Annotated in this window: 99 protein-coding genes and 2 tRNA genes (2 of these 101 only partly in view); 46 read left to right on the forward strand and 55 right to left on the reverse strand. The window is 69.2% G+C overall.

What is annotated here, in order from left to right; translation table 11 throughout:
* From ACWGKS_RS11155 to ACWGKS_RS11180, 6 genes are all read left to right on the forward strand, one after another.
* Positions 1-2,356: the 3' portion of an aerobic carbon-monoxide dehydrogenase large subunit gene (locus tag ACWGKS_RS11155; protein ID WP_358513493.1), read on the forward strand. Its footprint begins 23 nt before the window's first position; the window shows 2,356 of its 2,379 coding nt (coding positions 24-2,379); its start codon lies off the left edge, out of view; its stop codon occupies positions 2,354-2,356.
* Between the two features lie 34 nt (positions 2,357-2,390).
* Positions 2,391-3,293, forward strand: a complete 903-nt coding sequence (locus ACWGKS_RS11160; protein WP_358513509.1) for an XdhC family protein — start codon at positions 2,391-2,393, stop codon at positions 3,291-3,293.
* The gene (locus ACWGKS_RS11165; protein ID WP_358513495.1) at positions 3,294-4,172 is read left to right on the forward strand and encodes an AAA family ATPase; all 879 of its coding nucleotides are present in this window, start codon (positions 3,294-3,296) and stop codon (positions 4,170-4,172) included.
* Entirely contained in the window at positions 4,169-4,984 is an 816-nt protein-coding gene (locus ACWGKS_RS11170; protein WP_358513497.1) for an SRPBCC family protein, read from the forward strand. Before ACWGKS_RS11165 ends, ACWGKS_RS11170 begins: the two co-directional genes overlap by 4 nt.
* Positions 4,968-6,197, forward strand: coding sequence for a vWA domain-containing protein (locus ACWGKS_RS11175; RefSeq protein WP_452522494.1), 1,230 nt, complete (start codon positions 4,968-4,970; stop codon positions 6,195-6,197). Before ACWGKS_RS11170 ends, ACWGKS_RS11175 begins: the two co-directional genes overlap by 17 nt.
* Positions 6,198-6,319: 122 nt before the next feature.
* Positions 6,320-6,652, forward strand: coding sequence for a hypothetical protein (locus ACWGKS_RS11180; RefSeq protein WP_452455540.1), 333 nt, complete (start codon positions 6,320-6,322; stop codon positions 6,650-6,652).
* Positions 6,653-6,685: 33 nt separating this feature from the next.
* Here the strand turns inward: ACWGKS_RS11180 and ACWGKS_RS11185 are convergent, their stop codons facing one another.
* Entirely contained in the window at positions 6,686-8,149 is a 1,464-nt protein-coding gene (locus ACWGKS_RS11185) for a SulP family inorganic anion transporter (RefSeq protein WP_358513503.1), read from the reverse strand.
* 127 nt (positions 8,150-8,276) lie between these two features.
* A complete protein-coding gene (locus ACWGKS_RS11190; RefSeq protein ID WP_358513505.1) occupies positions 8,277-8,846 on the reverse strand; it encodes a TetR/AcrR family transcriptional regulator in 570 nt (189 codons plus the stop codon).
* Positions 8,847-8,943: 97 nt separating this feature from the next.
* Here ACWGKS_RS11190 and ACWGKS_RS11195 point away from each other — a divergent pair, with 97 nt between their 5' ends.
* The gene (locus ACWGKS_RS11195; protein ID WP_358513507.1) at positions 8,944-9,858 is read left to right on the forward strand and encodes an alpha/beta hydrolase family protein; all 915 of its coding nucleotides are present in this window, start codon (positions 8,944-8,946) and stop codon (positions 9,856-9,858) included.
* Positions 9,859-10,739: 881 nt separating this feature from the next.
* Here the strand turns inward: ACWGKS_RS11195 and ACWGKS_RS11200 are convergent.
* The 6 genes from ACWGKS_RS11200 to ACWGKS_RS11225 form a co-directional block, all read right to left on the reverse strand.
* Positions 10,740-12,104, reverse strand: coding sequence for a DUF222 domain-containing protein (locus ACWGKS_RS11200; protein ID WP_452522497.1), 1,365 nt, complete (start codon positions 12,102-12,104; stop codon positions 10,740-10,742).
* Positions 12,105-13,100: 996 nt separating this feature from the next.
* Positions 13,101-14,099, reverse strand: coding sequence for a LysR family transcriptional regulator (locus tag ACWGKS_RS11205; protein ID WP_358514302.1), 999 nt, complete (start codon positions 14,097-14,099; stop codon positions 13,101-13,103).
* A 222-nt stretch (positions 14,100-14,321) separates the two neighbouring features.
* On the reverse strand, positions 14,322-15,371 hold the full coding sequence (locus ACWGKS_RS11210) for an aldo/keto reductase (protein WP_358514300.1): 1,050 nt from the start codon (positions 15,369-15,371) through the stop codon (positions 14,322-14,324).
* Between the two features lie 39 nt (positions 15,372-15,410).
* Complete coding sequence (locus tag ACWGKS_RS11215; protein ID WP_067603340.1) at positions 15,411-15,734, reverse strand: putative quinol monooxygenase; 324 nt, start codon at positions 15,732-15,734, stop codon at positions 15,411-15,413.
* Positions 15,735-15,825: 91 nt separating this feature from the next.
* Entirely contained in the window at positions 15,826-16,305 is a 480-nt protein-coding gene (locus ACWGKS_RS11220; protein WP_358514298.1) for a lumazine-binding domain protein, read from the reverse strand.
* A gap of 224 nt (positions 16,306-16,529) precedes the next feature.
* Positions 16,530-17,495 (reverse strand): LLM class F420-dependent oxidoreductase, encoded by a 966-nt coding sequence (locus tag ACWGKS_RS11225; protein ID WP_358514296.1) that lies wholly within the window; start codon positions 17,493-17,495, stop codon positions 16,530-16,532.
* A gap of 176 nt (positions 17,496-17,671) precedes the next feature.
* Here ACWGKS_RS11225 and ACWGKS_RS11230 point away from each other — a divergent pair, with 176 nt between their 5' ends.
* The 4 genes from ACWGKS_RS11230 to ACWGKS_RS11245 all read left to right on the forward strand — a co-directional run bounded on the left by ACWGKS_RS11230 (position 17,672) and on the right by ACWGKS_RS11245 (position 20,916).
* Complete coding sequence (locus ACWGKS_RS11230) at positions 17,672-18,202, forward strand: YbhB/YbcL family Raf kinase inhibitor-like protein (protein ID WP_358514294.1); 531 nt, start codon at positions 17,672-17,674, stop codon at positions 18,200-18,202.
* A 270-nt stretch (positions 18,203-18,472) separates the two neighbouring features.
* Entirely contained in the window at positions 18,473-19,534 is a 1,062-nt protein-coding gene (locus ACWGKS_RS11235; protein WP_358514292.1) for an ATP-grasp domain-containing protein, read from the forward strand.
* Positions 19,531-20,319, forward strand: coding sequence for a 3'(2'),5'-bisphosphate nucleotidase CysQ family protein (locus ACWGKS_RS11240; RefSeq protein ID WP_358514290.1), 789 nt, complete (start codon positions 19,531-19,533; stop codon positions 20,317-20,319). Before ACWGKS_RS11235 ends, ACWGKS_RS11240 begins: the two co-directional genes overlap by 4 nt.
* Positions 20,320-20,445: 126 nt before the next feature.
* Positions 20,446-20,916: a DUF1707 SHOCT-like domain-containing protein gene (locus ACWGKS_RS11245; RefSeq protein WP_358514288.1), complete on the forward strand. Its 471-nt coding sequence runs from the start codon at positions 20,446-20,448 to the stop codon at positions 20,914-20,916.
* A 15-nt stretch (positions 20,917-20,931) separates the two neighbouring features.
* Here the strand turns inward: ACWGKS_RS11245 and ACWGKS_RS11250 are convergent, their stop codons facing one another.
* Entirely contained in the window at positions 20,932-21,426 is a 495-nt protein-coding gene (locus ACWGKS_RS11250; RefSeq protein ID WP_304078734.1) for a DUF3145 domain-containing protein, read from the reverse strand.
* Between the two features lie 364 nt (positions 21,427-21,790).
* On the opposite strand from ACWGKS_RS11250, the gene ACWGKS_RS11255 reads away from it, so the two are divergent.
* The 3 genes from ACWGKS_RS11255 to ACWGKS_RS11265 all read left to right on the forward strand — a co-directional run bounded on the left by ACWGKS_RS11255 (position 21,791) and on the right by ACWGKS_RS11265 (position 24,821).
* Positions 21,791-22,321 (forward strand): RNA polymerase sigma factor, encoded by a 531-nt coding sequence (locus tag ACWGKS_RS11255; RefSeq protein WP_358514285.1) that lies wholly within the window; start codon positions 21,791-21,793, stop codon positions 22,319-22,321.
* Positions 22,318-22,710, forward strand: coding sequence for a carboxypeptidase regulatory-like domain-containing protein (locus ACWGKS_RS11260; RefSeq protein ID WP_358514283.1), 393 nt, complete (start codon positions 22,318-22,320; stop codon positions 22,708-22,710). The genes ACWGKS_RS11255 and ACWGKS_RS11260 overlap by 4 nt, the downstream gene beginning before the upstream one ends.
* A 185-nt stretch (positions 22,711-22,895) precedes the next feature.
* Positions 22,896-24,821, forward strand: coding sequence for a CHAT domain-containing protein (locus ACWGKS_RS11265; RefSeq protein ID WP_452522502.1), 1,926 nt, complete (start codon positions 22,896-22,898; stop codon positions 24,819-24,821).
* A 1-nt stretch (position 24,822) separates the two neighbouring features.
* Here ACWGKS_RS11265 and ACWGKS_RS11270 read toward each other — a convergent pair whose 3' ends face one another.
* The 4 genes from ACWGKS_RS11270 to ACWGKS_RS11285 all read right to left on the reverse strand — a co-directional run bounded on the left by ACWGKS_RS11270 (position 24,823) and on the right by ACWGKS_RS11285 (position 29,852).
* Positions 24,823-25,476 carry an MBL fold metallo-hydrolase gene (locus ACWGKS_RS11270; protein ID WP_358514277.1) on the reverse strand — a complete coding sequence of 218 codons (654 nt, stop codon included), beginning with the start codon at positions 25,474-25,476 and terminating at the stop codon, positions 24,823-24,825.
* Between the two features lie 41 nt (positions 25,477-25,517).
* On the reverse strand, positions 25,518-26,336 hold the full coding sequence (locus ACWGKS_RS11275) for an enoyl-CoA hydratase-related protein (protein WP_358514275.1): 819 nt from the start codon (positions 26,334-26,336) through the stop codon (positions 25,518-25,520).
* Between the two features lie 130 nt (positions 26,337-26,466).
* The gene (locus ACWGKS_RS11280; protein WP_358514308.1) at positions 26,467-27,045 is read right to left on the reverse strand and encodes a DUF5998 family protein; all 579 of its coding nucleotides are present in this window, start codon (positions 27,043-27,045) and stop codon (positions 26,467-26,469) included.
* An 86-nt stretch (positions 27,046-27,131) separates the two neighbouring features.
* Entirely contained in the window at positions 27,132-29,852 is a 2,721-nt protein-coding gene (locus tag ACWGKS_RS11285) for a bifunctional acetate--CoA ligase family protein/GNAT family N-acetyltransferase (protein WP_358514273.1), read from the reverse strand.
* A 276-nt stretch (positions 29,853-30,128) separates the two neighbouring features.
* On the opposite strand from ACWGKS_RS11285, the gene ACWGKS_RS11290 reads away from it, so the two are divergent.
* Positions 30,129-31,064, forward strand: a complete 936-nt coding sequence (locus ACWGKS_RS11290) for a carbohydrate kinase family protein (protein ID WP_358514306.1) — start codon at positions 30,129-30,131, stop codon at positions 31,062-31,064.
* A gap of 219 nt (positions 31,065-31,283) precedes the next feature.
* Here the strand turns inward: ACWGKS_RS11290 and ACWGKS_RS11295 are convergent, their stop codons facing one another.
* A complete protein-coding gene (locus ACWGKS_RS11295; RefSeq protein WP_358514271.1) occupies positions 31,284-33,437 on the reverse strand; it encodes a RecQ family ATP-dependent DNA helicase in 2,154 nt (717 codons plus the stop codon).
* Positions 33,438-33,665: 228 nt separating this feature from the next.
* On the opposite strand from ACWGKS_RS11295, the gene ACWGKS_RS11300 reads away from it, so the two are divergent.
* The 5 genes from ACWGKS_RS11300 to ACWGKS_RS11320 all read left to right on the forward strand — a co-directional run bounded on the left by ACWGKS_RS11300 (position 33,666) and on the right by ACWGKS_RS11320 (position 40,964).
* Positions 33,666-35,984, forward strand: a complete 2,319-nt coding sequence (locus ACWGKS_RS11300) for a glycosyl hydrolase (protein WP_452522505.1) — start codon at positions 33,666-33,668, stop codon at positions 35,982-35,984.
* Between the two features lie 161 nt (positions 35,985-36,145).
* Positions 36,146-38,635 (forward strand): DNA gyrase/topoisomerase IV subunit A, encoded by a 2,490-nt coding sequence (locus ACWGKS_RS11305; protein ID WP_358514267.1) that lies wholly within the window; start codon positions 36,146-36,148, stop codon positions 38,633-38,635.
* A gap of 94 nt (positions 38,636-38,729) precedes the next feature.
* A complete protein-coding gene (locus ACWGKS_RS11310; RefSeq protein ID WP_452522507.1) occupies positions 38,730-39,257 on the forward strand; it encodes a beta-class carbonic anhydrase in 528 nt (175 codons plus the stop codon).
* A 158-nt stretch (positions 39,258-39,415) separates the two neighbouring features.
* Positions 39,416-39,742, forward strand: coding sequence for a tetratricopeptide repeat protein (locus tag ACWGKS_RS11315; RefSeq protein ID WP_067603374.1), 327 nt, complete (start codon positions 39,416-39,418; stop codon positions 39,740-39,742).
* Positions 39,743-39,821: 79 nt separating this feature from the next.
* Entirely contained in the window at positions 39,822-40,964 is a 1,143-nt protein-coding gene (locus ACWGKS_RS11320) for an L-cysteine desulfhydrase Cds1 (RefSeq protein WP_358514010.1), read from the forward strand.
* Between the two features lie 78 nt (positions 40,965-41,042).
* Here ACWGKS_RS11320 and ACWGKS_RS11325 read toward each other — a convergent pair whose 3' ends face one another.
* On the reverse strand, positions 41,043-43,148 hold the full coding sequence (locus ACWGKS_RS11325; protein WP_358514012.1) for a DNA gyrase/topoisomerase IV subunit B: 2,106 nt from the start codon (positions 43,146-43,148) through the stop codon (positions 41,043-41,045).
* Between the two features lie 498 nt (positions 43,149-43,646).
* Here ACWGKS_RS11325 and ACWGKS_RS11330 point away from each other — a divergent pair, with 498 nt between their 5' ends.
* The gene (locus ACWGKS_RS11330; protein ID WP_067603379.1) at positions 43,647-43,874 is read left to right on the forward strand and encodes a DUF7455 domain-containing protein; all 228 of its coding nucleotides are present in this window, start codon (positions 43,647-43,649) and stop codon (positions 43,872-43,874) included.
* 90 nt (positions 43,875-43,964) lie between these two features.
* Here ACWGKS_RS11330 and ACWGKS_RS11335 read toward each other — a convergent pair whose 3' ends face one another.
* Complete coding sequence (locus ACWGKS_RS11335) at positions 43,965-44,651, reverse strand: GNAT family N-acetyltransferase (RefSeq protein ID WP_358514014.1); 687 nt, start codon at positions 44,649-44,651, stop codon at positions 43,965-43,967.
* A 123-nt stretch (positions 44,652-44,774) separates the two neighbouring features.
* Between ACWGKS_RS11335 and yaaA the strand changes: the two genes are divergently transcribed.
* Entirely contained in the window at positions 44,775-45,569 is a 795-nt protein-coding gene (gene yaaA, locus ACWGKS_RS11340; RefSeq protein ID WP_358514016.1) for a peroxide stress protein YaaA, read from the forward strand.
* Between the two features lie 275 nt (positions 45,570-45,844).
* On the opposite strand, the gene ACWGKS_RS11345 is transcribed toward yaaA, so the two are convergent.
* Both ACWGKS_RS11345 and ACWGKS_RS11350 read right to left on the reverse strand, forming a co-directional pair.
* On the reverse strand, positions 45,845-47,485 hold the full coding sequence (locus tag ACWGKS_RS11345) for an RNA polymerase sigma factor (RefSeq protein ID WP_358514018.1): 1,641 nt from the start codon (positions 47,483-47,485) through the stop codon (positions 45,845-45,847).
* 193 nt (positions 47,486-47,678) lie between these two features.
* On the reverse strand, positions 47,679-49,733 hold the full coding sequence (locus ACWGKS_RS11350; protein ID WP_358514020.1) for a SpoIIE family protein phosphatase: 2,055 nt from the start codon (positions 49,731-49,733) through the stop codon (positions 47,679-47,681).
* Positions 49,734-50,291: 558 nt separating this feature from the next.
* Here ACWGKS_RS11350 and ACWGKS_RS11355 point away from each other — a divergent pair.
* Positions 50,292-50,570 (forward strand): hypothetical protein, encoded by a 279-nt coding sequence (locus ACWGKS_RS11355; protein ID WP_358514022.1) that lies wholly within the window; start codon positions 50,292-50,294, stop codon positions 50,568-50,570.
* A 105-nt stretch (positions 50,571-50,675) separates the two neighbouring features.
* Positions 50,676-52,229, forward strand: coding sequence for a hypothetical protein (locus ACWGKS_RS11360; protein ID WP_358514053.1), 1,554 nt, complete (start codon positions 50,676-50,678; stop codon positions 52,227-52,229).
* Positions 52,230-52,250: 21 nt separating this feature from the next.
* Here the strand turns inward: ACWGKS_RS11360 and ACWGKS_RS11365 are convergent, their stop codons facing one another.
* Positions 52,251-53,048: a tyrosine-protein phosphatase gene (locus ACWGKS_RS11365; protein ID WP_358514024.1), complete on the reverse strand. Its 798-nt coding sequence runs from the start codon at positions 53,046-53,048 to the stop codon at positions 52,251-52,253.
* A 64-nt stretch (positions 53,049-53,112) separates the two neighbouring features.
* Positions 53,113-53,838: a nucleotidyltransferase family protein gene (locus tag ACWGKS_RS11370; RefSeq protein ID WP_358514055.1), complete on the reverse strand. Its 726-nt coding sequence runs from the start codon at positions 53,836-53,838 to the stop codon at positions 53,113-53,115.
* Positions 53,839-53,944: 106 nt separating this feature from the next.
* Between ACWGKS_RS11370 and ACWGKS_RS11375 the strand changes: the two genes are divergently transcribed.
* Complete coding sequence (locus ACWGKS_RS11375) at positions 53,945-55,177, forward strand: RNA-guided endonuclease InsQ/TnpB family protein (protein ID WP_358514026.1); 1,233 nt, start codon at positions 53,945-53,947, stop codon at positions 55,175-55,177.
* Between the two features lie 79 nt (positions 55,178-55,256).
* Here ACWGKS_RS11375 and ACWGKS_RS11380 read toward each other — a convergent pair whose 3' ends face one another.
* Both ACWGKS_RS11380 and ACWGKS_RS11385 read right to left on the reverse strand, forming a co-directional pair.
* A complete protein-coding gene (locus tag ACWGKS_RS11380; protein WP_358514028.1) occupies positions 55,257-57,713 on the reverse strand; it encodes an AAA family ATPase in 2,457 nt (818 codons plus the stop codon).
* Between the two features lie 136 nt (positions 57,714-57,849).
* On the reverse strand, positions 57,850-58,548 hold the full coding sequence (locus ACWGKS_RS11385) for a ribonuclease HII (protein WP_358514030.1): 699 nt from the start codon (positions 58,546-58,548) through the stop codon (positions 57,850-57,852).
* A gap of 195 nt (positions 58,549-58,743) precedes the next feature.
* On the opposite strand from ACWGKS_RS11385, the gene ACWGKS_RS11390 reads away from it, so the two are divergent.
* From ACWGKS_RS11390 to ACWGKS_RS11400, 3 genes are all read left to right on the forward strand, one after another.
* Positions 58,744-59,319 carry a DoxX family protein gene (locus ACWGKS_RS11390; RefSeq protein ID WP_358514032.1) on the forward strand — a complete coding sequence of 192 codons (576 nt, stop codon included), beginning with the start codon at positions 58,744-58,746 and terminating at the stop codon, positions 59,317-59,319.
* Between the two features lie 73 nt (positions 59,320-59,392).
* On the forward strand, positions 59,393-60,049 hold the full coding sequence (locus ACWGKS_RS11395; RefSeq protein WP_358514034.1) for a hypothetical protein: 657 nt from the start codon (positions 59,393-59,395) through the stop codon (positions 60,047-60,049).
* Between the two features lie 177 nt (positions 60,050-60,226).
* Entirely contained in the window at positions 60,227-60,415 is a 189-nt protein-coding gene (locus tag ACWGKS_RS11400) for a hypothetical protein (RefSeq protein WP_067603490.1), read from the forward strand.
* Between the two features lie 98 nt (positions 60,416-60,513).
* Here the strand turns inward: ACWGKS_RS11400 and ACWGKS_RS11405 are convergent, their stop codons facing one another.
* Both ACWGKS_RS11405 and ACWGKS_RS11410 read right to left on the reverse strand, forming a co-directional pair.
* Complete coding sequence (locus tag ACWGKS_RS11405) at positions 60,514-61,968, reverse strand: SPFH domain-containing protein (RefSeq protein ID WP_358514036.1); 1,455 nt, start codon at positions 61,966-61,968, stop codon at positions 60,514-60,516.
* Positions 61,969-63,798 carry an SPFH domain-containing protein gene (locus tag ACWGKS_RS11410; protein ID WP_358514057.1) on the reverse strand — a complete coding sequence of 610 codons (1,830 nt, stop codon included), beginning with the start codon at positions 63,796-63,798 and terminating at the stop codon, positions 61,969-61,971.
* 270 nt (positions 63,799-64,068) lie between these two features.
* Here ACWGKS_RS11410 and ACWGKS_RS11415 point away from each other — a divergent pair, with 270 nt between their 5' ends.
* Positions 64,069-64,374 carry a hypothetical protein gene (locus ACWGKS_RS11415; protein ID WP_358514040.1) on the forward strand — a complete coding sequence of 102 codons (306 nt, stop codon included), beginning with the start codon at positions 64,069-64,071 and terminating at the stop codon, positions 64,372-64,374.
* A 109-nt stretch (positions 64,375-64,483) separates the two neighbouring features.
* Here ACWGKS_RS11415 and ACWGKS_RS11420 read toward each other — a convergent pair whose 3' ends face one another.
* The 7 genes from ACWGKS_RS11420 to nrdR form a co-directional block, all read right to left on the reverse strand.
* On the reverse strand, positions 64,484-65,650 hold the full coding sequence (locus ACWGKS_RS11420) for an RNA-guided endonuclease InsQ/TnpB family protein (RefSeq protein WP_358514042.1): 1,167 nt from the start codon (positions 65,648-65,650) through the stop codon (positions 64,484-64,486).
* 361 nt (positions 65,651-66,011) lie between these two features.
* Complete coding sequence (locus ACWGKS_RS11425) at positions 66,012-66,185, reverse strand: helix-turn-helix domain-containing protein (RefSeq protein WP_358514044.1); 174 nt, start codon at positions 66,183-66,185, stop codon at positions 66,012-66,014.
* Between the two features lie 21 nt (positions 66,186-66,206).
* Positions 66,207-66,329, reverse strand: a complete 123-nt coding sequence (locus ACWGKS_RS11430) for a hypothetical protein (RefSeq protein ID WP_358514046.1) — start codon at positions 66,327-66,329, stop codon at positions 66,207-66,209.
* A 199-nt stretch (positions 66,330-66,528) separates the two neighbouring features.
* Positions 66,529-66,747 (reverse strand): hypothetical protein, encoded by a 219-nt coding sequence (locus ACWGKS_RS11435; RefSeq protein WP_358514048.1) that lies wholly within the window; start codon positions 66,745-66,747, stop codon positions 66,529-66,531.
* A gap of 197 nt (positions 66,748-66,944) precedes the next feature.
* Positions 66,945-67,271: a hypothetical protein gene (locus tag ACWGKS_RS11440; protein ID WP_358514050.1), complete on the reverse strand. Its 327-nt coding sequence runs from the start codon at positions 67,269-67,271 to the stop codon at positions 66,945-66,947.
* Positions 67,272-67,489: 218 nt separating this feature from the next.
* The gene (locus ACWGKS_RS11445) at positions 67,490-71,485 is read right to left on the reverse strand and encodes a vitamin B12-dependent ribonucleotide reductase (RefSeq protein ID WP_452522516.1); all 3,996 of its coding nucleotides are present in this window, start codon (positions 71,483-71,485) and stop codon (positions 67,490-67,492) included.
* A 100-nt stretch (positions 71,486-71,585) separates the two neighbouring features.
* Complete coding sequence (gene nrdR / locus ACWGKS_RS11450) at positions 71,586-72,095, reverse strand: transcriptional regulator NrdR (RefSeq protein WP_358515295.1); 510 nt, start codon at positions 72,093-72,095, stop codon at positions 71,586-71,588.
* 676 nt (positions 72,096-72,771) lie between these two features.
* On the opposite strand from nrdR, the gene lexA reads away from it, so the two are divergent.
* Together lexA and ACWGKS_RS11460 are read left to right on the forward strand one after the other, a co-directional pair.
* Positions 72,772-73,446: a transcriptional repressor LexA gene (lexA, locus tag ACWGKS_RS11455; RefSeq protein ID WP_358515307.1), complete on the forward strand. Its 675-nt coding sequence runs from the start codon at positions 72,772-72,774 to the stop codon at positions 73,444-73,446.
* 93 nt (positions 73,447-73,539) lie between these two features.
* Positions 73,540-74,637, forward strand: a complete 1,098-nt coding sequence (locus ACWGKS_RS11460; RefSeq protein WP_452456591.1) for an alpha/beta hydrolase family protein — start codon at positions 73,540-73,542, stop codon at positions 74,635-74,637.
* 6 nt (positions 74,638-74,643) lie between these two features.
* On the opposite strand, the gene ACWGKS_RS11465 is transcribed toward ACWGKS_RS11460, so the two are convergent.
* The 3 genes from ACWGKS_RS11465 to leuS form a co-directional block, all read right to left on the reverse strand.
* A complete protein-coding gene (locus tag ACWGKS_RS11465; RefSeq protein WP_358515292.1) occupies positions 74,644-75,300 on the reverse strand; it encodes a hypothetical protein in 657 nt (218 codons plus the stop codon).
* On the reverse strand, positions 75,297-75,920 hold the full coding sequence (locus tag ACWGKS_RS11470) for a hypothetical protein (protein ID WP_452456590.1): 624 nt from the start codon (positions 75,918-75,920) through the stop codon (positions 75,297-75,299). Before ACWGKS_RS11470 ends, ACWGKS_RS11465 begins: the two co-directional genes overlap by 4 nt.
* 83 nt (positions 75,921-76,003) lie before the next feature.
* On the reverse strand, positions 76,004-78,499 hold the full coding sequence (gene leuS / locus ACWGKS_RS11475) for a leucine--tRNA ligase (protein WP_358515289.1): 2,496 nt from the start codon (positions 78,497-78,499) through the stop codon (positions 76,004-76,006).
* A 266-nt stretch (positions 78,500-78,765) separates the two neighbouring features.
* Between leuS and ACWGKS_RS11480 the strand changes: the two genes are divergently transcribed.
* Positions 78,766-80,346, forward strand: a complete 1,581-nt coding sequence (locus ACWGKS_RS11480) for a long-chain-fatty-acid--CoA ligase (RefSeq protein ID WP_358515298.1) — start codon at positions 78,766-78,768, stop codon at positions 80,344-80,346.
* A 72-nt stretch (positions 80,347-80,418) separates the two neighbouring features.
* Here ACWGKS_RS11480 and ACWGKS_RS11485 read toward each other — a convergent pair whose 3' ends face one another.
* Positions 80,419-81,159: a carbohydrate ABC transporter permease gene (locus ACWGKS_RS11485; RefSeq protein ID WP_371850610.1), complete on the reverse strand. Its 741-nt coding sequence runs from the start codon at positions 81,157-81,159 to the stop codon at positions 80,419-80,421.
* Positions 81,160-81,661: 502 nt separating this feature from the next.
* Here ACWGKS_RS11485 and ACWGKS_RS11490 point away from each other — a divergent pair.
* Complete coding sequence (locus ACWGKS_RS11490) at positions 81,662-81,949, forward strand: hypothetical protein (protein ID WP_358515286.1); 288 nt, start codon at positions 81,662-81,664, stop codon at positions 81,947-81,949.
* Positions 81,950-81,990: 41 nt separating this feature from the next.
* Here the strand turns inward: ACWGKS_RS11490 and ACWGKS_RS11495 are convergent, their stop codons facing one another.
* The 5 genes from ACWGKS_RS11495 to ACWGKS_RS11515 all read right to left on the reverse strand — a co-directional run bounded on the left by ACWGKS_RS11495 (position 81,991) and on the right by ACWGKS_RS11515 (position 87,798).
* Positions 81,991-82,890 (reverse strand): carbohydrate ABC transporter permease, encoded by a 900-nt coding sequence (locus ACWGKS_RS11495; protein WP_358515284.1) that lies wholly within the window; start codon positions 82,888-82,890, stop codon positions 81,991-81,993.
* Positions 82,891-82,937: 47 nt separating this feature from the next.
* Positions 82,938-84,221 carry a sugar ABC transporter substrate-binding protein gene (locus tag ACWGKS_RS11500; RefSeq protein WP_358515281.1) on the reverse strand — a complete coding sequence of 428 codons (1,284 nt, stop codon included), beginning with the start codon at positions 84,219-84,221 and terminating at the stop codon, positions 82,938-82,940.
* Between the two features lie 132 nt (positions 84,222-84,353).
* Complete coding sequence (locus ACWGKS_RS11505) at positions 84,354-84,845, reverse strand: hypothetical protein (RefSeq protein ID WP_358515278.1); 492 nt, start codon at positions 84,843-84,845, stop codon at positions 84,354-84,356.
* 133 nt (positions 84,846-84,978) lie between these two features.
* Positions 84,979-86,265 (reverse strand): cyclopropane-fatty-acyl-phospholipid synthase family protein, encoded by a 1,287-nt coding sequence (locus ACWGKS_RS11510; RefSeq protein ID WP_358515276.1) that lies wholly within the window; start codon positions 86,263-86,265, stop codon positions 84,979-84,981.
* 69 nt (positions 86,266-86,334) lie between these two features.
* Positions 86,335-87,798, reverse strand: coding sequence for an FAD-binding oxidoreductase (locus ACWGKS_RS11515; RefSeq protein ID WP_358515273.1), 1,464 nt, complete (start codon positions 87,796-87,798; stop codon positions 86,335-86,337).
* A gap of 246 nt (positions 87,799-88,044) precedes the next feature.
* Between ACWGKS_RS11515 and ACWGKS_RS11520 the strand changes: the two genes are divergently transcribed.
* Positions 88,045-88,836: a glutamate racemase gene (locus tag ACWGKS_RS11520; RefSeq protein ID WP_358515270.1), complete on the forward strand. Its 792-nt coding sequence runs from the start codon at positions 88,045-88,047 to the stop codon at positions 88,834-88,836.
* 52 nt (positions 88,837-88,888) lie between these two features.
* Here the strand turns inward: ACWGKS_RS11520 and ACWGKS_RS11525 are convergent, their stop codons facing one another.
* Positions 88,889-90,643: a hypothetical protein gene (locus ACWGKS_RS11525; RefSeq protein ID WP_452456585.1), complete on the reverse strand. Its 1,755-nt coding sequence runs from the start codon at positions 90,641-90,643 to the stop codon at positions 88,889-88,891.
* Positions 90,644-90,839: 196 nt separating this feature from the next.
* On the opposite strand from ACWGKS_RS11525, the gene ACWGKS_RS11530 reads away from it, so the two are divergent.
* Together ACWGKS_RS11530 and ACWGKS_RS11535 are read left to right on the forward strand one after the other, a co-directional pair.
* Positions 90,840-91,187: a hypothetical protein gene (locus ACWGKS_RS11530; RefSeq protein WP_067603499.1), complete on the forward strand. Its 348-nt coding sequence runs from the start codon at positions 90,840-90,842 to the stop codon at positions 91,185-91,187.
* A 182-nt stretch (positions 91,188-91,369) separates the two neighbouring features.
* Entirely contained in the window at positions 91,370-91,894 is a 525-nt protein-coding gene (locus ACWGKS_RS11535; RefSeq protein WP_358512926.1) for a DUF6315 family protein, read from the forward strand.
* A gap of 72 nt (positions 91,895-91,966) precedes the next feature.
* Here the strand turns inward: ACWGKS_RS11535 and ACWGKS_RS11540 are convergent, their stop codons facing one another.
* The 4 genes from ACWGKS_RS11540 to glsA all read right to left on the reverse strand — a co-directional run bounded on the left by ACWGKS_RS11540 (position 91,967) and on the right by glsA (position 96,426).
* Entirely contained in the window at positions 91,967-94,156 is a 2,190-nt protein-coding gene (locus ACWGKS_RS11540) for an ATP-dependent DNA helicase (protein ID WP_358512924.1), read from the reverse strand.
* Between the two features lie 111 nt (positions 94,157-94,267).
* Complete coding sequence (locus ACWGKS_RS11545) at positions 94,268-94,744, reverse strand: SRPBCC family protein (RefSeq protein ID WP_452522523.1); 477 nt, start codon at positions 94,742-94,744, stop codon at positions 94,268-94,270.
* Complete coding sequence (locus ACWGKS_RS11550; protein ID WP_067603438.1) at positions 94,737-95,075, reverse strand: ArsR/SmtB family transcription factor; 339 nt, start codon at positions 95,073-95,075, stop codon at positions 94,737-94,739. The genes ACWGKS_RS11545 and ACWGKS_RS11550 overlap by 8 nt, the downstream gene beginning before the upstream one ends.
* A 94-nt stretch (positions 95,076-95,169) precedes the next feature.
* Positions 95,170-96,426, reverse strand: a complete 1,257-nt coding sequence (gene glsA / locus ACWGKS_RS11555) for a glutaminase A (protein ID WP_358512919.1) — start codon at positions 96,424-96,426, stop codon at positions 95,170-95,172.
* A 171-nt stretch (positions 96,427-96,597) separates the two neighbouring features.
* Between glsA and ACWGKS_RS11560 the strand changes: the two genes are divergently transcribed.
* Positions 96,598-97,047, forward strand: a complete 450-nt coding sequence (locus ACWGKS_RS11560; protein ID WP_452522526.1) for an SRPBCC domain-containing protein — start codon at positions 96,598-96,600, stop codon at positions 97,045-97,047.
* 167 nt (positions 97,048-97,214) lie between these two features.
* Here the strand turns inward: ACWGKS_RS11560 and ACWGKS_RS11565 are convergent, their stop codons facing one another.
* Positions 97,215-97,832, reverse strand: a complete 618-nt coding sequence (locus ACWGKS_RS11565; RefSeq protein ID WP_452522528.1) for a stage II sporulation protein M — start codon at positions 97,830-97,832, stop codon at positions 97,215-97,217.
* A 97-nt stretch (positions 97,833-97,929) separates the two neighbouring features.
* Positions 97,930-98,568: a hypothetical protein gene (locus tag ACWGKS_RS11570; RefSeq protein ID WP_452522530.1), complete on the reverse strand. Its 639-nt coding sequence runs from the start codon at positions 98,566-98,568 to the stop codon at positions 97,930-97,932.
* Positions 98,569-98,725: 157 nt separating this feature from the next.
* Here ACWGKS_RS11570 and ACWGKS_RS11575 point away from each other — a divergent pair, with 157 nt between their 5' ends.
* Complete coding sequence (locus ACWGKS_RS11575; protein WP_452522532.1) at positions 98,726-99,457, forward strand: MerR family transcriptional regulator; 732 nt, start codon at positions 98,726-98,728, stop codon at positions 99,455-99,457.
* Positions 99,458-99,740: 283 nt separating this feature from the next.
* Here ACWGKS_RS11575 and ACWGKS_RS11580 read toward each other — a convergent pair.
* Positions 99,741-99,813, reverse strand: a tRNA-Ala gene (locus ACWGKS_RS11580).
* A 165-nt stretch (positions 99,814-99,978) separates the two neighbouring features.
* On the opposite strand from ACWGKS_RS11580, the gene ACWGKS_RS11585 reads away from it, so the two are divergent.
* Positions 99,979-100,188 carry a hypothetical protein gene (locus ACWGKS_RS11585; RefSeq protein WP_358512909.1) on the forward strand — a complete coding sequence of 70 codons (210 nt, stop codon included), beginning with the start codon at positions 99,979-99,981 and terminating at the stop codon, positions 100,186-100,188.
* A 247-nt stretch (positions 100,189-100,435) separates the two neighbouring features.
* On the opposite strand, the gene ACWGKS_RS11590 is transcribed toward ACWGKS_RS11585, so the two are convergent.
* Positions 100,436-100,508: transfer RNA gene (locus tag ACWGKS_RS11590), tRNA-Ala, on the reverse strand.
* A gap of 171 nt (positions 100,509-100,679) precedes the next feature.
* On the opposite strand from ACWGKS_RS11590, the gene ACWGKS_RS11595 reads away from it, so the two are divergent.
* A complete protein-coding gene (locus ACWGKS_RS11595) occupies positions 100,680-100,973 on the forward strand; it encodes a GroES family chaperonin (protein ID WP_304074500.1) in 294 nt (97 codons plus the stop codon).
* A gap of 47 nt (positions 100,974-101,020) precedes the next feature.
* Here ACWGKS_RS11595 and ACWGKS_RS11600 read toward each other — a convergent pair whose 3' ends face one another.
* Positions 101,021-101,608 (reverse strand): TetR/AcrR family transcriptional regulator, encoded by a 588-nt coding sequence (locus ACWGKS_RS11600; RefSeq protein WP_358512907.1) that lies wholly within the window; start codon positions 101,606-101,608, stop codon positions 101,021-101,023.
* Positions 101,609-101,746: 138 nt separating this feature from the next.
* Here ACWGKS_RS11600 and ACWGKS_RS11605 point away from each other — a divergent pair, with 138 nt between their 5' ends.
* The gene (locus ACWGKS_RS11605; RefSeq protein ID WP_452522593.1) at positions 101,747-103,540 is read left to right on the forward strand and encodes an ABC transporter ATP-binding protein; all 1,794 of its coding nucleotides are present in this window, start codon (positions 101,747-101,749) and stop codon (positions 103,538-103,540) included.
* A 1-nt stretch (position 103,541) separates the two neighbouring features.
* Here ACWGKS_RS11605 and ACWGKS_RS11610 read toward each other — a convergent pair whose 3' ends face one another.
* Entirely contained in the window at positions 103,542-104,573 is a 1,032-nt protein-coding gene (locus tag ACWGKS_RS11610; RefSeq protein WP_358512905.1) for an FAD-dependent monooxygenase, read from the reverse strand.
* A gap of 77 nt (positions 104,574-104,650) precedes the next feature.
* Between ACWGKS_RS11610 and ACWGKS_RS11615 the strand changes: the two genes are divergently transcribed.
* Positions 104,651-105,202 (forward strand): TetR/AcrR family transcriptional regulator, encoded by a 552-nt coding sequence (locus ACWGKS_RS11615; RefSeq protein WP_452522535.1) that lies wholly within the window; start codon positions 104,651-104,653, stop codon positions 105,200-105,202.
* A gap of 74 nt (positions 105,203-105,276) precedes the next feature.
* Here the strand turns inward: ACWGKS_RS11615 and ACWGKS_RS11620 are convergent, their stop codons facing one another.
* From ACWGKS_RS11620 to ACWGKS_RS11630, 3 genes are all read right to left on the reverse strand, one after another.
* Positions 105,277-106,179 carry a carbohydrate ABC transporter permease gene (locus ACWGKS_RS11620; protein WP_358512901.1) on the reverse strand — a complete coding sequence of 301 codons (903 nt, stop codon included), beginning with the start codon at positions 106,177-106,179 and terminating at the stop codon, positions 105,277-105,279.
* Positions 106,176-107,024, reverse strand: a complete 849-nt coding sequence (locus ACWGKS_RS11625) for a carbohydrate ABC transporter permease (RefSeq protein WP_358512936.1) — start codon at positions 107,022-107,024, stop codon at positions 106,176-106,178. The genes ACWGKS_RS11620 and ACWGKS_RS11625 overlap by 4 nt, the downstream gene beginning before the upstream one ends.
* Before the next feature lie 85 nt (positions 107,025-107,109).
* Positions 107,110-108,417 (reverse strand): ABC transporter substrate-binding protein, encoded by a 1,308-nt coding sequence (locus ACWGKS_RS11630; protein WP_452522537.1) that lies wholly within the window; start codon positions 108,415-108,417, stop codon positions 107,110-107,112.
* A 221-nt stretch (positions 108,418-108,638) separates the two neighbouring features.
* Between ACWGKS_RS11630 and ACWGKS_RS11635 the strand changes: the two genes are divergently transcribed.
* On the forward strand, positions 108,639-109,649 hold the full coding sequence (locus tag ACWGKS_RS11635; protein WP_358512897.1) for a LacI family DNA-binding transcriptional regulator: 1,011 nt from the start codon (positions 108,639-108,641) through the stop codon (positions 109,647-109,649).
* A 41-nt stretch (positions 109,650-109,690) separates the two neighbouring features.
* Positions 109,691-111,304, forward strand: coding sequence for a glycoside hydrolase family 13 protein (locus tag ACWGKS_RS11640; RefSeq protein ID WP_358512895.1), 1,614 nt, complete (start codon positions 109,691-109,693; stop codon positions 111,302-111,304).
* Here the strand turns inward: ACWGKS_RS11640 and ACWGKS_RS11645 are convergent.
* Positions 111,301-112,257: a helix-turn-helix transcriptional regulator gene (locus ACWGKS_RS11645; protein WP_452456580.1), complete on the reverse strand. Its 957-nt coding sequence runs from the start codon at positions 112,255-112,257 to the stop codon at positions 111,301-111,303. The genes ACWGKS_RS11640 and ACWGKS_RS11645 overlap by 4 nt on opposite strands.
* A 62-nt stretch (positions 112,258-112,319) precedes the next feature.
* Between ACWGKS_RS11645 and ACWGKS_RS11650 the strand changes: the two genes are divergently transcribed.
* Together ACWGKS_RS11650 and ACWGKS_RS11655 are read left to right on the forward strand one after the other, a co-directional pair.
* On the forward strand, positions 112,320-113,513 hold the full coding sequence (locus tag ACWGKS_RS11650) for an epoxide hydrolase family protein (protein WP_452522540.1): 1,194 nt from the start codon (positions 112,320-112,322) through the stop codon (positions 113,511-113,513).
* 174 nt (positions 113,514-113,687) lie between these two features.
* On the forward strand, positions 113,688-114,418 hold the 5' portion of the coding sequence (locus tag ACWGKS_RS11655; RefSeq protein ID WP_452522542.1) for a serine hydrolase domain-containing protein. It continues 358 nt past the right edge of the window; only the first 731 of its 1,089 coding nucleotides appear in the window; it begins with the start codon at positions 113,688-113,690; its stop codon lies off the right edge, out of view.

Raw genomic sequence — 114,418 nt, forward strand, 5'->3', positions numbered from 1 at the left:
GACCGTCGACGACAAGCCCCTCGGCCACGGCCGGATGCTCCGCAAGGAGGACCCCCGGTTCGTGCGCGGGCGCGGACGCTACGTCGACGACGTCCAGCTGACCGGCATGCTGCACCTGGCGATCCTGCGCTCCCCCGTGGCGCACGCCCGGATCGTGTCGGTGGACACCAGCGCCGCCGAGGCACACCCCAAGGTCAAGGCCGTGGTGACCGGCGAGGCGTTGGCGGAGAAGGGCCTGGCGTGGATGCCGACCCTGTCCAACGACGTGCAGGCGGTCCTGGCCACCGACAAGGTGCGCTTCCAGGGCCAGGAGGTCGCGTTCGTGGTGGCCGAGGACCACTACTCCGCGCGTGACGCCCTGGAACTCATCGACGTCGAGTACGACCTGCTCGACCCGGTCGTGAACGCGCGCAACGCCCTGGCCGAGGGTTCCCCGGTCATCCGCGACGACCTGGAGGGCAAGGCCGACAACCACGTCTTCGACTGGGAGACCGGTGACGAGGCCGCCACGGAGGCGGTGTTCGCCAAGGCCGACGTGGTGGTCACCGAGGACATCGTGTACCCGCGCGTGCACCCCTCCCCCATGGAGACCTGCGGCGCCGTCGCCGACTACGACTCGGTGGAGGGCCGGCTGACGCTGTGGTCCACCACCCAGGCGCCGCACGCCCACCGCACCCTGTACGCGATGGTGGCGGGGCTGCCCGAGCACAAGATCCGGGTGATCTCCCCCGACATCGGCGGCGGGTTCGGCAACAAGGTGCCGATCTACCCGGGGTACGTGTGCGCGATCGTGGCGTCGTTGGTGGTCGGCAAGCCGGTCAAGTGGATGGAGGACCGGTCCGAGAACCTCATCAGCACCGGTTTCGCCCGCGACTACATCATGCGAGGGGAGATCGCCGCCACCCATGACGGCCGCATCCTGGGAATCCGCACGAACGTGCTCGCCGACCACGGCGCGTTCAACGCCCAGGCCGCGCCGACCAAGTACCCGGCGGGCTTCTTCGGGGTGTTCACCGGCAGCTACGACATCGAGGCCGCGCACGCCAAGATGACGGCGGTGTACACGAACAAGGCGCCGGGTGGCGTCGCCTACGCGTGTTCCTTCCGGATCACCGAGGCCGTGTACCTGGTCGAACGCCTGGTGGACTGCCTGGCCTACGAGCTGGAGGCCGACCCGGCGGAGCTGCGGTCCCAGAACCTGATCCGGCCGGACCAGTTCCCGTACACCACCAAGACCGGCTGGGTGTACGACTCCGGCGACTACGAGCCCACCCTGCGCGAGGCGATGCGTATCGCCGGCTATGACGAGTTGCGCGCGGAACAGGCCGAGAAGCGCGCCCGGGGCGAGCTGATGGGCATCGGGCTGTCCTTCTTCACCGAGGCCGTCGGCGCCGGTCCGCGCAAGAACATGGACATTCTCGGCCTGGGCATGGCCGATGGCTGTGAACTGCGCGTCCACCCCACCGGCAAGGCCGTGGTGCGGCTGTCGGTGCAGTCCCAGGGCCAGGGCCACGAGACGACGTTCGCGCAGATCGTCGCCGAGGAGATCGGCATCGCGCCCGACGACATCGACGTCGTGCACGGCGACACCGACAACACCCCGTTCGGGCTCGGCACCTACGGCAGTCGGTCCACCCCGGTGTCGGGCGCGGCCGCCGCCATGGTCGCGCGCAAGGTGCGCGACAAGGCGCGGATCATCGCCTCGGGCATGTTGGAGGCCTCGGTCGCCGACCTGGAGTGGACCAAGGGCGCGTTCTCCGTCAAGGGCGACCCGGAGCGTTCGGTCACCATCCAGGAGATCGCGCTGCGCGCCCACGGCGCCGGTGACCTGCCCGACGGGATCGAGGGCGGCCTGGAGGCACAGGTCTGCTACAACCCCGAGAACCTCACCTATCCGCACGGCGCCTACATCTGCGTCGTGGACATCGACCCGGGCACCGCGCAGGTCAAGGTGCGCCGGTTCATCGCGGTCGACGACTGCGGCACCCGCATCAACCCGATGATCATCGAGGGCCAGGTGCACGGTGGTCTGACCGACGGGGTCGGGATGGCGTTGATGGAGATGATCTCCTTCGACGAGGACGGCAACTGCCTGGGCGGCTCCTTCATGGACTACCTGCTGCCCACCGCGATGGAGGTCCCCGATTGGGAGACCGGGTACACGGTGACGCCGTCGCCGCACCACCCGATCGGCGCCAAGGGTGTGGGCGAGTCCGCCACGGTCGGTTCCCCGCCCGCGGTGGTCAACGCGGTGGTGGACGCCCTGAAGCCGTTCGGGGTGCGCCACGCCGACATGCCGCTCACCCCCTCCCGGGTGTGGGACGCCATGAACGGTCGGGCCGAGCCCTCGTTCTGAGGCGTGGGAAGAAGACAGGAAAGGGGGCCACGTGATGGTCGCCGTTGACGTGTCCGGGCGCGGCCGTGAGCTGCTCGCCGGCAGGGTGCCGTTCGTCGAGGCGACCGTGGTGCGGGCGCAGGTGCCCGCCTCGGTTCGACCGGGGGACGGTGCGATCGTCCTCCAGGACGGTTCCATCGAGGGGTTCGTGGGTGGACAGTGCGCCCAGGGTTCGGTGCGCGAGGCCGCCTTGGGCGCGATCCGCGACCGACGCAGTGTGCTGCTGCGGGTGTTGCCGGGTGAGGGTGAGCCCTTCCCGGAGACCCCCGGCGCGCACGTGGTGGTGAACCCGTGCCTGTCCGGGGGCGCGTTGGAGATCTTCCTCCAGCCGCGGCTGCCGGATCCGGTGGTGGGGGTCGTGGGCGACTCCCCCATCGTGTCGGCGCTGCGCGAGATGGCCCCGCCCCTGGGGTTCGTCGTGGAGTCGGGGACCGGTACCGAGGTGGTGGCGGGGGCCACGGCCGTGGTGGTGGCCAGTCACGGCGGTGACGAGGCCGCGGTGATCCGCGCCGCCCTGGACGCCGGGGTGGGCTTCGTGGGGCTGGTGGCCTCACGCAAGCGCGGCGCCGCGGTGCTGGACTCCCTGGAGCCGAGCCACTGCCAACGCGGTCGGGTGCACGCGCCGGTCGGGTTGGACATCGGGGCGAGCACCCCGTCGGAGATCGCGCTGTCGATCCTGGCCCAGCTCGTGCGGGAGGTCCGGGTGAACGGGCTGACCGCCCCGCGGGCTCCGGCCTCCGAGGAGACGACGCGGACCTCGGCCCTGGTCACGGCGGTGGACCCGGTGTGCGGGATGACCGTCACCGTGGGACCCACCACCCCCCACCTGGAGGTCGACGGCCAGGACGTGTGGTTCTGCTGCCCGGGCTGCCGGGACCGCAAAGCGGCGGAGGGCTAGATGCTCGACGCCGAGGATGTCCGGTGGCGGCTGGACTCCCAGGACCATCTGGTGGACGAGGGCACCGCCACCGCCCTGTGGCTGGCGATGACCCTGGGCCGCCCCCTGCTGTTGGAGGGGGAGCCCGGAGTCGGCAAGACCGCCGTGGCCAAGGCCCTCGCCCGAGTCCTGGACACCCCGTTGATCCGATTGCAGTGCTATGAGGGGCTGACCGCCGGTGAGGCCCTCTACGAGTGGAACCACCAGCGGCAACTGCTCGCGGTCCGGCTCGCCGAGTCGCGCGGGGAGCGGTTGGCCGACGACGACCTGTTCACCGAACGGTTCCTATTGGACCGGCCGATCCTGCGGGCGGTCCGCCACCGGGGGTCGGTGCCGCCGGTACTGCTGATCGACGAGGTGGACCGCGCCGACGACGAGTTCGAGGCGCTGCTGTTGGAGTTCCTGGGTGAAGCGTCGGTGACCGTGCCCGAGCTCGGCACCTTCACCGCCGAGCGGGCACCCCTGGTGGTGCTCACCTCCAACCGCAGCCGCGACCTGCACGACGCGTTGCGGCGGCGCTGCCTCTACCACTGGATCACCTACCCCGAGCCCGAGAGGGCCGCGGCCATCCTGCGCCGACGGGTCCCCGGGGCGAACGCCGCCCTGGTGGCGTCCGCGACCGAGTTCGTGGGCCGGGTCCGCGAACTCGAACTGGACAAGGCGCCCGGAATGGCCGAGACCATCGACTGGGTCTCGGCCCTGGGCGCCCTGGGAGTGACCGATCTGGTCTCGGGCGACGTCGTTCGCACCCTGTCCGCACTCGTCAAGACCCCCGACGACCACGAAACCGTGGTCGCGGCACTACCCCCGACCAGGCCCCGAGCGGAGACGACCACATGAGGATCGACAACGAGTTCACCGTCGACGCACCCATCGAACGGGTGTGGCAGCTGTTCACCGACGTGGAGGAGCTCGCTCCGTGCATGCCGGGCGCGCAGCTGACCGGCGTGGAGGACGAGGTCTACTCCGGGAAGGTGAAGGTGAGGGTCGGGCCGGTGGTGGCCGCTTACAAGGGCACGGCCCGGTTCGTGGAACGCGACGACGAGGCGCACCGCGCGGTCGTGGAGGCCTCCGGGCGGGCCGACCGGGGCGCGGGCAACGCCGCGGCGACGGTCACGGTCCGTCTGGCGGAGGCCGACGGGCGCACCGACGTGACCGTCGAGACCGACCTGAAGATCACCGGAAAGCTCGCCCAGTTGGGCGGCGGAATGATCAAGGACGTTTCGGAGCGCCTGTTGGGGCAGTTCGTGGAGAGGGCGGAGGAAAGGCTCGCCGCCCCCGACACCACGGAGGCTGAAGACATGACGGAAGACAAGGACCAGGCCGGCGAGGGAACGGGATCGACCTCGCACATGTCCGGCGGTGCCCACATGTCGGGTGGCGGCCACATGAGCGGGGGCGCGCACATGTCCGGCGGTGACCAGATGGCCGGCAGCGGACCCCTGTCCGACGAGAGGAACGAGAGCGACGGCGGCGCCGAGCCCGCTTCGACCGTTCCGACCGCGCCGACCAAGCGGACCATCGACGGGCCCGAGGCCGAACCGGTGGACCTGATGGCGGTCTCCGGTGGCGGCAGGCTGCTGTGGCCGGCGATCGCCGTGGTGGTGGCGCTTGCGGCGGGATTCCTCATCGGCTATGCCGTCTTCGGCTGAGTCCGCCGCCTCCCCACTGCCGGGGGTGGACCGGGCGGCGTTCGCGATCGCCTTCACCGAGCGTCTGCGCACCCGCGGGGCCCGGGTGGACCTGGACGCCGCGGGCACCTTGGCGCGTGCGCTGGCCGTGCGGCTTCCCGACGACACAGGGGAGCTGTACTGGACGGCCCGGGTGTGCCTGGTGCGGCGGCCGGAGGACCTGGCGCGCTTCGACGCCGTGTTCGCCGAATCCTTCGAGGGAGGGATGTCGGGCACGGAGACCATCCCGGCCCCGTCCTCCCCACGGGTGCGCGACGACTCCCCCGCCACCTCCGACAGCGGCGACGAACCCGAGGGGGAGGCTTCGGGTGGGCTGCCCTGGGCGACCCTGTCGCCCTCGGGGGAATCCGAGGACGAGGAGACCCACGAGCTGCCCGAACTCTCGCCCAGCGACCTGGAGGCCCGGGCCGAGGAACCCTTCGAGCGGCTCTCCGACGCGGAGATCACGCTGTTGGGCGAGTGGCTGGCGACACTGCGACCCGACCCTCCCCGTCGACGCACCCGCAGGCGGGCCCGAGGACGCACCGGGGGGAAGATGTCGCTGCGGGCCACCCTGACGCGGGCCCGGCGCACCGGCTGGGAACCCCTCACCCTGGTGCGCGAACGTCCCGAGAAACGGCCGCGCCGCGTAGTGGTGCTGTGCGACGTCAGCGGGTCCATGCGCGCCCAGGCCGCCGCGCACCTGCATCTGGCGCGCGCCCTCACCTCACTGTTGGAGACCGAGACCTTCGCCTTCGGAACCCGGACCACCCGCCTGACGCCGCTGCTGCGCCGAGGCACCGTGGACGAGGCGGTGGCCAAGGTGACCGAAGCGGTGACGGACCGGTTCGGCGGCACCCGGATCGCCGCGAGCCTGCGGGAACTGCTCGCCTCCCGCCACGGCGCCCTGCTGCGCGGCGCGGTCGTGGTGGTGCTCTCCGACGGATGGGACAGCGATTCACCCGAGGCGATGACGGCGGCCATGACACGACTGCGTCGCCGCGCCCACCGGATCGTGTGGGCCAACCCCAGGGCCGCGGCTCACGGGTTCACCCCGTCCACGGGCGGCATGTCCGCGGCCCTGCCCCACTGCGACGCGCTACTGCCCGCGCACGGCTTCACGGCCCTGCGCGACGTCATCGAAGCGGTGGCCGCCGAAACCGCCACGAGGAGGACAACAGCGAAGGCCGCGTGATCCATGTTCCGGCAGGTACCGCCACTGTAGAGCGAGTTTTTCGGTATGACGAAGAAGGGTACGATCCGTCTCCCTATACGGAGCCGCACCCCATATACGCTCGGCGATCCTGGGACATGCCGATGAGCTACGACGAAGCGTTCATCGCCGCCGACCCGGAAATGAGTCGGCTGTACAGAGAACACGATCTGGATTATTACCAGCAGGGTCATGAGATGTGGAGATACGACCTCACCCTGGGTGGACACGCCTTTTCTCCCCAGGACCCACCCCACCCCAACACTCCACCGGACGAGAAGGGCGGAGAGTGGCTCCTCTTGGCCCAGGCCCAGCACCATTTGGGTTACTTTCCTGAATTCACCATGATCCACTTCTGGTTCATTCAAAAATCCGACCTGAAAGAGGGTGATTTCACAAACGTGAAGGTAGAAACCTTTTCCTCTCCCCCACCCTGACGAGCACGCCTGACCGGAAGGTGCCGGCTCGGCTCAGCCGAGTGTTCCGGTGAGGCGGCTGTGGAAGTGGGTCGAGTTCTCGTCCAGTCCGGTGAAGTGCACGTCGATGCCGTGATCGGCGTACTTGGCCTGCACCGAATCAAGGGCGGCGACCGTCGAGGCGTCCCAGATCTGTGCCGCCGAGAAGTCGACGGTGACCGACTCCGGATCCTCCGCGTAGGAGAACTGTTCGACCAGGTCATTGCTGCTGCCGAAGAACAGGGGACCGTGCACGGTGTAGACGACCGACTCCGCCTCCACGACGCGCTCGACGGTGACCACGTGCGCGACCCGGCGCGCGAACAGCACCATCGCGAGCAGCACGCCCACGCCGACACCGATGGCGAGGTTGTCCGTCGCCACCACGACCGCGACGGTGACGAGCATGACGCTCGTCTCCGAGCGTGGCATCCGCTTGAGTGTCGAGGGCCGCACGCTGTGGAAGTCGATGGTGGAAATGGCCACGACCATCATCACGGCGGCCAGGGCCACCATGGGGATCTGCTCCATGACGTCCGAAAGCACGGTGACCAGGGCCAAGAGCATGACCCCGGCGATGAACGTGGAGATGCGGGTACGGGCGCGGCCGAGCTTCACGTTCACTACGGTCTGGCCGATCATGGCGCAACCGGCGATGCCACCCCAGAAGCCGGCGAGGATGTTCGCGACACCGAGCGCCCACGACTCACGGCCCTTGTCGGACTTGGTGTCGGTGATGTCATCCACGAGTTTGGCCGTGAGCAGGGTCTCCATGAGACCGACGAAGGCGACGCTGAGCACCGTCGGCCCGATGATGCGCAGCGTTTCGAGGTTGAGCGGCACCAGCAGCGGGGTCATTCCGGGCAGCCCACCGCCGACGGCCCCCTGGTCTCCCACGGTCGGAATGGTCATGTGGGCGACCATCGCGATCGAGGTGACGACGATGATCGCCACGAGTGGTGCGGGCACCGCCTTCGTGAGTCGCGGCAGGCCGATCACGATGAGGAGCGTGAGCGCGAACATCGGGTAGACGAGCCACGGAACGCCGATCACGTGCGGCAGCTGGGCGGCGAAGATGAGGATGCCCAAGGCGTTGACGAAGCCGATCATGACCGACCTCGGGATGAAGCGCATGAGCCGGGCCAGGCCGGTGACGCCGAACAGGATCTGCACGAGGCCGGCGAGGATCACTGTCGGCAGCAGGTACTCGGCACCGTGCTCGTGTACGAGCGGCGCGACCACCAGGGCGACGGCGCCGGCGGCCGCCGTGATCATGGCGGGCCGTCCGCCCAGGATCGACATCGACACGGCCAGCACGACGGAGGCCATGAGGCTGACCTTCGGGTCGACGCCCGCGATCACCGAGAACGCGATCACCTCGGGGATGAGCGCGAGGGTCGTCACGATGCCGGCGAGTACTTCGGTGGTGAGAAGGCGCGGTCGACGAAGGACCTGGAAAGCCGTGGGAGATTCGGTCACCGCACAACCCTATGCCAGGACCATGGGCCCTTTTATGTGAGAAGTATCGCCACCGGCGCCATCATCGAGAAATAGGCACGCGATTCAGGAAAATGCCATTTACGCGCACGAGGAAATATCGCCTGTTTCAGTCGGCGCTGCGGCATCCGACGAGTAGGCGGGCCACCATGGTTCGGGCGTCCTCCCCTCCATAACCGGGGCCGAGGACGCACAGGTTCCCGATCGCGCGCATGAGCGTGTACGGGGCGACGTCCGGATCGATCTCGCCCGCCGCGACTCCCGCGTCGATCAGTGATCCGCAGGCCGGGACGAGCTCATCGAGCATGAGGGCATGTAGGCCTTGGAGGCCGGCGTCATCGGACTGTAGCGCCGCGCCCAGCCCGTGCTTGGTCACGAGGAACTCCACGAACGCGTCGACCCAACGCGAGAGCGCCTCGTTCGGGGCGATCGACTCTCCCAGGAGTCGTGGGGCCAGCGCGGCACATTCTTCGATCTGGTGCCGGTACACGGCGATGACCAGTTCCGCCCGGTTCGGAAAGTGACGGTAGACGGTGCCCACTCCGACCCCGGCACGGCCGGCGATGTCACGGATGGGCGCGTTCACCCCTTGCTCCACGAATACGGCCGCCGCGGCCGCCAAGAGGGTCTTGCGGGTGCGTTGCGCTCCCGCCGCTCGCACGCCGATCGGCTCGGTCACTTCTCTCCCCTTGCTCGCGGAACCATGTTCCGCTAAATTGACGGAACAATGTTCCGCCAAGTCTGGCAGGACCGCACCCTCGAAAGAGAGCACTCCTATGCCTATCAACCCGTCCGAACAGCAGCTCATCACGGTCAGGCCCATCATCGTCCCCGCGCCCGACCGAGACATCGAGCTGCGGGTGAAGGTCACCGCACCCGCGACCGGTGAGGACCTTCCCATCATCGTGTTCTCGCACGGCAACGCCTGGTCGATGGATGGCTACGCGCCACTCGTCGACCGCTGGGCGGCGGCGGGTTTCGTCGTCGTGCAGCCGACCCACCTCGATTCCCGTCGACACGGCATCGGGTTCGACGACCCCAGGTTCGGCACCATCTGGCGGACCCGGATCACCGACCTGCACGCCATCATCGATGACCTCGGCGGTGTCCTGGCCCGCGCCGGGGAACTGAACACCCGGGCTCGCCTCGACCGTGTGACCGTCGTCGGGCACTCCTGGGGCGCCCAGACGGTCGGCACCCTGCTCGGTGCCCGCGTGTTCGACTCCGACGGTAACCCCGGAGAGGGCTTCACCCACCCGGGGGTCAAGGCCGGCGTGCTCATCACGGCGACCGGCACCGGAGACACCCTCACCCCGTTCGCCGCCGAGCACCTGCCGTTCATGCGGCCGGACTACTCCACCATGACCGCGCCGGCGCTCGTCATCGCCGGGGACAAGGACCAGTCGGCGATGTCCACCCGGGGGCCGGACTGGTTCACCGACGCTTACAGCCTCTCCCCCGCCCCCAAGAGATTGCTCACCATCACCGACGGCGAGCACACCCTCGGCGGCATCGCCGGAGAGGCGGTCGCCGAGACCACCGACGAGGACCCGGCCCGCGTCGCACTGGTAGCGGACGCCGCCGCCGGCTACCTCCTCGACGCATTGGGCCTCGACCCCGCACCTTGGAAGAAACTCATCGATGACGCTGCCACAGGACACGACGCCTACCAGGTCGAGAGCAAGGAATAGGAAGGAACGGGACGGGAGGGGAAGGAACGGGAGGAGCAGAAGGGAGCACAGAGAGTCTGCCGGTTGACGAACCTCGGCCAGGTGAACGGTCCTGCATCTGAGGTGGGTGAGCCTCGGATTGAGAGTCTTGGGGTTGTTGGGCGTTGTGTGGGTGGTTGGTGGGGCGCCTCGGGTTTCTGGCTCTTGGGGTGGTTGGGCGGGGTGGGGGTGGGTTCTCCCTCCTTCCCCGCCGCGTGATTGTTGCCGCCCGCACCGCACGCGTCAAGGCGATGTCGGGTTCTGTGGCGCTGTGGTGGGTGGCCTTGACCCGTACGGCACGGGCGGCGGTTTGGCGGCTATCGGGGAAGGGGGGAGAGTGGTTGGGGTCCCCAACGGCCCCGGGCTTCGCCCGGTCCGGCCGCAGGCGGCCGGATCCCTTCCCTTCCGCCTGGTGTCCTCGTTGAGCGCGTCGCCACTACGTGACGGGTCCGGTCACGAAGGACCCGCTACAGGCCAGGCACGGGGCCGGGCGCGTCCTCGCGGTGGCCGGCCCTGGTCTTCACAGCGATGATCTTGCTCCTAGCGCCCATTTGGGCGCCCAACATGGCGCTACGAGCAAGATCATCATGGTGGAGAGACAGCACGGGGTTGATGGTGCCGGTGGGCCGGTACCCGGGGCGGGAGCCGGTACCGGGGGTGGAAGTGGTGCCGACACCCCCGATGGGAGCCACTCCGGCCCCGGAATGTGGCTCTGGGCGGGGGTTCGCGGTGTTTCTGCCCCTGGGCATGCCGATATCCCCACAGGGCATGGGGCCCTTGGGGTCTGACACCCAACCGGGGGTGGTCTCGTCGGGGTGGTGTTCCACCTGGCGGAAACGGGTGGTGGAAACGGGGGTTGGTGGTTAGAGGGCGGTGGCTGGGGCTGGCTCGCCTTCCCCATCCCCGGACCCGCTGGTCTCGGTGTCCTGGCGGTTCTGGGCGTGGTGGTGTTCCCAGATCTGCCGGTTCACCTTGGCCTGCAACCGGTGCTTGAGCCTGTTGTGGGTCGAGCACAACACCTGCATGTTGTCGGCGCTGGTGGCCCCGCCGTGGGAGAAGGGGACGATGTGGTCGTACTGCGACCAACTACGCGGCACATCACAACCCTCGTGCCACTCGCAGTAGGGCTTCTTGAACCCCGCCGCCTGGCGCACCGGATCCGGAGCGCACCGCTGCTTGCGCCCCACATCCAACAAGGTGCGGCCCTGTTCGTCGGTCACGAACCGGCGCAACCAGCTGTGGGGGGTCAGGCGGGCCACCATCTGATCAGGGAGGACCACACCATCCTCGGTGGTGGCGGGTTCAGCCGTCCCGTCTCCGAGGAAGCGTGTGAGGGGGACGGTGATGTTCAACGTGGCCAACGGTTGGCGGCTCAGGCTGGAGCAACCCCGGTGGGTCAGGGCGGTCTCGAAGATGCGCATCATCGCGTCATAGGTGCGCTGATGCTTCGCCACGGCGGCGTTATCGGGCCCGTACGGTTCGGTGTAAGCCTGCAGGGCGGCCTGGATCAGCTCGTTGTCGGCCCCCGGCCCCCACATCCGCAACAAAAACCCGGACTCGAACGTGGGCGAGAACTGCGCACCCCGGTTCTCGAACGTTTCATCGTAGTCCCGGTCGGCCTTATCGGGGTCCAGGCGGGCCACGAACCATTTCGCCGCGTCCCGCAGCTGGCGCACCGAAGCCTGCGGGCACTCGGCCTTGAAACCGATCAACCCGAATTCCAACCGGGCCCGAAACCCCTCCGCAGAAGGACGCTGGGCACGGAATTCCTCATCCGCCGTTTCCAGGACCTTCGCCCACTCGGTGGTGGCCTTTTCGGTGGAGGTCGCGATCGCGCACGCTTCACCTAAGGACAGGGCGCTGGTTTGGAAGGCTTCTTCCACCAGGGGCAGCTGTTGCTTGTACAACGCCCGGGCGAGGGTGGCAAGGCTCTTGGCCTCGGCCGGAGAGGTGCCCCACTGGTGGGTGATCCACGCTTGGATGCTGCGCTGGCCGCCCTCTTCCAGCAGGGCGCCGGTGGTCTCCATGCGGGCTAGGGCGGGCAGCATCCCGTAGCGGATGCGGTCTGTTTCCTGGTTGAGCCGGCCGAACTGTGCGAGCACATCGCCCTCGCACCCGAACGGGATATCCCGGCCGGAGAATTCCACCGCCATCTCCCGCGCACCCGCCATCGCTTTATCGACCGGGGTGTTCCCGGTCGGGCGTGGTGCGTGGGGAGGAAAGCTCATACTCTGATTATAAGCGAACACTCCCAAGAATGGCAGGCTTACCGGCGGGTATATTCAACCTATTTTCAGGCCTGTGAATGTGCCTACCATAGATGGGGTGGCCATTCTGGGTTATCCACAACCTCTTCCCCTATGACCGGATCCACCTATCACGGAGATGCTCCTAGCGACTTCGTTGGAGGGGCTCTGAATGGAAACGATCTTGCTCGTAGCGCCATGTTGGGCGCCCAAATGGGCGCTAGGAGCAAGATCATCGCTGTGAAGACCAGGGCCGGCCACCGCGAGGACGCGCCCGGCCCCGTGCCTGGCCTGTAGCGGGTCCTTCGTGACCGGACCCGTCACGTAGTGGCGACGCGCTCAACGAGGACACCAGGCGGAAGGGAAGGGATCCGGCCGCCTGCGGCCGGACCGGGCGAAGCCCGGGGCCGTTGGGGACCCCAACCACTCTCCCCCCCTTCCCCGATAGCCGCCAAACCGCCGCCCGTGCCGTACGGGTCAAGGCCACCAGCCACATCGCTACAGGACTCAACATTGCCTTGACGCGTGCGGTGCGGGCGGCAACAATCACGCGGCGGGGAAGGAGGGAGAACCCACCCCCACCCCGCCCAACAACCCCAAGAACCAGAAACCCGAGGCGCCCCACCCACACACCCGGGCAACGCCCAACAACCCCAAGAACCAGAAACCTGAGGCATCCCACGCCCCACCCCACCCCCACCACACCCACCCACCCCCGGGCAGCACGAAACCGGCGGAACCAGCGGCTCCCCCAAGATCAATGGGATCACGCCCACGCGCTCCACCACCACCCCGAACTCCCCGCCTGTGGATAACCCATCACCGGCAGTAGCCCCTTGCCCGCCCCCGCCCCGCCCTCCTCCCCCTCCTGACCGAGGCCCCGACGGGTTCCTCCTTGCAATGACCACTCCCCTTCAGGGCACGAAGACCGGCGCTGCGGGCAAGAGGCATCCTCATTGGAGGGGCCCGGGACCGGCGTCAGCGCGGGAGAGGGACCCCGGCGGTGAACTCTCCGTGGCTCCACAGGGTCACGTGGGTGGTGGGGCGGAAGCGGCCTCGGTGAACGCCCGAGCCCCGGAGCATGGCCTGGGTGGCGCGGGGGGTGGTGGCGAAGCGGACGAACTCCCCCGCGACTCCTTCGTCCTGGTCGGGCAGGCTGGTGGCGCCCCACACCCCTGAGGTCCGTACCGGTGGGCCACACGGGGTCACCAGTCTTCGGTCCGCCAGGTCGTGGCCGATGGTGAAGCCCAGCGCCAAGCCGATCCCCGAGCCTCGTTTGACCTGTTCCAGGGCGGCGGAGTGGCTGGGGAACACCCGCTGTCGCGATTCCGGGACGCCCATGCGACGGAGCGCGGACGGGACCAGGCCGGTGCGGTCGAGGGCGGAGGGGCCGAGCATCCAGGGGTGTTCGCGCAGGCGCTCGGGGTCGATCCGGCCCTGGGACAGGGGATGGTCGGGGGCCACCACGGTGAGCAGTTGGTACTTGAGCACGCGGCGGGAGATCACGCCACCGGCGGGGAGGCCGGTTTCCGGGGGGATCGGACCGAGTGCGACATCGACGGCGCGCTCTCGCAGTAACTCGACGAACCGGTCCGGGGAGTGCGCGCTCAGTTCGACGTCGAGGTCGTCGGCGCGGCCCACGAACAGCTCGATGAGACCCGGGGCGGCGTGTTCGGCGAACAGGGTGGTGACGGCGATCCGCAACAGGCGGGTGCCGTCGCGAGCGCGGCCGACCTCGCGCAGGATGCGGTCCTGAAGCCCGATGAGTTCGACGGCGCGGCTCGCCAGGCGCAGTCCACCGGGGGTGAGGGTCAGCCCGGAGGAAGTACGGGAGAACAGGCGGTCGTCGAAGAGTTTGCGGAGCTTGCCGATGTGCAGGGACACGGCGGACTCGGAGACGCACAGCTCCTGGGCGGCGCTCTTGACCGAACCGAGGCGGACCACGGTGGAGAACGCTCTGAGCTGGGTCGGGGTCATGGTGAACTCCCGTCGAGGGGGAGTTCTGGGTCGGAACACGCCCAGGGAACGGGGCAGGGCGTCCGGTGCCTGGGGGATGGCATGGCGGCCTTTCGGGCGGAGTTGAGGTCAAGCTAGGTGACACCGGGTTCCCGAACAAGGGACTTACGCCCCGAAAGGGGCGCTCAGTACCAAGAAACCCCGCACCGGAGACAGCCGACCCTCAACTCCGCCCGAGGGGCTTTACTCCTTGGACGCCGTGGCGCCCCACCAGATGTTGATGTCGGAGTCGACCGCCCACCGGTCGATGGCGCGTAGTTCCTCCTCGGTGAACTCGGTGGAGTCCACCGCCTTGAGGTTCTGCTCCAGCTGCTCGACGCTGGACGCGCCGACGAGCGCGGTGGTCACGGTGCGCGGACCCCGGTCGCGCAGCACCCAGGAGATCGCCATCTGCGCCAGGGTCTGCCCCCGTTCGAGGGCGATCGCGTTCAGTCCCCGCACCCGTTCCAGGACCTCGTCGGTGAGCATGTTGTCCCGCCAACTGGGCCGCCCCACCCCGGCTCGGGAGTCCGAGGGCACCGATCCGTCCAGGTACCGGTCGGTCAACAACCCCTGGGCCAGCGGGGAGAACGCCACCACGCCCATCTTCTCGTCCGCGGTGGCCTCCAACAGGCCGTCCTCCACCCAGCGGTTGAGCATGGAGTAGGAGGGCTGGTGCACGACCAACGGCGTGCCGAGGTCGCGCATGATCGCCGCCGCCCTGCGGGTCAGCGAAGGCCCGTAGGAGGAGATCCCCGCGTACATGGCCCGCCCGGACACCACCGCGTGGTGGAGGGCCAGCATGGTCTCCTCCAGCGGGGTGTCCGGGTCGGGTCGGTGGCTGTAGAAGACGTCGACGTAGTCGAGGCCCATCCGCTCAAGGGAGCGGTCCAGCGAGGACAGCAGGTACTTGCGGGAACCGCCCTGCTGGTGCGGTCCGGGACCCATGGTCCAACCGGCCTTGGTGGTGATCACCAACTCTTCCCGGTACGGGCCCAGGTCCCTGGCCAGGATCCGTCCGAGGTTCTCCTCCGCGGAGCCCGGCGGCGGACCGTAGTTGTTGGCCAGGTCCAGGTGGAAGACGCCCAGGTCGAAGGCGCGGCGCAGGATGCGGCGCTGGTTCTCGAAACTCCGGTCGTTGCCGAAGTTCTGCCATAGTCCCAGCGACAGCCGGGGCAGTCGCAGCCCGCTGTCACCGCAGGATCGGTACTCCAGTCTCTCGTACCGGTCCGTGTCCGCCACGTAGGTGTCCAACTCGCGTTCCCCCTCAGCCGTCTCTTCTCAGCGCCGCCGTCACTCGTCGATGGTGAGTTCGCCCATCCGGTCCCAGCCCTCGCCCTCCACGACGCGGCTGACGATCTGCGGGGTCTCTGCCAGCAGCGGCTTCATCGCGGCCAGACCCGAGGCGAAGTGGTCGCTCTTGACGTGGGCCTCGCCCGCGTCGTCCTTGAACGCCTCGACGAGCACGAACTCGTCGTCGCGCTCGACGCTGCGGGACCACTCGAACCACAGGTTGCCGGGCTCGGCGCGGGTGGCCGCGGTGAAGTCGGCGACCGCGTCGAGGAACGTGTCCTTGGCCTCGGGCTTGACCCGGTACTTGACGACGATGAGGATCATCGCGCAACTCCTTACTCTGTGTGCCACGGGGCACGCGGTGATGCCGTGCCCCGTGGAGCCATCCTTTCAGAAGTCACGCGGACGAGGATCTTCAGGCACCGCCGAGGGTGGTGCCCGGGATGCGGGTGGCGCGCCACTCGCCGTCGTCGGACTCGCGCACCTCCAGGGCGCCCGGGTCCTGGTCGGGGTGGTCGAGGGTGACGGTCACGATCTCGGTCTCACCGTCCAGGTCGGTGCCGACGGCGATCTCGCCGATCTCGATGGACTCGCTGTCGGGGAGGCCCTCCGCGTAGTCGGGGAAGGCCGTGACACAGTCCTCGGCGCCTTCACTCTGGGAGACGACCGCGGCCTGGGCGGCCTCGTCGATGAGGGCGCAGGCGGCCTCGGCGTCGTCGGCGTTCAGCGCCGCGACGAACCCTTCGGCGACGATCTGGGCCGCGGCCTCGGTGTCCTCACCGGCGGCGTCGGCCGCCGTGTCGGTGCCGTCGGCGGGGGTCTCCTCCTCACCACCGCAGGCGGACAGCGCGAGGGCCAGGGTCAGGGGCAGGGAGCACAGGAGAAAACGTCGCATGGGGGTGCCTTCCGGAAGCGGGTTCGGTGGACCGGGGGTCGATCCAGGCGCACCATTGTTACCGCATTCTTCCATTCTGTGACCACTCGCACACGAGAACCAGGCAGAACACGGGTGGCGTCGTGGACCGGGTCGAGCGCACCGGGGACGCAGAACATACCGAACGGTCGGGATGTCCCCGTCACACCGGTGCGCGTGCGAGGACACCCCGAACGAGGGTCGGATCAGCCTCTTGGCGCGAGTGCGCGGATGATGTCCGCCGGTGCGTGGGAGGACGGTCCGATCGGCGCGATCACCGGGGTGCTCACCCCGGCCGCCACGTAGGACTCGATCCGCTCACGGCAGTACTCCGCCGGCCCGTGCACGATGAGGTCGTCGACCACGGAGTCGGGGATCGCCGCGAGTGCGCCCTTGCGGTCGCCCTCCTCCCACTCCTTCCACATGGGGTCGAGCTCCTCACGACCCAACCACTCGTGGAACGCCCGGTAGACGGGCACGTTCAGGTAGGCGGCGATGGCCCGACGGCCGATCTCCCGAGCGGTCTCCGGGTCGGTGTCGGGGATGGCGAAGATCCGGGCGACGATCTCCTTGTCCTCGCCGAACTCTCGGACGATCGGCGCGACGGTGCGCACGTCCTCGGACGAGAGCCAGTTGATGATGGCGCCGTCGCCCTCTCGACCGGCCAGACGCAGCATGCCCTGACGAAGCGCGGCGACCAGGATCGGCGGCTGCTCCGAGGGCACGGCGCCGAGGGTGAAGCCCTTGACCTCGAAGGTGTCGTAGGCGGCCTTGATCTTCTGACCGGTGAGCGCCTCGCGCAGGAAACGGACGGTGTCGCGGACCTTCTTGTAGGGCTCCTCGAAGGGGATGGAGTTCCAACGCTGCACGATCACGTTGGAGGAGGTGCCGATCCCCAGCGTGAACCGGCCCGGCGCGGCGGCGGCCAGGGAGGCGGCGCTCATCGCCAGGGTCGCGGGACCCCGGGTGTAGGCGGGCACGATCGCGGTGCCCAGCCGCAGCGTCGGCGCCCACACACTGGCCAGGGCCAGGGGCGTGAACCCGTCGGTTCCGTTGGCCTCGGCCGACCAGGCGTCGGTGTAGCCGAGGTCGGGCAGCTCCTCGAAGAGAGCCCGTTGGTCATGCAGGGGGACTCCCTCGAAGGGGACGGTGATGCCCCAGCGGTAGGTCATGACGGCTCCTGTTCGTTCGGATGTGGCACGACCGTACAACGCGACCCCTACCCCGGAGTAGACCGCGTCCCACCGGCGTGCTCGGCAGGGTGTACGTCCCTCGCGGGGCGTATGTTCGGGGACGGGCCCGTCAGCGGGCCGGCACGAACAACCTCGACGACAAGGAGGCCATCACCGTGGCCACGCCACCCTCCCCCTACGACTTCCTGCCGCAGGTCGCCTCGTTCACCGTCACCAGCGACGACGTGGCGGACGGGCGGACACTGCCCAACGCCCAGGTCAGCGGGATCATGGGCGCCGGGGGCGAGGACGTCTCCCCGCACCTGTCCTGGAGCGGGTTCCCCGAGGGGACGCGGAGCTTCGCCGTCACCTGCTTCGACCCGGACGCCCCCACCGCGAGCGGTTTCTGGCACTGGTCGGTGTGCGACGTCCCGGTCGAGGTGACCGAATTGGCGGCGGACGCCGGCAATGGTTCCGGTCTGCCGGAAGGCGCCGTGACCCTGCGCAACGACGCCGGGAGCAACCGCTACATCGGCGCCGCCCCGCCGCCCGGACACGGGCCGCACCGCTACTTCTTCGTGGTGCACGCCGTCGACGTTCCGAGCCTGGGCATCGACTCCTCCGGCAGCCCCGCCTTCCTCGGCTTCAACCTGTTCTCGCACTCGCTGGGACGCGCGATGATCACCCCGGTCTACGAACAGGGGTGACCCGAAGAACCCGGGACCATCGGGAGGGCGGGGACGCGCGGCGCGTCCCCGCCCTTCGGCCTTCCTCCCGGTGCTCTCGGAGCGCACGCACGAAGGGGACCTCCGGTTCACTCCGCAACCGGTTTCGGCCAAACACGAGCCTTGGACGGTCCCTCCGGTCTAGTCTCGATCCATCCCCCTCCCGCACCACTCCGATCCAAAGGGACGTCTGGAAGGGTCTACAAGCCGGTGGCACAGCAGTCTTCGAGCATCCCGAGGAAACCGACTGTCGTGGTGACGACGGCGGGTTCGGCCCCTACCCCCGGAACCATCCTTCACCTACGCGAACAAGGATTCCGGGTGGTGGCCACCGACATGGATCCCACCGCTCCGGGTCTCTACCTCGCCGACCGCGGTTACCTGGTGCCACCGGGCGACAGCGAGGCCTTCCTCCCCCGCATGCGGGAACTGTGCGCGAAGGAGGGCGCGGTCGCCGTCATCCCCTTGGTGGACGAGGAGCTGGTGCGCGTGGGCGAACTGGCCGAGGACGGGGTCGAGGTGTTGTCGCCCCGCCTGGACTTCGTCGACACCTGCCTGGACAAGTACGTGCTGATGCGACGTCTGGAGGACGCCGCGATCGGTGTTCCCCGCACCTGGGCGGCCTCGGAATGGCCCGTCGACGCCGCCGATCGCTCCCCCGGCGGACTCATCGTCAAGCCGCGCAGTGGACGTGGCAGCCGGGGGGTCATGGTCATCGACTCGGCCCGTGACCTGGCCCGCGCGGTCTCCGAGAGCGGGTACGCCGCCGACGAGTTGATCGTGCAGGAACGGGTCATCGGGCCCGAGTTCACGGTGTCGGTGGTGGTCTGGCGGGACGGCGAGGTGCAGGCGGTGGTGCCCAAGGAGGTCGTACTCAAGCAGGGCGTCACCAAGTACGCGGTGAGTCGGCGCAACGCCGAGGTGACGCGTACCTGCCGGGCGATCCAGACGGAGCTGCGCGCGGACGGTCCGTTCAACGTGCAGTTGTGTCTGGACTCCGAGGGTCGGCCGCGGGTGTTCGAGATCAACCCGCGTTTCTCCTCCACGGCGGCGCTGACCGCGGCGGCCGGGGTCGACGAGATCGCGGGGCTGCTGCGCCAGGCCGTGGCCGGGGGTCCCCGGCTGAGCGACGAGTGGCGGGAGGGGGTGGCCATGGTGCGGCGATGGAGCGACGAGTTCCTCAGCGAGCGGGAGTTCACCTCACACGGCATCTCCCCGGCCCCGCAGACCATCCGGCATGGTGAGGGCTTCGCGCTGCCCGGGGCGGTGGCCACGGGCGACCGGTCCCCGGTGGTACCGGTGCGTGCCCGATGAGCGGCGGGCATCCGCTCTCGGAGGCCGTGGCCGCGACGGTCACCGAGGTCGGTTCCCTCTTGCGGGATCGGCGGGAGGACCCCTCGGTGCGCAGCGGTGCGTGGGAGGGCGACCAGTTCAAGGCCGAGGCCGACGCCATGGCCCACCGGGCGCTCTCCCGGCGACTGACCGCGATCGACCCGCGGATTCCGGTGGTCAGCGAGGAGGACCCGGATTCGTTGTCGGGTCCACGCCCGCCGAGGTACTGGCTGATCGACCCGATCGACGGCACCGCCAGCTACGCGCACGGGTTCGACGGCTACGTCACCCAGGCGGCGCTGATGATCGGTGAGGCCCCCGAGGTCGCGGCCGTGTTCGCCCCCCACCATCGGGTCCTGTACACGGCGGTGCGCGGCCAGGGTGCCCATCGGGACGGGATCGCGCTGCCTCGACTCGCTCCCTCCCCTCCCGGTCAGGGGGTGCTCACCGACAACACCTCCGAGCCGGCGGGTATCGCCCGGCGGGTGTACGACCACTTCGGCTACGGCGAGTACCTGGAGAGCGGCAGCATCTCGCTGAAGCTGTGCCGGATCGCCGAGGGGGTCGCCCACCTGTTCGTCAAGGACGTTCCGGTACGCGATTGGGACGTGGCCGCGCCCGCGCTGATCCTGTCCGAGGTGGGCGGTCACCTGACCCGGCTGGACGGCGCTCCCTTCACCTATCGGGGCGCCTACGAGCACACCGGTCTGGTGGGTGCCGCCGACCCCTCGACCTGCCGCGCCGTGTCCCACTGGCTGCAGCCCTGACCTGCGACGATATCGCCTCCTGGGTGGGGCTGGAAAAGCGTGTTGAATCGACCCCCTTGTGCTCTTTCGTGGCGGGGACACGCCACGTAAGGTGTGGTCACCGACTCGCGCCTATGGGGGTGGGAAGTGGAGACCCAACGTCTGCCGCTGAACCGGATGCGCGCCTCTGACACCGAACGCGACCTCACCATCGACCGTCTGGCGACCGCCTATGCCGAAGGCCGTCTGGACGACGACGAGTACGAGCGCCGTGTGGGCACGGCGCTGGTCGCGGTCCGGGTCGGGGAGCTGCGCTCCCTGACCTCTGACCTACCCGTGCCCGTGGTCCCGGTCCCTCCGCCCCGGTTCCACACCGGGCGCGTCCGCGACCCCCGGCCCGAACCCGCGCACCGGCCACGGCGGCTGCCGTGGGCGGAATGGGGCGAGGAATGGCGCTGGTGGCTGGGCGCCGGAGGGGTACTCACCGGTCTGTGGGGGGCGACCAGTCTGCTGGGCGGCGAACTGATGCTGTACTGGCCGCTGGTCCCCTTGGGTATCTGGGCGGCGGTCCTGCTGGCCTCCACGATCTGGCCGGGTGACACCGAGCCGCCCTGCTGACCCTCGTGCGGAGGGTCAGCCGACGGCGTGCAGCCAGCGAACGGGCGCGCCGTCACCGGCGTAGCGGAAGGGCTCCAGCTCCTCGTCCCATGCCCGGCCGGTGAGTCGGTCGAGTTCCGCGGCCAGGTCGCCGCCGTCGACGGCGGCGGTCTCCATCGCCGCGCGCAGCCGGCCCTCGGGAACGAGGACCTCACCGGCGGCGCTGGTGACGGCGGTGAACACGCCGAGGGTGGGCGTGTAGCTGTAGCGGACGCCGTCACAACCCGGTGACGCGTCCTCGGTCACCTCGAAGCGCAGGCGCTGCCACGCGTTCAAGGCCGAGGCCACCGCCCCGGCGGTCCCCGGTTTCCCCTGCCAGTTCAGCTCGGCACGGTGGTTGCCGGGGGCTGCGGGTTGGGCGACCCAGTCGAGTTTCACGGGTACTCCAACGACACCCGCGACCGCCCACTCGACGTGTGGGCACAGCGCCGCGGGCGCGGAGTGGACGTACAAGACGCCACGTGCGGACACCGAACCTCCTGATACGAACGAGTGCGCTTCCCCGACGCCCTCGTATCACGAGAAGGTTACATACCCGCTGCATGCCTTTTGCCCCATTGTGCCCTATAGGCACTCTGGAAACCATCTCGAACACCGGACTTTTCCAGTGTTCCCCACGTGACCCGAAGACCCAGGGATTACCGTGTGCCACAGGCGACGACAGGGAGTCCGATCATAGTGGGAGACGGGTGTGCCAGACCAGCCGCGCGAGCAGATCCACCGCGGTGATCCCCGCCGCAATAGGCCATATTCGAGCACTTCAGGGGATGTATCCCCCACTTTCGAGCCGGTTCCGGCCACTTCCGGCCCCTCCCCTCGACCCGATGCCGAACTCGTGCTCGCCGCCTGCGCCGGCGACTCCGGCGCCTGGGCGGAGATCGTGGATCGCCACCTGCCCACCGTGAACCGCGTCGCCCGTTCCTACGGATTGCCCCGTCAGGACCGGGAGGACGCGGTGCAGACCGTCTGGCTCAACCTCAACCAGCACCTGCCGCGCTTGCACCACCCCCACCTGCTCAGGGCCTGGCTGATCCGGGTGACCGGCGACGTGTGCGGCCGCCAACGCGACCGGTTGCGGAAGCTGGTGCCGGTCGACCCGCACCGGTTGGTCGCGGAGTCCGGATCCGCCCTCGTCCCCGACGTCGAAGACGTGTACCTGCGCAAGGAACGCCATGCCGAGCTGTACCAGGCCATCGACGCGCTGGGCCCGGCCGACCGGCGGGTCGCCCGGCACTACCTGGACGACTCCCCCGGCGCCGCGCCCCTCTCCCACCGCACCACCGCCAACGAGCGACGGAACCTGCTGCGCCGGTTGCGCCGTTCCCTCGACACCACCGAACCGACGGAAGGCGTGCGTGATCCGTGAAAGACACAGAACCCGGCCGGGGTGCGGCTCTGGCCGCCTTCGACCGTACCCTCGACCGGGCCCGCACGGCCCCCACCATCGTCGACTCCACCCCGGCACTCGTCCCGTCCCGTTCCGAGGCCACCACGACGACGCTGTGCTTCCACCTCGATGACCTGCGGGTCGACCTGCGGCTGCGCGCGCACGGGGATCTGAGTTCACTGTCAGGCCTGGTGATCGGCGACTTCGACCACGTGGAGGTGTGCCTGCGCCGACCCGAGGAACACCTGCGTTTGTTCGTACGGGGCGATGGCGCGTTCCACGCCGACCGGCTCCGCCGAGGCCCCTTGGCCCTGACCATGGAGCGTCCGGACCGACTCCCCGTGGTCACCGACTGGTTCACCATCTGAATAGGGCCGAACCGAAACAGGGTGTGTTCCCCTCTCGATGGCTCGCACTCGGCCACCCTTTATCGGGATAGGTCCGGTTCGGTCCCGCCTCGTTCGTCCACAGGTTGGCCGAGGGCACTCCCCCACGGCCCGAACCGCTGCTATCACTGGAGGCGACCGGCCCCACTGGCGAAAGGCAGCCGGACGTGTTGTCCCCCAGCGCGACCTCCGACACCACCGCGACGACCACCGCCCGCCCTCTCCTGGCCAGAGTCGCCGACGGGGTCCGACTGGCCCGGGACGGACGTTTCGAGGACACCGTCACCCTGTTGGAGGACATCCGGAGTCGGCTACGGGGGCACCCCGCCGCGGACCTGGCCCCGGTGCTGCCGGGGGTGCTCACCGACCTGGGGCTGGCCCAGGCCCTGTGCGGTCGCTTCGGGCCGGCCGGGGACCACCTCCACGCGGCACGCGACCTGGCAGAGACCCGCGGGTTGCCGCTGCTCGGCACGGTCGCCCGCCAGAACCAGGGCTGTCTGACCCTGTACCGCGGCGACGCGCCGGGCGCGATCGGGATCTTCCTCGAACTCCTGCCACTGGTACCGGCCGACCGACAGGAGGCACTGCGCGTGGACCTGGCCGAAGCCCTGCTCTGCGAAGGCCAGGTGGAGGAGGCCGGTCGCATCCTGGCCGAGGCACCTTGGCGGGAGGGGCCGACCGACACCGCCCGCACCCTGTTGGAGGCCAAGCTGCGCCTGTTGGAGGGCGATCACAAGGCGGCGTTGGCCCTGTCCCTGCGGGTCCGGCGGCACATCGGACGCGGGTCGCCCTGGTACGGACTGACCCACCGATTGGAGCGGCTCACCGAGCGCACCCACCAGGCCCGTCCCATCGAACGCGCCCGTGGGGCGTTGGAGGTGCGCTCGCCCTCCACCGCCGTCCCGGTCACGAGCCCGCACGCCACCCGCGCGCTCGCCGCCCTCGCCGAGCGTCTGCCCGCACCGGACCTCCACGTCCGACCACGGCCCGCGCCGCTGCCGGGCGCGTGGTTGGGGGGCGGCTTCGGCGACCCTCACGTGATCCAGGCCGGTCTGGAGGGCGCGTTGGCGGTGGGCGACCCGGCGACCGCCTTGGAATGGGCGGAGTTGACCCGCACGGAGGTCACACGCGACACCCTGGTCGCGGCGGTCGACACCGAGACCGACCTGACGGTGTCTCGTCGGCGCGCGCCGCGCGGCCCGGTGTTGGGAAGGTTGTTCGACACCCTGGGCGACCGGGCGTTCGTGCACTTCACCAGGGCGGGGGACCAGGCCGTCGCGCTGGTGGCGGTGGCGGGTCGGGTGCGCACCGCGTTCCTGGGCCCGTTGCCGCCCCTGCGTCGCCTCCTGGCCCGAATGCGGCACGAGTGCGAGGCCGTGCCCGTCGACGGATCGGCCCCGGCCCTGGCCACCGTGGACGAGGCCCTGGTGGGCCCGGTGCTGCCGTTGACCGGTGGGCGTCCGCTCGTGGTCACCGGCGTCCCCTACCTGGACGATCCGCCCTGGGGACTGTTGCCGAGCCTGCGGGGTCGACCGGTCACGGTGGTCGCCGGGGCGCGATCCTGGGCGCGGCGACATCCTCCGCGGGGCGGGCGTGTGCTGTTGGCGGCGGCCGCCGAACCGGCCGGGGCGGGAGCGGAGGTCCGCGCACTCGCCGGCATCCACCCGGGCTCCCGGGTACTGGAGCGGGCCCGGCGGGATCAGGTCCTGGCGGCGCTCACCGACACCGACCTGGCCCACCTGGCCGGGCACGGGCACGCCGGCGAACGTTCGGCGCTGTCGTCCCGGGTCGAACTGTCCGACGGCCCGCTGTCGGCCCGGGACCTGTTGCGGGTGCCCGCTCCGGCGGCGCTGGTCACCCTGGCCACCTGTTGGGGCGGCCGAGGGTTCCTCACACGCTCACCGGGTGGCTTCGCGGGCACCCTGTTGGCGCTCGGGACGCGCACCGTGGTCGCGAGTCCGTTGCCGGTCTCCGACGAACGCACGGGTGCGGCCATGCGGCTGTTCCACCGCGCGTTGGCCGGTGGCGGGGACGTGTCCGAGGCGGTCGCCGACCACCTCGGACACGTGGGCTTTTGCTGCTATGTCGGCTGAGTCACCAGCCGCGCTCACCCCATTGGGACAGGTTCGGACGCTCGGCGCCGAGCGTGGTGTCCTTGCCGTGGCCGGGGTAGATCCAGGTGTCGTCGGCCAGGGCTCCGAAGACACGCTCGGAGACGTCACCGAAGAGAGTCCGGAAGTCCTCCTCGGACCAGGTCTTGCCGACCCCTCCCGGGAAGAGGCTGTCCCCGGTGAACAGGTGGGTGTGGCCTTCGGGGTCGTCGTAGCGCAGGGCGATCGAACCGGGTGTGTGCCCGCGCAGGTGGATGACGGTGAGCGCACAGTCCCCGACCCGGACCGTGCTGCCGTGGGTGACGGGTTCGTCGACCGACACCGGGAGTTCGTCGGCGTCGTCGGGGTGGGCGACCGTGTGGGCGCCGGTCTGGCCGACGATCTCGGCCAGCGCCTGCCAGTGGTCCTGGTGGCGGTGGGTGGTGACCACGCGGGCCAACCCGTCCTCGCCGATCATCTCCAGGACGCGGTCGGCCTCGGCCGCCGCGTCGATGAGGACGGCCTCCCCCGTGGCGCGGCAGCGCAGGAGGTAGGCGTTGTTGTCCATCGGGCCCACGGCCAGTTTGGTGATCGTCAGTTGCGGTAGTTCGCGCAGGTCGGCGGGGCCGCCGACCCTGGTATCTCCGGAGTAGCTCACCCGTCCATTGTGGCCTGTCATGGCGGGCGTGTGCACCCAGGTCACCGAGCCCAGTGCGGGGGGCGTTTCTCGAAGAAGGCGGCGCGTCCCTCGGCCGCGTCCTCCGCGGCGAAGAACTCGGCGGACAGTTCACCCATCCGGGCGAAGGCCTCGTCGCGCCGGCCGGGTACGGCCTGGGCACCTCCGCTCATCTCGCCGACGAGTTCCTTGGTGCGGGACAGCGCGCGTGGCGCCGCCCCGCGCAGCCCCCGCAGGATCGAGTCGATGGTGTCCCGCATCTCCCGATCGGGCACGGCCTCGGTGATGAGCCCCGCCTCCGCCGCGGCCGCGGCGTCGAACATCTCACCGGTGAGGAAGTAGCGGCTGAGTTGGCGCGGGCGCACGCGCGCGGACACGGGGACCGAGATGATCGCCGGGACCACACCGATGCGCACCTCGGTGAAGGCGAAGGTGGTGCTCTTGGGGGCCAGGGCGATGTCGGCGGCGGCGACCAGGCCGATGCCGCCGGCCCGGGCCGCCCCGTTGAGCACCGCGACGACGGGTTTGGGGCCGCCCATGATCTGTTCGAAGATCTCGGGCAGTTCCGGGGCCGGTTCGACGGGTTCGCCCGCCAGGGCCGCCGCGATCTCCTTGAGGTCGGCGCCGGCGCAGAACACCGGGCCCTCACCGGTGAGCACGATGGCGCGCACCTCGTCGTCGGCCATGGCGTCGGCGAGGGCCTTGGAGAGTTCGGTGCGCAACCGGGCGGAGAGCGCGTTGCGGTTGCGCGGGGAGTCGAGGGTGATCGTGGCGATGGCCCTGTCGACACTCGACTTCACGAGCGGGGCGTCGGGGGTCGCGGAAGGCTGGTGCTGCGTCATCGCGAGCTGACCTCTCTTGCGTCGGTGGGAGTGAACCCGGTCACCACAGTTGACCGGAACACACGGTAACCATTCACCGTCGCTCGGACCGACACCGGGGCGGGGCCGCGCGGCCCCGCCCCGGGCGTGGTCAGCGTCCCCGGGCCGCCACGGACAAGGCGTCGGAGAAGTGCATCATCGCCTGCACCGCTTCGGCGCCGTCGGCCGCCTCGCTGACCCTCAGGGTGAGCGGTTCGGCGGTGATGGCACCGGTGTAGCCGTGGTCGAGCTCGCAGCTCTCGTCGGCGCAGGAGGCCGGCTCCAGGTCGATGTGGGCGACCGCGCTCCAGTTCACCGACAGGTTGACGCTGAGCACCAGCTCGCTGGGGGTGCTCCCCGCCGTGTACTGGGCGGGGTTGGGCACCACCCGGGTCAGCGCCACCGACTGGACGTTGCCCAGCTGGATGCTGTCGGTCGTGGTGGAGGCGTGCGAGGTACCGCCCGGCTCGGTCGGTGGGTGCTCGTCGGTGTGGCAGACCACCAGTCGGGTCTCGGTCAGCAGCATCACGGTGATGTGCCGGCGCATCTCCATGGCCGGGTCGAAGGTCGCCTCGTGGTGCACGATGAACGCCTTGGCGTCCTCGTCACCCAGGACGTCGGCGACCGCGTCGATGACCAGGGCGGGGTAGTACCCGCTCCGTTCGATCTCCAGGCGCCAGTCCGTGGGCACGGCACGTGTTTTCCTCATACCCCTATCCTGCCCCCTCCCGGTGACACTTCGCGACCGTCGCCCGAAGAGAGCCGACCATTGGCGGATCAGAACGTCACCCCGCGCAACCTCCGAGGCCCGGAGTCCGGACGCACGTCGGGCGCCTCCCGCAACCACATGCGCGCGCCCAGGACGTGGGCGCCGGTGGCGTTGACGAGCACCGGGTCCAGGTCCACGTAGCCGATCTCGGGGAAGGCCTCCACCAGGCGCGAGACCCGGATGAGGAGTTCCTCCAGGGCCTCCACGTTGGGCTGTTCGGCCAGCGAGGTCGCCCCCGCGGGCAGCCCGAACAGCAGCGGGGCGGCGCGGACCGCGTGGATGAGGTCGGCCGCGTCCATGTCGGTCAGCGGCGCCAACCGGAAGGCACGGTCGTCGAGGAGTTCCGCGGTGACGTCGGCCAGGCCGAAGGAGACCACCGACCCGAAGGACTGGTTGTCCCCGGCCCGGATCACCGTGGGCACCCCGGGCGCGGCCAGACGCTGGACCACCAGGTCGGCCTCGCCGCCGAAGCGGTCGTACAGCGACAGGTAGGCGCTGCGCACGTCCTCGGGGGTGCGCAGGTCGGCGCGGACGAACGTACCTCCGGCGCGGACCCGCAGGTCGGGGGCGTCGGCCTTGACCACCGCCGGGTAGCCCAGCTCGCCCGCGGCGACCACGGCCTCCTCCGCCGAGTCCACCTTGATGTCGGGATAGGCGGCGATGCCGTAGCAGGACAGCAGCTCGTGCGCGTCCTCGCTGGAGATCGCCGTCTCCTCGTCGTAGCGTCGCTCCCCGCCGAACCAGGCGATGTCGCCCTTCTCCGCTCCGACCTTCGACAGGGCCCGGGCGATGACGGTGCGGGCCCGGGCGCCGTCGAGGTCGGGCAGCTCGGGGTGCCGGCCGGGTTTGCGGTCCCGCCACTGGGCGTAGCGGGTCGCGTGGGCGAGGGCGCGCACGGCGTCCTCGGGGGCGGGGTAGGAGGGGACCGAACCGTGCAGGGTCTGTCCCTGGTCCCCGACGTGCCTGAGCTCCTCGGGGATGCCCTGTCGGGCCAGGTAGGTGGTGACGATCGGCTTGTCCGACTCCAGGGCGCGGGCGCGCAGCACCCGGGCCACGTCGTCGCCGATGGGGTGCAGGGCCGGGACGAAGACCACCACGACCGAGTGCACGTCGTCGGCGGCCATGGCCGCCCGGAGGGCGTTGTCGAAGTCCTCCGCGGTGGCCTGCGGGCCCAGGTTCACGGGTTCGTGCGGTTTGAGGCCTTGGCGGACGGCGGCGTCCTTGGCCAGCAACTCCAGGGAGTCGGAGTTGCCGATGATGCCCACCCGCGGCCCCGCGGGCAGCGGCTGGTAGGCGAACACCTGGGCGGCGTCGAACATCTGGGTGATGTCGTCCACGCGCACCACCCCGGCCTGCTCGAAGAGGGAGGTGACGGCGTAGTCGGGCAGGGCCAGCCCGCCGGCGGCGTGGCCGGTGGGCGTGGTCCGCGCCGAACCGCCGCTGCGCACCGCCACGATCGGCTTCTGCTTGGCCAGGCGCCGGGCCAGACGGGTGAACTTGCGCGGGTTGCCCAGGGACTCCAGGTACTGCAGGACGACCTGGGTGGCCGGGTCCTCCTGCCAGTACTGCATGAGGTCGTTGCCGGACACGTCGGCGCGGTTGCCCGCGGACACGAACGTGGACAGTCCCATGCCCCGGTCGGCGACCCGTTGCAGGATGGCGCGACCCAGCGCGCCGGACTGGGAGAAGAATCCGATGGGGCCGGCCGGGGGCAGGTCCGGGGAGAGGGTGGCGTTGAGGGAGATCGACGCGTCGGTGTTGGCGACGCCCAGGCAGTTGGGTCCCACCACGCGCATACCGGCGGCGCGGGCGGTGCGCACCAGCTCGTCCTGGCGGACGCGACCCTCCGGGCCGATCTCGCCGAACCCGGAGCTGACCACGACGAGTCCGTGCACGCCCTTCTCGGCACACTGTTCGACCACGTCCACGACCGTCTCCGCGCGCACCGCCACCACGGCCAGGTCGACCTGGTCGGGGATGTCCAGCACCGACGGGTAGGCACGCACGCCCACCACGGCCCTGGCCTCGGGGTGCACCGGGTAGACGGGGCCCTGGAACTCACCGCCCAGGAGGTTGCGCAGGGCGGTCTGACCGATGGTGTGCGCGGTCCGGCTGGCGCCGATGACGGCGACCGACTCCGGGAAGAGCAGACGGGCGATGGAACGCGACTCCGAGCGCTGCTCGCGGGCCCGCATGACCTCTTGGGAGTCGTCGGTGGGCTGCAGGTCCAGCGTGAGCCGGATGACCCCCTCGTCGAAGGTCTGTTGGGCGGTGTACCCGGCCTCACGGAAGACGTTGATCATTCGTCGGTTCTCGGGCAGCACGTCGGCGATGAAACGCCGCACCCCGCGTTCGCGGGCGGCCGCTCCGATGTGTTCGAGCATGACCGAGGCCAGGCCACGGCCCTGGTGACCGTCCTCGACCACGAAGGCGACCTCGGCCTCCTCCGGGGCGACCTTGTCGTAACGCACCACGGAGACCAGGGAGTCCGAGATCGTGGCGACCAGGGCCACGCGCTCCTCGTAGTCGACCGTGGTGAAGCGTTCGACGTCGCGGTTGGACAGCTTGGGGTAGGGCGCGAAGAACCGGTAGTAGATCGTCTCCGGCGAGAGCCGGGCGTGGAACTCGCGCAGCAGGTCGGCGTCGTCAGCGGTGATGGGGCGCAGGTGCGCGGTGCCGCCGTCGGTCAGAACGACGTCGGCTTCCCAGTGTTTCGGGTAGGACTGCACGACTGCGAGACTAGACGACAATCGGTCGGATACGGGGAGTGTCCCCACCGTCCGGCCGAAATCACCGCCCGTTCCTCCCGTCGAGCAAGCGCTTTCGGGACGGTGCGCACCCGGGTCCACGTACCCTGATGCGGTGGGGCGCAAGACCCCGACATCGCCTTGGTGACCGTGTGTCCGGGGTGCTGTCAGTTCGTTACCCGACCCTGATCGTTAAACTGTTAACGTCGTGCGGGCACAGGTTCTCAACACTCGGTGGTGGCTGGCGAAATGACTCGAGTGGTCGTGATCGGTGATCTGATGACCGACGCCGTCGCGCGCGCGTTCCACCCGTTGGCCAGGGGTAGTGACACCCCCGCCTCGGTGGTCATGTACGGCGGCGGTTCCGGGGCCAACATCGCGTCCTGGTTGTCGGTCGAGGGCACCGAGACCACGTTCGTGGGTCGCCGGGGCTCCGACATAACCGGACGTACCCGCGAGATGGAACTCATGGGCTACGGCCTGGACTCGCGCATGGTGATGGATCCCGAGCGCGCCACCGGGCACTGCGTCGTCATGATCACCCATCGCGGTGACCGGACGATGCTCAGCGACCCGGGCGCCAACGCGCGTCTACAGCCCGAGGACCTTCCCCGCGACGTGTTCGGCCCCGACGGGCACCTGCACGTCTCCGGCTACACGCTGATCAACTCCGACTCGCGTCGCGCGGCCCGGGTGGCCCTGCGCATGGCCCGCGAGAGCGGCATGTCGATCTCGGTGGACGGCGGTTCGCACGCACCGTTGGAGCGTGCCGGCGCGGAGGACTTCCTGGAGTGGACCCAGGGCGCGCGACTGCTGTTCGTCAACGTCGACCAGGCCCGGGTGCTCACCGGCCGGGACGAGCCCGAGGCCGCCGCCAAGGTTCTGACGGCCTGGTTCCCCAACGTCGTGATCAAGCTCGGTGAGGACGGCGGCCTGTGGGCGTCCAAGACCCGTGAGGACTGTGTGAGGGCCCCGGCCGAACCGGTGGATCCGTCCCCGGGCTCGGTGGGCGCCGGCGACGCGTTCATCGCCGGCTTCCTGCCCGCGTGGTTGGCCGGCCGGCACCCCAAGGAGGCGTTGGGCCGCGCCAGCCGCCTGGCCGCCCGAGCCCTGCACCAGCCGGGCGCCCGCCCCGACCTGGGCGAGGGCCGACCGGTCCGAAGAGGCGCCCCCAGAGGCCAGCGCATCCGTTAGCAGTGTCTCTGAGCGCCTCCGCTAGCGCTTTGGCGTGTTCGGGCGCCTGGAAGTCAGGAACCTTCGGCACCTTTGGTGTGATAGCGGAAAAGCGTGCTATCCCACCGCCGGCACCTCCAGAACCCTGACGGCGCCCGAACGGGCACCCCCCGTGGTCACCACGACAGCGTCCGAACAGCGACCCCATGCGCCTCCGCCAACGCTTTGGCGTGTTCGGGTTCAGCCGCCGGTGGTGGCCAGGGTGAGCGGTAGCACCTCCGGGGCTCCGGCGCGGCGCAGCAGGGCGGCGCCGACGGTCAGGCTCCAACCGGTGTCGACCACGTCGTCCACCAGCAGCAGCGGGCCCGGGGTACTCGCCTGGAGTTCGGTCACACGTTCCTGGAGTTCCGGGTCGGCGACCAGTGACGAGTAGACCTGTCCCAGGCGCATGGCGCTGTTGTGCCGGCGTGGGCCCGGGCCGTCCTGCGTTCGGTAGGACAGCGATCCCAGGGGGACCAGCCTGCCGAGCGAGGACAGCCGGTCGGCCAGGTCCGCCACCAGGGTCGGGCGGGTGAGGGAGGGCATCGCGACCACGCCGACGGGCCGGTTCTGCCAACCCCAGGTGGCCAGGACCCGGACCACGCCTTGGAGCATCCGTTCGTCCACGGGTGCGTCGGGGGCGTCCTCGGCCAGGACACGCCGCAGTTCGTTGCCCCAGCCGATGTCGGTGATCCGGCCGAGCGCGCGGCCCTCGCCGGCCCGCAGGTTCTCGGGGATCTTCCCGGACAGGTCCACCCCCAGCGCGGACATGCCGGTGGGCCACTGGCGGCGTGGGGCCACGGGTGTGCCCGGGCGGTCCAGGTGGTCGGCGGCGGCCTTGCGGCGACCGGAGTCCACTTCGGTCGGCCAGTACCGTCCGGTGCACACGTCGCAGCGGCCGCATGCGGTGGCCTCGGGGTCGTCGAGCTGGCGGCGGAGGAACTCCATCCGGCAGGTGTCGGTGGCGATGTAGTCGAGCATGGCGCGCTGTTCGCGCTCTCGGGCGGCGCTCACCTGGGCGTAGCGTTCGGTGTCGTAGGCCCATGGCCGACCGGTGCCGACCCAGCCGCCGCGCACCCGCCGCACCGCTCCGTCCACGTCCAGCACCTTGAGCATCTGCTCCAATCGGGTGCGGCGCAGGTCGACCCGGGTCTCCAGGTGGGCGACCGACAGGGGCTTGTCGGCCTCGGCGAGCACGGCGAGGGTCTCGCGGACGGTGTCCTCCGGGGGGAAGGACAGTCCGGCGAAGTACTCCCAGATCTGGACGTCCTCGCGGCCCGGCAGCAGCACCACCTCGGCGCGGTCCACGCCACGGCCGGCACGACCGACCTGCTGGTAGTAGGAGATGGGCGACTGCGGGGCGCCCAGGTGCACCACGAATCCGAGATCGGGTTTGTCGAAGCCCATGCCCAGGGCGCTGGTGGCGACCAGTGCCTTCACCCGGTTCTCCAACAGGGCGTCCTCGGCGGCACGACGTTCGTCGGGGTCGGTGCGTCCGGTGTAGGCCAGCACTTCCAGGCCCTGTTCGGTGAGGAAGCGGGCGGTCTCCTCGGCGGCGCTGACGGTGAGGGTGTAGACGATGCCCGAACCCGGGATGGTGGGCAGGTGTTCGGCCAGCCAGCTGAGCCTGGCGGTGGGGTCGGGCAGCTCGGCCACGCCCAGGCGCAGGCTCTCGCGTTCCAGGGGACCGCGCAGCACCAGGGTGTCGGCCCGCTCCGCGCCGGCCTGGAGTTGCTCGGCCACGTCGTGGGTGACCCGTTCGTTGGCGGTGGCGGTGGTGGCCAGCACCGGCACCCCGTCGGGGAGGTCGTGCAGCAGGGAGCGGATGCGGCGGTAGTCGGGGCGGAAGTCGTGTCCCCAGTCGGAGACGCAGTGCGCCTCGTCGATGACGACCAGGCCGGCCCCCGCCGCGAGTTCGGGCAGCACCCGGTCGCGGAACTCGGGGTTGTTGAGCCGTTCCGGACTGACCAAGAGGACGTCGACCCGCCCCTGGGCGACCTCGGCGTAGGTCTGCTCCCACGCGGTGGTGTTGGTGCTGTTGATGGTGTGGGCGCGGATCCCGGCGCGTTCGGCGGCGGCGATCTGGTTGCGCATCAGGGCCAACAGCGGAGAGACGATGACGGTCGGCCCGGCGCCCTCGGCCCGACGCAGGGCGGTGGCCACGAAGTACACCGCCGACTTGCCCCATCCGGTGCGCTGCACCACCAGGGCACGGCGGTGTTCGGCGACCAGGGCGTGGATGGCGGTCCACTGGTCCTCGCGCAGTCGCGCGGAGTCGCCCGCCAGGGCGCGCAGGTGTTCCTCGGCGCGTTCGCGCAGGGCGGTGGTGTCGGTGAGGTCCGTGGGAGTGGCCATGTCCTCTTTGGTACCAGAGCCGGAGGGGGTCCGAGCGGTTGTCCACAGGCCTGGCACGGGGAGCCATCTCACAGGGACCCCCGATAACGGTAAGGAAACTTTCCAGTCTGCCGGCATTGCGCTCCGACGAAGCAGTCCGAACACTGTCCGTCAGGACTCATGTCCTCCCCGCAGTGGGAGCGCTCCCGCTACCTTCGCGCCCCACCAGAAGTACGAAAGGCACACGAGATGGCACACCCCCGCCGCCCCGCTCACGCGCGCCCACGCGGCCGCAGGCTCGGCCTGCTCGCCGCCGCCTCGGCGCTCGTGGTCGGCGCTTCAGCCCTCGCGGTGACCGATGCCGTGACCGGCGGCATCATCCCCGTCTCCGCCGAGGCCGCCGAGGTCCCCGTCGGCTCCGGTGGTTACACCGACACCCTCCCCGAGGGCTACTCGGGCCCCTCCGACCTGGACGGCAACCCGGTATCCCCCAAGGTCACCGATGACTTCGAGGGTCCCGCGCCCACCAACGAGTGGTGGTCCTCACTCATCTTCCAGCGCTACGCGGACAACCCCCACGGCGAGAACCTCTTCGCCCACCCGCTGAGCTTCCTGCCGCACTCCGGCGGCCTGGAGATGGGCTACCCCGACTCCCACCAACTCGTGGGCGACGACCTCAAGTACGAGTACACCGCCGTCTCCGACCTCAGCCTCGGCGTGGCCGGTCTGGACTCCCCCGACACCCGCACCGCCGACCACGGCGACTGGACCGTCACCGCCCACTGGGAGGGCGGCGGCTCCACCCTGCGCGTCACCCTCGGCCAGGGCCTGCCCTTCGCCTACGCGGAGACCTCCGGTGGCGCCGCGGAGGTGACCTTCGAGGGCACCCCCGACGTCTGGCACGAGGACGGATCCACCGTCGGCGCCACCGTCAACGGACGCCACTACGCCCTGTTCTCCCCCTCCGACGCCCCCTGGACCCTCTCGGGCGACACCCTCACCGCCGACACCGGTGACGACGGGTACTACTCCGTGGCCGTCCTGCCCGAGCCCGACGACCTGGACGCCTTCGCCCCCTACGCGCACTCCGTCGTCACCGACTCGCTCGTCGAGTACGACTACGACGAGGCCGCCGCCACCCTCACCAGCACCTACAGCCTGGCGACCGAGGCGCGCGAGGGCGAGGAGACCGGCACGCTCATGGCGCTCTACCCGCACCAGTGGGCGAACGTCACCGGCGACCTCACCGACCTGACCTACGCCTCACCCCGCGGTGAGATGCGCGTGTCAGAGGGCTCGTCCTTCACCACCGAGCTCACCACCCAGGGCATCATGCCCAGCCTGCCCACGGTGGACGGCGCCGACCACGATCGCATGGCCACCCTCATCGACGAGGTCCTGGCGGAGGAGGAGCTCTTCCCCGAACCCGGCGACACCTACTGGGACGGCAAGGCCATGGGACGACTCGCCCAGCTCGTGCCCATCGCCGACTCCATCGGCGACACCGAGGCCCGCGACGAACTCCTCGGCCTGGTCAAGGAACGGCTGGAGGACTGGCTGACCGTCGGCGGCACCCGCCAGTTCCACCACGACGCCGAATGGGGCGCCATGCTCGGCTACCCCGACAGCTTCGGCGCCGCCACCGAGCTCAACGACCACGACTTCCACTACGGATACTTCGTCTCGGCGGCCGCCACGGTCGCCCGCTACGACGCCGAATGGGCGGCCGAGGACGCCTGGGGCGGCATGATCCGTCTCCTCATCCGCGACGTGGCCTCCACCGACACCGAGGACGAGATGTTCCCGCGTCTGCGGTCCTTCTCCCCCTACGCCGGACACGGTTGGGCCTCCGGCCACGCCGGGTTCGCCGCCGGCAACAACCAGGAGTCCTCCTCCGAGGGCATGCACTTCGCCGCCGCCACCGCGCACTTCGGCGCGCTGACCGGCGACGAGGAACTCCGCGACCTGGGCGTGTACCTGCACACCACCCAGGCCTCCACCATCGCCCGCTACTGGCAGGACCAGGGTGGTGAGACCTTCCCCGAGGACTACCCCGAGGACGTCGTCGGCATGGTCTGGGGAGACGGCGGCGACTACCGCATCTGGTGGGACGGCGGCCACGAGGAGCACTACGGCATCAACTACCTGCCCATCACCGCCGGTTCCCTCTACCTGGGCCACGACCCCGAGCACGCCGGGGCGATCTACGAGTCGCTCGTCGACAAGCTCGGCGGCGAACCCGAGATCTGGCGCGACATCCACTGGGCGCACCGGGCCCTGTCCGACGGGGACGACGCCCTGCGCATGTTCGAGGAGCAGTGGGAGACCTACGAACCCGAGGAGGGCGGTTCCAAGCCGCACACCTACCAGTGGGTGTCCACCCTCGCCGAGTTCGGCACCGTGGACGTCTCCGTGACGGCCGACACCGCGCACTACGCGGTCTTCGACGACTCCGGGACCCGTACCCACACGGCGTTCAACCCGACCTCCGAGCCCCTCACCGTCGGCTTCTCCGACGGGACCACCCTGGAGGTCCCCGCCGGCGAGACCGCCGTGACCAGCGGTTAGGGGCCGCCACGCAGCGTTGAGGGTTTTCCGTCCCCGGCACGGTGCCGGGGACGGAAAACCCTCTCCGGGCCGGCGCGAAACCCCGTTGCAGCGCGACTCACACACGCCCGACCACGCTCCCGTGTACGTTTCAGTCACCGGGGCAGGCCAGAATTACGGACATGGCCCGTACTACTTCCCGTCCCCCCGAGGATCTCGCCGAGAAGATCATCGACATCGACGTCTCCGAGGAGATGCGCGGCAGCTTCCTGGAATACGCGTACTCGGTGATCTACCAACGCGCCCTACCGGACGCACGCGATGGCATGAAGCCGGTTCAACGGCGCATCCTCTACCAAATGAACGAGATGGGTCTGCGGCCCGACCGCGGACACGTCAAGTGCGCCCGCGTGGTCGGGGAGGTGATGGGCCGACTCCACCCCCATGGCGACTCCGCCATCTACGACGCCCTGGTGCGGCTCAGTCAGTCCTTCGCCATGCGCGTGCCCCTGGTCGACGGCCACGGCAACTTCGGTTCCCTGGGCGGCGACGACGCCCCGGCCGCCATGCGTTACACCGAGGCTCGCCTGGACCACCCCGCCGAGCTGCTGGTGTCCTCCATCGACGAGGACGTCGTCGACTTCAAACCGAACTACGACGGCCAGGAGACCGAGCCCGAGGTCCTTCCCGCGGCCTTCCCCAACCTCCTGGTCAACGGCACCAGCGGCATCGCCGTCGGTATGGCCACCAACATGGCCCCGCACAACCTCGGTGAGGTCGTCGCGGCCGCCCGCCACCTCATCGCCAACCCCGAGGCGGAGCTGGACGAGCTCATGGAGTTCGTCCCCGGCCCCGACCTGCCCACCGGCGGCACCATCGTCGGTCTCGACGGCGTCCGCGACGCCTACCGCAAGGGCCGCGGCACCTTCAAGACGCGGGCGACCGTGGCCATCGAGAAGGTGTCGGCCCGCCGCACCGGCCTGGTCGTCACCGAACTGCCCTACAGCGTCGGCCCCGAGAAGGTCATCGCGCGCATCAAGGAACTGGTGCAGTCCAAGAAGCTCCAGGGCATCTCGGACCTGAAGGACCTCACCGACCGCAACCAGGGCCTGCGTCTGGTCATCGAGCTCAAGAACGGCTTCAACCCCGAGGCCGTCCTGGAGGAGCTGTACCGGCTCACGCCGATGGAGGAGTCCTTCGGCATCAACAACGTGGCCCTGGTCGAGGGCCAACCGCAGACCCTGGGCCTGCGCGAACTCCTTCAGGTCTACGTCGGCCACCGTCTCGAAGTGGTGCGTCGGCGCAGCGAGTTCCGCCGCAAGAAGCGCCGGGAGCGCCTGCACCTGGTCGACGGTCTGGTCGTCGCCCTGCTCGACATCGATCGGGTGATCGGACTCATCCGCGAGGCCGACGACACCGCGGCGGCCCGTGAGGCCCTCATGGGCGCCTACGAGCTGTCCGAGATCCAGGCCCGCTACATCCTCGACACCCCGCTGCGTCGTCTGACCCGCTTCGACCGGCTGGAGCTGGAGACCGAGCGGGAGAAGCTGAACAAGGAGATCGACGAGCTCACCGCGATCCTGGAGTCGGACAACAAGCTCCGCCGCCTGGTGTCCAAGGAGCTCAACGAGGTCTCCAAGAAGTTCGCCACCCCCCGACGCACCCAGTTGCGCGAGAGCGACGGCGCCACCCGCTCCGCCGTGATCCCGCTGGAGATGGCCGACCAGCCCTGCCACGTACTGTTCGGCGTGGACGGCCGGATCGTCCGCACCAAGGGCGCCACGCTGCCCCGCCCCTACGATGGGCTGCGCGTGGCGCACGACACGGTCCACGTGTCGATCCCCACGACCTCGCGTTCGGATGTCGGCCTGGTCACCGCCCTGGGCCGGATGATCCGGGTCCCGGTCGTGGAACTACCGGAGCTACCGGCCCCGGTCGAGGGTGAGGAGGACCCGCCCCCGCCGCTCACGCACGGGCTCGACGTGAGCGAGTTCGTCGCGCTCGACGGGGACGAGACCGTGGTGAGCGTGGTGTCGATGCGCGTCGACGGACCCGGGTTCGTCGTGGGCACCCTGGGCGGTGTGGTCAAGCGGGTCGCCCCCGACTACCCGCCCAACAAGGACGACTTCGAGATCATCACGCTCAAGGACGACGACCGGATCATCGGAGCCACCCAGCTGTCCACGGGTGAGGAGGATCTCGCCTTCGTCACCTCCGAGGCGCAGCTCCTGCGCTTCTCCGCCTCGACGGCGCGTCCCCAGGGGCGCCCCGCCGGGGGGGTGTCCGGTGTCAGGCTGGCCGAGGACGCCCGCGTATTGTGGTTCGGTGCGGTGCCGAGCCCCGAGGACTCGGTCGTGGTGACCGTGTCCGGTAGCGGTAACGCCCTCACGGGTACACAGGCCGGATCGGCCAAGGTCACCCCGTTCGAGTCCTACCCGGCCAAGGGACGGGCCACCGGGGGCGTACGCTGCCACCGCTACCTCAAGGGAGAGGACACCCTGCTCTTCGCGTGGGTGGGACGTTCACCGGCCAGGGCTTCGCGTGCCGACGGCAAGCCGGTTCGACTTCCCGACCTCACCGAACGGCGGGACGGTTCCGGCGAGGCGCTTCCACGCGCCATCACCACCGTGGGTAGCGGACAGACCGACTCCGGTATCTCGGCACCCGAGTAGGACGCCTGAGGTCCCGTGGGTGCGGGCCGTACACGGATTCGACTCCGTGTACGGCCCGCACCCCTGCGACCATCCACTTAGGGAGAGAGAACGCATGAGCGTGAACAAGGACGCCACTGCCCCGGGGCCCTTCGACGACGTGTTCGGCGCCAACGCCGCCTACGCCGAGAACTATTCGCTGGCCGGTCTGAAGCCGCTGGCCGCCCGTGGCCTGGCCCTGGTCACGTGCATGGACTCACGTATCGAACCACTGGAGATGTTGGGCCTGGAGCCCGGCGACGCCAAGATCCTGCGCAACGCGGGCGCCCGGGTCACCGATGACACCCTGCGCACCCTGGTCCTGGCCGTGTACCTGCTGGGGGTGGACCGCGTGCTGATCCTGCCGCACACCCGCTGCAAGATGGCCTCCGTGACCGGCGACCAGATGGTCCACGACCACATCATGGACGAGTACGGGGTGGACACCCGCAGTCTGGAGTTCCACACCGACAACGACCAGTTGGGCGCTCTCCGGCACGACCTGGAGCGGATCCGGCACCACCCGCTGCTGCCCGAAGGGCTGCCGGTGACGGGCGCGATCTACGACGTGGACACGGGCAGGGTCTCCCCCACCGGCCTTTGATGTGTCGGGGCCGCCGAGACCGGGGATCACTCCAGTGGGCGCGGGGACCTCGGCCGCCTCCCGGCACCGGGCCCACGCCCGCCCGTCCACCCCGGCGGGAATGCGGTCCCTTCCGCGGATCGTTGTGCCTTGTCCGGTGTGGCGTCGAGAGGAGCACCGTGGCAGAGAGCACCTACGACACCTTCAACCAGGCCCGCATCTTCCTGGATCTGGGCGATCCCATCTACGCCGCCCGCATCCTGGAGCCCGTGGTGGAGAACGAACCCGGCAGCCTCTCCCTCCTGGAGTTGCTGGGTCGCGCCTACTTCTACTCCGCACAGCTCAACAGAGCCGAGGCGACCTTTCGCAAGCTCATCGAGCTGGACCCCGTGGACAACTGGGCCCACATCGCGCTGGCCCGCACCCTGGAACGGCAGAACCGCCATGAGGAGGCGGCCACCTACAGGCGGATGTACGCGGTGATGTCCGGGGGGTCCCTGGACTGATCGGAGCACTCGCGGGGCCGGACCCACCCTCGTCCGGCCCTTCGTCGTGTCCGTCACCGGTCGGGGCTAGGCTGCGGACATGGCTCCCGAACGACCCGAACAGACCCCGGACGAGGACGTCCCCTGGGTCGATCGATGTTCCGACAGCGTCCGGTCCTGGGCGGACGAGGCGGTGCGCAAGGTGATCGCCGACGACACCCGTTCGGCCGACACCCACCTGCACGTGTTCCCGTTGCCCCCGGAGTGGGGCATCGACCTGTACCTGAAGGACGAGTCGGTGCACCCCACCGGCAGTCTGAAGCACCGGCTGGCACGTTCGCTGTTCCTGTACGGACTGGCCAACGGGTGGATCACCGAGGGCACCACGATCGTGGAGGCCAGCTCCGGGTCGACGGCGGTCTCGGAGGCCTACTTCGCGCAGCTGCTGGGCCTGGACTTCGTGACGGTGGTTCCGCGCAAGACCAGCCCGGAGAAGATCGCGCTCATCGAGCGCTACGGGGGCCGCTGCCACTTCGTGGACGATCCGCCGGCGATGTACAGCGAGGCGGAACGGCTGGCCGCCGAGAGCGGCGGCCACTACATGGACCAGTTCACCTACGCCGAGCGCGCCACGGACTGGCGGGGCAACAACAACATCGCCGTGTCGATCTTCGAACAGCTGGCGATGGAACGCCACCCCCACCCGGAGTGGATCGTGGTGGGCGCGGGCACCGGCGGCACCTCGGCGACCATCGGCCGCTACGTCCGCTACCGGCGGCTGCCCACCCGGCTGGCGGTGGTGGACCCGGAGAACTCGGCGTTCTTCCCCGGTTGGGTGACCGGGGCGCACGACTACGCCACCGGCATGCCGTCGCGGATCGAGGGCATCGGGCGGCCTCGCATGGAACCCAGCTTCGTCCCGTCGGTGATCGACCTGATGATGCCGGTGCCCGACGCCGCGAGCATCGCCGCGATGCGCCACCTCAACGACCTCACGGGACGTAGCGCGGGCGGCTCCACCGGCACCAACCTGTGGGGCGTGTGGCACCTGATCGCCAGGATGCGTCGAGAGGGTCGCAAGGGCAGCGTGGTCACGCTGATCTGTGACGGTGGCGAGCGCTACCTGCACAGTTACTACAACGACGAGTGGGTGTCGGAGAGGGGTCTGGACCCCACCCCGTACCGGGCGGCCATCGACCGGTTCCTCGCCGAGGGCGTGTGGGAGCCGCCCAAGACACCCTGAGCCGACGATCGAACGCCACGGGGCCCGCGCCGGAGGTCTTCCCTCACGGCGCGGGCCCCGTTGACGTTCACGGGCCTGTCAGGCGTCGATGCGCTCCAGGTCCAGTTCCTGGGCGCCCTCCTGGATGAACCGGCGGCGCGGAGCCACCTCGTTGCCCATCAGCAGGTTGAACACGGACGCGGCCTCCTCTGCCTGCTCCACCCGGATCCGGCGCAGGGTGCGGTGGTGCGGGTCCATGGTGGTCTCGGCGAGCTGGTCGGCGTCCATCTCACCCAGACCCTTGTACCGCTGCACCGGCTCCTTCCAGGAGATCTTGCGCTTCTCCAGGTCCAGCATGGTGCGTTGGAGCTCGGCGTCGGAGTAGGTGTAGATGTAGCGGTCCTCGGGCTTGGCCCCGCGCTTGCGCCGCACGTTGGTCAGCTCGATGCGGTGCAGCGGCGGCACGGCCGCGAACACCCGACCGGCCTCCAGCATGGGGCGCATGTACCGATAGATCAGGGTGAGCAGCAGGCAGCGGATGTGGGCGCCGTCGACGTCGGCGTCGGCCATCAGGATGATCCGGCCGTAACGCGCGGCGTCGATGTCGAAGGTCCGCCCCGAACCGGCCCCGATGACCTGGAGGATCGCGGCGCACTCGGCGTTCTTGAGCATGTCCGCGACCGAGGACTTCTGGACGTTGAGGATCTTGCCTCGGATGGGCAGCAGCGCCTGGAACTCCGAGTCCCGGGCCAGCTTGGCGGTGCCCAGCGCCGAGTCACCCTCGACGATGAACAGCTCGCTGTGCTCCAGTCCTTCACTGCGGCAGTCCACCAGTTTGGCGGGCAGGGCCGAACTCTCCAGCGCGTTCTTGCGGCGCTGGGTCTCACGCTGCTGGCGGGCGGCCAGGCGGGCCTTGGCCGCACCGACCACCTTCTCCATGACCAGGCGGGCCTTGGCCTTCTCCGTCTTCTTGGTGGAGGTGAGGAAGTCTCGCACGCCCTGACCGACCACCTGGGAGACGATCCGGGAGGCCGCGGAGGTGCCCAGGATCTCCTTGGTCTGCCCCTCGAACTGGGGTTCGGGCAGCCGTACGGTGACGACCGCGGTGAGCCCCTCCTGGGTGTCGTCCTTGGTGACCGGGTCGTCGCTGTTCCTCAGCAGCTTGGTGGCGCGCAACTGGTCGTTGATCACCCGGACCAGGGCGCGCTCGAAGCCGTTGATGTGGGTGCCGCCCTTGGGCGTGGAGATCACGTTGACGAAGGAGCGGACGTTGGTGTCGTAGCCGGTCCCCCAGCGCAGGGCCACGTCCACGTCCAGCCGGCGTTGGACGTCGGCGGGCACCATGTGGCCGGACTCGTCCAGCACCGGGACGGTCTCGTTGAAGTTGCCGGTGCCCTGGATGCGCAGGACGTCGCTGACGGCGTCGTCGGGTGCCAGGAAGGTACAGAACTCGCTGATCCCGCCGTCGAAGCGGAACTCCTCGGTGTAGACGGGGTCGCCCTCGGTCCGCTCGTCGCGCACGGCGATGGTCAGCCCCGGCACGAGGAAGGCGGTCTGGCGGGCCCGGTCCAGCAGGTTCTGCCGAACGATCTCGGCTTCCTTGAGGAAGATCTGGGAGTCCGGCCAAAAACGGGTGCGGGTGCCGGTGATCTTCTTGGCGACCTTGCGGACCTGCTCCAGACCGGAGACCGGGGTGAACTCGGCGTCGGGGCCGTCACCGGCGAACCGTCCGGCGATGCCGCGGTGGAAGCTTATGGCGTGGGTGTGGCCCTGCCGGTCGACCTCGACGTCCACCCGGGCGGACAGGGCGTTGACGACTGAGGCGCCGACGCCGTGCAGACCACCGGAGGCGGTGTAGGAGCCGGATCCGAACTTGCCGCCCGCGTGGAGCTTGGTCATGATCAGCTCGACACCGGGCATCCCCGACCGGGGCTCGATGTCCACCGGGATACCGCGACCGTCGTCGCTGACGGAGACGGAACCGTCCGCGTGCAGCGTCACGTCGATGCGTCCGCAGTAGCCGCCCAGCGCCTCGTCGACGGAGTTGTCGATGATCTCCCACATGCAGTGGGTGAGGCCACGGCTGTCGGTGGACCCGATGTACATGCCCGGCCGTTTGCGAACCGCTTCGAGGCCCTCGAGGACCGACAGGTGCCGGGCGGAGTAATCCTCGGGGTCGTGGACGGCTGCGGTCAAGGCGGTCACTCGGACATCTCCTGCGTCTTGTGGGCCATCGGGGGCGCTGATGCGGCGTGTGCCCTTTGTACCGCGCCGCACCGACGGTTGAAGGGGCCAGGTTACGACGGGCCGAAGGCTGTGTCGTGACGCGGGCCGTATGGGTGGGGTCGTGTCTTCCCCGGTCGTGTCTTCCCCGAGAAAGGGGCGCCTCCCCGACGTCGCCGCCGGGAGCGCTGCGACCGGCTCCACCGACGGAGTCGGGAATCGGTCGGGCCTGCCCCGCGCGAGACTACCACCTCTGACGGTTGCGACCTGGATACGCCCGATTTCCGGGGATAGCCAGGGCCTACCGATGGGTACAACGAGGAGGAGACAAGACGTCGGAACAGAAAGGCCCCACTCTGCATCTTCCAGACACGAACCGGGCGGATTCCGCTGTCGGCGTACACGGGATCAGGTTGGGAACGTCTGGGTCGGGTTAGATGTTGTCAGAGGTGACTAACGCCGAGTATTGAGGATGGCGAAGTGACTGGAACCCTTGCCCCCACTCAGCCGCTGACGGCTGCCGACCGTTGCGACCGCTGTGGTGCACAGGCCTACGTCCGGGTACTGCTGAATTCCGGCGGTGAGCTTCTGTTCTGTGCGCACCACATGCGCAAACACGACGACTCGATCCGCAAGATCGCCTCGGACATCCAGGACGAGACGAGCAAGCTCACCGAGAGCGAGAACAGCGGCGGGGATGAGCGTTAGCCACAACGAGCACGATTGCGATGACGGCGGCTCCCGAGGGGGCCGCCGTCGTCGTTCCCGGGTCGATCGTGCGTCGGGGCGCGTGCGGCCTCATCTCGTGAGCACCCGGTTGTGGTACCGGCAGACCTCGACGAACCCGGCGCCCCGGTACAGGCTCAGCGCCGGCCCGTTGCCGGCCACCACGCACAGGTAGGCGTTCCGGGCGCCCTCGTCGTGTGCCCGGGTGAGCAGGTCCCACAGGATCGTCCGGGCCACTCCCCGCCCTCGGGCCTCCGGCGCGGTGACCATCGCGCAGATCGCCACCGAATCCCCGTTCAGCACCGCGCAGCCACGGCCGTCCCCACTCTCGTGGACGCCGTACGCCGCGGTCACCCCTCCCAGGATGCGCGCCACCCCTTCGGCCCACGACGGGTCGTCACCCGCGAACGGTTCGACCCATTCCTTCGTGGGGCGGTCCGTGATCCGTGTGCGTCCGGGACCGTCGGGGCGTTCGTCCAGGTCACGGGCCAGGACCAGACTGGGTTCCACGGTCTCGTAACCGTGTTCGGCCAGTCGCCCGTCCACACTCTCCTGCCCCGGCCACACCTGCGCGCAGGGGGTCAGGCCTCGTTCCCGGTAGAACGCGGTGACCTCCGCGACGTCCGCGTCGAGGTCCTCCACCAGTGCGGAGTTGGCCCGCTTGGTGACGCCGTCGGCCACCCCGAACCGCCACCCTCCACGGCTCTGGACCTGGAACGGGGGCCAATCCCTGGACACTCTCGCCGCCCAAGCGTGCATGTTCGTTTCCTCACCCGTCGCCGAGTACCGGATCCTATCCACCGGCCTCGGGGCACGATCTAGCATGGGTGCGGGTTCCCCAGGCCCCCAGGCGTCCACGATCCAGAAGATAGAGAACCATCCATGCTCATCCTGCTCCCGCCCTCCGAGGGCAAGGCCACTTCCGGTGACGGTCCACGCCTGGACGTCGACGCGCTCACCCTGCCCGGGCTGGCCGCGGATCGGGAACGGGTCATGGCGGCGCTCCACGAACTGTGCTCCGGCCCCGAGGACACGGCCCGCGAGGTCCTGGGGCTGTCCGTCTCACAGACCGAAGCGCTCAAGCGCAACCTGGACCTGGCCACCGCGCCCACCCTGCGCGCCGCGGACCTGTACACGGGGGTGCTCTACGACCGTCTGGGACTACCCGGGTTGCTCACCGAACACGACGCCCGCGTACGCGAACGGATCCTGGTGTTCTCCGGGCTGTGGGGGGTGGTGGGCCCGGCCGACCACCTGCCGCCCTACCGTCTGTCCATGGGTGTGAGGTTGCCGCCCTTGGGTGGTCTGGGCGCCTACTGGCGCAAGGCGCTCACCGACCCGCTGGGCGAACTCGCCGAGGGACGTCTGCTCGTGGACTGCCGTTCGGCGTCCTACGCCGCGGCGTTCAAGCCGGCCGGTGAAACCGCCGAACGAACCGTGGCCGTGCGGGTCCTGCGCGAACGCGAGGTGGACGGTCGGGTGAAGCGTTCCGTGGTCAGCCACATGGCCAAGGCCACCCGCGGGGACGTCGCCCGGATCCTGATCACCGAGAACGTCCAGGCCCGCACCCCCGAGGAGTTGGTGACGGCGCTACGCGACCTCGGCCACACCATCGAGCTCCAGCAGGCCGCCAAGCCGGGCACCGCACGCACGATGGACGTGGTGGTCCGGGATTAGCGGTACGTGCTCCACTCGACCGAAGCGTGCACGAAATCGGACCAGGTGGATTTTATGCCACACCTACAGTGCGTGGGGCAGCATGGAACCCATCGGATGGAGATCGGACTCCGTGCGGGGGATTGAACAGCCCGGCGCTACGCGAGGGACACGCGGGGGTCGCCACACGCCCGTGAGCGGGCCGGGCATGAGAAAACGAAAGGCGCGCCTTCCCGAGGGAGGGCGCGCCTTCGCTGTCTCAGTCCACGGCTGTGGTCCGTTCCTGGGCCGACCGACTAGTCCAGGTAATCGCGGAGCACCTGCGAACGCGACGGGTGACGGAGCTTCGACATCGTCTTGCTCTCGATCTGCCGGATGCGCTCACGGGTGACCCCGTAGACCTTGCCGATCTCGTCTAAAGTCTTGGGCTGGCCGTCGGTGAGCCCGAAGCGCATGGAGACCACACCGGCCTCGCGCTCGGACAGGGTGTCCAGCACCGAGTGCAGCTGCTCCTGGAGCAGGGTGAAGCTGACCGCCTCGCCCGGCTGGATCGCCTCGGAGTCCTCGATGAGGTCACCGAACTCGCTGTCGCCGTCCTCGCCCAGCGGGGTGTGCAGGGAGATCGGCTCGCGACCGTACTTCTGCACCTCGACGACCTTCTCCGGGGTCATGTCGAGTTCCTTGGCCAGCTCCTCCGGGGTGGGCTCGCGGCCCAGGTCCTGGAGCATCTGACGCTGCACGCGGGCCAGCTTGTTGATGACCTCGACCATGTGCACCGGGATACGGATGGTGCGGGCCTGGTCGGCCATCGCGCGGGTGATCGCCTGACGGATCCACCAGGTGGCGTACGTGGAGAACTTGAAGCCCTTGGTGTAGTCGAACTTCTCCACCGCGCGGATCAGACCGAGGTTGCCCTCCTGGATCAGGTCCAGGAACAGCATGCCGCGACCCGTGTAGCGCTTGGCCAGGGAGACCACCAGACGCAGGTTCGCCTCAAGCAGGTGCTTCTTGGCGCGGCCTCCGTCCTCGGAGATCCACTCCAGCTCGTCGCGAAGCTCGAAGGTGAGGACGTCGTCCTCCTCGGAGAGCTTCTCCTCGGCGAACAGGCCGGCCTCGATGCGCTTGGCGAGCTCGACCTCCTGCTCGGCGTTGAGCAGCGGCACCTTACCGATCTGCTTCAGGTAGTCCTTGACCGGGTCCGCGGTGGCACCGGCCGCGACCACCTGGGCGGCGGGGGCGTCGTCGTCATCGTCGTACAGGACGAAGGAATCGTCGTCCTTGCCGGACTTGACCGGGGCACCGACCGTCTCCGGCTTGGTCGGCTTGACGGAATCGGTGTCCGGGGTGTCCTCGACCAGCTCCAGCTCGGCGCCGGTGTGCTCAAGGTCGTCGTCCAGGCCCTCATCGGCCGTGTCACCGGCGTCGGGCGCCAGCTCCAGGTCCTTCTTGGTGGACTTCTTGGTCGCCGCCTTCTTGGCCGGGGCCTTGGCCGCCGCGGTCTTCTTGGTGGCCGCCTTCTTGGGGGTGGCCGCCTTCTTCGCGGTGGCCTTCTTGGCCGCGGGCTTCTTCTCGGCGGTCTCCTCGGAGTCGACGACGGCGGTGACCGTCTCCGGCTGCTCCTGGGCGGCCGCCGCGGCGCGCGCGGGCTTGCTGGTCGAGCGGGTGGTGGTGCTGGACCGAGACGTGGTGGTCTTACGCCGCGTGGTCTTGCGCCGGGAGGAGGCCGACTCCGGAACCAGTACGGTCACACCCTCCTTCGCGAGGCTGCGGAGCACCGACTGCGCCTGCGACATCGGGATTTCGGCCTCTTCGAAGGCACGGCGCACGTCCTCGGGCTCAAGAAAGCCCTGGGACCGCCCACGCTCGATCAGCTGCTGAATGACGGGCTCTTGCAGTGACTCGGACTGCTTCGAGCGAGTCGAACTGGCAGATGACACAAACACCTCTCGAACGGACGTGTGGCGAGATTCGTCGGACCCGGTGGTCCGGATGGCCGGGACCGGGTACTGCACCCTCTCCCACCTGCGGCCAGGGATCTTCCCCACTGGGCGGGAAGCCGGGGTCACCCCCGCTTCATGGGGCGCGGCGGCTTCTTCACTGTAAGCAAGGCAATGGACTTGTTAGTACGGTCTACCGCTCTGACACCGAATCGATCACCGGAAGCTGAACGGCGAGCAGAGTGACATCATCGTCCTGCTCATACCCTTCGAGCATGCTCTCAACAAGGTACTCCAGCATCTGCTGTGGATCGCCCACCACATCGGGCCGGGCATCAGCCGCCTTCTGGACCAGCTCGTCGAGTCCCGCGTCGACCGATCGTTTGCGGTTCTCAACCAGTCCATCGGAGTAGAGGGCGACGGTGTTACCGGGTTGGACGAAGAATTTGTGGTGACCTCTCGTGGAGCTGACCCCGAGCGGTGTGTCCGGCTCGGTCTCCAACAGCGAGGGCCCGGCGTTACCGGCGACGACCAGCGGGGGAAGATGGCCCGCGTTGCTGAGGTCGAGTTGTCCGGTCACCGGGTCCAAGACGAAGTAGACCAGGGTCGTTACCTGATCCATTCCCTCCGTGGCCGAGAACATGCGGTCGAGTCCGGTCAGGACGTCGGCCGGCTCCGGCATGGAGAACGCCAGAGCGCGCAACGCGTTGCGGATCCGACTCATTCCCGCGGCGGCCGGGATGCCCTTGCCCATGACGTCGCCGAGGACCCCGGCGACGCGGCCGTCCGGCAGGGGGAAGGCGTCGTACCAGTCGCCGCCCACCTGCACGTGTTGGGAGCCCGACCGGTAATAGGCGGCCAGGCGCACACCGCGGACCTCGGGCAGTTCCTCCGGGAGCAGGCTGCGCTGGAGCTCCTCGGCGGTGCCGTGTTCGCGTTCGTAGACGATGGCCCGGCCGATGGCCAGGGCGCACTGTCCGGCGAGCGCCTCCAGGAAGACGCGTTCCTCGTCGGTGACCTCGCGCGGGGACGTGAAGGAGAAACGCAGGGCGCCGATGGGGCGGCCCGCCGCCATCATCGGTAGCGCCACCCAGGCGCGCTCGTCGGTGCGTTCCAGGATTTCCTCGACCTCGGGCGCGTCGTCGAGGAGTTCGCGTAGTTCGGCGGGGCCGGCGGCCAGTCGGGGCACGCGACCGGCCACGGCCAGCGCCGCGATGTCGGGGTAGTCCAGCGAGAACCCGTTGCGCGGCAACCCCTGGCAGTCGTCGGCGGAGAGCATGCGCAGGCGCAGTCGGTCCCGGTCGAACAGGGCCAGGGAGGTGTGGTCGGCGCCCACTCCGGAGCGGCCGATCTCGGACATGGCCTGGACGACCTCCTCGGCGGTGAGGGCCTCTGCCAGGTCGGAGGTGGCCTTCTGCAGCCGGGCGGTGCGCATGGCCGCCTCGCTGAGCTGCTGGTTGAGCCGTTGGCGCAGCTCGTCGGCCTCGCGTTCGGTGGTGATGTCCACCAGGGTGCCGACCCACTCGGCGGTCTCGGCGCCGTCCATGACCGGGTTGGCCCGGGCACGGTAGTGGTCGTAGCCGCCCGAGCGGGTGCGGACGCGGAACATGGCGTCGAAGGGGGTCACGTCCAGGACCGCGTCGTCCCAGGCGCGTTCAACGCGGGGACGGTCGTCGGGATGGACGGCGTCCAGCCAACCGTGGCCCAGGTAGGACTCAAGGTCCTGTCCGGTGAGGGTGCGCCACTGGGGGCAGTCCTCGTGTACCTCGCCGCCGGGGCCGGCCGCCCAGATGATCTGATTGCCGGCCTGCAACAGGGCGCGCAGGCGCCGCTCGCCTCGGTGCGCGGTGTCCTCGTGGTCGCGGGCGCCGATGAGCGCGATGTGTTCGTCACCGCCGACCGGATCGTTGACCGGGAACCAGGTCAGGTCCCAGGTCTGGCCCTCGCTGGTGCGGTGGTGGCCGCGCACGGCCCGGCCGGTCTCTCGCACCGATGCCACGGACTCGGCCTGGGCGGCGGCGCCGGAGGCGTCACCACCATCCTTCAGGACCTGGCCCGGTGTACGCCCCAGGCAGCGCTCGGGGGTGCTGCCGAAGACGGCGGCCATGCGGGGGTTGATCGAACCGAAGACGTCATCGGGTCCGAGCAGGGCGAACCCGATGGGAGCTTCGGTGAGCAGGGTCTGCACAGCGTCCGGTAGTTCCGCCACATTGATTCGGGGAGGGGGAATGGACGTCTCGGCGCTCAACTGCTCGACACCTCCGGAGCCGTTGGAATCCCCATCGGGGCTGTTCTCGGACCACGTGGTCCCTTGCGCACCGTGCCCGCCGTCCGTGTTCGATGACGCTTATGGCGCGGGGCGCGCGACGCCGATTCCGTTCGGGGGGCTCCGCGGCTCCCAGGAGGCACGCTCAATGACTCCTCTCGGCCGCTGTCACGGCTCAAGCATAAGACACGGCTCTGCGCACGCAACGTCCGTGGCTTCGGGGGCACGGTTGCGCACGGAAGGTAAATAGTAGGCCACCGGACGCCGTGCACACAGTCGACCGGGGGTCTCACTGGCGTGTTCTCCCATAATTCCAGACGCCGACCGACTTACGGAGAACTCTCTGGAACAGGACCGTTATATGTCCGAAACGTCCATTTCATGGTGATGGCCCGCGGGGGTGACGCGTCTCGGGTAAACGGTACCTCCCCGAGGTTTTATCAACAGCGTGCCGCGCGAGAGGTTGACAGTCGCTTCAGAACAAGTGGAATAGGTGGAGGTCACCGTCCAGACCATCTTCAGCTAGGGGTGTGAGCAAGAATGCTCCAGACCTTCCCGGTCCAGGATCTCAGTCGGATCTCGGCAAGGCTTCATGACGAGTTCAGCGCGCTGTCCCACCGATGCGTGGAACGTTGCGTCAGCGACACCTGGAAATGTGCCGAACACCTGGGCCTCCCGGTCACACCGCACCTCGTCGAGAGGGTCGCCCGCGAGCACTTGGAGGCGATGGTGAAGTCCGTGCCGCCCTCGCGACATACCCCACGACGTCCGGGAACCACACTGTTCACCGGTCGCCGCGCGATCCCCGAACCACGCTGACCCGACGAGGGCACCTCCTGCCGCCGACTGGCATACGCTCGGAGCGTGCCCTCCGCTACGCCCCCACCCACAGGACCCGACGTTCCCGTCGCAGCGTTCGAGGAAATGCTGCGCGCGGCCAGAGCGCTGCTCGCCATGCGCCACCCGCTGGACGCCGAGCTGTCCTTCAGTGAGCTGCTGGGCTCCTGGTGGGGACAACGGGTCCCCGGGGTGGACGTGGAACGGCTGCTCGGCGAGGGCCTCATCACCCACGCCACGGCCTCAGGGAAACCCGCCGGGCTGGGGGTACTCGCCGCGATCACCGCGCTGGGCACCTCGGCCTCCCAACGCGACCTCGCCGAACAGGGCATGATCGCGCTGCGCGAGCGGGGTCTGCACGCACCGGCCTGGGCCTCCCAATTGGGCGAGGTCACCCCCGTGGCCGCCTACGTCAACGGCGACCGCTTCGGTGACACCGACGACGTGGTGTGCGTGTACGCCCGTGACTCCGGCGAACCCGAGCACGCCCTCATCCTCGTGCTGGACCACAACAGCGGCGGCCTGCTGCGCGACGCGTGGGTGACCACCAAGGTGGACCGGCTCCTGGCGCAGTGCCGTGAACGCGCGCGCACCGATGACTTCGCCCGGTTCGAGGAGTCGCCCCTGCCCCAGGCTCGGGCGCTCCTGCTCCGCGCGCTGGAGCGCACCGAGAGCGTGGTGACCGGGGAGGTCGACAACCCCGTCGGGGTCTCACGGTCCGACCTCACCGGTGGTTCGCTGGCCGCCCACTTCGCCCTGGCCGCGTCCCGCATCAAGCGGCTGCCCGAGGGCAGGACGCACCAGCCGATGTGGCGGCGCGACCGCCGCGCGGTCCTGGCGGCCCGCTTCCTCGCCTCGGACCAGGCCGCCGAGCTGTCCGACTCCTACGCCGCCAGCCGGTGCGCGGACCACATCATCACCTACGGCTGCGACGTCGACTCCGGGCGCCCGCTGCGGGTCAGCCCGCGCAAGGTCGAGTCGTTCCTGCTGCACTGGCTGCCCGGTCGGGTGGTACTGCTGCCCGAGGAACAGGAGGCGATGCCGCACGTGCTCGCCGCGTGGGTGCGCTGGGCCGGGGCGCAGAACGACCTGCCCGACGTCGCGGTCGGTGCCGCCCTGGACACCGTGTGGGAGACCACCGCGGAGTTCGCCCGCACCTACCGCGACCCCGCCCGCCCCCTCGGGCTACGACAGGGGGCGGTGCGCCGGTTGCTGCCCGACGGCGACTTCAGGTCCCTGGCCCGCCGGATGTTCGCGTTCCCCCTGTTGGCCAGTGAGCTGATCACCGACGCCCCCGACGAGTTCGACCCGTCGACCTCCCGTGGCCGTCGCGCCCTGCTGCGCCTGGACCACTTCGCCGAGTACGAGGAGGCCCCGCACAGCGGCCGCCACCACTCCACCGGTCAGGACCGCTGGTACCGACCCGTGCAGGGCACCGATCCCGAGCGCGAGAAGGAGCTGGACCGCCACGAGCGCCTGGCCAAGCGCCTGTGGGACGGCCGTCCCGCCAACCTGTGGGCGGCGGCCCGGCGGATGCTGGATCGCGGCCTGGACCGCCCCACCGTGCTCACCCATCTGACCGAGGCGCTGTTCGGCGCCACCGGCGAGAACGACCTGCGCCGCCGCCTCGACGCCCTGTGACCGAGGCGCGGCGCGCGTCGATCAGGCGAGCATGCGGACCTTGAGGTTCTCGATCGTTCCCCCCGACAGCTTGAGTCCCCGCTCGACGTAGCCGTCGAAGGACCCGTATTCCTGGTCCACGATGCCGAACGCGCTGTCCAGGTAGTCGGGCTTGACCCGGGTCATCGGCTCGATGTCCTCCCACGGCAGACCGCTCTCCTGGGACAGCAGTCGCATCCAGTGGTCGGTGGCGGCCTGACGATCGTTGCTGGCGACGTAGTCCGTCGTCACGACCTCCCGCTCCACGCCCAGGAGGGTGAGCAGCAGCGCCGCGCCCCAACCGGTGCGGTCCTTGCCCGCGCTGCAGTGGAAGACCAGCGCGGTCGGCCCCTTGGCGGCGCGTTCGACCAGGTCGCGGTAGCCGTCCAGGGCCTCGGTGTCGGTGACCAGCCCGCGGTAGACGTCGTACATGTAGCGCTCGGCCGCACCGTCGCCGAACGCGACGCGGGCCTGCTCGGGATCGGCGAACAGGTCGATGAAGTTGGCGCCGGCCGAGTCGGTCTTCTGCACGCCGATCGCCGCGTACTCGGCGCCGTCCGGGATCAGGTCGGGGAGCCGGTCGCGTTCGTGGGAGCTGCGCAGGTCGATGAGCTGGCGGATACCGAAGCCGTCGTAGGCGGTCCGCTCCTGCTCGGTGAGGGTGTGCAGCGCGTCCGAGCGGTAGAGCAACCCGGAACGCACGGTGCGGCCTTCCTTCGTGCGGTGGCCGCCGAGGTCACGGAAGTTGGGGGCACTGGGGAGGAGGAAACCGTCGTTCGTCACGTTCGAGACGATACCCACCTCCCCGACGCCCTCGCGGCACGGGGTGCGACGGCCGGATGGGTTCCGGTCGCTCGCGGAGGATTCAGGGGCGCAGGGCCTCGATCTCGGCCCCGGCCTCCTTGACGTCCTTGGCGGTGTCCACACCGCGCCAGAACCCTTCGATGCGGTAGGCCGTGAGCCTGCCGGCCTCCGCCAGTTCGGGGAAGGTCGAGGACTCGTGGTCGCCCTTGGCCGGCAGCAGTGGGGTGATGCCGGGCTCGAACAGGTAGACGCCCGCGTTGATCCAGACCGGCAGCAGCGGGCTCTGGGTGAACCCCTCGATACGGTCCTCGTCGTCGACGTCGACGATGCCCCAGGTGGTGCGGAACCGCGACAGCGCCAGTGTGGCGAGACCGCCCTTGTCCCGGTGCCGGCGGGTCAGTTCGTCCAGCGGGAACCAGGTGAGGACATCGCCGTTGAGGGCGAAGTAGGGAGCCTCCGGATCGCGCAACCCGCCGGCGGCGTAACGCAGGGCGCCACCGCGACCGAGCGGCTCGTCCTCCACCAGGAGGGTGATCTCGGGGCCCTCGGTGCGTGCCTCCAGGTGCTCGCGCAGGACATCGGCCTTGTAGCCGCAGGACACCACGACCTGCTCGACGCCGTGCGAGGACAACCATTCGAGTTGGTAGTCGATGATGGGCCGTCCGGCCACCTCCACCATCGCCTTGGGGCGGGTGTCGGTGTAGGGCCGCAACCGGGTGGCCTGTCCGCCGGCGAGGATCAGTGCCTGCGTGACGGGGGTTTGGCTGGATGCAGATGAGGCGGTCATCGGATTGTCGGGTGTGGACACCCCGTCCTTCAGGGCGAGGAAGAAACACCCTGCTCCTTTTCCATTTCAGATACGTGCTCGTGGCCACGCTGGTTGACTATCGGTTATGGCGAGCAAGACCGTGAAGCGGGCCTTTCGGTACCGTTTCTACCCCACCCAGGTGCAGGCAGCGCAGCTGTCGCGCACGTTCGGGTGTGTGCGCCTGGTCTACAACAAAGCGTTGGCCGCCCGTTCCCAGGCCTGGGAGCAGCACCGGGAGCGGGTGGGCTACTCCGCGACCTCGGCCCTGCTCACCGGTTGGAAAAAGACCACCGAACTGGGTTTTCTCACCGAGGTCTCCTCCGTCCCGCTCCAACAGACCCTGCGGCACCTGCAAGGGGCGTTCTCAAACTTCTTCGCCGGACGCGCCCGCTACCCGCGATTCAAATCGAAGAAGAGGTCACGGGCCTCGGCGGAGTACACCCCGAGCGCGTTCCGCTACCGGGATGGGCAGCTCACCCTGGCCAAGATGGACCAGCCGTTGGACATCGTGTGGTCGCGTCCCCTCCCGGATGGTGCTTCGCCGTCCACGGTGACCATCTCGCGGGACGCGGCGGGGCGCTGGTTCGTATCGTTGTTGTGCGAGGACACCATTGAGGCCGCCCCGGCGTCTGAGGGCGTGGTCGGTGTCGATGCGGGGATCACGTCCCTGGTGACGTTGTCCACCGGGGAGAAGATCACCAACCCCCGGCACGAACAGCGGGATCGGGCCCGCCTGGCCAAGGCGCAACGGTCCCTGTCCCGCAAGGCCAAGGGCAGTGCGAACCGGGCCAAGGCCCGTAAGAAGGTGGCGCGGGTGCACACCCGCATCACCGACCGCAGGAAGGACTTCCTGCACCAGCTGACCACTCGACTCGTCCGCGAAAACCAAGTGGTCGTGATCGAGGACCTGACCGTGCGCAACCTGGTCAAGAACCGCACCCTGGCCCGGGCCATCTCGGACGCGGCCTGGAGCGAGTTCCGCACGATGTTGGAGTACAAAACCCACTGGTATGGGCGGGATTTGGTCGTGGTGGACCGGTTCTTCCCCTCGACCAGGCTGTGCTCGATCCCCGGGTGTGGGCAGGTGCGTGCCCGGTTGCCGTTGAACGTGCGCACCTGGACGTGTGAGCACTGTGGCGTCACACATGACCGCGATGTGAACGCGGCGATCAACCTCAAGGCCGCCGGGCAGGCGGCATCCGCCTGTGGAGCCGATGTGAGACCTCGACGGGAATCCTCCCGGACGAGGCGACCGGCGTCGAAACAGGAAGGCCACGGGGCGACCCGTGACGAGGCGAAAGCCTCGAACCACCGGTAGGTGGTTCCGAAATCCTCGTCCTTTAAGACGAGGAGGAAGTCAAGTACTGGACAGTAGCAGCCGCCGTTCCGACCGTTCCTCAGCTCTGTTGGGTGGCGTCGGAGTAGGCGCGGCGCACGTCGTCGCTGGTGATCACGGTCAGCTCGGTGGCGGTGGCCGACTCCCCCAGTTCCCGGGATACCCGCAGGTCACGGTGGGAACAGGCGCCCTCGTAGAGGGAACGGGCGAAACGGCCGTTGCCCAGTTCGTCGATCCACCCGGCCTCGCACACATGCGTGAAGATGCTGTGCAGATCCTCCCGGGCGACGTCGTCGAAGACGTCGCCGGTGCCCGCCGCCACGGTGTCGGCGATCTCGGAGAGCTCGTCGGCCGAGTAGGAGGGGAACCGCACCCGCACGTTGAACCGGGAGGCCAAGCCGGCGTTGGAGACCAGGAAACGGTCCATCTCGGTGGTGTAGCCCGCCAGCACCACCACGAGCCGGTCGCGGTCGTCCTCGGCGCGCTTGAGCAGGGTCTGGATGGCCTCGGCACCGAACGCGTCGCCGCCGCTGTAGCCGGGGTTGACCAGCGAATAGGCCTCGTCGACGAACAACACGCCACCCAGGGCCCTGTCGATGAGCCGGTTGGTCTTGACCGCCGTGGCTCCCAGGTGCTCACCCACCAGGTCGGCGCGTTGGGCCTCCACGACCTCGGCGCGGCCGAGCATCCCGAGCGCGGCGAAGACCCGGCCCAGGACGCGCGCGACGGTCGTCTTGCCCGTACCGGGAGGGCCGGTGAAGACCAGGTGACGCAGTGGCGGCTGGTGCGGCAGGCCCTGTTCCTCTCGCAGCCGGGCCACACGGAGCTGGGCGACCAGGGAACGCACCTGTTCCTTGACCGGCTCCAGACCGATCATGTCGTCGAGTTCGGCCATGGCCTCCTCCAACCCGGGCGCCTCACCGAAGCCGGGCAGACGGGAGGTGAGTTCGGTGTAGGCGGCCTCGACGTCGACCGAGCGCACGGTGACCAGGTCGTCGGCGCTGGGCCGGGGCACCGGTTCGTCGCCGCCCACCCCGGCGGTGACCACCCGCACGTCCCGTGCCTGGCAGCTCTTCTCCACCATGGAGCGGGCGAAGCGGCCGTTGCCGAGTTCGTCCACGGCCTGTCGTTGGACGGTCTGGTCGTAGCGGCGACGCAGGGTACGGGCGGCCTCGGTGTCCAGGGAGTCCCCGCGGGCGGTGACGAGGCGCTCGGAGATGCGGAACAACTCGTCGGCGCTGTAGCCGGGGAAGGTGATGCGCGTGGCGAAACGCGAGGCCAGACCCGGATTGGAGGCCAAGAACGCGTCCATTTCCTTGTCATAGCCGGCGAGCACGATCACCAGACCGTCCCGGTCGTCCTCCGCGCGTTTGAGGAGCGTCTGGACCGCCTCGTTGCCGAACCGGTCGGACTGACCGTCGCCTTCGTTGACCAGCGAATAGGCCTCGTCGATGAAGAGAACGCCGCCCATGGCGCCGTCGATGAGCTCGTTGGTCTTGATCGCGGTCGCGCCGAGGTACTCACCGACCAGGTCGGCGCGGTGGGCCTCCACCACACGAGAGGTGGGCAACAACCCGAAGGAGTGGAAGATGGTGGCGAGGGTGCGGGCGACGCTGGTCTTGCCGGTTCCGGGTGGCCCTGAGAAGACCAGGTGGCGCAGAGGCCGTTCGACGTTCAGCCCGGCGTCGGCGCGCAGGCGGGCGGCCTCGATGGAGGCGGCCAGGCCCCGCACCTGCTGTTTGACGGGGTCCAGGCCGATCATGTCCTCCAGTTCGGCCAGCGCCTGGTCGACCGGAACGGGTTCGTCGTCCTCCCCGGTGTCGCCCTTGGCGGCGCGTCGTCCGGAGGTGTCGGCCGCACGGCCGCGCAGTGACGGGGCCTGAGCGTTCGTTCCACCGGATCCGGTGGCCTTCCTCGCCCGGGTTCCGTCCTCGGCGCGTTTGCGGTCGTTCTCGCGGCTCTCCTTGATGACCTGGTTGGAGGCGAGCAGTCGCCACAGTAGACAGGCGCCCGCCGCGACGTAGAGCGCGGCGATCCCGGCCTCACCGGGGAAGGGTTCGACGACCATGCCGAACAGGGCCACGGAGAAACCGATGATGAGTCCCGCGGTCAGCGACAGCAGGCAGGTGTGCCAGACGGGGAACTCGCGGGCGCGGCCCGCGACCAGGGTCACCAGCAGGGGCAGTGGGAGGACGAAGAGGACCACGGGTCTGGCCGGCAAGGGGATCTGGAACAGGGGCACGGCTATGGCCAGCCACACCACTCCGACCAGCACGGTGAGGAACGCGTCGAGGGACCTCATCAACGCGCTGAAGGCGATGAGGGCCAAGACCGTACCGACCAGGACCGGGAACACCGGTACGCCCAGCACGAAGGCGACGACCACCGCCACCGTGACCAGGACCAGTGCCGCCACGAGACGGCGGCCCGGTGGTACACGGTGGTAGGCCGCGCGTAGGCGGTCCAACCCCGAGGGTGGCGCCGCCCGCGTCGCGGCGGGGCTCGTCTCGCGCGTCATCCGTGCCCCTTCCTGCGTGGGGGTCGCCTGGACGGCCCGGGGGTGGGCCGGAGGGTGTGGGCAAAGAACAGCCTTGCCCCATCGGGGGTCGGATGTCCAGTGCGGGACCGCGTGTCGTGGGCCGGTCGGTGGAGGTTCAGAACAGGGGCAGGGCGCCGTCCGAGACCGGTCGGATCACCCGCAGGTGACGCCAGCGGGGCAGGGCGTCCAGGTAGGACCAGCTCATCCGGTGCTGGGGGGTGGGTCCGGCTTCGGCGAGGGTGGCGCGGTGGACGGGTGAGGGGTAACCGGCGGCCTTCTCGAACCCGTAACCGGGGTGGTCCGCGGCCAGTTCGGCCATGAGCGCGTCCCGGTGGACCTTGGCGAGGATGGCGGCGGCGGCCACGCTGACGCAGGTCAGGTCGCCCTTGACCTGGGTTCGCACCCGCCAGGGTCGACCGATGAAGTCGTGCCTGCCGTCGAGGAGGACGGCGTCGGGTCGGGGGTCGAGGGCGTCCAGGGCCCGACGGCCCGCCCTGTGCAGGGCCGCGGTCATCCCGACCTGGTCGATCTCGGCGGGTGAGGACCAACCGAAGGCGTGGTCGGCGACCCAGGGTTCGATCTCGGCGGCCAGTTCCCGGCGGCGTTTGGGGGTGAGTCGCTTGGAGTCGGTGAGTCCGGCGGGCGGCTCGCCCTCTCCGGGGACGGCCGCGCACACCAGGAGCGGCCCGGCCCAGGCCCCACGTCCCACCTCGTCCATTCCGGCCACCACACGGGCACCCGCGGCGTGAAGCTCGTTCTCCACGTCCAGGGTGGGGGCGGGCGGGGGGCTGGGCTTTCGGGAAGTCGTCGGCACGCGTTCCACCTTAGGGCGTCCCACCTCCCGGTCCGTTTTCCGCGCCTCCGGGAGGAGCCGAAACCCCGCCGTCGTGGGTCGTCGGGGTTTTCCGGCGGGTTTTGCGCGACCCACCGGCCATGACAGTCGGTCATTAGTGGTCACCTTGGGTAGTTTCCGCTTGTCGCCACCGCCGGTCGCCCGGAAGGAATGGACATGCAACAGGGCAGGCCCCGATCCTCTCCCCCGCCTTGGGCCCGCGGACGCCTCTACGACGTCGCCGCCGCGGTGACCCGCGTGGGCGTGGGCTGGTTGTTCACCGAGTTCGGACTGTCGCTGCGCGGCCGGGAACACCTGGTCGCCGAACGCCTCTCCGATTCCGGACTCACCCCGCTCACCTTTTTCGCCCCACTCGTGCCCGCCCTGCTCGTGGCGTTCTCGGTCTCCTTCGCAGTGGGTCTGCTCACATGGTTGACCGGCCCCGCGCTCGCCCTCGCGGCCGTCGTCGGCACCCTCGGCGCGGGCACGGAGCACCTGTCCCCGTTCGACTCCTGGGGTGCGACCGCGCTGGTCACGGCGGTGTGCGTGCTCATGGCGATGTCCGGGGGACGATGGTCCTGGGACCATCTGGTCCTGGGTGCCGGAAGGTCCGCGCCTCGACCAGGCGCGGGAGGTACGACATCGACGGCGCGTGGGAAAGCTCCCGCGATTTCTCACCGACGCCCCGAACACGCCCCTCCACTGCTCTATCCTGTGGAGCAGGCCGCACTACGTCGGCCGTATCGAATGTGACGCGGCCCGTTCACGCCCCAGTGCCGTTACGCCCGCCGCGTCGCCATGACCAGGATTCGGTGGGGGGAACGCCATGTCCGCCTCAGCCTCCGGTCCGAACCCCGACGGGTCCGTGGCCAAGCTGATCGAGATCGCGGAGCAACAGACGCTGGGGCAACGCCTGATCGGTTGGGCCTCCCGACCGCCCGGTCGTCTCTACATCCCGGCCTGCGCCTTGGTCGGGCTCGTCCTGCTCTTCGAGGACAGCGTGCCCGCCGGGCACCTGCCCACGTTCATCATCGGCCTCGTCGGTGGCCTGCTGCTGGCCGGCATGGGCGCGCTGCGACTCGGTATCGCGCTCGCCGTCGCCCGTCCGATGATCCGCCGTTACCGGCTGCGTTGGGTGAGCGCCCCACTGATCGCGTTCGTGGCCATCGGCCTGGCCGTGGCCGACGTCCCCTTGCAGACCCGGGTGAGCGCCTCGACCGACCAGCTCCTGGAACTACGCGAGGACACCGGGGTGGCCACCGCGGTCTCCCGCAACGGCGAGTGGACCGGCATGTACCCACTGCGCAGCGTGTCCCAGGACGACGACGTCACCCACTACGCCATCGAGGGCGCCGGGCTCTTCCAGCCCGCCGGTCTGGCCCACAGCACCGAGGAGCTCCCCGTCGGGGTGTTCGTCCCCGGTCAGGGATCCCGGATCTACGAGCGTGTGTCCGATGACTGGTACGTGTGGGTCGACCACTGACCACGATCATCGCGGTGACGGCCCCGGGGACCACCCCGGGGCCGTTCTCTTACCCTCCTCTTTGCCGGTTCCTGTCCGCGTCCAACCGGACTCTCACCCGGGACCTGTAGGGATGGTGGTGCCCCCTGGGGAACCCCCTTCGGTTCTCCCTCGCCGCACTCACCCGAGGAGATGTCCATGCGCGAGTTCGTCCTCACCCTGCACCTACGGCTCCACGACTCCATCACCGCGTTGCGGCGCGCCCACGCCATCGGGGACGACGACCTGGCGACGTCACAGGCCGGTGAGATCGAAGACCTGGTGGAGATCGCAGCCCGACACGGAATCGACATCGCCGGCTACGCGGCCCTGTCCCCCGCGTCCTGAGCCGGAACGTCCTCGGGCCACACTCGAACGGCGAAGGGCCCCGCGGACGTGGCACTCGACCACGACCGCGGGGCCCTCACCTCTTCGGCGGGGACCGATCAGCGGCGACGCCCCTGCTTGCCGTACCCCTCACCGCGCTCGAACTGCTGACGCATCGCGGTGTCCTGCTGTTGCTGGTACTCCTCCGACATCTGCTGCTGGCGGGCGGCCGCCGCGGCCACCGCGCCCTGAGCCGAGTCCAACGCGTCCTGGGCACCGCCCGAGACCGCCGGCCGCCGACCCTGACCGCCGCCCATCACCTGCGGCAACAGCTGGGCGGTGAGCAGCGTCGACAACGTCGAGGAATCCCCCGAGCCGGCCTCGGTCTGCACCACGACCGGACGTGGGGCCCGCTCGGCCAGGACCGCGCCCACGTCCAGGCGACGACGGGCCAGCTCGTACTCCAGCACCGCCCGGTTGTCCCGGTAGGCGGTGGCCAGACGCTCCTGCGCCTTGGCCTCGTTCTCGGCCGCCACCAGGTCCGCGCGACCACGCGTCTCGATCTCGTACCGCACCCGCTGGGCCTCGGTCTCCTGCTCCTCCAGCATCTGCGCCACGTCCTTGCGCGCCTTGTTGAGGGAGGCGTTGACCTCGACGATCTTGGCGTCACGGGTCTTCTTGGACCGCTCGATGTCCATGAGCAGGGTGTCGATCCGACGCTTACGCGTGAGCTCCCACTCCTGCTCGTAGGCGACCAGTTCCTTGGCGACCCGCTCCCGGGTGGCCAGGTGCTGCTGGTACTGGCTGGGCAGCTGCACGTCCGGGATGTTGCAACCGGTGATGACCACGCCGTACTTGCGCAGCTGCTCGTTGAGCAGGCGACGCATGTCCTCCACGTTGGAACCGCGCAGGTCATAGGCGGACTCGGTGTTGACCAGCCGGCTGCGCTGACGGATGGCGTCCTGCACCGCGCTGGACAACACCAGGTCGAAGTTGCTCGCGCCGATGGTGGTGACGAACGCGTACGGCTCGTCGATGCGGAACTTCAGGAAGAACTCGATCGACTTCAGCGGCACGTTCTCCCTGGTGGGGCAGGCCAGGACCGGAGCCGTGTAGGGAATCTCGGTCCGGGTGTCCACCACGAAGTCCACGCGCGCCCACGGGTGCCACAGGTAGTGGCGGCCGGGGCCGATGTTCTTCGCGAAGGCGCCGTACTTGGTGAGGATGCCGGTGGTGCCCTCCTCGATCTCGACGATCGATCCACGCCACCACCACAGGATCGCGGCCGCGATGCTGAGCACACCGACCAGGAGGGTGGGTACGGCCAGCGCGCCGTAGATGCCGCCGCCGATACCACCCGCCACCGCGTGGATGGTCATGACCAGCGCCGACAGCAGCGCGAACAGACCGAACCACACCAGGACCATCCAGCGCAGACCACGGTTGTCGCGGGGGATGACGACCGGGACGATCGCGCCCTGGTCGCCACCGCGCAGCAGGCCGGCGAGGTCGCTCCATGAGGCGAGGGACTCCTTGATGTTGGAGCCGCCACCGGGGTTGAAGGACTCACTCATCTACTGACCTCCCGGGTTCTGACCGCCCTGCGACCACGGGGGCAACGGCGGGTCCTGCGGGTGCCGCGTCTGCTGGGGCGGCGGGGACTGGTGGTAGGGCGTACCGGAGGGCGGCGGAGCGTCGACCGGAGCCTGGGGCTCCGCGGTCTCGGGCGCAGCCTCCTCGGTGTTCGTCTCGGACAGACGATCACCGATCGCGTCCTCGCTCACCGACTGACGGATCTCCTCGACAAGGTCCTCACCCGGGTCCTCGGCGCCGTGTCCCCGACGCTCACCGGACTCGTCCTCGACGATCTCGTCGATCTCCTGCTGACGCTGGGCGATACGCCCGCGGATGTCACCCAGACGCCCCCGGATCTCCGCCATGTCCTCGGCGGAGAACAGGGCCGTGTCGGCCTGACCGATGATCTCCTGGGCGATGCGCAGGTAGTCGACGCTCGCGGCGTCCCCGGAACCGATGCGCAGGACCTGGGGCAGGCTGTCGGCGACCGACTCCAGCTTGTCCAGCAGGTTCTCCCGGAAACGGTAGTTGAGGATCTCCGGAGCCTCGGCAGCCGACACCGCGCGGATGTCCAGGGCCTGGGCCTGCAGGAGGGCGGCGTTGGCGTTGGCCTCGGATTCGGCCTCCACGAAACGCTGGTGGGCCAGGGAACGGGCCCGGTTGGTCTCGCGCTCCAAGGCGGTGTCCATCTGCGCCTGGTACTGGGCGATGTCGGCCTGGATCGCCGACAGCGTCTCGTTGAGGGTGGCGAGCTCCTTGTTCAGGTCACCCTCGTTCTGCTCCTTGCGCAGCTGCAGCTCGTACTCGAAGGTGTAGGCGTCCTTGGCCACCCGCACCATCTCCGGCGCCGCCAGGTCCATCCGGTACTCCTGGTTGGAGGGCTCGGCGTGGGTGATGTTGGCGCTGGTGAGAACGACGATGCCGCTGAACTGACGGTTCAGGGAGTCGAGGAGCCCCTGGGTGCTCTCGCCGACCATGTCGTAGATCGCCGAGGCCTCCTGCTCGTAGATGAGGCTTCGAGTGGTCTCGGAGATCGCGTTGTTGAGCTTCTCCTGGAAACCCGGGACCCCACCCAGGGTGTAGACGAAGTCGACCGCGTTCTCGATCTTGAACTGCACGAACAGGTCGATGGAGGCCTGGACGCCGCTCTTGGTGGGCGCGGAGCGGATGGGCGCGTTGAACGGGTACTCACGCCTGGTGTTGACGATGTAGGAGACGCGCTTCCACGGGTTGAACAGGGTGACGCGACCCGGCTGGAAGAGGTTCTCCATCTTCCCGAAGCGGGTGACGATGGCCTGGCAGCCCTCGGGCACCATCACCATGCCCTGACGCCACCACATGAACGCGCTGATCGCGATGGTGACCAGCCAGTAGTGGAGGCCGAAGAACGGGTGCAGGAGCGGGTTGGCGTCGGTCATCACCGCGCCGGGCACCACGAACACGACCGTGCCGACCACACCGAGGATCACCAGGATGATGGCGGGCAGCATCGTGACGAAGGTGCGTCCGCGAGGGATCACCATGGGGCAGATGACGTGGACGGGACCGCTGCGGCCCCGCTCGTAGTAGCTGCGGTTGAGGGCCTCGCCCGCCGTGTTCAGCGAGGTGGTCTTCTGCTCGATGCGGGTGTCGACGGAAGCGCCCTGTTCGCGCGCGGCCACGAAGTCACGGGGGTCGAGCCCGTCCTCCGAGCCCTGCCCGGAACCCCGGTCGCCCTGACCTGACCCCTGGCCCATCGCTTGTTGGGCCGCGTCGGAGACGGCCTGACGCGGATCCGCCCCTTGGGCCACCGCACCGGCCGCACCGCGCACTGTCTGCGCGAACGACATAGGCAAGTACTCCATTCTGGAACTTGAGGGAACTAACGCCTTCGACGCGGCGTACGCCGCCTTGGTTCCAGTTGGGAGCGGGTTTCGCGCACAGGGAAGGGATAGTGGACAGAACACAAGGGTGCCACGACCCACAACCGAAACACAGTGCCCGTGGCCAGAGCGTGATGAGCCCTCCACCTGGTCATTACGGGCGTGCCGCCGAACGGCCACCTCCGGGCGAGGGCTAACGTCGGGGAGTAACGGACCACCCTACGAAAGAGGACCACGATGACCGCAGTGCCCAGCGCCGCCCTGACCACCGCCGGACTGATCGGTGGTTACTCGGTGGCCCGCGCCACCGGCAACCGCCCCCTCGGCGGAGCCGTCCTGGCCGTGTTCGGCGCCGCGGCCTTCGAGACCTGGCGCCGCCGCTCCGGACCGGGCACCGCCGTCGCGCTCACCGGAGTGTACGTGGGGGCCTTCGGCCTCTCCCACCCGCTGGCCAAGAAGATCGGTGCCTGGCCGGCCGTGCTGAGCGTGACCGCGGCGACCGCCGCCGTCGCGGTGGCGGCGAACGACCGCGCCGAGGGCTGACGATCGACGGCGACCTACTCTCCGTCAACTACCCATGGCTGAAGCCACGGGCTTGCGGGTAGGCGCCCACCTGGTGGATGGATCCGACCTCCCGCGTCCGACACACCTCCTATGTGGAGGGTGTGGGGGCGGTTGACCGGCGCCCCGCAGCCCACGCCACCTGGCCTCGGTGGGCGAGGTTGCGTGCAGCGTTCACATCGGCGTGCAGCACCACACCGCACTGACGGCACACGAACCGGTTCCGTGAGGGCCGGTTGCGTCTGCTGGTGTGGTCGCACTCCGAGCAGGTCTGGGAGGTGTAGGCCGGATCCACGATCAGGACCGGCACCCCCATCCTGCGGGCCTTATAGGCGATGAAGTTCCGCAGTTGGGCGAAACTCCATGAATGCAACGCGGCGCGTTGTTGTTTGGCCTGCCGTACCCGGCCACGGATGCCCCGAAGGTCTTCAAGGACGATGCCGTGATCGGTGCGTTCGGCCCGCTCCACGATGCGTTTGGAAATCCGATGGTTCATATCCCGCGCCCGGCGTGCCTCCCGGCGGCGCAGGCGCTTCAAGACGCGTTTGGCGCTCTTGGTGTTCTTGGCCTGGAGTTTGGCGCGGAGACGGTTCTGCCGGCGCCGGTATCGGTTCAGGTGGCGTCCGGCGGAGCGGTCCCCGGTGGAGGTGGTGGCGATCTCCACGATCCCCAGATCCACCCCCACGAACCCGGCAGGATCCGGGTTCTCCACCCGTTCGGGCACCTCACAGGTAGCGGACAGATACCACTGCCCGTCCTGGCGGAGCAGATCGCTCTCACCCTGGCGATACTCGGCCAGGAGTTTGAGCTGTTCGGGGGAGGTGACAAAACCCAGGTTCTTCATCCGCCCGCCCACGGTCCAGATCGAGACGGTGCGCGCGTCCATCTGCCAGGACAGACACCGATCATCGAAGGGTTGGGCCGCATTAGTGCGGAAACAGATCGGGGTGGACTCGATCCGTGTCCGCCTCGCGGAACCCTTCCGGCCCAGGTTCCCGGCTTTCAGGTTCACCTGCCGGGTGGTGTAGGCGTCCGCGACCTTGCCCAGCACCCGCACCGTGGGCTGCGCCGATAGACCGAACCTGGTTTTCAGCTCGTGGTAGACGGCCCTTTGCAGGGCGTACTTGTTCGTCGCTCCGGTGGCCTGAGCGATGCGGGAGGCGTGGTCGGCCGCCGTGTTACAGGCGTGCAGGGTCGTCTCAAGCACCTGCGCCTGTTCTGGCGAAGGCAGCAGCTTGACCCGCACCACCAGCTTCATGGTCCAATACGCTAACCACCCCCGGCCCGGCCATGGGGCCGGATCAGAGAACTTCTCCGCCTTTTTCCGGTCTTCGATGGCCGGGAAGGGTGTGCGGGGTGTTTCCTCCCGGCCCTGAAGGACCGGGCTTCCACACCCAAAAATCAGGTGACCACTTGCGGTTCAGCTTCTCCACGACGATGAGGTTCCCGGCGGGAAAGCGGAACGAGGGCCTTCACCGGTACTTGGCCCGCCACCGCACCTTGAAGGTGCCCTTCTCGGCGCAGGCCCGGTCCAGGTCCTTCAACGTCCGCTGGAGCACATGCGAGGGGGCGGCCTTGAGCCAGGGCTCTTCGGCCTTGGCCTCGGCGAGCTGTCCGGCTTACAGGTGGTAGCCGCAGAACCCACCTTGTCGGCCGCGGGTGTGGCGGTCCACGTACTGGCGGCGCTGGTCCAAAGCGGTGTTCCACACCGCCCGACACAGGTCACCGAACTCGGTACACATCGCAGTCTGCTCATCGGTCAGCGCAAGCCGATAACGACGGCCCGACAACACCGTGGAACACCCCCTTCCCGCTCAGCGGTTCTCCTGGTCCCCCAGGTCACGCTCGATGAGCTCCCAACAGGGCACTCCGACAGTGGCCACGAAGCAGCCGTGCGTCCACCGGGCCGGTAGGCGAGACTTGCGGGTGCCCGACATCCCTCACACACGATCTCCTTCAGCCCTTCCTCGGCACAGCCCCCGGTACGCGGTAGCGGTGCGGGGGTGCCAGAGCATGTGGAGGGCTCGGTGGAAAATCAACATGGGGGGACCACCTTCCGCTGCGGTGCGTGCCGAAGGGTTACCCCGGGTCCCGCACCGACAACCATAGGTATGGACCGGCCCGCCCGCCCCACGGTCAGACGCGAACGACCACCACCCGCTCGCCGCGAGGGCGTTCGGGCTCCTCGACCAGTGTCTCCAGGTCCTGCGGATCACTGGTCAGCAGCACCACCGGACGTGGTTGCCGCAACGCCGTGACCGCCACGACCGAGTCGATCGCGCAGCGGTGGCCGGTCAGGCCCGTTGCGCCGAGGAGTTCTCCCGACTCCCTCCCCACCTCGGGGGAGACCGGCATCACCTCGATCCTTGAGAGGACCTGGTGCACAGACGCATCCCGTGGGCCTCCCCGCAGGACCTCCGTGAGGGTAATGGCGCTGGTGACCACACGTGCGCCCCTACGTTGTGCCACCTCCAAGTGACCGCGGGCCCTCTTGTCGCCCATGGCGATCTTGGACAACCCTTCGCTGTGGAGGACCAGCGTTCCGTTTCCCGTCACTCGGCGTCCGGCCACGCCGCCTCCGCCTCCGTCACCAGGTCTTCCGGTACCTCGCCGTGCTCCTCTTCGAGTAGTTCGATCAGCTCCGCCAGGAGATCGGCTTCCAGGCGACTCGCGACCGCTTCGGAGACATATCGACTGAACTCTCCCCGACCCACCCGTCGCCGGACCGCCGTGCTGAGGTTCTCCGGCATGGAGACGCTGATCTTGCGTGCGCGCTCACTCGGCTCGGCGGTGTCATCGGAGAGTTCGGGCGCCGACTTGCCGAGCCCATGAACCGCCGCGACGAGGGCGGCGCGTTCCGACGGCGAGAGTTTCCGCACTGCTCTCACAGTGTCCAATGCCTGCGAAACAAGCCTCCGAGGCTCATCCTCCGGAGTATCGCGTCCAGTTTCCATCAGTTCGACTCCCATACGAGCGATGCTACCGCCGGTGGTAAGTTCCTGCCCGGTGAACGGGAGACCACACCACCGACGTCTGTTCTTCCACGAACGCGAAAGGGGGAGACGGTCGGACCGTCTCCCCCTCCATGCGCGTTGGATCAGCTGCAGCCGCTGGTGGCACCGCAGCCCTCACAGGCGTAGCAGCTGCCCGAGGGGCGCATCTTCGTCCCACAGGTGATGCACAGCGGGGCGTCGGCCATGAACCCCTCCCCTACCGGACGCGGGGCCGCCGGGGTCTCGGATCGCTCCTCGGCCAGGTTGGACGGCGCGGCGGACTGGGCGTAGGACTCCACCTGGGTGGCGACCTGCGTCGGGTCCTCCCCGTTCAGCTGCGCCTCGCGCTCGGAGGCCGACAGCACGCCCAGGGCGGCCCGCTCCTCGTAGGGCAGGTGATCCAGGGCCAGGCGGCGGAAGATGTAGTCCACCACCGACTGCGCCATACGGATGTCCGGGTCGTCGGTCATGCCGGCCGGGTCGAAGCGCATGTTGGTGAACTTCTCCACGTAGGTCTCCAACGGGACCCCGTACTGCAGGGCGATGGAGATCGCGATGGAGAAGGCGTCCATCACCCCGGCCAGGGTCGAACCCTGCTTGCCGAGCTTGAGGAAGACCTCACCGAGTCCGTCGTCCGGGTAGGAGCCGGCGGTGATGTAGCCCTCGGCGCCACCCACGGAGAACGAGGTGGTCTCGCTGGGCCGCTTCTTGGGCAGGCGACGGCGCACCGGTCGGGGCGTCTCGGTCACCTCGGCCTTCTCCGGCGCGGTCTTCTCCTCGCTCTTGCCGGTGGACAGCGGCTGGCCGACCTTACAGTTGTCGCGGTACACCGCGAGAGCCTTGAGGCCCGACCGCCAACCCTCGTAGTAGATGTGCTCGAAGTCGGCGACCGTGGCCCCCTCGGGCACGTTCACCGTCTTGGAGATGGCACCGGACAGGAACGGCTGCACCGAGGCCATCATGCGCACGTGGCCCATGGGCTCGATGTAGCGGTGACCCATGGCGCAGTCGAACACCTCGTAGTGCTCGGGGCGCAGCGAGGGCGCGTCCACGACGTGGCCGTTCTCGGCGACGAACTCGACGATCGCCTCGCTCTGCTCCGCCTGGTAGCCCAGGTTCCTCAGCGCCCTCGGGATCGCCTGGTTGACGATCCGCATGGAACCGCCGCCGACCAGCTTCTTGTACTTGACCAGCGAGAAGTCCGGCTCGATGCCCGTGGTGTCACAATCCATCATGAAACTGATGGTTCCGGTGGGCGCGAGCAACGAGGCCTGGGCGTTGCGCCAGCCGTTGCGCTCGCCGAGCTTGAGGCACTCGGCCCACTGGGCGGTCGCCGCGGTGTGGATGGGCTCTTCGAGGGCGCCCACGGTGCGCAGGTCGTCATTGGCGGCGGCGTGCTTGCGCATGACCCGCTTGTGGGCCTGCTCGTTGCGCTTGTAGCCGTCGTAGGCGCCCACCACACCGGCCATCTCGGCGCTACGGCGGTAGGCCGCGCCGGTCATCAGCGAGGTGATCGCCGCGGCCACCGCGCGACCACCGTCGGAGTCGTAGGCGTGCCCGGTCGCCATGAGCAGCGCGCCCAGGTTGGCGTAGCCGATGCCCAGCTGACGGTAGGCGCGGGTGGTCTCACCGATCTTCTCCGTGGGGAAGTCGGCGAAGGTGATGGAGATGTCCATCGCCGTGATGACCAGTTCGGTGAGCCCGGTGAAGCCCTCCACGTCGAAGGAGTCGTCCTCGCGCAGGAACTTCAGCAGGTTGATCGACGCGAGGTTGCATGAGGAGTCGTCCAGGGACAAATACTCGGAACAGTTGGCCACGACAGTGCCACCGACGATATAGGAGTGGTTACGCGGCTCGGTGAGGTTGTAGGTCGTCTCGAACCCTCGGGACTCGCGTGAGACCAGGCGGATCGTCGTCTGCGTGTTGTAGGTCCGGCGATGGTCGAGTGCGCTGCCGAGCTTCGCGGTCTTGCTATCCAGAGAAAAACCGATCAGGGCGGCGTAGTCCCGCATGGAAGCGGAAGAGATGCGCAGGTCGTAGAACGGCCCCTCGCTACCATAGGTGACGGTCGTGCCATCCTTGCGCGTGTAGGTGAACGTATCCCTCTTCGCCTGGGAGACCTGGTAGACACGGCTCGCGATTTCGAACGGCGCCAAAAGCTCCTGTACGTCCTGGAGCAACCTTTCGGAGCGGCTGCCCAGACCGACGTAGCGAGTGCCGTTCACCTTCTGATCCACGGCGCATCCGTCCGCGTCGAACAACCCTTGGAGGAAACCCAACACGGTCTCTTCGGAGACCTCGAACATCACGGGCGGCACTGTCTTGTCGGCGGCGTGCGCACCCATTCCGAGAGCTCGGACGAACGCGACCATCGCCCTCCGAGTGACCCTGAGCTGTTGCGTACCGTTGGGTTGGGCACTCGGCTTACTCCGATGCCCTGTGAGACGTTCGATCAGGGCCTGGTGTCGAGGCAGGATTTCGGTTTGTTCCTCAGCCGTCCCGTAGATGGTGACGACTTTGGCGTCATCGATCGAACCGTCGCCGACCAACCACCCCAGGTAGTGAGCCAGGTCCGGGTCCTCGTCCCACTTGGTCGGCAGGTTCAGCTCCCGAACACCGGTTCGGCTCGCGGCCTTCCGAGCCGCTTCGAGGGCGTCTTCCGGGATCTCCTGGATCGGATTCGACCGAGGAGCGTACTGGAAGGAACGAACAATCCGGTCCTGCTCCGTCAATTCCTCGGCGTGCGCCCAGCCGCGATTACGCGTCCACACCCGGTGCCCCGGGGTGCAACGCAAGACGGAACCATCCGAGAACCGGAGTTCGAGGACCTCGTTGGTGCCAGTGACCATGTACTGCGTGGGGACGATGGCTACCACCGCGTCCCGAGGATTCGCCTCCGCCGTGACGTCGTTCGTGTAGACGGCGAAGGTCTCACCCTGTGCCGCCCTCCGGACAAGGTCGCCGATGGGGACGTGTCCTCGGTCGGTCAGCACCTTCTGATCAGCGGGGAAACACGGGTTGCTCGCGCTGATCCGTCCGGTCTCGGGGTTGGTGTGCCAGTCCTGGATGGTGCCGTCGTACTGGATGCCGGGGTCGGCGCACTCCCAGGCCGCGCGGGCCATGCGGTGGAACAGGTCCTTGGCGTCGACCGTGGCGACGACCTCGCCGGTGGTGCGGGAGGTCAGCCCGAACTCGGAACCGGACTCCACGGCGCGCATGAAGGCGTCGGAGACCCGCACCGAGTTGTTGGCGTTCTGGTACTGGACGCTGAACATGTCGTCGCCGCCCAGGTCCACGTCGAACCCGGCGTCGCGCAGGGCACGGATCTTGTGCTCCTCGCGCGCCTTGGTCTCGACGAACTCCTCGATGTCGGGGTGGTCGACGTCCAGCACGACCATCTTGGCGGCCCGACGGGTCGCGCCGCCGGATTTGATGGTTCCGGCCGAGGCGTCGGCACCGCGCATGAAGGAGACCGGTCCGGAGGCGGTGCCACCGGAGGAGAGGAGCTCCTTGCTGGAGCGGATGCGGGACAGGTTCACACCCGCGCCGGAGCCGCCCTTGAAGATGATCCCCTCCTCCTTGTACCAGTCGAGGATCGACTCCATCGTGTCGTCGACCGACAAGATGAAACACGCTGAGACCTGCTGGGAGGAGGTGGTCCCGACGTTGAACCACACCGGGGAGTTGAAGCTGAAGTACTGGTTGGCGAGGGCGTGCTTGAGCTCGTGGTCGAAGATCTCGGCGTCCTCGTCCGAGGCGAAGTAGCCGCTCTTGAGTCCGGTCTCGGTGTAGACGCCGACGACGCGGTCGATGAGCTGCTTGAGGCTCCACTCGCGTTCGGGAGCGCCGAGCGCGCCGCGGAAGTACTTGCTCGCCACGATCTGGGTGGCGTTCATCGACCAGGTGGTGGGGAACTCCACGCCGCGCTGCTCGAAGTTGACGCTGCCGTCACGCCAGTTGGTCATGACGACGTCGCGACGCTCCCAGTCGAGGGTGTCGTAGGGATGGACGCCCTCGGTGGTGAAGACGCGCTTGATCTTCAGCCCCTTGGGCCCCTTCTTCCCCTTGCGACTCGTCGAACCGCTGCTGGTCTCCGTCATGACGCTCCCCGAAGTGTCTGCTGTGCGCGGACCGGCTATGACCGCGCGGGTTCTTGCCGTCGCTGCGGTCTCGGGCGGTTTCGGTGAACGCCCGGGCCCGCTATGAGGCGGTGTCGGCCGTGGGCATGGCCGGATCGGAGTCCTGGTCCTTCTCCGTCCCGTCCTCACGATCGGTCCGCAGGCTGGCGATCTCCGCTTCGAAGTCCGCCAGGCTCTCGAAGCCCCGATAGACGCTGGCGAAGTGCAGGTAGGCGACTTCGTCGAGGTCGCGCATCGGGACGAGGATGGCCAGTCCGATCTCGTTGGCCGGCACCTCCGCCACGCCACGGCCTCGGATCTCCTCCTCGACCTGTTGGCCGAGTTTGGCGAGGGCGTCCTCGGAGACGGGCCGCCCCTGGCAGGCCCGGCGCACCCCGGCGATGATCTTGCTCCGGCTGAAGGGCTCGGTGACCCCGGAGCGCTTGGCGACCATGAGCAGGACGGTCTCCTGTGTGGTGAAGCGTCGCTCACAGACCGGGCAGGAGCGGCGTCGCCTGATCGCGGAACCGTCGTCGGTGGACCTGCTGTCGATCACCCTGGTGTCCGGATGACGGCAGAACGGACAATGCATCCTGGTTCACCTGCTTCCCTATACCCGAACCACAACCCTTGAGTCTACCTAACCACAACTTCTAGGCACATACCCCATTGGTAACACCAGATGTTGTGGTCGAACCTAGACCCCGGGGGCACGGGTCGCAACCCGCCCCTAGGCGTGTTCCTCAAGTGGGGGCTCAGGACCCGCCTCCACCGGGGAGGAGGTCTCGAATACGTCGGGGGGTCGCTTCCAAGGATAAGGGGACCGCACCCGGGGGGACCCCGTTCGGCGCGCGTTCCACAGGTGAGGAATCCCTTGCCCGGCGGGCTTTCCGGCATCCACGCGACCTCCGGGGACACGCTCCGGGGCCGCCTCGGGCGAAGCACCGGGAAAGCCGTTTTCGGCATTCGACGGACAGCGGCGAGGGAACGCGTGTACATACTTAACCGAGGGTCATCGGAAAGGCCCGCCGAAAAGGCGAAGTCGCCGTCCTCGGCCGCTCGAACGCTTGTTTGATATCACCGTGTGCAACGACTAATCTTGACCTTGATTTCCCACCGGTTTCGCCGTCTCGCCCACTCGTGAGACGACGGACCCGTCACCGGCCACCCGAACAGGCCCTGACCGAACCGAACGCCGAGGAGGCCCGGCCGTGCCGGAGGACAACACCGAGGTCGTCGACCCCGGAAACACCACCGTTCTTTCGCCCGTGGGTGACACGGGCGGTGCCGTGCCCGAAGCCCCCAAACTGACCGCGCGCCAGCAAAGCGTTCTCAACTGCATCCAGCGTTATGTGCGCGAGCGCGGTTTTCCGCCGTCCATCCGAGAGATCGGGAACGCCGTCGGTCTTTCCAGCCCTTCCAGCGTCGCGCACCAACTCAAGGTGCTCCAGCGCAAGGGCTACCTGCACCGGGACCAGAACCGGCCGCGCGCGGTCGAACTGCGCGCCCCCGGCCGCGACACCGCGCAGAGCATCAAGCCCGAGGAGCTCACCGCCGACGCGACCCGGGCCGCCGCGGTGCCGCTGATCGGTCGGATCGCCGCCGGTGGCCCGATCCTGGCCGAGGAATCGGTCGAGGACGTCCTGGCGCTACCGCGTCAGCTGGTCGGCGAGGGTCGGCTGTTCATGCTGACCGTGGTCGGCGACTCCATGACCGACGCCGCCATCACCGACGGCGACCTCGTGGTGGTCCGCCAGCAGCCCACCGCCGAGAACGGCGACATCGTCGCGGCCATGTTGGACGACGAGGCCACCGTCAAGGTGCTGCGTCGCGGGGACGACGGCCACGTGTGGCTGATGCCCCGCAACGACGCCTACGAGCCCATCAACGGCGACGCCGCGACCATCCTCGGCAAGGTCGTCACGGTCATGCGCCGCGTCTGACCCTGGCCGGGAACGACGACCGCACCGCCCCGGCCACGCCCACCAGGGCACGGCCGGGATGGTGCGGGAGGGCACGGCCGATACGCTGAGGGCGTGTCCATTCCTGCCCACACCCCCGTCGCCCGCGGCCGCGTACGACGCCGTGGCCGCTCGGTCTCGGTGATCGCCGCCCTCACCCTGCTCGTCTCGGCCTGTGGCCCCGCCGAGGAAGAGGGCCCCGAACCTCCGGGGGTGAGCGGTGCCGAGCGCGAGCTCAGCTTCGAGGGTGGCGGGTTCACCGTCGACGGCACGTTCACCGCGCCGCGGGAGAGCGGCTCCGAGAACGGGGTGCCGGGCGCGCTCATCATCTCCGGCAGCGGCCCCACCGACCGGGACGGCAACAGCGCCGGGCGCCCCGAGGCCGACACCAACCTCAACCTGTCCCGGGTGCTCGGTGACGCCGGGGTGGCGACCCTTCGCTACGACAAGTTGGGCAGCGGCGACCCCGCCACCTTCGACGACGAGGTGAGGGAAGCCCTGGAGGAACCGGTCGATCCCGAGGTCTTCGACGCCCAGATGGCCGCCGCTTACACGGCGTTGGTTGAACAGCCCGAAGTCGACCCCGAGCGCACGATCGTCGTGGGCCACAGCGAAGGCGCGCTGTACGCGCTACGCGCGCACGAGGTGCTCGACGGCGCCGAACCCGCTTTGGTTCTGGCGGCTCCGCCGGGGACGCGCATGCTCGACGTCATCGACCGTCAGGTCTCCGAGCAGGTCCGGACCGCCGAGGCGCAGGGTGCGCTCAGTGAGGCCGAGGCCGTGCGGATGCTGTCCCACGCCCGGACGTCGCGCGCCGCGGTACGGGGCGGTCAGGAGTTGCCCGAGGGCGACACCACGGGTCTGTTCTCCCCGCAGAACCAGGACTTCCTCGCCTGGATCGATGCCTTCGACCCGCCCGAACTGGCCGCCGCGTTGCCCGAACGGACCCCCGTCCTGGTGCTCTGGGGCGATGAGGACGCCCAGATCACCCGGGACGAGGTCGACCGGCTGATGGGTGGTCTGGAGGGGGCCGAGCGGGTGGACCTGGCCGGGGTCGACCACGTGCTGCGCGAGTACGACGACTCCCCCGGCGCCGCCGCGTTGGACGCCGACCGGGCGTTCTCGCCAGAGGTGTCCCCGGCGGTGCGGGAGTTCGTCGAGGGTCTGTGGTGAGACCGCTCAGTCGGTCTCGTCCGCCTCGATGCTCTCGGGGAGTTCCGCCACGATCGACCTGACCAGCCGCTCGGATTCGGCCGCGGCCGCCTCCCCATCGACCGATCCGACGGCGTCGTAGTCGGTGGAGGCGGTGTAGCAGGACTCCAGGTAGAGGTTGGAGACGCGCACACCGGTGCAGCCGACCTCGAAGGCGCCGATCTCCACCCAGGTCAGGGCCTGGTCACCGAGATCGTCGATCGGTCGTGGGTCGTTGCCCGCCGCGGTGGACTCCAGGGTGTCGGCGGCGGTCTCGTCGCCGCCCTCGACCGGGGCGGCGACCAGCATGAGCGTGGCCGCGGCCGGGACGGCGGTTCCGCCTTCCTGCGGGGTGGCCCAACGGCACTGCGATCCGGTGCCGAAGGTGTCCTGGGCGCTGCCGACGGTCTCCTCGATCTCCAGTTCATGGTCGGGAACGAGCTCGGCCAGGACCTCGGTCTCGCCGATGGCGCACTCGGGGGCGGCCTCGTAGGCGCCGTGTTCGGCCCCGCCTCGGAGCAGGTACCAGATCAGCCAGCCGGTGAACGCGATCACCACCAGCACGAGCGCGACGAGGAGGACGACCGCGAAGGTACGGCTCTGTGGCGGAGGCGCTCCGGGGTCGGTCTCGTAGGTACCGCTCACAGCGCCTCACCGATTCGTCCGGCCACGTCCACGGCGGTGTCCCGGGCGTCCTCGAAGGAGACGGGGTCTCCTTCGGACTCCCCGGTGTAGGTGACCCGTACGAACAGGTTGGTGGTGTGGAAGGCGAGTTCGGCCGTGCCGGGGAGCTGTCCGCGCCAGACCTCGGCGCCGGCTGCGCCGGGGAGTTCGACGGGTTCGCCCCGGGTCGGCACCACGGCCTGATGGGCCAGGGCCGCCGCCTCGTCGCCACTGACGGCGGGTTCGGCCGAGGCGTCGGTGAAGCGGGCCGACAGGTCCACGCGCAGGATCGTCCGGTCACCATCGGTGGCCCCCGCGGTGCTCCACACGCACACGGTGTTCTCCCCGCCGCTCAGGGGACCTTGGTCGTCGGTCTCCAGGACGGCCCCGGGCAGTACCTCGGCGAGTGTGTCCTGGGGGACCGCGGCACACGTGGGGGCAGCGGTGTGGGTGTCGTCGCCACCGGGCAGGTCGGGGTCGTCGGCCGTCGCCCACATGCCGCCACCGATGGCCGCCGCGCTCACCACCACCGCGCCCGCGGCGATGATCGACGCCCGCACCCACGGTCGGTGCAGGGCTCGACCATCCTTCGAAGCGCCCACCGGGCCACCGCCTCCCTATGTGTGTTGCGCCCAACGGTAGGGGGCGGGGGCCGCGGTCGCGACCACCGCCCCCGTCGGGTGTGTCAGCCGACGACGATGTTGACGAGCTTGGGTGCCCGGACGATGACCTTGCGGACCGTCTTGTCCCCGATGAAGCCTTGGGCCTTCTCCGAGGCCAGTGCCAGGCGCTCCAGTTCGGCGGGGTCGATGTCGGGGGAGACCGACAGCTTGTCGCGGACTTTGCTCTGCACCTGCACCACGCAGGTGACCGACTCCTGGACCAGCAGTTCGGGTTCGGCCTCGCGCCAGTTGCCGACGGCGACGCTGCCGACGTGCCCGAGCTTCTCCCAGCCCTCCTCGGCCACGTAGGGAGCGAACAGGGACAGGGCGATGGCCACGAACTCGGCGGCCTCGCGGACGGCCGGGTCGGCCGCGCCGGGGCCGGAGTCGATGGCCTTGCGGGCGGCCGAGACCAGCTCCATGCAGCGGGCGATGGCCACGTTGAAGCGCTTGTCCTCGATCAGTGCGGTGATCTGGTCGATGGAGCGGTGGGTGGCGCGACGGAGGTCGGTGTCGCCCTCGGTGAAGTCCACGCCGGGTTCGCTGGCGGCGCCGGCCTCGTGCATGACGCGGTAGGCGCGGTTGAGGAACTTCATCGCGGCGGTGGGCGAGACGTCGGCCCAGTCGACGTCCTCCTCCGGCGGGGAGGCGAACAGCATGGTCAGTCGGACCGCGTCGACGCCGTACGCGTCGATCTCCCGGCCCAGGTCGACTCCGTTGCCCAGCGACTTGGACATGGCCCGGCCCTGGTTGATGACCTGGCCCTGGTTGGTCAGGCGGGCGAAGGGCTCGGTGAAGTCGAGCATGCCCATGTCGTGCAGGACCTTGGTGAAGAACCGCGCGTACAGCAGGTGCAGGGTGGCGTGTTCCTTGCCGCCGATGTAGTGGTCGACGGGCCCCCACTTGTTGACCGTCTCGGTGTCGAAGGGGGCGGTGTCCAGCCGCGGGGAGCAGTAGCGCCACGGGTACCAGGACGAGTCCACGAAGGTGTCCATGGTGTCGGTGTCGCGCTCGGCCGCACCGCCGCACGAGGGGCAGTCCACGTTGACCCAGTCCTTGGCGGCGGCCAGCGGGGAGATGCCCTTGGGCGCGAGTTCGGCGCCCTTCAGCTCGGGCAGGGTGACCGGCAGCTGCTCGTCCGGGACCGGGACCTCGCCACAGGCGGGGCAGTGGATGATCGGGATCGGGGTGCCCCAGTAGCGCTGGCGGGACAGCAGCCAGTCGCGCAGGCGGAAGTTGACGGTGGCCTGGCCGGTGCCCCGCTCGGCCAGCACCTCGATGATGCGTCCGATGGCCTCGGTCTTGGACAGGCCGTCCAGCGGACCGGAGTCGCGCAGGACGCCCTCACCGGTGGTCGCCACGCCGGTCTCGACGGGGTCGGGCTCGCCGGTCTCGACCACGACCCGGACCGGCAGGTCGAAGGCCTTGGCGAAGTCCAGGTCGCGCTGGTCGTGGGCGGGCACCGCCATGATGGCGCCGTGACCGTAGCCGGCCAGGACGTAGTCGGCGGCCCAGACGGGCATGCGCTCGCCGTTGACCGGGTTGACGGCGTAACGGCCCAGGAACACACCGGTCTTGGGGCGCTCGGTGGTCTGGCGCTCGATGTCGGAGAGCTTGGAGATGTCGGTGCGGTAGGCCTCGAAGGCCTCGCGCCGCTCGGGCGCGCACAGCTCCTCGGCCAGGTCGGCGTCGGCGGCCACCACGAAGAAGGTGGCTCCGTACAGGGTGTCGGGCCGGGTGGTGTAGACGGTGACCGGCTCGTCGCGGCCCTCGATCTCGAAGTGCACGTCGGCACCGGTGGAGCGGCCGATCCAGTTGCGCTGCATGGCCAGGATCTCGTCCGGCCAGCGGCCGTCGTCCAGCTGGTCCATGTCGTCCAGCAGCCGCTGGGCGTAGTCGGTGATCTTGAAGTACCACTGGTTCAGGGCACGGCGCTCGACGTCGGAGTCGCAGCGCTCGCACTTGCCCTGGATGACCTGCTCGTTGGCCAGCACGGTCTGGTCCTTGGGGCACCAGTTGACCAGCCCGTCCTTGCGGTAGGCCAGACCCCGGTCGAAGAACCGGGTGAACAGCCACTGGTTCCACTTGAAGTACTCGGGGTCGCTGGTGTGGATGCGCCGGGACCAGTCCACGCCCACGCCGTAGTGGGCCATCGAGGCGGCCTGCGTCTCGATGTTGGCGTAGGTCCACTTCGCCGGGTGGGAGTTGTTCTTGATGGCGGCGTTCTCGGCGGGCAGGCCGAAGGAGTCCCAGCCGACCGGGTGCAGGACGTTGTCGCCGCGCTGGAGGCGGTAGCGGCCGATGACGTCGCCGATGGCGTAGGCCTCGGCGTGGCCCATGTGCAGGTCACCGGAGGGGTAGGCGAACATGTCCACGATGAAGGAGCGGGGACGTTCGTCGGCGGGGTCCTCGTTCGCGCGGAACGGGAGTTCGGCGGCCCAGCGCGCCTGCCACTTGTCCTGGAGGGCGCGGGCGTCGTAGGTGTCGCCCGTCGTCTGGTCGCCGTCTACCGCTGTCATCGCTGAGTGTTCCCTTGGCCGTTTCCTGGTGTGTCGAATTCAGGTTAGCGGCTGGCGGGCCCCTTCGCGGACCGGTTTTCGGGCGACCGCGATCCGGTTCGTCACGGAGCGTCAGGCGGGCGTCGGTGATTTCACGGACCCCATGCCCCTCCACACCGACCGCCCGGTTTGTTACTCTGCCGTTCAAGTGGCGCAGAACACACGATGCGGGTCATGCCTGCTGTTCGTCGCACCTGTTCCTCAATGACATGCCGCGGGAGGCCCCCATGTTCAACCTGTCCACTCTCTTGGAGGACGGTGCTCGTTCCGCTCCGGAGAAGGAGTGTCTGGTCTTCGGCGACACACGTCTGAACTACGCGATCACCGACATGATCGCGAACCAGGTCGCGAACCTGCTCGTGTCCCGTGGGATCGAGCCGGGCGACCGGGTGGCCCTGGCCAGCCCGAACCTGCCCTACTTCCCGTTCGTGTACTTCGGCGCGCTCAAGGCGGGCGCCGTGGTCGTCCCGTTGAACGTGCTGCTCACCCCGCGTGAGATCGCCTACCACCTGGAGGACTCCGGGGCCAAGGCCCTGTTCTCGTTCACCGGCTCGCCCGACCTCCCGCTGGGTGAGCGCGCCTTCGAGGCCTTCGGCCGGGTGGACGCCTGTGAGGTCTTCATCGACATGCCCGCCGCGGCGGGTGCCACCGAGTCCGACATCGAGGGCGCCGAAACGATCTGGGCGGCCCTGAACGGTCAGCCGGGGACCTTCGAGACCGTCCAGCGCGACGGCGACGACACGGCCGTCATCATCTACACCAGCGGCACCACCGGCCGCCCCAAGGGTGCCGAGCTGAGCCACACCAACCTGATGATGAACGCCGTGGTCTCCTCGGCTCTGGTCAACCCCCACCCGGACGGGCGCGACGTGGCCCTGGTGGTGCTGCCGTTGTTCCACATCTTCGGTCAGACGGTCATGCTCAACGCCGTCCTGTACCGGCACGGAACGATGGTGTTGCTGCCGCGCTTCGAGGGCGCCCAGGCCCTGAAGCTCATGCGGAAGGAGGGCGTCACCGGTTTCGCCGGTGTGCCCACCATGTACTGGGGTCTGCTCAACGCCGCCCGGTCCGCGGAAGCCGGCGAGTACGACCTTGAGCGGATCGCGGACGACATGGTCGACGCCGTCTCGGGTGGTTCGGCGTTGCCGGCCCAGCTCGCGGAGGACTTCACCGAACTCTTCGGGGTGGGCATCAAGGAGGGTTACGGCCTCTCCGAGACCTCTCCCGTGGCCTCGTTCAACAACCCCGACACCGGTGCGAAGACCGGTTCCATCGGCCGCCCGGTGTGGGGTGTGGAGATGAAGCTGATCGACCCGGAATGGAACGAGGTCGTCAAGGAGGGCGAGGAGGACCCGGTGGGTGAGATCGCCGTCCGCGGCCACCTGATCATGAAGGGTTACCACAACCGCCCCGAGGTCAACGCCGAGGTCATCAAGGACGGCTGGTTCCGCACCGGTGACGTCGCCCGCCGTGACGACGACGGCTTCTACTTCATCATCGACCGGTCCAAGGACATGATCATCCGCGGTGGGTTCAACGTGTACCCGCGGGAGGTCGAGGAGGTCCTGATGACCCACGAGGCGATCAGCCTGGCCGCCGTGGTGGGTGTCCCCCACGAAACCCACGGCGAGGAGGTCAAGGCGTTCGTGATCCTCAAGGACGGCGCCGAGGCCACCATCGAGGAGCTGACCTCCTTCGCCCGGGAGAGGCTGGCCGCCTACAAGTACCCGCGCCAGATCGAGTTCCGGGACGAACTGCCGATGACCTCCACCGGCAAGATCCTCAAGCGTGAGCTGCGAGAGGGCTGATCCCGCCGCGCGTTCGAGGGCCGCTCCCCTTCTTCTGGGGGGCGGCCCTCGTCGCGAGCGTCCCGCCGACGCTCAACCCTTGACGGCGCCCTGTACCAACCCGGCCACCAGCCAGCGCTGGACCAGGATGAAGAACACCATCACCGGGATGGTGATGATCGTGGAGGCCGCCATGACGTGCCCCCAGTCGTTGGCGTACTGGCCGAAGAATTGGCGCAACCCGACCGCGACCGTGTAGTTCTCGCTCTGGGTCATGAAGGTCATCGCCAGAACGAACTCGTTCCAGGCCACGATGAAGGAGAAGATGGCGGTGGCCACCAGACCCGGCGCCACCAGCGGGAACAGCACCTTCCAGAACATCTGGGGCCAGGAGGCGCCGTCGATGTAGGCGGCCTCCTCCACTTCCTTGGGCACCGCCGCCACGAATCCGCGCATCATCCAGATCGCCAGGGGCAGCGACAGCGCGACGTAGGCGACCGCCAGGCCCAGCACCGTGTTGAGCATCTGTAGGTCCCGCACCTGGATGAACAGCGGGATGACCAGGGCCTCCAGCGGCACCATCTGCACCACGAGCACCAGGACCAGCACGGCCGTGCGGAACCGGAATCGGAAGCGGCCCACGGCGACGGCCGCCAGCATCGCGAGGACGCAGGCGATGGCCACGGTGATCGCGGCGACCGTCAACGAGTTGCGCAGGTACAGGAGGAAGTTGGCCTCCACCAGGACGTACCTGAAGTTCTCGAAGGTGAAGGAGGTCGGCAGCAGCGCGCCCCCGCCGGAGGTGGCGCTTTCGGAGAACGCGCTGACCAGCATGAAGTAGACCGGGAACAGGGTGAAGAACAGCAGGAGGGAGACCCCGGCCGCCTTGGCGACGACGCGGCCCAGGCGCAGGGAGTTCCCTCGCTTGTGGGCGGCCCGCACCTGGGCCTCCCAGTCGGTCTCGTTCCGTCCTTCGACGGTCCCGGAGCTAGAGGTGACCAACGGACCTCCTTTGACGGCGATGGTCCCGAAGCACCCCGGCCTCGGCCGGGTAGGTACTCGCGGGACATGGCCCAGGGCGTGTTCCGTGGATGCTGCCCGTCGCGAGCGGCGCATCCAGTGGTGCCGGCACAAGGCCGAAGAATGGAGTGCCCCTACTGTGCACACCTCGCAAGCTCGGCACTGTCGCACAGCGGGGGCCCGCCTGGGTTTGGCTGTCGACTGATGAGAACGCAGTGACGGTGCCGCTGGGGCGCCGCGCAGCAGGGTATGTATCCGCGGGACATGGCCTAGAATCCCCCTCGTTCCCGAGGGCGAAGACGGTGAGGAGAAGCGTGTGGGCGATATCGCCGGGCTCTCCCCCACCGAGGTGATCGCCGCGTGGATCCCGCACGACGCCAGGTTCCGGGCGAGCGCCGTCCGGCACGCCCGACGCGACCCCGGGGGGCGTCGACTGCACGCGTACGTGGACGGGCTGGTCAACCGGGGCAACGACGCCGGTCGTCCGCTCGACGAGGACGCCCTGCGGACCATGGCCGCCGTCCGGGAGGACCTGGAACGGCGTTCCCTGGCCTCGGTGGACTGGCGGGTGGTACGCGAGCTCCTGATCGAGGATCTGGGCTGAGGGCGGGGCCGGGCGAGGCGTTTCCCGGTTCGATCGAGGTCTCATCGCAGCTCGTCCTCCCGGAACAGCGCGCGCAGGTAGACGACGGTCACGCCCAGGAGCAGCAGGGTGAGCATGACGGCGATGGCGGAGCCCATCCCGAAGTCGTTCTGGCCGAAGGACTTCACGTAGGACCACACGCCCAGGTTGAGCATCTCGGAACCGCCGACGTCGCCGCCGGGCATCAGGTAGATCTGCGCGAACACCTTGAAGTCCCAGATGGTGGACAGCACCGTCACCACCGCGAACACCGGGCGCAGCGTCGGGAACGTGACGTGCCAGAAGCGCTTCCACGCGCCGGCGCCGTCGATGCGGGCCGCCTCGTACAGCTCCTTGGGCACGGTGAGCAGCCCCGCCAGCACGGTCACCGCCACGAACGGGAACCCGCTGTGCACGATGTTGAGGGTGACGATGGCGTAGAACCAGAACCGGTCGGCGAACCAGTTGTAGCCGCCGGAGTCGACGACGCCCATCCCCATGAGCGCCTGGGCGATCACGCCCTGGTCGACGTCGAAGATCCAGATCCACACGTAGGTGCCGCTGACCGCGGGCATGGCCCAGGCCACCATGATGCAGGAGACCACGATGATCCGTGGGAGGGGCTTCAGCGTGGACAACAAGAGGGCGACCAGCGTGCCCAGTACGACCGTGGTCACCACCGCGACCACGGCGAACGTCAGTGTGTTGACCAGTACGGTCTGCCACAGGTACGGGTCGGTCAGCAGCGTGACGTAGTTGGAGAGCCCGATGAAGTCGGACTCCCCCGAGACCAGGTTGCGCAGCTTGAAGTCCCGGAAGGACAGCCACACGATCCGGCCGATGGGCAGGAGCAGCAGGACTCCGATGACGCCCAGCGGCGGTACCAGGAGGACCCACGGCAGGAGGGCGCGCCGCCCTCTCATGCTCAGGAGCGGCGCGCGCTTGGACCGCCGTGGGGCCGACGTGGGTCTCAATTGCCCTCGTTGAGGATGTTCTCGATGGTCTCGGCGGCGGTGTCGGTCGCCTCCTCGACGCTGGCGTTACCGTTCAGGATGTCCTGCTGCATCTTGACGATCACGCCCTCGGCCTCGACCTGCGACCAGGCGGGGACGGCCGGGGTGCTCTTGCCGGCCTCCAGCAGCTGGGTCGCGAACGGTTGCACGAGCGGGTCCTCGGACTCGGCGTAGCCCTCGATCTCCTCGACGCCGGCCGGGAAGAAGCCGCTCTCCTCGCCCCAGCGCTCGAAGTACTCGCCGTTGGTGAGGAGGTCGACGTACTGCCAGGCGGCCTCTTCGTTACCGGTGCCCTCGAACACCGACAGCAGCGACCCTCCGGCGAAGGACTCGGTGTACCCGTCCTCCTGCCCGGGCAGCACGAACACGCCGAGCTTGTCCTCCAGGTCGGGGTTGTTCTCGATGATGGCCTTGGGGTTGGAGCTGTTGGAGATCGCCATGATCGCCTGCTCGTCGGAGAGCGCCTCCATGACGTCGATCTCGTTCCAGTTGACCGCGCCCGTGGTGGACAGCTCGTCCTCCAGGGCCAGGTCGGTGAAGAACTCGACTCCGGCGCGCCCTTCCGGCGCGTTGATGGTGGAGCTCCAAGTGCCGTCGGCCTCCTCCACGGCGACCTCGCCGCCACCGCCCCAGACCCACGGCATGACCGAGTACTGGGCGTCGCCGGGCACCGGGAAGGCGATCATGTCCTCCTCGGCCTCGGCGAGGTCGAGCGCGGTGTCGCGCAGTTCCTCCCAGTTGGCGGGCTCCTCGTGGCCGTGTTCCTCGAAGATGTCCTTGCGGTAGATGATCGATCGGATCGACGCGTACCAGGGCACCCCGTAGGCGACGTCGTCGACGACACCCATCTCGTACATCTCCTGTTGGAACCGGGAGGGGTCGTCGATGTAGCCGGACAGGTCGTGCAGGACCCCGGCGTCGGCGTACTCCGGTGTGAAAGTGGTGCCCAACTCGACGACGTCGGGCAGGGTGTCGCCGGCGATGGCGGTGGAGATCTTGTCCTGGGCGTCCTGCCAGGGCACGAACTCGACCTCGACGCCGATCCCGTTCTCCTCCTCGAAGGCCGTTCCCACCTCGTCGAAGAAGGAGGTGGCGTCGGGGTTGGTGCCTTCCATGATCCACACCTGGAGGGTGTCGGTGTCACCGCCGCCGTCACCGCCGCCGCAGGCCGTGGCGGCGAGCACCAGGGCGAGTGAGGCCGCGGGGAGGGGAAGGTACTGGTGTACTCGTCTGCGTGCCATCGGCTCGCCTCCCGCTTTCTTTCGAGGGTCCCCTGAGGGTTGGTAGGAAACCTACGTAATTAACGCCAACTTGTGAAGTAAACCACTGCCACTTGTGTCTGAGCTGTTAGGGAGTGCCGGGGAGCCGGCCCCTCACTCACTCAGACCGGTGACCTGACGCAGGGTGGAGACCAGTTCGGCGCGCTTGTAGACGGCGAGGCCGATGGCGGCACCGAACGCGGCGAGCATGTGGACGTAGACCATGGGATCGCCCCTGGTGAAGCGTTCGGCGGCCTCCTCCTCGCCCACCGAGTGCGCCTCCCAGGCGGTGGAGACCGCGAACTCCAGTTCCGGGGGGAGCATCTCGGCGACGGTGCGGGCCACCGCCTCGCGGGAGTCGGCGGGCTTCCAGACCACACCGGTGGTCTGGACCCTGCGGCTGAGGAACGCCGCGATCACCTTCAACTCGGACAGGACACCGTCGGAGTCGTCGGTGGCCCGGGGGATCACACCGTCCAGCTCCTCGCGGTTGTGGTCCGCGTACGCGCCGATCAGCGCGATGGCGGTCTCCTTGACGTGGTCCGGCAGGTCGGGGCCGGACCCGGGGTCGGAAGCGGGTTCGGAGGGATGGTCGTCGGAGGACACTGCGGGTCCCTTCGCGGCTGCTGGTACTGGACGTTGACCATGATGCCGTCTGCCCGTACCCGCGTGGGGCAGGTGGTGGGCCGGGGGTGTCCGCGCGCCGCGAACGCCCCCGGCCGCCCTTCCGGGCCCGAACTCAGAAGTCGGGTCGTAGCGGCATGTGGGAGGCGGTGCCGTCCTGCTTGACGCCCAGGATCTGGTGGAGCTGCACGACGTCGCGCTCGAACCCGAGGACGCATCCGGCCATGTACAGGCGCCAGACCCTGGCGGTGCCCACGCCGACCTCCCGAACGGCCTCGTCCCAGTTGCGCTCCAGGTTCTCGCCCCAGTGGCGCAGGGTCAGGGCGTAGTGTTCGCGCAGGTTCTCCTGGTGGCGGATCTCGAACCCGTTGTCGTTCATGGCGGTCTGGATCCGGCCGGGGCCCTCCAGCTCACCGTCGGGGAACACGTAGCGGTTGATCACGCCCCCGGTGTTCATCGGTGGCAGGTCGTTGCGCGGACGGGTGATGCAGTGGTTGAGCAACCGGCCGCCCGGCACGAGCTTGTCGTTGAGCGACGAGAAGTAGGCGTCCAGGTTCCTCGACCCGATGTGCTCGGTCAGCCCGATGGAGCTGATCCGGTCGAAGCTGCCGTCGGGCACGTCCCGATAGTCCATGTGGCGGATCTCGGCGAGCTCGGTCAGGCCCTCCTGGGCGATCTTCTTCGCGCCCCACTCGGCCTGTTCCTTGGACAAGGTCACGCCGATCGCCCGAACCCCGTGCTCGCGGGCCGCGTGGCGGACCATACCGCCCCACCCGCAGCCCACGTCGAGGAGCTCCATGTCCTTCTCCAGGCCGAGCTTGCGGGCCACCAGGTCGTACTTGCGGAACTGGGCGCTCTCCAACGCCCCGTCGGAGGCGCCCACCCGGTCCAGGCCGCCGTCCTCCTCGTCGAAGACCGCGCAGGTGTAGGTCATCGACGGACCCAGGACCAGTGCGTAGAACTCGTTGGAGACGTCGTAGTGATGGTGGATGACCTCGGCGTCGCGCTCCTTGGAGTGGCGCATCCCCCGCCCGAGCAGGGTCCTGCGCCGCACCTCCTGGGGCGGCGGGGCGACCCGGTTGACGAACTTGACCCAGCCGATGGAGCGGACGATGTCGACGAGGTCGCGAGCGGACACGTTGACGCCCTCGGCGAAGGCGAAGTCCGTCATCCGTCTGAGCGCGGTGTACATGTCACCTTCGAGTTCGAGGTGACCGGAGACGTAGGCACGGGTCAGGCCGACGGCGTTGGGTGACTGCGCGAGGTGGTTGACGGCGACCGGGGTGCGCACGTGCAACGTCACGTCGCTGTTCGGATCGCCCGCGGAGCTTCCGTCGTAGGCGGTGAACCGAATCGGTGCGTTCGGCCCCACGACACGCTCGAAGATCTCAGCAAGTCGCATTGTGCGTCCTTCCTCCTCACGGACGCGGCCCGACCCGCGGGTCGCCTCCCGATGGTGGTGTCCAGTAGCTCAGCGATTGCGTACGCACTTGGCGTACAGGTCCAACAGCCGACCCTGCGGGTCGTAGGTGTCCTTGAGGTCGCGGTAGGCGGAGCCGTTGTACAGGGCCCAGAACTCGTCCTCGGTGTAGAAGGCGTCCGAGTAGAGGGACTTGTGCCCGCCGAGCCGCGCGACCTCCTCCTCCACCCGGCGGTTGTGGTGGGCGTGCCGCTGGCCCGGCTTCATGTCGACCAGCCCCCAGAACCCGAAGTTCACGTAGAGTCGGTCGTTCTCCAGCGGGTAGAGCGGCCACACGTGTTCGCCCTCGGGCGTGTCCGGGCGACGCGGCTCGCGCAGCCGCAGCGGACACATCCACACCGGGTTCATGCCGACCTCGGCGTGGAAGAAGTCCAGGAACTCGGCGCCGTGTTCGACGCCCACCTCGATGTCCTGGATGAGCGGTTCCTGTGGGCGTCGGCCCCGGTAATGGGCGAGCAGCCGGGAGAAGTCGCTGCGCCGGTCCCAGGCGACCAGCCTGCGGTAGACGTCGGAGCGTTTGAGGGACCGCGGCCACAGCGGCCGCACCAACGGGTTCTGGGTGCCGAAGGCCCTGGAGCACCAGAACCAGTCGGTGTCCCAGCGCCACAGGTAGTCGTGGATGGTGAGGTAGTCGCCGGGTCCGTCGCCCGCGTAGCGCGGGATGGACCGGTAGTAGATGTCGTTGCCCGTGTAGTCACTGGTCCAGGGGGCCTGGTCGGTGAAGCGGGCCAGGGTCAGGTACAGCTCGTCGGGACCGAAGGCCACCCCGTCCACGAAGTCGACCCGGTCCCCGTCGTGCTCGGCCGCCGCGCTGATCCGGGCCAGGGCGTCCATCGCCTCGGCGGCGTCGGAGAACCTCAGATGGCGCAGGTGGACGTACGGGGAGACCGGTTCGAGTTCGATGCGAAGCCGCAGGCCGTACCCGAGGGTTCCGTAGGAGTTGGGGAAGCCGTGGAACAGGTCGCTGTGCGCGTTGTCGCGGGTGGCGGTCACCACCTCGCCGGAGCCGGTGAGGATCTCCATCTCCTGCACGGACTCGTGCGGGAGCCCGTTGCGGAACGAGGACGACTCGATGCCCAGCCCCGTGACGGCCCCGCCCAGGGTGATGGTGCGCAACTGCGGTACCACCAAGGGCATGAGTCCGTGCGGCAGGGTGGCGGCGACGAGTTCCTCGTAGGTGGTCATGGCGCCGACGTCGGCCAGCCGTTCGACGGGGTCGATGGAGATGACCCCGGCGAACGCGGACACGTCGAGGGCCGGGGCGGAGGAGGGTTCCCGGAACCGGAAGAGGTTGGAGGTGGGTTTGGCCAGGCGGACCGGTGCGTCCGTGGGCAGGGCCCGATAGTCCCTGCTCAACTTCTGGGCCGCCGCGACGTGTTCGGTGAGGCCCGTGCCGGGGCCGGCGTGGCCGAAGGTTATGTGCTGCGGAGTCGTACCGGACTGTTCACGGGTCATACCGGCTCTCTCCTGACGATTCGCGAGGCTCAGCGTGGGCCGACCGGGCCCGGACCGTATGGTGCGCCGGGCGGGCCGACCACTCTGTTCTATCCACCGATAACGGTTCCGTGCCACCCCATTTCGGTACGTGTCCTACCCACTCTCGGCCGCTTTCGGCCAGGTTCGTGGAACCCTCGCGGGGACACCCCCGAACACCTGGTGTGATGGCGTGGTCACCGAAGGGGCCGCATAGGATTCGGTTCCGTGCGCATCGCTCTCGTTGATTCCGGCATCGGCATGCTCTCCACCGCGGCCGCCCTGCACGCGGCCCGCCCCGACGCCGACCTGTACCTGTCCATGGACCCGGACCACATGCCCTGGGGGCGCCGTACCCCGGATCAGGTGATCCGGCGCGCCCTGGCCGGGGCGGACGCCGCGACCCGGGCCGCCGTCGAGGACGGCGGCGGGCTGGACGCCGTCGTGGTGCCGTGCAACACCGCCTCCGTACACGGACTGGGCGCGCTGCGCGCCGAGTACGAGCCGCGTATCCCGGTGATCGGCACGGTGCCGGCGATCAAGCCCGCCGCGGCGGCGGGCACCCCCATCGCGGTGTGGTCCACCGAGGTCACCACCCGCAGCGCCTACCAGCACGGTCTGGTGGAGAACTTCGCCAAGGGCGTGGACGTGGCCCCGGTCGCCTGTGTCGGGCTGGCCGAGGCCGTGGAGTCGGCGGACTCCGATCGGATCGCCGCGGCGGTGGAGTACGCGGCGAAGCTGACCCCGCCACAGGTGCGCGGGGTGGTGCTGGGATGCACCCACTACGACCTGGTGGGCTCGCGGATCTCCGAGGCGCTGGGGCACCGCGCCGAACTGTTCACCGCCGCGGAGGCGGTGGCCGCCCAGACTCTGCGCCGAATCGGCGCGACGGAACGCCCGGCCGGGGCCCCGGGCCGGGTCCGGGTGCTGGCCAGTGGCCGACCGGCCCCACTCCCCGCGGCGGCACTGACCTACCCGGCGGGCAGGGCCTTGTCCGACGGGGCCCCCGTCGACCGCTGAGCCTCGGTCGGAAGGGGGGACTCGACGGGTTCCAGGGCGAGGCCCCGCTGGTTCAGCGAGGTTCGTATCCGCCCGCGACCTGGGCCATGCGACGTTCCCCCTCGGTCACGCGGTAGGCCCCCTCCACCAGGGTGGGATCGGAGCCGGGTACGGGGGCGCCCGGGTCCGAGGGCGCGCCCTGCCCCACCGGAACGCTCTGGGGCCCGCTCGGCACACGCGCGGGTCCACCCTCGGTGTCGGGCGCCCGGTGTGCGCCCCGCACAGGGGCCATCGGAGCGGGCTGTGCCGGGGCCGCCGTCGGCGAGGCCGAAGGCACCCTCTCGCCTTGGCCCGGCAGCGCACCCGCGGCCAGGGTACGGACCAGGTCGCGCACCCCACCGGTGTCGTTGTCGTGCAGCAGGGTCTCCAGCAGGGACAGGGCCGCGCGCTGGTCACCGGGTTGTTCGCGCACGTGCCGCCACTGCGGTTCGGTGGCCGCGTCGGAGAGCATGAGCGTGCGGCCCACCTGACCCAGCGCGCTCAACAGCGCGGAGTCGTGCGGCAGCGCGGCCAACGCCACGTTGACCTGTTCGGCCTGCTCCTCGGGGTCGACCTCCTCCGCGGGCTGGGCACGCAGGAACTCCAGGATGTTCGGAGCCGGGGCCAGTGGCCGGACCGGGTTCATCCCGCGCACCATCGCACGCGCCTCCGCCAGGTCACCACCGATCTCCTCGGCCGCGCCGAGTTCGCCGATGAGACGTTCGGCCCGCAGAGCCGAGCATTCGGCGACCCAGTGGGCGCCTCGTCCCCCGGCCAGGCGGGTGGCGGTCAGCGCCATCTCCGCGCCGCGACGCGGCGCCCCCACCCGTTCGAAGTAGCGTGACCAGGTGGTCACCCGTACCCCCAGCCGCCAGTCGTTGCGCACGCTCCCCTGGCAGACCAGGTTCTCCACGGCCTCGGCCCAGGTCGGGCGCAGGTTCGGGCAGGCCTCGGCCTCGTCGACGGTCGGCAGCAGGGCGATGGCCTTGCGAGCGTCGCACAGGCCCAAGCGGGCCAGCCAGGACAGCAGCCTGGCTCGCTCGAAGCGGATGGCGCGCGACAGCGCGGGACTGCGCGGGTTGGTGGCACCGCGTTCCTCACCCAGTTCGAGTTCGGCCTCCAACCGGTCCAGGGCGTCCAGGGCGTCGGTGTGCTTGTCCTGGTGCCGCAACGCCCTGACCAGAGCGAACACCCCTTCGGCTCCGAGCAGGGCCGGTCCGGTGGCGGTGTGTTCGTAGCGACGCAGCTCCGCCTCGGCGCGGTCGGCCTGTTCCTCGTCGATGAGCAGGTGCACCCGGGCCAGGGTGAACGCCGGCCAGGCCGGGGTGTCCTCCCAACCGGAGAGGCTGCGAGAGGAGAGCAGTTCACGCCGGATCCGCGTGGTCCCCCTGGAATCGATGTTGGCGTGACAGCGCACCAGCGAGGCCAACGCCGAGACCGGCATCGGCCCGTGTTCGTGCGGGCCTGGTTCGTCCTCGACGACGGCCCGCGCCTGATCGAGTGCGCGACGCCCCTCTCCGAGTGCCCCCACCCGCACCGCCAACGGCCAGTGCGCCAGGAAGAACAACGTCGGTGGTCCGAACACCCCCGGTACCGCGGCCTCCTGGTTCCCCGCCTCGGCGACCAGACGTCTTGCGACGCGCATCGCCGACCGGGCCGAAGCCTCCACCTTGACGGCGTCTCCCGCCTCGGTGAGCTGTGGCAATCGGATCACCGCCTCGGCCAGGTCGTCCTGTCCCGCGGCGCGTAGTCGGCGTGCCGTCTCCCCCGCCCAAGTCCACATCGGCATGTCTCTTCTCCCCCTGACTGAGCCGTGTGCCAACAGAACGTAGCAGCGCGGTGACCGAGCTGTCCGGAAAACGCGTGAAACCGGTGCAGCCTGGGCACTCCCGGGCCGATTCGTTCGTTGTTCCGGTGGTTAGAATCGCTGCCAAGCCGGCGCGAGACGCGGGAACGCAAACATGCATTAAGGGGACATGGCGCCGATGGGATGGCGAGACCGCTTCGGCCTTCGCAAGGCCAACCGCAAGGGAAAGACCCGGTTCGACCGGACCTCGGAGGACTCCGACATCAAGGCGTTGGTCGAGTTCGCCAAGAGCAGGGTCGGGGTGGAGTTCTTCGTCGAACCCGAGACCTTCGCGACCCGGACCACCGCGGTCGCCGTCGCCACCGATGGTGAGTGGATCCGGCGTCGCTGCGGCTCCCCCGACGTGATCCGCAAGGTCGCCAAGAGGCTGGCCACCCCCGCCTACGACGTGCAGATCGTCGGCTACCCCCAGAGGATGCGGGACTGGACCGCGCGCAACAAGAACCGGCCGTCCCTGGACGACTGAGCCCCCGCGAGCCGGCCGGCCGAACGTGAATCCGGACACCCCGAAGTCCGGCGGAGCCCGCACGAAACCCGTCGTCCGGTCATTTTGGGCATTGATGACGACTCCTTGCCGCGACTTCCTCCCCGAACGGGTTCCCTAACGACCTCCATTCGTCGCATACTCACCTGGGAGGGGGGACTCTGATGAAGCAGGATCTCACTGCCTTGTGTTGCGAATGCGGCATGGTTCGAGATGTGAGCGAGTACCGGAGCGTCGGTGAGGCGCAGTCCGCCTACGGGCTGGCCCGCTGCGTGGTCTGGCGCAAGTGCCGTTCGTGCGGCTACCGCACCTACCACGCCTACCTGCGTCCCGACGAGGACCGCGACGAGCTGGAGGACGCCCTACGGCTCGACGGGGCACTGGCCGCCGAGGCCCTCGACGAGGAGGTCGAGCAGCTCCGGCTGTGCGGGGTGGAGATCGGGCACGCCACGGTCCCGGCCATCTGGGACGGTCAGTCCGTGGGCATGGTGACCCAACGTCTCACCGACCACGCCTACTCGATCGTCCTCGACCCGGAATCCTCCGTGGTCTCCCGGCTCAAGCTCATCGACATGATGTGGAGCGAGCTCCTGGTCGGCGAACACGACGACCGTTGGCACATCCATGAGCCACAGGACGACTCCCCCGGCTACGCGGTCCGGTTGTTCGGTTACCGCACGCGCGGTTGATCGGCTCGTGAAGGTGATGGCCGGGCGCCGAAGGTGCCCGGCCTCCTTCCTGTCCGGATGCCCCTGAAGACCTCAGGCGGCGGGCTCGGTCTCGGCGGCGTCGGCCTTCTCCGCCAGTCGCCGCAGCGCGGCCCGGGCCACCTCCGGGTCGGCGGTGCCCCAGTACGGCGGCAGGGACGAGCGCAGGAATCCGCCGTAGCCCGCCGTGGCCAGGCGTGGGTCCAGCACGGCGATCACCCCCCGGTCGTCGGTGGAGCGCAGCAGTCGCCCGGTGCCCTGAGCCAACAGCAACGCGGCGTGGGTGGCCGACACCGCCAAAAACCCGTTGCCGCCGTGCGCGGAGATGGCGCGCTGGCGGGCCGAGGCCAGTGGGTCGTCGGGGCGGGGGAACGGGATCCGGTCCACGATGACCAACTGCAGCGCGGGGCCGGGGACGTCGACGCCCTGCCACAGCGACAGGGTGCCGAACAGGCAGGAGCGTTCGTCCTCGCTGAAGCGGCGCACCAGTTGTCCGGTGGAGTCCTCGCCCTGGCACAGGATGGTCTGGTCCAGGCGTTCGCGGAGTTCGTCGGTGGCCTGTTGGGCGGCTCGCATGGACGAGAACAGGCCCAGGGCACGCCCGTCGGAGGCCTCGATGAGTCCGGCGATCTCGTCCAGGTACTCCTTGGAGAGCCCGTCGCGTCCGGGTTTGGGCAGGTGCCGCGCGACGTAGAGGATGCCGCTGCGGGCGTGCTCGAAGGGTGAGCCGACGTCGAGTGCGCGCCAGCGTGGCTCGCCGGCGGCGCGGTGCGGACCTTCGCCTCCGGCGTCCTCCGCCGCACCATTCTCGTCCACGCCCGGCTCGACGCCCTCGGTGTCCTCGCCGGCGTCCTCGTCGGCGATCGCGGTGTCCCGACCGGTGCGTGGGGCGGGGTCGACCGGTGGGACCGGGGCGGGGGTCCGTCCGGCCGCGAGGTCGGCGGCTTCCTGTGCCACCTCGCGGCCCAGCCCCCATTGGCGGGCCAGGGCGGTGAAGTCGCCGCCCAGGGTGAGGGTGGCGGAGGTGAGCACGACGGTGCGGTCGCCGAAGAGCTTCTCTCGCAGCAGTCCGCCCACCCCGAGCGGGGCGACGCTGAGCGATGGCGGTTTGGAGGGAGCCTTGGTCAGCCAGACCACCTCGGTGCGGTCGCGCAGCGCAGGTTCATAGGACTCCAGGATCCGCTCCGCCGCCTCGCGCACCTCCCCCAGGGCGGCCAGGGCCAGTTTGCGTTCGGAGGCCGCCTCGGGTTCGAGTTCGCCCGGGTTGGGGCCGATCGCGGTGACGCAGGCGGCCGAGGCGTCGCGGACGGCGGCGACCGCGCCGGCCAATCCGTCGTCGATGTGGTCGAGGCGGCCCTCGCCGACCTCGGTGAACATCAGGGCCAGGCCGTCCCCGCTCTCGGCGAGCCGTTCGGAGATACCCGGCTCGACCAGGCGGGCCGCGCGCTTGGCCGCAATGGAAACGGCCCGTTCGCCGAGCACACCGGTGGCCACCGAGGTGGCGCGGTCGACGAGTTCGTGCGCCTCGTCGATCATGATCGTGTCGTGCTCGGGCATGAGGTGGTAGCCCTGCGCCATGTCGATGGAGAGCATGGCGTGGTTGGTGACCACCACGTCGACGCTGGTGGTGGCCTCGCGGGCGAACTCGGCGAAGCACTCCTGGCCGAAGGCGCACACCCGCGCGCCCATGCACTCGTTGCCGCCCACGGACACCTGGCGCCAGGCCAGGTCGCCGACGCCGGGAACGATCTCGTCGCGGTCGCCGGTGGTGGTGTCCTCGGCCCACTCGTGCAGGCGCGCCACCTGACGACCCACCGACGACAGCTGCCTGGGGTCGAAGAGCTCGGCGCCCTCGGAGTCCTCGTCCACCCCGCTCTGGAGGCGGTGCCGGCACAGGTAGTTGCGTCGGCCCTTGAGCACCGCGAACGTGGGTTCGCGTGGCAGCAATGGGGAGAGCGCGGCGGCCAATCGTGGCAGGTCCCGGTCGATGAGCTGGTTCTGCAGCGCGATGGTGGCCGTGGAGATGACCACGGGCTTCTTGGTCGCCATCGCGCGTCTGACGGCGGGCACCAGGTACGCCAAGGACTTACCGGTGCCGGTGCCGGCCTGGACCACCAGGTGTTCGCGTTGCTCGACGGCCGTGGCCACTGCCTCGGCCATGGTCTGTTGTCCCTCTCGGCTGCTGCCGCCCAAGGCCTTGACGGCCGCGTCGAGCAGGGTGGGAACGTCGGGGAGATCTGCCACGCGTCGACATTACCCGGCCGGGACGACGGTTTCGGCGTTGTCCACAGGACCGACACCGACGCCGACCCCGGGGTGTCCACGTCGGACGCCCCGGGGTGGTGCGGGCCGGTCTCAGCCCAGGGAACGCAGAACCTCGGCCAACTTGTCCATGGACTCCTCCATGCCGGACTCCATGCCGGAGGCGAGCATCCCGTCGCGGTCCTCGATCGACTGGTACAGGGCCACGGCCTGGTACTTCGTGCGTCCGTCCACCTCGGTCAGGGTGAGCGTCTCCAGGGAGACGTGGCCGGGCATGCCCTCGAACTCGAAGGTGCGCACGACCCGCTCGGGCTCCTGGACGTCGTGGTGCACGCCACGGAAGGCGTAGACCGCGCCGTCGGGCGCCTTCTCGCTGATCCGCCACGGGGTTCCGGTGCGCACCTCGGTCGGGTCGACCTCGGTGGTGGTGGTGGCGTCCAGGCCGAACCAGCGGCCGACGAGTTCGGGCTCGGTGACCGCGCGCCAGACCAGCTCGCGCGGAGCGTCGAAGGTGCGGGTGATGAGGATGTCCTGACGTCCCGGTTCGGCGACGACCTTGAGGTCACTCATGGTTGCTCTCTCCCTCGATCCTGCGTAGTTCCTCGTCAAGGCGGGTGAAGCGTTCCTCCCACCGGTCCCGGTAACGGTCGACCCAGCGGTCGACCTCCACCAGGGGCGCGGGTTCCAGCCGACAGGGACGCCACTGGGCGTCACGCCCCCGGGTGATGAGTCCGGCCCTCTCCAGGACCTTCAGGTGCTTGGAGACCGCTTGAAGACTCATGTCGAACGGTTCCGCCAGTTCGTTGACGGTGGCCTCGCCTCCGGCCAGGCGGGCGAGGATCTCCCGACGGGTCGGGTCCGCCAGCGCGGCGAACGTGAGACTGAGCGGATCGTCCGCCATAACCTTATTCAACCTTCCAGTTGATCAACCACTAGGTTGATTATGCGCCGAAGGCGTACCCGCGGTCAAGGGGTACCGCGACCCCGCTTCCAGGTCAGCCTTGGCGGACACCACGAGGATCGCTCACCGCGGTGTCCACGCCCGCGTCGGCCAGTTCGTCCAGTTCGGCCGCGAAGAGCGTGCGGGCCGCGTCGCTGAAACCGGAGACCTTGTCCAACTCGACCGTCACCGTTCGCACCCGAGAGTCGTCGATCACCTCGGCCAACCGTGACACCACCTGTTCCGCGGCGAGGAAGTCGATCTCCCCGCACAGGCGCACGTCCAGCGTGCCGCCCGAACGACTCACGCTGTGCACCGGTGACGGCGGTTCCGAGGGTGTCTGGAGCATGTGCAGGTCGTAGTCGTCGGAGAGCCGTTCGAGGGCCGCCACCCCGCGCACACTGTTGCCCGCGTCGTCCAGGGGCGGGCTGAACACACCGACCCCGAACGCGCCCGGCGCGGACGCCAGGATGCCACCGCTCACCCCGCTCTTGGCCGGAATGCCCACGCGCAGCCCCCACTCCCCGGCCCGGTCGTACATGCCACAACTCGACATGATCGACAGGGCGTGCCGCGCCGTGCGCTGGGACACCACCCGTTCCCCGGTGAGGGGGTTGACCCCGCCCACGGCCAGGGTCACGGCCATGACGGCCAGGTCCATCACCGTGACGCTCAACGAGCACTGGCGGAAGTAGTCCTGCACGGCCTCCTCCACCGAGCCGACCAGCACTCCCCCGGACAGACTGAGGTAGCCCAGCGCCCGGTTGCGGTGCCCCGTCTCCGACTCGGACCGGTGCACCTGCTCGTCCACCATCAGCTCCCGCCCGGCGAAGGCCGACAGCACCGACCGGATGTGTTCGAAGCGCACGCCTTGCTCCCCGGTGCCCACCAGGGAGGTCGTCACGATCGCGCCGGCGTTGATCATCGGGTTCTCCGGGCGGCCCCGCTCGTCGAGGCTGATCGCGTTGAACGGCTCACCGCTGGGTTCGGCCCCCACGTGTTCGTGCACGTCGTCCAGCCCGCGTTCCTCCACGGCCAACGCGTAGACGAACGGCTTGGAGATCGACTGCATGGTGAAGAGCCGTTCCGACTCGCCCACCGCGTAGACACGACCGTGCGGGCTGACCGCGGCGATCCCGAAGGTGTCGGGGTCGGCGTGGGCGAGTTCGGGGATGTAGTCGGCCACCTCCCCCTCGGACATGCCCGTGACCTCGTCCTGGATCTTCTCCAGGACTCCCATGACGGGGCTGTCGTCCTCCATGGCCCGGTGGGCTTGGGCATTGCGGGAGTGTCCGTTCACGGGGTGGTCCATACGACCAGTCTAGGAAGGTCCGCGACTCGTTCCCGTGCCGTCGTTTCCGTGTCGACCAGGCAGGGAGCGCCTGGTGCGGGGTGCGGGCGACCGCGACGACCCGTGTCCGCTCCATCCGGACCCGGCGCGAGGGGCTGTGTCAACCGATCCTCGACGGTTTACCCTGACCGCATGAACGAGCGAGTGGATCGTGCCGAACGACGGATCGAGGCCTCCCTCCCGGAGGTGTACCGGGCTCTGGTGGAGCCGGAGAGCCTCGTGGAGTGGTTGCCGCCGGAGGGAATGACGGGCCGGTTCGAGCGCTTCGACCCATCCGGATACCGGATGGTACTGACCTACCGCGAGCCCGGGCACGGCAAGTCCTCGCAGGACACCGACGTCTTCGAGACGGAGTTCGTGGAGCGGGTCCCGGGCGAGCGCGTCGTCCAGCGGATCGTGTTCGACGCCCCGGACCCGGCCTTCGCGGGCACCATGACGATGAGCTGGCTGCTGTCGGAGTCCGACGGGGGCACGTTGGTGGTCATCGAGGCACGGAACGTCCCGACGGGCATCTCCCCGAGCGACCACGAGGCGGGATTGGCGTCGTCCCTGGCCGGCCTGGCCGCCCACGTCACCGGCTGACCCCACCGAACCGCACCCCTTGTCCTGGCCGCACCCTCGTGCGTACGGCGTACCCAACAGACGAGCACACCGTCCTCCCACGGCGCGACCAAGGAGGAACACCGTGCGGCCCCACACCCCGAACGCGCTGTTCGGCATAATCGACGGCGAACGACCGGCCTCGGGGGTCAGCCCACGACAAGGGGTGGAACGAGGTAGATGAGCTCGAAGGCCTCGTAGATCGCGCCGAGGACGAACAACACCAGGGCGGGCAGGCCCAGCCATCCGACCCGTCGCAGTCCGCGTACGTAACCCTGCCGGCGGTTGTGGGCACCGACCGTCCCCGGGCGCAGCCAGGCCTTTCCGAGGACGTAGGCGGCGAACATGACCAGGATGTAGGCCTGGAACTCGATGAGGATCGTCAGCGAATGCGGGATCAGGAGCTTCGCCGTGACCGTGTCGACCGGGGCGAGGGTCACCCCGAAGTGGAACGCCCGGTAGGTGAACAGGAGGATCCCGGCGAAGGGCAGCACCATCGAGGGCAGCAGGATCGTCAGCGCTGCGACCGTCACCACGTTCACCGCGAAGATGGTCAGGGCGAACAACCAGACGTTGTCGAGCAGGCTCACCACCAACCCCGCCGTCCCGTCATCCTCCATGGACGTGACCTGGGCGGCGTTCAGGTCGGGGAAGACCAGCGCCGTCCCCATACCGAGGAGGAACAGGCCGTACATGAGCACGTTCAACACGAGGTAGGCGCGCAGGTCGGCGCGGATGATCCGGAAGGGTTCGCGAAGGGCTCGCATGTGCTCTGCTCCCTGGCTGAGTCGATCGGTGAACCGGACTTCGTGTACGGCTCACCCGCAGTTCAGACCATGACCTCGGGGCAGGGTCAAGCACCGGTCAGGCACTGCCGTCCAGTAGCGGGTTCCAGCGCAGCCGCGTGGCCCGCTCGACCGCGGCCGTCGAGGCGCACAGGGCGAGCAGGGAGTTGAGCCCGATGGACAGGTCGATGGGCGAGGTGAAGGTGCCCAGTCGTTCGGCCACCGGAGGCACCGCGGCGAGCGCTTCGACGATCTGGAGGACGATGAGGGCGACCGAGGTGAAGAGCACGGTCAGCGACAGCGCTCCGATCAGGCGACTCAGCACCGGATGCTCACGGTCGAACCTTGCACGGCGCCCCTCCGCCGAACGCTCGTCGGGCACGAGCCGGCTCGCGGCCCCTTCTTCGGTGACGTAGTGGCAGCGCTTGAGGCCGAAGGACGTGGGCACCACCTCGATGGTTCCTCCCTCCACGGGGAAGGCCGCGGGCAGCTTGGAGTGGGCGTGGTGCTCACCGTCACGGTAGAGGTGGGCCTTGCCGTGTCCGTCATCCGTCAGAACCCGCTGCCAGTAGGGGACGTCTACGGCGTAGACCACCGGGCATCCCTCGCCGTTCGTCACGGAAAGGTAGAACAGGGCACGGGAAAGCATCTGCCACGGGCGGAAACGCTTCAACGAACGCCCGTTGCCGGCTTTGATCTGATTCGGGTTCCGGACCATTTCGGGCTCCCCACCCTCGCGAAGGTCAACGGCCGCGTGGATCGTCCCCACGGGCCCGGGACCATCCCACAGTGTGCCCTGGGGGCAGGGTCAAGTACTTGACCCTGCCCCCAGGGCACACTTTCCGATAAGGGAAAGTACGCGAAGGAGGTCTCACATGGCTTGGAGCACGCGGCAGCTCGCCGAACTGGCCGGCACGACGGTGAAGGCCGTGCGGTACTACCACCGGATCGGGTTGTTGGAGGTGCCCGCGCGAACGTCGAACGGCTACAAGCAATACGAGGTCGCGCACCTGATCCGGCTTCTTCAGATCAGGCGGCTGAGCGACCTGGGGATCCCGCTGTCGGAGGTGGCGGCGATGGAGCATCCGGATGAGGCGCCCGAGGAGGCGATCCGCGCGCTGGACGCGGAACTGGAGGCGACCGTCAACCGGCTCAACCGCGTGCGGGAGGAATTGGCGCTCATCCTGCGTCACCGCGCCCCGGCCTACGTCCCGACCGCCTTCGCCCCGATCTCCCGAGGCTTCTCCGAACGGCAACGGTCGTTGCTGATGGTCTATTCGAGTGTCCTCAGCGAGGAGTCCCTGACGGGGTTTCGCGAGATGCTCGGTGAACCGTCCGACACCGACGAGGAGTTCGAGGCGTTGCCTCCGGATGCGGACGATGCCACGATCGACCGCCTCGCCTCACGCATGCTGCCGTTCGTCGAGGACTCTCGTGAGCGGCATCCATGGGCGCAGGACCCGGCGGCGGACGCGCCGGGCGGTACCCGGCAGGCCGAACAGACGATGGCCGAGGCGATGGTGCAGCTGTACAATCCCGCCCAGTTGCGGGTCCTGAAGCGTTTGCACGACCTCCTCACGGAGACCGACCGCGACACCCCGAGCTGAACTCCCAGAGGAAACGACGAAGGCGACCTTGCGAACGCGCTCGCAGGGTCGCCCTGAGTGTGCGAGCCCCGGCGAGCACACACCGGGGGTCTGGGGGTCGCCCCCAGGAGAAACAACGGAACGACCCGGCAAGGAGGACGAAGTCCCCCGAGCAGAGTCGCCCTGAGTGTGCGAGCCCCGGCGAGCACACACCGGGGGTTCGGGGGTCGCCCCCCAGGAGAAACAACGGAACGACCCGGCAAGGAGGACGAAGTCCCCCGAGCAGAGTCGTTCCAGAGTGAAGTGGAGCTATGGGGATTCGAACCCCAGACCTCCTCCATGCCATGGAGGCGCGCTACCAACTGCGCCATAGCCCCGTGAAGCCGTGCTTCCGATCCTAGCGGACGCGCGGGGGTGGGTCGGACGTGTTCCAGGGCACGTCCGCGCGACGGAGGCGGTGGGCCTACGCCGGCATCCCCTCACCCGGTCCGTCCGGGGCCGGGCCGACACGAAGTTCTATCCTGGCCGAGAGAGGTGATGTCATGCCCGAGAACCCCCAGGCGAGAGCACTGCTGCGGTGGGAGGAGCACGGAGCTCCGTGGCGCGTGGCCGAGCGGACCCCCACCAGCGTCACCGTGTCCCTGTTGACCTGCGACGACGGCACCGAGGTGGATCGTCTGGTCTCTTCGGACCCCGAGTTCCTGGCCCTGGTCGCCCGCCGGCTGGAGGACCCCGAGTCAGGCTTCGACTGAGCCCGCCCCCGCCGCTCAGCGCGACCCCGACCGCAGGGGGTTACCTCGGGGGGTTCGGGGGGTCGCCCCCCGAAAACACGAAGGACGACCCGGAAAGGAGGACGAAGCCCCCCGAGCAGAGTCGCCCTGAGTGTGCGAGCCCCGGCGAGCACACACCGGGGGTCTGGGGGTCGCCCCCTAGGAGAAACAACGGAACGACCCGGCGAGGAGGACGAAGTCCCCCGAGCAGGGTCGTTCCAGAGTGAAGTGGAGCTATGGGGATTCGAACCCCAGACCTCCTCCATGCCATGGAGGCGCGCTACCAACTGCGCCATAGCCCCTGGTCTGCCGGACGGTTTCCCCGCTCGGCATGTGAATACTGTACCGGATTCCAAGGGTGGGTCGAACCGAGGTCGAACGTTGGTCGACCTCCCGGTGACGCTCCGGGCGGGTCGGCCCCTGGTGGGGGTGAATATCCTGGGGATGTGCCCGAATCCAAACTTGAAATCCAGATGCTCCATGATCGCCTGTTGGTCAAGGCGATCCCGGACAAGAGTGAGCGGCGCAGTAGCGCGGGTCTGGTCATCCCCGACACGGTGAAGTTGGCGACGCGGCTGGCCTGGGGCGAGGTTCGTGGCGCCGGAACCGGCGCCCGCCATGTGAAGACCGGTGATCGTGTGCTCTTCGATCCGGAGGAGCAGGGCGAGGTCGAGTTGAACGGCGAGCGGTACGTGATCTTGCGGGAGCGGGACGTGCACGCGATCGCGAACGAGGCCCCCGAGCGGGGCACCGGTCTGTACCTTTAGTCGTCGTTTCGGGGTCGGGGTCCATGTGGTGGGCCCCGACCCCTTCGTCATGCCCGGGGTTCGCGGCCGATCGCTTTGACCAGGGACATCAGGCACATGTTGTGCGCCTCGAAGGCGGGCACCTTCGCGACGTCGGTGTAGGTCCAACCGGCGTAGAGGGCGGCCCACAGGAGTTGCTGGGCCCACAGGGGTGTGACGCGCGGGTCGATGGTGCCGTCCTCGTGGCCGCGTTCGATGAGCTCGTAGAGCGCGAGGTCGCTGGGACCGCACTGCTCCTCGTCGGGTTCGTCGGTCATCTCCTCTCCGCCCATGGAGAGCATGATGACCTTGACCAGCCCGAAGTACTCGGAGACCAGACGGGAGAAGGCTTCGAGCGCGGTGCCTTCGGTGGTGCGGGCGCGCGCGGTGGCCTCGTCGGCGAGTTCGTTGGCGTAGCCCTCCAGGGCCACGACGAGGTCGGCGCGTTCGGGGAAGTAGCGCTGCAGGGTGCTGCGGGCGACACCCGCCCTGCCGGCCACCTGTGACAGCGGGGCGGCCCGATTCTCCGTCAGGACGTCGACGGCGGCCTCCAGGATCGCGCGGCGGGTGCGTGCGCGAGTCCTTGTCTCTTCCTCTGCGGGAGCACTCTTCACCATGTCTTCATCCTAGAGGGATCGGTACTCACTTGACAATAATCGGTCACCCGTGACCTAATTCAGACCATGGCTGATCTTTTCTCGGTGCCCGATTCCCGATCCTCGCCCTCCCCTGAACCACGTTTCGCCCAGCTGCGGGTGCTCTGGTCGTTCGTCCGACCGCACCGGCGCAAACTCCTGCTCGGCCTCGTGCTGGCCCTGCTGGGTTCGGCCCTGGAACTGGCCAATCCGATGGTGATCAAGCTGGTCCTGGACACGGTGTCCGACGCCGGCAGCCTGGCGATGCCGGTGACGATCCTGCTGTGCCTGTTCGTCAGCGGCATCGTGTTCGGGCTATGGCACTGGATCGTGCTGGGCACGGTCGCGGAGAAGGTGGTTCTGGACGCGCGCACGTCCCTGGTGCGCCGCTACTTCAGGGCGGCCATGCAGCCGCTGTCCAAGCGTCCCTCCGGCGAACTCGTCACCCGGGCCACCTCCGACACCGTCCTGCTGCGCGAAGCCGCTTCCAGCAGCGTGATCAGCCTGGTCAACGGTGGCGTGCTGCTGGTCGGCACGCTCATCATGATGGGTGTGTTGGACCTGGTCCTGCTCGCGGTGACCGCGTCCGCGGTGGCCATCGTGACGGTCCTGTTCCTCACCCTGATGCCCGCCCTGGCCAAGGCACAGGAGAGGGCCCAGAACTCGCTCGGTCTGATGGGCGGGGTCCTCGACGGCTCCCTGCGGGCGATCCGCACGGTCAAGGTGAGCCGCGCCGAGGAGCGTCTGGGCGACCAGATCCTGGGCCACGCCCAGGACGCCGCCGCGCACGGCATCCGGTCGGTGCGCCGGGGGGCCGTGGCGTGGACGATCGCCTCCGGTGGGATCCAGCTGTCGATCATCGCGATCCTCGGTCTGGGCGCCCTCCGAGTGGCCTCCGGGGAGATCGCCGTTTCCACCCTGGTGGCGTTCCTGCTCTACGCGTTCACCCTGATGACCCCGGTCATGGAGCTCTCCCAGAGCGTCACCACGTTGCAGTCGGGCATCGCCGCCGCCAAACGCATCCGTGAGGTGGAGGCCATCCCCCTCGAACCCACCGCCGAGGCCCCGACCGACTCCCCCGCCGAGCGTCCCCTCGCCCCGTCCTCCGAGAACGGCCACGGGAGCCCGTTGTTGGAGCTGCGCGGGGTCACCGCCCGCTACGCCCCGGGGGCCGAGGCCGCCTTGGAGGAGGTCGACATCACCGTCTCCCGCCGCGGGCACACCGCCATCGTCGGCCCGTCCGGCGCGGGCAAGACCACGGTGCTGTCGTTGTTGCTGCGCTTCCTCGAACCGGAGCACGGCGAGCTGCTGTTGGAGGGCAGACCGTACCGTGAGCTCTCCCCTCAGCAGGTCCGGGCACACTTCTCCTACGTGGAGCAGGACACCCCGGTGGTGCCGGGCACCGTCCGTGACAACCTGCTGTTCACCCGCCCCGAGGCCGGTGAGGACGAACTACACCGGGTCCTCGACGACGTGCGGTTGACCGACAAGGTCGCCTCTTTGGATCAGGGCCTGGACACCCCGTTGGACTCCAACTCGTTCTCCGGTGGTCAACGCCAGCGCGTGGCCCTGGCCCGGGCCCTGTTGGGGTCCCCGGACGTGCTGCTGTTGGACGAGGCGACCTCGCAGGTGGACGCGATCACCGAGGCCGCCATCACCGAGAGCGTCCGCCGTCAGGCCGACCGCGGAGCCGTGGTGACCATCGCGCACCGTCTGTCCACGGTCATCCGCGCCGACCGCATCCTGCTTCTGGAGGACGGCCGGATCCGCGCCCAGGGCACCCACCGGGAGCTGCTGGAGCGGGACACCCTGTACCAGGAGCTGGTCGCGGCCCTGCACATCGCCCAGACCGAGGAACGCGGCCGCGAGCAGCCCGGAGACGACGAGGTGGCCGCCGGGGTCTTCCCGAACTGAATCACTCCGTGGCGCCCGCGCGCACACGCGGCATCCGGGTCGTGACGGCGATCCGGTTCACCACCCGGGACGCGGCCACGATCCGACGGGTGGGGCCTCTGCGGGCGCGGTCGTAGCGGGCCAACGCCCGCCCGAGCGAGGGTTCCTCCGTCAGGGCCCGGCTCAGGGTCGCGGCGTCGATGAGGGACTCACAGGCACCCCTGCCGAGGTTGGGCGCCATGGCGTGGGCGGCGTCGCCGATGAGCGCGTGGCGCCCCTTCGCGTAGCGACCGAACGCCGGCAGGTCGTACAGGGTCCTTCGGTCCACACCGTGGGTCCGGGCCCCGGAGACGATCCGCGCGACGTCGGGGTACCAACCGGCGTACTCACGGCGCAGGACTGCGGCGTGGACGTCCGGGTCGCGCGAGGCGAGTTCGGTCTCCGTGAGCAGGCGCCGGTCCAGGGCCGCGTACCAGTTGGTGGTGTGGGCGTCGAGCGGGGTGATACCGAAGATGCGGCGCCCGCCCCAGACCTCGGTCACCCCGTCCACTCGGCCGGGCCGTGTTCCCCGGTAGGCGACGGAACCGAGCGGGCGCGGCGGGCTCGCGCGGGAGAAGGCGGTGTCTCGAACGAGGCTGTGGATCCCGTCCGCGCCGATCACCAGGTCGTGGTAGCGGCCGGGGGCGAGGTCGGCGACGGTCACGGGGGTGTTCCACCGCACGGTTCCGGCGGGGAGGGCCCTCACCAGCAGGTCGAGCAGGGCGGACCGGGACACCAGGTGGCCGCCGCGGCCTTCGGCGCCGAGCAGCACGCGGCCGTTGGGCCGGCGCAGCCTCAGCGCGGACCGGTACTCGGCGCGAGCACGCACCTCCTCGCCCAGGCCGAGCCGGTCCAGGGCGGCCAAGGCGCCCGGCCATACGCCGAGGGCACCGCCGATGTCGGGCGGACCGGAGAGTCTCTCGCGAACCTCGACCTCCCAGCCGCCGTCGAGCAGTCCGCGGGCAACCGCGAGTCCGGCGATCCCTCCGCCCACCACCAGTGCCGTTGCGCGCATCGATGCCACCTCGTCCGTTCGCGGCGCACGGATACTACGATCGTAGTACCCCTTTACTACGAATGTAGTATGCCGCCATGTCCCAGACAAGAGCCCGTGCCCTCGACGCCGCCATCGAACTGTTGGGCACCCGAGGCCTGCACGCCCTCACCCACGGCAAGGTGGACGTCCAGGCCGGCCTGCCCAAGGGTTCGACCTCCAACCACTTCCGCACCCGCGACGCCCTCGTGCGCGGGGTCGTGGAACGCCTGGAGGAACTCGACCGCCGGGACTGGGCCGACCTGAACGGCCTGGAGGTGACCGCCGTCGAGGGCCTGGTGGACACCCTGGCGCTGTTCGTCTCGGATATGACCACCACGCACCGAGGCCGGACCGTGGCCCGCTACACCCTGTCGATGGAGGCCACGCACAACCTGGAGGTGCGCGCCTCCCTCAATCGTGGGCACGACCTGCTTCGGGCCTGGGTCATCGAGATCCTCACCGACCTGGGGGCCGCCACGCCGCGCACCGCCGCCCGAACCCTGCTGGCCTACGCCGACGGGCTCATCATGCACGCACTGCTGCGGCCCGAGGCGGTGGAGCCGCGCGGTCAGCTCCTGCGCGTGACCCGCGCCTGTTTGACCCCCTGACCTCGCACACGACGGCGCCCCGGCGGGTCCACACGGGACCTCCGGGGCGCCGGCTCACTCGAACGGACCAGACCTCAGCCCTTCACCGCCCCCGAGGTCAGCCCCGCCACGATCCTGCGTTGCAGGACGAGCGCGAAGATGATGAGCGGGACGGACACCAGCACCGAGGCGGCCATGATCTGACCGATCGGGTTCTCGTAGCCGACCCTCTCGAAGGTGCCCACGAAGACCGGGACGGTCTGCACGTTCAGGTCACGCGGGGCGAACGAGAAGGCGAGCAGGAACTCGTTGGTGGCGTAGACGAACGTGAGGATCGAGGCGGCCCCCACGCCCGGCGCGGCCAGCGGCGCCACCACCCTCAGGAACGCCTGGAACGGCGTGGCCCCATCGACCTTGGCCGACTCCTCGATCTCCTTGGGGATGCCCGCGAAGAACGTCGTCAGGATGAAGATGGACAGCGGCAGGGTCAACGCCACGTACGGGATGATCATGCCCGCGTAGGAGTTGAGCAGGTTGATCCCGGTCCACTCGTTGAGTTGCAGGTACATCTGGTACAGCGGGTTGACCAGGGCGACCGGCGGGAACAGGGTCGCCACCAGCGTGGCCGCCAACAGCGCGAACTTACCGGCCAGCGGCAGTCGGGCCAGCGCGTACCCGGCGAGCGAGGCCACCGGGATGCAGATCAGCGTGGTCACCGACGCCACGATCAGCGAGTTGCGCAACGGGAACAGGAAGCCCTGGTCCACGACCTCCTGGTAGTTGCCCAGGCTGAACGGTCCGTTGAGGATGTTCGGGTCGGTCAACGCCACCGATCCCGTGCGCAGACTGGTCATCCCCATCCACAGGAACGGGAACAGGCACCAGGTCAGCACCACCAACAGACCCAGCAGCTTGAGTGCTCCGGACACCGCCGGCGGGGTGCCTCGTTTGGGACGGTGGACCGCGCGGGTCGCCCCCTGGCTCTGTGCGACGCTCATCGCTTCTCCTTCCGCCCCACGTCACCGACCATGTGGCGGCCCATCCGACCGATGAAGGCCAGACCGACGAGCATGACGATGACGAACGTGACCGTGGACAGCGCGTTGGCGTAGCCCGGTTGTGGTTCGGCGACCAGGAACCGCTGCGCGTACACCGACAGGGTCGCCAGCGAGTTCGAGTACCCGGAGAACACGTACGCGAAGTCGAACATGCGCAGCGCGTCCACGGTGCGGAACAGCAGCGCCACCACGATCGCCGGTCGCAGCAGGGGCAGCGTGATGGTCCAGAACCGTTGGAACACGTTGGCGCCGTCCATCTTGGCGGCCTCGTAGTAGTCCTTGGGGATGGTCTGCAACCCGGCCAGGAGCAGCAACGCCACGAACGGGGCGGTCTTCCACACGTCCGCGCTGATGATGCCGACCATCGACCAGGCCGGGTCGCGGAGCCAGTTGATGTCGGTGCCCAGCACCGCGTTCACGAACCCGGGGTTGTGGTCGAACATGTACCGCCACACCTGGGCCGCGACCGCGGTCGGGATCACCCACGGCACCAGGATGACCGCGCGGGTCAGGCCACGGCCGACGAAGACCTGGTGCATGATGAGCGCGAACGCCATCCCGACGACGAACTCCAGGGACACCGAGGCCACCGTGAAGATCAGGGTGTTCTGCGCGGCGTTCCAGAAGCCGGGGTCGGTCAGGGCGCCGACATAGTTCTCGACGCCCACGAGTTCTCGGTTGAACCCCCGGATGTCGTACAGGCTCATCCAGACGGCGTAGAACACCGGGAAGAGCGCGATCAGCGCCATGAAGGCGAGCGACGGGGCGAGGAAGATCCGCCCCATCGCCTGCTCCCCCAGTCCATGGGCGCGCCGGCGCACGGCCTTGACGACGTCGGGGGCGACATCCGTGGAATCGGACATCGCTCCTCTACTCTCCCTCGAGTGCGTTGCCGGCGGCGGTGTCCACGGCCTGCAGCGCGGTCTCCGGGTCCTCTTGACCGAGGAAGGCCGGGTGCAGGTTGTCCTGGATCTCCAGGGACAACGAGTTGTAGCCGGGCACCGGCGGGCGGGCCTGCGCCTCGGCGAGGATGTCTCCGAGCATCTCGAAGTTGGGGTCCTCGGCCTCCTCGTAGGCGCTGACCATGGTCGGCGGGAGGCTGTTGTCGGCGAGGATGGCCTGCGCCTCGGGGTCGGTGGCGGCCCAGAGCACGAACTCGCTCGCCAGTTCCTTGTTCTCGCTCAGGCTGCTGACGGCGTTGTTGAGCCCACCCAGGGCGCTGGTGCCCGACTCACCGGTGAAGGAGGGCAGCGGCGCCACCGCGAAGTCCTCGGCGACCGCGCTCTCCTCGTCCTCCTCGCCCTCCAGGAGCGGGACGGCGTAGGGCCAGTTGCGCATGTAGACGGCCTCGCCGGACTGGAAGAGGGCACGGGCGTCGTCCTCGACCATCGAGTCGAAGCCCTCGGCGAAGAACCCGTTCTCCTGCCCCTCGATCATGAAGTCCAGGGCGGTCTGGGCGGCGTCGCCCTCCAGGAACGTGGAGTTCTCCTGGGACTCGTCGAAGAGTTCGCCCCCGGCGGACCAGAACATCTCCAGGTACGTGACGACGAAGCCCTCGTACTGGTCGCCCTGACCGACGAAGGGCGCGATGCCCTCCTCCTCGGCTGCCGCCATGCCGGTCTCGTAGAGCTCGTCCCAGGTGGTGGGCGGCTCGTCGATGAGGTCGGTGCGGTAGTAGAGGAAGGCCCCGTTGGAGGAGTACGGCAGGGCGTAGAGCTCCTGCTGCCACTGCGCGCTGTCGATGGCGCCGGGCAGGCTCACGTCCTCGATGTCGCCGCGCATGTCCTCCAGGCTCTCGATGTAGCCGAAGTCGGCGAACTCTCCGGTCCAGATGACGTCGAGGCCGAGCACGTCGAACTCGCCGGCCTGGGCCTGCAGGTCCTGGAACATGGCCTGGCGCTGCTCGTCGGCGGTGGGGGCGAGGAAGAAGATCTCGACCTGCCGGTCGGGGTTGTTCTCGTTCCACAGGCGGGCCACATCCTCGTGGATGTGGCGGTCGGCGCCGGTGACCGCCCACACGAACTGGGGGTCGTCGGCCAGGCCGGCGCTCTCACCCTCGGCGTCGGACTCCTGCCCGGGGGGTTCTCCACAGGCGGTGGCCAGGGTCAGGACCAGGGTCGCGAGGGCCGCACCACCCGCTCGCCATGTGAATCGCCGGTGCCATGGAAGTGCTGGCATGCCTCTCTCCTTTTCGCGTCTCCGCGGGAGATGTGGAGACACGGCGTCGAGGTGCCGGGACAACGCCCGGTTCGGTTGTTTGAAAACGATGCCATCGAATATGTGATCTAGTCAACATACTTCCTTGATACGTGTGCATATTTGGTGGCGATGGAGGTGATGGTGTAGGTAAATCTATTGAAAACGTTGCCATAGTGGATGATCACTCCTACCGTGGAAGTATGAGCAAACACCCCCCGAGCATGCGGGACGTCGCACGTCGCGCAGGGGTCTCACTGTCCACGGTCTCGCGTGTGATGCGCGGCGTCCCGGGGGTCGCCCCCGCCGTCCGCCAACGCGTACAGGAAGCGGCCGACGAACTCTCCTACGTGGTCTCGCGCAACGCCTCAGGGCTGGTCACCGGGCGCACCGGCCGGGTGGCGGTGATCGTCCCGTTCCTGCAGCCGTGGTTCTTCGGATCGGTCCTGGCCGGCATCAGCGACGGTCTGCAGCGCGCCGGCCTGGACATGCTCGTGTACCAGGTGGGAGAGCTGCGCCGACAGCCCGGTTGGACGAGTTCGCTGCCGCTGAGGCGCAACAGCGACGCGGTCATCACGGTGGCCATGGACCTGTCGGCCGAGGAGTGCGGGCGTCTGGACGACGTCGGTGTTCCCCTCGTCCTCACCGGACAGTCCGTCCCCGGCCGGGCCGGGGTGTTCATCGACGACCGGCAGGGGGTCGCCAAGGCCACACGACACCTGCTCAACCTCGGCCACACCCGCGTGGCCTACATCGGTTCCGAGGGCGGTTCGTGGCGCGGCCGGAGCTCACGGGACCGGTTGGAGGGCTTCCAGAGCACCATGGTCGACGCCGGACTCGCCGAGTGGAGCGTGCTGAGCACACCCGGCCGGCGGGGAGGTGAACTCGCCATGGGGGAGCTGCTCTCCGACCATCGGCCGCCCACCGCCGTCCTCACCGAGTTCGACGACATCGCCATGGGCGCGCACCGCACGCTGCGCCGATCCGGCATCCCCGTACCCGGGGCGATCTCGCTGATGGGCTTCGACAACCACGAGGCCGCCGCGATCCTGGACCTGACCACCGTCGACCAGTCGCCCCGCGCGATCGGAACGGCCGCCGCCGACCTCACCGTGGACATCCTCGCCGGCGAGGCCCCACCGGACCGACACGTGGAGATGCCCACCCGGCTCATCCTCCGACAGTCCACCTCGGCTCCGCTACCGAGCGAGTGACCATCCCGACCGTCCGATCGACCAGGTCAGAAGGAGAGAACATGCGACCGTGGTGGCGCGACGCCGTCCTCTATCAGGTCTACCCGCGCAGCCTCGCCGACTCCGACGGTGACGGGGTGGGCGACCTGCGCGGGATCACCGACCGGCTGGACCACGTGGCGGGGCTGGGCGCCGACGGGATCTGGCTGTCGCCGTTCTACCGCTCTCCTTGGGCCGACGGCGGTTACGACGTGTCCGACTTCCGCGACGTCGACCCCCTGCTCGGCACGCTCACCGACTTCGACGCCATGGTCGAGGCCGCGCACGCCCGCGACCTGCGAGTGATGATCGACATCGTGCCCAACCACACCTCCCAGGAGCACCCCTGGTTCCGGGCGGCGCTGGCCTCACCCGACGCTCCGGAGCGGGACCTGTACGTGTTCCGGGACGGGCGCGGGCCCGACGGCTCCGAGCCGCCCACGAACTGGCGCTCCACCTTCGGTGGGCCCGCGTGGACCCGGGTTCCGGACGGGCGGTGGTACCTGCACATGTTCGCCCCCGAGCAACCGGACCTGAACTGGGACGACGAACGGGTCCGCGAGGAGTTCCGGGACATCCTGCGCTTCTGGAGCGATCGCGGCGTGGACGGTTTCCGCATCGACGTGGCCTACGCCCTGGTCAAGGACCTGGAGCCGCTGCGCGACCTGATCCTTGTGGACGGTGGGCGGTTCGAGGACATCGCCGCCAACCCCGACCACCCGTTCCTGGACCGGCCCGAGGTACACGAGGTGTACCGGGACTGGAACGGTGTGCTGTCCGCCTACGACCCGCCGCGCGCGACCGTCGCCGAGGTGTGGCTGCCCGGGGAGCGTCGTGTGCGCTACACCCGGCCCGACGAGCTCGACCAGGCGTTCAACTTCGAGTACCTCATGGCCCCCTGGGACGCGGACGCCTACCGGAGGGTGATCGCCTCCTCCATCGCCGACGCCACCAGGGTGGGCACCGTCCCCACGTGGGTGACCGGCAACCACGACGTGGTGCGCAAACCCTCCCTGCTGGGGCTGCCCGCGGGCACCGATCCGCGTCGCTGGCTGCTGTCGGACGGCCACGACCCCGAACCCGACCACGCCCTGGGCCGGGCCCGCGCCCGCGCGTTGGCGCTGCTCACCCTGGCCCTGCCGGGGTCGGCCTACGTCTACCAGGGCGAGGAGCTGGGGTTGCCGGAGGTCGCGGACCTGCCGGCCGACGCGTTGGAGGACCCCCGGTGGCGGGGCAGCGGACACACCGACAAGGGCCGGGACGGCTGTCGGGTCCCCCTGCCCTGGACCCGGGAGGGCGCCTCGTTCGGGTTCGGTCAGGGAGGTTCCTGGCTCCCCCAGCCCGACTGGTGGGGCGAGTACTCGGCCCAGGCCCAGGAGGAGGACCTGGACTCGACGCTGTGGCTGTACCGGAACGCGCTGCGGTTGCGCCGGACCTTCTCCGACGACGAGGTCCTGGTGTGGGACGACGCCCTGAACCTGGGCCCGGTGGTGGCGTTCCGCCGAGGCGAGGTGCTGGTTCTGGTCAACACCGGCCCCGAACCGGTGCCGTTGCCCGTCGGCGAAGTACTGCTGTCCAGCACCGACGTGACCACCGACCTCCCCGGTGACGCCGCCGTGTGGCTGCGCGCCGTCTAGGGGTCGACGGCGGCGGCGCAGCGGCGGGCCTGGGCCCGGAAGGCCTCCGCCAGACCCTCCGGGCCCTCGACCAGGGTGAAGTCGGTGTGCGTCGAGGTGATCATCCAGACCAGGTCGTGGAGGGTCTCCGCGCCCAGGTGCAGCAGACAGGAAGCCTCGTCCACGGCCTCCACGACCCCCATCCCCGGCCAGACGCGGTCGGCCACGGTATCGGCCGCCTCATGCAGGCGGACCACCGCCCGGCAGGGCCAGGTCTGCGACGACAGCCGGTGCGACAGGTAGGCCGCCACGTCGCCGTGCGGGGGCACGCGCGGGTCGAACCGGGGGCCGGTGGGCGTGCGCGGGACGAGTCGGTCGACCCGGAAGCCGCGCCAGTCCTCTCGGTCGAGGTCGAAGGCGACCAGGTACCAGCGGGCACCGAAGCTGACCAGGCCGTGCGGCTCCACCCTGCGCGCCGACGTGTCACCGTGCACGCCGGTGTGGTCCATGCGCAGCACCTCACGGCGACGGCAGGCCTCGGCGACCGCCATCAGCGTCTCGGCGGACACCGTCGGCCCGGGTTCGACGCCGGCCCGCACGGTGGCGCCGCGCAGGGTGCGCACCCGCTGCCGCAGTCGTGCGGGCAGCACCTGTTCCAGTTTGGCGAGCGCCCGCCCCGAGGCCTCCTCGATTCCACTCACCGACCCCGCGGTACGGAGTCCCACAACCACCGCGACGGCCTCCTCGTCGTCGAGCAGCAGGGGCGGCATGGCCGCGCCGGGACCCAGCCGGTACCCGGCGACGCCCCGGGTGGCGTGCACCGGATAGCCGAGTTCACGCAGCCGCTCCACGTCCCGGCGCACGGTGCGCGGGGTGACGTCGAGGCGTTCGGCCAGGGTGGCGCCGGACCATTCGCGTTGGGTCTGCAACAGGGCCAGGAGCGCGAGCAGCCGCGCGGAGGTCGTTTCCGCCATGGCACCATTCTCACGCGCGCTTAGGAATGATCCTGACCTAACCGGTTCCTAGCGTGGATGGCATGACGAACCCGGCGCGGCGAATCCGCCCCTTCCGCATCGAGATCCCCGAGGATCACCTGACCGACCTCCGCTCTCGGTTGGCGGGCACCCGTTGGCCCGCCGAACCACCCGGGGTCGGCTGGGACCGCGGGGTCCCGGTCGGCTACCTCAAGGAGCTGGCCGAGTACTGGCGCACCACCTACGACTGGCGGGCCGCCGAGGCGGAGATCAACGCCCATCCGCAGTTCACCACCGAGGTCGACGGCCAGAACGTGCACTTCCTGCACGTCCGTTCGTCCGAGTCGGAGGCCACCCCTCTGTTGATGACGCACGGCTGGCCCGGCGCCGTGACCGACTTCCTGGACGTCATCGGGCCGCTCACCGCCCCGCGTGCCCACGGCGGCGACCCCGCGGACGCCTTCCACCTGGTGATCCCGTCCCTGCCGGGCTTCGGCTTCTCGACCCCGTTGGCGGGCCCGGGGATGAACGCCTCCCGGATGGGAGGGGTGTTCCTCGAACTGATGGCCCGCCTCGGATACGAGCGCTTCGCCGTACACGGTTACGACACCGGGGCGTGGGTGGCACCGACCATCGGTGAGCAGGCGCCCGAACGGGTTCTCGGTGTGCACGTCAACGGGATGATCACCTTCCCGTACGACGACGAGGAGACCAAGGGCCTGTCCGAGCCGGACCAGCGGCGGTGGGACTCCATGCGGGACTACAACGACGGTTACCTGCGGTGCAACGGCAAGCGACCGCAGACCGTGGCCTATGGCCTGACCGACTCGCCGGTGGGACAGCTGGCCTGGATGGTGGAGAAGTTCAAGGAGCTCTCCCTGCCGGAGGAAGGGCTTCCGGAGGAGAGCCTGGACCGCGACCGGATGCTCACCTGTGTGTCCCTGTACTGGCTGACCGGTACCGCCGCCTCGGCCGCGCAGATCTACTACGAGGAGATGTCGGCGAGCGAATGGAGCGCTTCGGGAGACCAGGGTGATTCCGGGGGCTGGGACGCCGAGGAAAGCGGCGCCGAGGCCAAGGGGGCGCCGACCGGGGTACTGCTATCGGCCCACGACGTGACCGTGCGGCGCTGGGCCGAACGCGACCATCACGTGATGCGCTGGACCGAACTCGACGCGGGCGGCCACTTCCTGTCCCTGGAGAGGCCGGACCTGCTGGTCGGCGACCTCCGTGCCTTCTTCCGCGACCTGCAGTAGGCCGACGAGCCTCATGGCCCGTGGCCGGATCCGGCCACGGGCCCTTCGCTCGACACCGCGCGTACGCGCAATATCCTGACCACTTCCTCGACCGCCCTTCCAAGGGATCGGGGAGCCCTTGGGCGCCCACCACGAAGAATCGAACGAGGTGCCGACGGCACTGGAGACGACGACGTGATCACGATCCCCTCCCCCGACAACCACGTCCCCGCCGACCTCGACGCGCGAATGCGGCGCCTGCTGGAACGGCTCGTGGGCCGTAGCGACGTACACCACGCCTGCGTCGCCGTCACCGGCCGCGGCCACCACTGGGCGGCCGCGCGGGGCCCGGACGACCTCGGATCGCGCCCCGACACCCCGTTCTTCGTCGCGAGCGTCACCAAGCGCTTCATCGTCACGTTGGCCCTGCGGGCCCATGAGCGCGGCGAACTCGACCTGGACTCACCCTTGATCGCCCACCTGCCCGAGGCCACCGGCGTCCACGTCCTCGACGGGGTCGACCACACGCCGACCATCACGCTGCGGCACCTGGCGAGCCACACCTCGGGGCTCCCCGACCACTTCGAGAAACGCCGCGAGGGTCCAAGCCTCAACGACCACCTCGTCGCCGGGCGGGACACCGCCTGGATCTTCGAGGACATCCTGCGGACCACCCGTGAGCAGCAGCGACCGTACTTCCCACCCCAGGATCTGTCCGCCGCCCGACAGAAGGCCCGTTACTCCGACACCGGTTTCCAGTTGCTCATCCGTGTCCTGGAGCGGACGACCGGACGTTCGTTCGGTGCCCTGCTCGCCGAGCGGATCCTCGTCCCCCTGGGGTTGAAGGACACCCGACCGCCCGGCCCACCGCCTCCCGGCATGGCACCGCTGCACACGAAACAGCGCCGCGTCGAACTCCCCGCCCT

This window comes from Nocardiopsis sp. NPDC055879 (genome assembly GCF_053615935.1).

Bases quoted from the DNA above. Each gene is read 5' to 3' on its own strand.
- ACWGKS_RS11400 (WP_067603490.1), top strand. From the start codon at position 60,227: ATGCGCGAGTTCGTCCTCACCCTGCACCTACGGCTCCACGACTCCATC.
- ACWGKS_RS11295 (WP_358514271.1), bottom strand. From the start codon at position 33,437: ATGGCCACTCCCACGGACCTCACCGACACCACCGCCCTGCGCGAACGC.
- ACWGKS_RS11495 (WP_358515284.1), bottom strand. From the start codon at position 82,890: ATGAGAGGGCGGCGCGCCCTCCTGCCGTGGGTCCTCCTGGTACCGCCG.
- ACWGKS_RS11630 (WP_452522537.1), bottom strand. From the start codon at position 108,417: ATGCCAGCACTTCCATGGCACCGGCGATTCACATGGCGAGCGGGTGGT.
- ACWGKS_RS11200 (WP_452522497.1), bottom strand. From the start codon at position 12,104: ATGAGCTTTCCTCCCCACGCACCACGCCCGACCGGGAACACCCCGGTC.
- ACWGKS_RS11310 (WP_452522507.1), top strand. From the start codon at position 38,730: ATGAGCGTGAACAAGGACGCCACTGCCCCGGGGCCCTTCGACGACGTG.
- ACWGKS_RS11430 (WP_358514046.1), bottom strand. From the start codon at position 66,329: ATGTCGGGCACCCGCAAGTCTCGCCTACCGGCCCGGTGGACGCACGGC.
- ACWGKS_RS11565 (WP_452522528.1), bottom strand. From the start codon at position 97,832: ATGCGAGCCCTTCGCGAACCCTTCCGGATCATCCGCGCCGACCTGCGC.
- ACWGKS_RS11170 (WP_358513497.1), top strand. From the start codon at position 4,169: ATGAGGATCGACAACGAGTTCACCGTCGACGCACCCATCGAACGGGTG.
- ACWGKS_RS11390 (WP_358514032.1), top strand. From the start codon at position 58,744: ATGCAACAGGGCAGGCCCCGATCCTCTCCCCCGCCTTGGGCCCGCGGA.
- ACWGKS_RS11575 (WP_452522532.1), top strand. From the start codon at position 98,726: ATGGCTTGGAGCACGCGGCAGCTCGCCGAACTGGCCGGCACGACGGTG.
- leuS (WP_358515289.1), bottom strand. From the start codon at position 78,499: ATGACAGCGGTAGACGGCGACCAGACGACGGGCGACACCTACGACGCC.
- ACWGKS_RS11370 (WP_358514055.1), bottom strand. From the start codon at position 53,838: ATGACCGCCTCATCTGCATCCAGCCAAACCCCCGTCACGCAGGCACTG.
- ACWGKS_RS11650 (WP_452522540.1), top strand. From the start codon at position 112,320: ATGACGAACCCGGCGCGGCGAATCCGCCCCTTCCGCATCGAGATCCCC.
- ACWGKS_RS11445 (WP_452522516.1), bottom strand. From the start codon at position 71,485: ATGACGGAGACCAGCAGCGGTTCGACGAGTCGCAAGGGGAAGAAGGGG.
- yaaA (WP_358514016.1), top strand. From the start codon at position 44,775: ATGCTCATCCTGCTCCCGCCCTCCGAGGGCAAGGCCACTTCCGGTGAC.
- ACWGKS_RS11275 (WP_358514275.1), bottom strand. From the start codon at position 26,336: ATGACGCAGCACCAGCCTTCCGCGACCCCCGACGCCCCGCTCGTGAAG.
- ACWGKS_RS11420 (WP_358514042.1), bottom strand. From the start codon at position 65,650: ATGAAGCTGGTGGTGCGGGTCAAGCTGCTGCCTTCGCCAGAACAGGCG.
- ACWGKS_RS11175 (WP_452522494.1), top strand. From the start codon at position 4,968: ATGCCGTCTTCGGCTGAGTCCGCCGCCTCCCCACTGCCGGGGGTGGAC.
- ACWGKS_RS11165 (WP_358513495.1), top strand. From the start codon at position 3,294: ATGCTCGACGCCGAGGATGTCCGGTGGCGGCTGGACTCCCAGGACCAT.
- nrdR (WP_358515295.1), bottom strand. From the start codon at position 72,095: ATGCATTGTCCGTTCTGCCGTCATCCGGACACCAGGGTGATCGACAGC.
- ACWGKS_RS11225 (WP_358514296.1), bottom strand. From the start codon at position 17,495: ATGACCTACCGCTGGGGCATCACCGTCCCCTTCGAGGGAGTCCCCCTG.
- ACWGKS_RS11305 (WP_358514267.1), top strand. From the start codon at position 36,146: ATGGCCCGTACTACTTCCCGTCCCCCCGAGGATCTCGCCGAGAAGATC.
- ACWGKS_RS11615 (WP_452522535.1), top strand. From the start codon at position 104,651: ATGTCCCAGACAAGAGCCCGTGCCCTCGACGCCGCCATCGAACTGTTG.
- ACWGKS_RS11205 (WP_358514302.1), bottom strand. From the start codon at position 14,099: ATGACCCCGACCCAGCTCAGAGCGTTCTCCACCGTGGTCCGCCTCGGT.
- ACWGKS_RS11320 (WP_358514010.1), top strand. From the start codon at position 39,822: ATGGCTCCCGAACGACCCGAACAGACCCCGGACGAGGACGTCCCCTGG.
- ACWGKS_RS11215 (WP_067603340.1), bottom strand. From the start codon at position 15,734: ATGATCCTCATCGTCGTCAAGTACCGGGTCAAGCCCGAGGCCAAGGAC.
- ACWGKS_RS11405 (WP_358514036.1), bottom strand. From the start codon at position 61,968: ATGAGTGAGTCCTTCAACCCCGGTGGCGGCTCCAACATCAAGGAGTCC.
- ACWGKS_RS11610 (WP_358512905.1), bottom strand. From the start codon at position 104,573: ATGCGCGCAACGGCACTGGTGGTGGGCGGAGGGATCGCCGGACTCGCG.
- ACWGKS_RS11240 (WP_358514290.1), top strand. From the start codon at position 19,531: ATGAGCGGCGGGCATCCGCTCTCGGAGGCCGTGGCCGCGACGGTCACC.
- ACWGKS_RS11335 (WP_358514014.1), bottom strand. From the start codon at position 44,651: ATGCACGCTTGGGCGGCGAGAGTGTCCAGGGATTGGCCCCCGTTCCAG.
- ACWGKS_RS11220 (WP_358514298.1), bottom strand. From the start codon at position 16,305: ATGCGACGTTTTCTCCTGTGCTCCCTGCCCCTGACCCTGGCCCTCGCG.
- ACWGKS_RS11395 (WP_358514034.1), top strand. From the start codon at position 59,393: ATGTCCGCCTCAGCCTCCGGTCCGAACCCCGACGGGTCCGTGGCCAAG.
- ACWGKS_RS11640 (WP_358512895.1), top strand. From the start codon at position 109,691: ATGCGACCGTGGTGGCGCGACGCCGTCCTCTATCAGGTCTACCCGCGC.
- ACWGKS_RS11360 (WP_358514053.1), top strand. From the start codon at position 50,676: ATGCTGCGCGCGGCCAGAGCGCTGCTCGCCATGCGCCACCCGCTGGAC.
- ACWGKS_RS11570 (WP_452522530.1), bottom strand. From the start codon at position 98,568: ATGGTCCGGAACCCGAATCAGATCAAAGCCGGCAACGGGCGTTCGTTG.
- ACWGKS_RS11415 (WP_358514040.1), top strand. From the start codon at position 64,069: ATGACCGCAGTGCCCAGCGCCGCCCTGACCACCGCCGGACTGATCGGT.
- ACWGKS_RS11180 (WP_452455540.1), top strand. From the start codon at position 6,320: ATGAGCTACGACGAAGCGTTCATCGCCGCCGACCCGGAAATGAGTCGG.
- ACWGKS_RS11480 (WP_358515298.1), top strand. From the start codon at position 78,766: ATGTTCAACCTGTCCACTCTCTTGGAGGACGGTGCTCGTTCCGCTCCG.
- ACWGKS_RS11195 (WP_358513507.1), top strand. From the start codon at position 8,944: ATGCCTATCAACCCGTCCGAACAGCAGCTCATCACGGTCAGGCCCATC.
- ACWGKS_RS11410 (WP_358514057.1), bottom strand. From the start codon at position 63,798: ATGTCGTTCGCGCAGACAGTGCGCGGTGCGGCCGGTGCGGTGGCCCAA.
- ACWGKS_RS11510 (WP_358515276.1), bottom strand. From the start codon at position 86,265: ATGCGACTTGCTGAGATCTTCGAGCGTGTCGTGGGGCCGAACGCACCG.
- ACWGKS_RS11525 (WP_452456585.1), bottom strand. From the start codon at position 90,643: ATGCCGATGTGGACTTGGGCGGGGGAGACGGCACGCCGACTACGCGCC.
- ACWGKS_RS11160 (WP_358513509.1), top strand. From the start codon at position 2,391: ATGGTCGCCGTTGACGTGTCCGGGCGCGGCCGTGAGCTGCTCGCCGGC.
- ACWGKS_RS11300 (WP_452522505.1), top strand. From the start codon at position 33,666: ATGGCACACCCCCGCCGCCCCGCTCACGCGCGCCCACGCGGCCGCAGG.
- ACWGKS_RS11545 (WP_452522523.1), bottom strand. From the start codon at position 94,744: ATGAGTGACCTCAAGGTCGTCGCCGAACCGGGACGTCAGGACATCCTC.
- ACWGKS_RS11560 (WP_452522526.1), top strand. From the start codon at position 96,598: ATGAACGAGCGAGTGGATCGTGCCGAACGACGGATCGAGGCCTCCCTC.
- ACWGKS_RS11500 (WP_358515281.1), bottom strand. From the start codon at position 84,221: ATGGCACGCAGACGAGTACACCAGTACCTTCCCCTCCCCGCGGCCTCA.
- ACWGKS_RS11645 (WP_452456580.1), bottom strand. From the start codon at position 112,257: ATGGCGGAAACGACCTCCGCGCGGCTGCTCGCGCTCCTGGCCCTGTTG.
- ACWGKS_RS11635 (WP_358512897.1), top strand. From the start codon at position 108,639: ATGAGCAAACACCCCCCGAGCATGCGGGACGTCGCACGTCGCGCAGGG.
- ACWGKS_RS11485 (WP_371850610.1), bottom strand. From the start codon at position 81,159: ATGCTGGTCAGCGCGTTCTCCGAAAGCGCCACCTCCGGCGGGGGCGCG.
- ACWGKS_RS11550 (WP_067603438.1), bottom strand. From the start codon at position 95,075: ATGGCGGACGATCCGCTCAGTCTCACGTTCGCCGCGCTGGCGGACCCG.
- ACWGKS_RS11435 (WP_358514048.1), bottom strand. From the start codon at position 66,747: ATGCCGGTCTCCCCCGAGGTGGGGAGGGAGTCGGGAGAACTCCTCGGC.
- ACWGKS_RS11595 (WP_304074500.1), top strand. From the start codon at position 100,680: ATGCTCCATGATCGCCTGTTGGTCAAGGCGATCCCGGACAAGAGTGAG.
- ACWGKS_RS11535 (WP_358512926.1), top strand. From the start codon at position 91,370: ATGAAGCAGGATCTCACTGCCTTGTGTTGCGAATGCGGCATGGTTCGA.
- ACWGKS_RS11515 (WP_358515273.1), bottom strand. From the start codon at position 87,798: ATGACCCGTGAACAGTCCGGTACGACTCCGCAGCACATAACCTTCGGC.
- ACWGKS_RS11600 (WP_358512907.1), bottom strand. From the start codon at position 101,608: ATGGTGAAGAGTGCTCCCGCAGAGGAAGAGACAAGGACTCGCGCACGC.
- ACWGKS_RS11375 (WP_358514026.1), top strand. From the start codon at position 53,945: ATGGCGAGCAAGACCGTGAAGCGGGCCTTTCGGTACCGTTTCTACCCC.
- glsA (WP_358512919.1), bottom strand. From the start codon at position 96,426: ATGGACCACCCCGTGAACGGACACTCCCGCAATGCCCAAGCCCACCGG.
- ACWGKS_RS11620 (WP_358512901.1), bottom strand. From the start codon at position 106,179: ATGAGCGTCGCACAGAGCCAGGGGGCGACCCGCGCGGTCCACCGTCCC.
- ACWGKS_RS11585 (WP_358512909.1), top strand. From the start codon at position 99,979: ATGCCCGAGAACCCCCAGGCGAGAGCACTGCTGCGGTGGGAGGAGCAC.
- ACWGKS_RS11625 (WP_358512936.1), bottom strand. From the start codon at position 107,024: ATGGGGCGGATCTTCCTCGCCCCGTCGCTCGCCTTCATGGCGCTGATC.
- ACWGKS_RS11355 (WP_358514022.1), top strand. From the start codon at position 50,292: ATGCTCCAGACCTTCCCGGTCCAGGATCTCAGTCGGATCTCGGCAAGG.
- ACWGKS_RS11530 (WP_067603499.1), top strand. From the start codon at position 90,840: ATGGGATGGCGAGACCGCTTCGGCCTTCGCAAGGCCAACCGCAAGGGA.
- ACWGKS_RS11380 (WP_358514028.1), bottom strand. From the start codon at position 57,713: ATGACGCGCGAGACGAGCCCCGCCGCGACGCGGGCGGCGCCACCCTCG.